This is a genomic window from Pseudoalteromonas ardens (genome assembly GCF_030125445.1).
GTDB classification, from domain to species: domain Bacteria; phylum Pseudomonadota; class Gammaproteobacteria; order Enterobacterales; family Alteromonadaceae; genus Pseudoalteromonas; species Pseudoalteromonas ardens.
In genome coordinates, this window is the sequence record NZ_JASJUV010000009.1 from 115,343 (window position 1) to 230,685 (window position 115,343).

Consider the following 115,343-nt stretch of genomic DNA (forward strand, 5'->3'; position numbering starts at 1 on the left):
AGGTGCCCAGAAAAGCACCACAGCATGAGTGAGTTTTCGAATTATTCATCATTTTTACGTATTTGTGTAATTTGCATTAACAATGGGTTGCAAATAAAAACTTCAAGGGGTAGTTTGATCCTCAATGGGGTACAAAATAGACAATAATCCAGACCTCATTGCATTGGATGCAGCAAACATAATAAATAGCAACAACAAGAATCAGTAGGAAGCAACATGAACAAAACATTTAGACTTACCTCGTTAGCCATTGCCTTATCCGCACTGTCATCAACCGCCGTCAACGCACAGGAAACCAAACAATACATTCTTAAGCAAAGTGATTTAGCCATTTTTGCACCGCAAACCACTCGCTTTGCCCGCGCCGCCATTGCTCAGGATTTCGCCGCTGAACCAGCTGCAGAAGTACTGTCAGATGATGAGCAAGGCACAGTCGTCACCATGGAGCTGACTGCTGAGCAAGTTGCACAACTTAAAGCGTCTGGCCAGTACGCCTATATCGAAGAAGATTATGAATATGTGCCTTTCTCATCGACCACCAGCGCGGAAGTCTCACCGTATGGCCTGGCCGAAGTACAGGCACCTTTGCTACAAGACACCAACGCCGACTTATTTAAAGTCTGTGTGATTGACTCTGGTTACGATCTGGGCCACCCGGATCTGCCACAAAATGCCACTGGTTTTACCGACTTGCCTGGCGGCCTGACCTGGGACCAGGATGGCTCAGGTCATGGTACCCACGTTGCCGGTACCATAGTCGCGCTGAAAAATGGCCAGGGCGTCGTCGGTGTGTTACCGAATGATAAAATTGGCGTGCACAACGTGCGTGTTTTCGACAACGATGGTAAGCAAGGTTTGACCTCTCGGATTGCGCGAGCGGTTGATAACTGTGTCGAAAATGGCGCGAAAGTCATCAATATGAGTTTAGGTGGTGGCAGCCCAAGCCAGTACTTCCAGGATCGTCTACAAGCCGCCTATGACAAAGGCGTGCTTATCATTGCCGCAGCTGGTAACAACGGGGATAGCACAGTCAGTTACCCTGCCAGTTACGAAACCGTGATGTCAGTGGCGAATATTGACGAAAACCGTGTGAAAAACGCCACGTCACAATATAACGCTTATGTAGAAATTGCAGCACCAGGTACCAACATCCTGTCAACTGTACCACGTGGCACCGGTGTTGCCGCTGGCGTGACAACCAATGGGGTATTTGTTAAAGCCGGTGGCATGACCAACTCGGCAGAAGGTAACGTCAGTGCCGAACTCGTCGACTGTGGCCAGGGTCTGAGTGCCTGTGCCGCGACACGCAGTATCTGTTTAATTGAGCGCGGCGGTGCTTCTTTCAAAGACAAAGCAGCCAACTGTGAAGCCGGCGGCGGTGTTGCAGCCATCATCTACAACAATGCAGCAGGCTCGTTCAGCGGGACGCTGGGAGACGGCGTGCATGGGGTGACCATTCCGGTCATTTCCTTGTCTCAGGAAGAGGGCACAGCACTAAAATCCTCTGTGGGTACCACAGTACAAGTTCAGCTTGAAGCCATTCTGGATTACGATGAAAAGTCGGGTACCTCTATGGCGAGCCCGCACGTGGCCGGTGTTGCCGCCCTGGTTTGGAGCCAGCACCCAAGCTGTACCAACGTAGACATTCGTAACGCCCTGAATGCCACGGCAATCGATTTAGGCTCAGTCGGTCGTGACAATGAATACGGTCACGGTTTAGTACAAGCCAAAGCCGCGTCTGACTATATTGCTGCCAACGGTTGTAGCGGCACACTAGAAAACCAACTGCCAGTTGCCAGCTTCACAGCCAGCTGTACCGACCTGGGTTGTAGCTTTGACGCCAGTGCCAGCCGCGACCCGGATGGTCAAGTCGTGGCTTATGACTGGAATATCAACGGATTTGCTACCACCGGTGTCACTGTCACACACGCATTTGCCAATGCAGGCAGCTATCAGGTATCACTGACGGTAACGGATGATGCAGGTGCGACGCACACTGTCACTCAGTCAGTCTCTGTCACAGATGGCAACAACAATACCGGCTGTAACGGCCTGGAAACCTGGTCTGCCAGCAAAATTTACCGTTCAGGTAATGAAGTTGCCTACAACGGTCGCAAATACCACAGCAACTGGTGGCACCGTGGCAAAAACCCGGCGCAAAACTCAAACGTGGGGAATGCCTGGAAAGTCTGGACTGATTTAGGTGCCTGTAACTAAGCGCTCCACGATTTACAATTGAGAGCTAGCAGTCAGGCGACACTTAGGTGTCGCCTTTTTTATGGGCCACATGCTGTTGCCGCTGTCCCCATTCACATAGCATATCCAGAATGGGCCTGAGCTCATCTGACAATCCGGTACTGGTGTATTCCACCCTGGGCGGCACTTCTGCATACACCTCGCGAGAGACTAACCCGTCGGCTTCAAGCTCTCTTAACTGTTGAGTCAGCATCTTTTGTGTGATCTTTGGAATGCGCTTTTTCAGCGCCCCAAAACGCAGCGTATTGTCCCGCAGGTGGAACAAGATGATCACCTTCCACTTGCCGCCGATCACATTCATGACTGAGGTCATCGGGCAGCCTGCCAAATTATTTTCAAGTTCTTCTGTTTGTAACGCGTTGTTTTCCGCCATTGGTTACCCCAGCCATACTAGCTTACAAATTGGTGCTTACTTGATCTGAGTATATCTGAACTCTATAGTTTCTAAAAGATACCAAGGGCATTTTTGATACTTTTATGTATTTAAAGCGTATACAGCGTGCGCTGATAACCCCTTGTCGATGTAATACACAATCAGGAAACACCCATGAACACACCAAGATATGCTTTATTCGGCGCACTGGCGATGCTGTCAACCTTCACCACTCAGGCTGGTGACTTTATCTACCAACCCGCTTCTGCCACGCACATCGCGGCGCCCAATCAAAAAGTCGCGGGCAGCCACCGAGAGCGCTTTGTGAAACCTTATGAAGTGCAACGCCTGAGCCAGAACGTCTACTGGATATCGGTTGCCAACTACAACGTCACCGCGGTAGTTGGTCAGCGCAGTGTATTGCTGATCGACGCCCCTCATGGCACAGGCAAACAACTGCTGGCAGCCATCAAGTCTTTCACCAGCAAACCGCTGCATGGCATCGTCTATTCTCATGCCCATGCTGATCACGTGGGCGACTCACGGCTGATCCAAAAAGCACTGCCGGATACTCCCATTGAAATTTATGCCACCGCAGAGGTGCGTGATGCATTGCACTCGCACAAAGTCACGGTGCCCGCGCCAGTCACTCAGGTCATTGGTGATACATTTAACTTTGAAGGCCACACGTTCACCACATTTAGCGACTTTAATGGCCACACTCAGGACAATACGGCGTTGCTCATCACAGATCAGGGACGTACCATCATTCACGCCATTGATCTGGTTCACCCGGATCAACTGGAGTTTCGCAGTTTCTCGAACGTTGAAGACGCCATCGCCTACAAAAACGACATAGAGACACTGATGGCGCTGGACTGGGACGTGATGGTCACCGGCCACAGTAATCTGGGCTATAAAGCCGATGTCCAGTTTGTGCAGGACTATATCCGCGATGTACAAGCCTTTATCCATGCAGGGCTGACCAAAGCCCAGTTTGCCGAGCACTTAAAAGGCGAATCGCCATTCAGCTGGTACGCGGGCTACACCAATGAAATCATCGACTTTGCTCACGCCAAAATGGCAGAAAAATACCGTAAAGGCAGAGAAGAAGAGTTTGATATTGTAGCCAAATCGCACGTCCGGGTGATGTTCTGGGCGATGTTTGCCCGGGCACTTTAAGCTGTGCTCAGAGAGCGTTCAGCGCAAAACGACGCACACAATTGCGCTAAACGCTACCTGCTCACGCTAATCCGTTATTTTTCGGGCTTCCCGCTCCAGCCAATTTTGCCGGGCATGTTGCGGGACGGTAGCCAGAATATCCCGGCTCCCCTGCTCCGCTTTGCGGATGAGCCTGATGGACGAAATTTGCCAGTGCTGTTCTGCTTTGATCAGGCCAAATTCATAGTCCCCGGACACCGACCAGAATCCCGTTTCTCCCAGCCAGTGACGCGCGATAAACTCAGCCCTGGCGCGAGCCTTGTCACCCGTGACGGTCACAACCAGATTGCTGAGTTCATGCAAGGTTGCATCGAAGCCGGGCAGAAACCCGGCCCACTGCTGAAGTAATGCCCGCCGCTCTATCCGTTGTACCTCTGTGCCGAATAAATCACTGTAATCGACCGTCAGCTGCGGGGCAAACACTCTGCCAAGGTAGTCGAATGCTCCCTGATCGGCAAAGACTGAAAAACTGTGTATCTGACTGCGAATTTTTGCTTCGTCCACCGTCATCGAGCGTGCATTGGCATTCATCGTCATGACTCCTAATAATAGTATTAACCAGTACCCTAACTGCATGCTGCCCCTCATAAGGTTGCCGCAAAATGTGTCACAACGGCATCCACCGCCTGACTGACCGCCTCGGGCTGATCGTAAAAATCAAACTGACTGATCCCCTCAAGCCACACGGCACGCACATTGCTACCCGCGCTATCAAGATACTGGCGGGCACCCGCTGGCAAAGCCATGGCATCGGACGCCACCATCAGCACCGGTTTATCCTGAGCCGCGGCACCGGCCTGCGCATCGTAATTTAACCAGCCCGACCAGGACGCAACATTAAACTGATTATCGTACTGTGGTATCAATCCCCGATCGGTTTGCGTGTAATAAGGGACCTGATACATCAATGACTGTACATTGCTGTTGCTGGCCGCTTCGATATAAACAGGCTGCGCAGCCTTAGTCGCTTGTTCAGCCGCTGCGAGTAACGTCTGGACTTGCGCTTCGCCACCGTAAATGTCTGTCGCCATGGCTTTGTCATGCAACCACGGAGCGACCACGGCAGCGCTTTTTACTTTGCCATGACCTGTTATAGCATCGAGCATGTACCCGGCCGATGCACAGATCCCAAGACCTGCAATACGTGTGGTATCGACCCCCTGCAACTGGTCGAGCGCATCGAGCACGGCACGAATATCCGCCGTTTTACGCGCCGGATCTTCGAGATAATGCACCGAGTCAGCACTTTCACCCCAACCACGGAAGTCAAAGGTCAGCGCAGCGAACCCTTGCTCTGCCAGTGCTAGGGCATAGACCGCGCTCATTTGCTCTTTCACCGTTGTCCAGGCACCCGTGACAATAACCAGCGGTGCATTGGGGTGAGCCTCTGGCAAATACAGATTGGCAGCAAGCGGGCCTACCTGAGTACTTAATTCAATCTTTTGCATAGTGATCTCCTGTGACGATAATTGATGCTGATGTGTGGTTGCAGACACAGTGTGTGGTAATACTGCGATGGTCAGACTCCCTAACAGGAGTAATAGTGATTGCTTAAACATGGCACCCTCTGTGTTGTATGTGAGCCGTTTGGCTAACCTGGGCATAGATTAGCGCCGAGGGGCCCTGCAAGATTGAAGATTCCTGCCCGGGTTTTGGTATTTTATTGCCCACAGGCTGAGTTGACGGCGGACAGTAGGGTGGGCTAGATTCACTCTAAGAGTCATCAATGAACACCCCGCAATGCAATCAAAACTGAGGTTTTATAACTTTGAAACCAACACCTTATCGGATTGTGGTGCGGTGCTGGAGATTACCTTTTCAAATCATGATCTGGCATGGCCTGGCATATTGGTTGAACAGGGCACGTCTCCCCATTTTTACCCCACCCATGTCTACACGCCTTACTTTTACTTTGCACTGGCGCTGGAAAGTGACTTGCACTGGCAGGCCAAACAAAACGGGCACCTGGCCGACTTACACACCAGCCCAGGCAATATCTGGATCAACCCGCCAGGCACGCCCTTTACCCACGCGATTTCAGAGCCTTGCCATTTCGTGATCCTGGCCATCGAATCACAGCATTTTCTGGGCCGCTGCCCACTCAGCCTGGATGGCATTGAGTTGCAGTTTCTCAACAATTACAACGTGGTAGATGCCACCATCAAAGGCATCATTGACTTGTTTATGCTTGAGACAAAAAACAAGGGCCGCAATGGCACGGCCTATTTAGACAGCCTCGTTGGGTTGCTGGCCACCCATTACATTCAGAACTACTCCAATTATCGGGATCAGAAAACGGCGCAGGTGGCGACCTCTAAGTTTGATCAACAGCAAATTGCTAAAATTGATGAATATATTCAGGCACATATTGGTCAAAGTATCACGGTGGACGAGCTGGCGGAGTTACTGGGATGCAGCAAATTTTACTTTCTGAGGGAATTTAAAAAACACCTGGGGATCACCCCCTATCAGTACATTCTGGAGAGGCGCCTGGCACAGGCCAAAGTGGCATTGTTATCCGGGCGTGCCAATATCGCCGCGACCGCTTTGGCGCTAGGCTTTAACGACCAGTCCCACTTTACCCGGGCATTTAAAAATCACTTTGGCATCACACCCGGGCAGTTTATTAAACAACGCGACTAACCGGCGTTACCGATCACACACTCGGAGGTAAAAACAACCTCGGTTGCCAGCCCAATTCCCGCATGGCCTTTTCACTTGAGAATACCTGCTGCAGTGCATAGCCTTCTGTCCAGCTACCATATTGCTCTGCCCACAACGCCGCCTGCCCACATTCAATCGGCTGCTCAGACAGCTGCCGTAATAAGCTTGCCAGCGGAGCACGGTGCTCCGCAGAGCCAATGTATTCTTCCCCCGATTTACCTCGTTCGAGTACCAGCCGATATAACTCTGCCAGGTTTTTACGCTCAACCAGCGACCAGGTTTGCGCTTCGCCCTGAGGTAGCACAGGATGGCCACAGCGTTGTAATTCCCAACTCAGGATCGGCGGTAAATAGTGCTCTTCCTCACGTACCACATTGGCAGGGCTGACAACACGTAAGTCGATGTTTTCTTTGTCCCGCAACCAGGCCTGGTTATCCAGCATCCACCGAAAATCAGCCACTGAATACTTTGGCGTAGTTTCAGTGATCACCGCATCATGGCTGCCATAGGTCCAGCACCCCGCGGTATAAATCACAATCAGCGGGGTGCTGCGTGTCATCGCTTGATCTGCAATCGCCCGCATAAGTGCCGCATCGGTTTCGCCCATTTGAGCATCAAAGGTACACGCGGTATGAATAATGGCCCGACAGTCTGCCAGTGTACTGAGCCAGGACTGCGGTTCGCATAGTGAGCCCATCACAGCGGTTGCCCCCAGTTGCGTGGCTTTGTGGGCACTTTGCGCCGTTTTGCACAACCCCTTTACCTGATAGCTGTGCGCTATCAACTCCTGCACTATCGCACTGCCGATATTACCCGTGCCGCCCGTCACAAATACGGAATGACTGATACTCATGATTTACTCCATTAAGATTAAAAGCGTGTCAGCAGCCTACCCTGATTGATATCCAACTCGCTACCGCGTGGCTAAGATGAAGGATTTTATGTCGATAAAGCGCCATTTTTTGTCGATTTTCGACGTCAATTTGATTGGATGACCTGATGGGTTTTGCGAAATTGCCGTGGCGTCATATGATGAAACTGGCGGAAATTGCGGATCAACACGTCTGCCGACTGAAACCCCACTGCGGCGGCAATGGATTTTAGGGGCAGGTTGCCCGAGACCAGCAAAGTGGCCGCCACCTGACAGCGCCACTGGCGCACAAAACTAAGCGGAGACAGTCCGGTCACTTGCTTAAAGCGTGCAGAAAAGGCAGATTTAGACATCGCGGCAAGCCGCGCCAGCTCATCAATACACCAGTCTTTTTTCGCCTGTGCCTGAATGGCCAGTATGACCGGAGCCAGTGCCCGATCGTGCAACGCTTGTAACCAGCCCGGAAAAATCTCTGCGGTATCTAAGTGCCTCAGCACTTCCAGCAGCAGTAACTCCAGCAGCCCTTTTTGCGCCAGGTGCTGTCCCGCCGCAGGCGTGGCGTTTTCCTCATAAATCCAGCTTAACAGGGTGGCCAGTTTGCTCTGTTCGGGGGCCTGCAGCACAATCAGCTCGGGCAATGCATTACTCAGCCCGTCGCCGCCCCAGTACTGAATGGGCGCAAACACAAAACAACCACACATCATCTCACAGGACGCGCCTGCACCACCCAACACCGGGTGTTGCGCCAAACCTGATAAGTGCGATGAAAACAATATCTGACTACTGACACAATGCACGCCGGAGGCACTCATGAGCTTATGCGCAGTGCCATAGGGCAGGAGCAACAGCTGCCCGGCGCGCAGCGATACTGATTGACCAGAGTCCAGTTCCACCACACAGTATCCGGCTTTGACATAACTGAAGCAGCACACATCCTGCTTTTGCTCTGCAATGCCCCATGGCGCGCTGAGCTGAATATGGGAAAACACCTCACACCGGGGGCTCAGATGTGAAATAAACAGACTGAGCGGATCGACCTGCTGCATCACTGACTCTCCATTGCAACTGGCTGGGATGCCGGATTAAAAAGCTTTAAAAACCATTTGTTTACCCGACTATTAATAGCAAATACACAGCATAAAGGAAAGCCGCAGCACCTGCTATGCACGCCAGTGCAACGAAGCTCAGGTCGCGACATTAGGTGCGTCACACGCCGCCTTATCGGTCTGCCCTTTGAGTGTGATACCGGCCGTTAAAAATGCTGCGCCAAGTAAGCCGTTGGTATAAAAGTCCAGCGCTAACCCAACTTCTGGCCCGAATATCACGCCAACCACTATCATCAGGCCCCAGCAAGCCACCGGGACCAACAACGCCACGCCCAGGGTGCGTGATGCAGAGTCCCGCAGACAGGCAAGCGCATTGCAAATAAAGGCACCTACCATCGCAACCATAAACAGACCTATCAGCGCCTGCATGCCAACGCCTCTGGTGGCATCGCCCAGCACTGCGCTGGCAATGACCCAGCAGGCCCCAATACTCAGTGCCAGCAAAGCCGCCAGTGCAAACCCCGCGCCCCACTTTGCCAGTTTCGGCGCTCTCGACACAATTCGAGGGTGCAGTTTATACAACCCCAGGACACTGGATGCGAGCCCGATAATCGCCGGGATCGCGGGCCACAAAATGGACAGCTGATATCCGGAAAAATGACGCGCCCATAAACACAGGGTGTTGATTAACATAAAACCACCGGCAATCAGAAAAAATCGGGCATCCCAGGATGTAGGTGTGTGCTGAACGTTTTGCATTGTCTTCCTCGCATTGAATGTTATTAACCGTAAACAGGTGAGGTCATACAATGCAAAGAAAGAGTCGGTAAGTCGTTTGAATGGGCCCGTTCGAACTTTTTCTTTCAAATATTTTCAGTAAGTTAGTAAATAGTCTTGGCAACATAAGCGCTTAAAACCTCGATACCCTGCTACTTTTTCAGTTTATCGAGGTGCTATCCTCCCCCAGATAATTAACGCGCAATCCGAACCAACACACACAAAACATCAATAACGAGACGCTCTGTTGCTATACCTGTGAAGGTGCCTGCACCTAAATTGTGAGGGTGCAGTGACTAAACATACGAATCTGATATCCGGAACAAGCAAAGCTTTACCAGACAGAGCGAATATCAGTGGCGTACACTGTAAGCAAAATCACTAAACACTCACACAGACAGCCCGGCTGTAACACCCCGAATGACGATGCCATCTAATGAACACGTTGTGCACCAGCCCAAAGTCACGCCATGAACAAAATATCAGGACATGGGTTACCAAAAAGTGCCCTGGTAAGCAATTTGTGCCTTCTTGCAAAGGTGGTTACTATTAATTACCATGGTTACCAGATGAGACTTGAGCCCTAAATTACAACTGAGGAGCACCCCATGTTGAAAACCCTAAGCGCAGCATTACTTTTACTGATCAGCACCGTCACTTTGGCCGCTGGCAAAGACGCCCCTAAAATCCAGTTTGATCAGTTAAAAAAACCAAACTGGAGCGAGCAGGAATTAAGCAATGCCCGTCTGGTCACCGACTTTGTACAAAACCTGATGAACGACCACAACTTTGACTATGTACTGGCACACTACAACGACAGTGCCTACGTGCAGCACAACCGCAACTTACCGGATAAAATCCCCGGTCTGGTCGGCTTCTTACAGGAATTTGTTGAGAGCTACCCGGACTACAGCTACGACGTAAAACACATCTACACAGACGGCGACTTCGTGATTTTTCACTCTCATGCCACACTGGATAAAGATCACCGTGGCAATGACCAGAAAGGCATGAACATCATCGACACCTGGCGCATCGAAGACGGCCGCATTGTAGAACACTGGGACTCAATCCAGGCCCTGGATCTGTCCATGCGTATATACTCACTTTTCAGCGGTGGCGATATTCAAAATGATAATGGCGTGTTTTGATGGAGAGTTTTGATGGGGTGAGTGTGAAGTAAGCACAGACGTTTTATGCCAGCTTTAACGTTCAGAGTGAAATGACGTAACCCGACACAAGACACTGACTCATAGATACAAAAAACCGCTCACAATAGCTTTTCAGCCTGAGCGGCTTTCTTGCGCGTAAAACTCGGAAATCCAGCAGCGAAAATCACGCAAAGCGACGGTTTATATATACTGCCGCAGCCCCTCACCTACTTTGTCTTTAGAGCAAAACCCGCGTTCGGTATAAATAGTCAGAGACTTGAAGGTGGCAATCGTTCGTTAAGTGACAAAAGAAAATCTACAGTCTTGGGTGTTAGAAGTCTTAGTTAAGGGAAATCCTTGTCATATCTGCGAGTCGATTTCGGCGAGAAATATGGCTATATTCAGAGGGGATATTCGCAATTTGGGTACGATGCACATAGACCGTGTAGATTACATACGTGGCAAGTGTTTTCAAGCTAGCTTTGATGATCAATTCAGGCCAGAAATTATCTTTGACTGTGATCATTAACGAAGCATGCTTTCCCCTAGTTCAGCTCCTATTGTAGAGTTTTAAACCACTTTGCTAAAGTGACAAGTAATGCTTTTCAGTTGTAACTATTTACTATTACCATCAACTATTTTCTTTAACTCCACTGCATATTGTATAAGCTGTGAATTTAGCACTGACAGATCACTCACTAACTCACTAAACTCAGGATATTGCTTTTGTAACTCTTGGGGCGTTAGATTCTTAAGCTTCTCTGACTCTGTCGAATACCAATTTCTAAAACGGGCTTGCCACTTAGTCAAGTGCGGCCGGAGTCCTTCATTAAGAGTTGCGGTGGATATCCTTACTAACTCTTTGGTGCTAGCTTCATTTCTCAGTAAGTCTGAAGGAATATCAGCGATAAGCTCCCTCACTTTTGTAAACAAGTTATACCAAGAGTCATACACCTCTATTATAACATCATTGTCAGGATCAATTGGAATCGCAGCCTTTCTTGTCACTAGCTCAGTCCATATCCGATGCGCAATTTGAATATCTCGATCATTTGGAGCAAATTCAGCTTTACCTATTTTACCCAATGGAATATTTAGTTTGACCAACTTATAGCGTTTCAGCCGACAGCTGACCAGCCACATAATTAAGCCAATAACAGCAAAAATAGGTAAAATCCACAGTGATACATCAACACTAAATATGCAGGTATCCAGATCAATCCCTATGTTTATCAACTCATACGTATTCCCTGAAGATTTTTGCATCAACTGATACTCCTCACTATCGGTAACTCAGAATTATGTAAATAGATGTTGTATAAAATCTTTGAAACTTCCTAGCCCGTCAAACTTATTGATAAAAGTAAAATCGGCAAACTTTGCGTTTTCTTTAATAAACCTGTCAATTTCATAGTCTTGATAAACTTTTTTACTCGGCTCAATATATACTACTTTGAACCCATGGTCTTTACACCACCTAAACTCCTCGCCCGATCGCACGTCTGAAATCAACACCCTTTCATGAAAGTGGCTGTTGCTCGCGCCAAAGGACTGCTGTTTTAAATAATTATCTATTTCATCACCGAGCATACGAATAAAAATCAAATTTTCGATATCCCTCAGCATATTTAAATGAAGCCAAACTTTCCTTGGTGTTGTTTTTATCTCTTCACCTGTGTTTAGCACCAATTTTAAGGGCACCTCCTTTTTAATGGGAGGGTAATCTGTTTCGAGCCACGGATAGATTAAGTTAGCCAGTTTTTTAAGCTGATCACTAAAAGAAAACCTTTTAAAGCAATATGAATTTATTAGATGCTTTGCCAAATAATCCTTACCTGAACCAGAAACACCCATCAGCGCCAGCTTATTATATCCTTCTTTCATGGTTATGAATACCTCCCAGAATCCTGATCGACTCGACTTTCAAATAAATTAAAGTGACACGGGTCCCCCAATACAAAGTTAACATAATCTTTATTACTAAAGATCTTATGAATTAAATCTTTCGCATATATATTATCATTCAAATCCACTACCTTATAATCCCTTATCCTTCCATAATCTAACCTATCTAAATCGATCTGCAGAGCCTTGCTACCGTAATAAATAAAACACTCAGAAATCAAAACATCTTCGGTTCGTCCAGTATCTCTTTGCAGATTCCCCAGATGCATACTTCCATCAACGTTACTGTGATGAGAGTCTTCTTGAACCCATTTTCCACTTCTATTTCTATGGTATATATTGTCTCCGAGTACCTGAACTTTACTACCATTCCTTACTGGCTTCTTCAATTCAAATCTAGGATCCTCCCAATACTCTTGAAAAGTTACTTTCTCGGTTATTTTCATGATAAATATACATTTATGTTTAAGTCCCTTGATACTTGCGCCTGCCAAGCCAATTACCCAATCGTTAACCTTAGCTCTCTTGCGAATATTAGGCTTACAAGTTGCTAATGTACAAATTCCATGAAATGGATTGGGAGCAAACCCTAAATCCCTTGATGCCGGATATATAAATAGCTTAGAATTCTGCTCAATTAGCATACAATATTCCCTCCTGCTATTCTCTCGGAGGGGCTTCCATCTGGGTTCTCAAATTGACTTTTCCCTTCAATAGCTTTAATAATTGAATCGCTCCTCCAAGGAACAACGGACGTACCGTAATTTTGTAACTGTTCAGGAAGGGGCACCTTACCCGTAAGACCTGACTCGTAAACACCAATAATAGGCTTTCCCATTTTATGCGCCAGCTCAATCTCCCAGTTAACCCACTCTCGTTGATAAGTTTCTTTACCAACCACAACTATTAATTGGCTCGCCCACCTCATTTTCATACGTAGCAGCCTTTTAATCGTTTCGTCACTAACCCGTTTCTTAGTCAATCTTTCTTGATTTTCTGGCTTAGCCCTAATTGAGCTATTTCGAATGTTAAACTGCTTACCAGCTAAAATTCTCGCAATGCCGTCCACACTTGCATCATCCTTGTGGTGATGGCTCACAAAAACATTTCGGATTTTCTTCGTCATATAATTCCTTCAATTAATTACTTAAGTAAAACCAAGTGAACTTATCTATTGCATGCAGTAAAGCTCATATCCCTAGCGTCTAAATCACAAAATACAGTCCCAACTCTATGCTCCCTAAGCTCCCTCCAGACCTTAAAACCTAATAAGATTGATTCTTCCCACTGCTTATACGTTCGGACTTTTACTTCTAAATGCCCAGTTAAATCCTTAATCAGCTTCAGGATAGAAAATTCGACAGTCTCTACATTTTCATAAAAGCCGTGCTTTTTTGCATGTTCGAATACCAATGCAGATATTGCTTCATCAATAACCCATGCCCGGCCTCCATCTTCTACTTCATCAATGACTTGATCAGTAACCCTTTTGCACTTTAATAGCTTTCTTACAACAGGCGACCAACCTAAAACTACAGCGTATGCAAAATGGAAAACATCATGGTATCTGTAATAGTCTTCGCCATAAGAGTTATCTCTTAATGGGTTCCCAAACGCCTCTCCATCCAGCTTCACATTTATAAATGACTTTCCAGTCTCATCATTCTTTGATTCAAAAAACTCCAAATGAAATTGCCGTGGCAGTTTTTCGCCATCAGGTCTACAAAAATCAAAGCTCAAAGAGTCTGGAGTAGACTTTCTAAGAGAGGTTTCTTCCCATCTTTCTCGGACTTTATCCAAATTAATGGCAGCTATTTCATTTAAAGAAGTCTTCTCTATTGAAGAAATTACAGCTAAATACCAAAGGATATCTCCAAGTTCTTCAGTCACTTTATTTCGGTAAAAATGGTACCCATCCCCATCGCGAAGCTTTTTCTTAAACTCTGTAGTTAATTCCCCAACCTCGCCCGAAAGCCCAAGTAAGCAAATAGTCCTAGCTTGCTCAGTAGTAATATCGAATTGAGCTGTGCTAAGTGCAAACTCCTGATATTTGTCTAGATCCATATATACTCTCCATGTTGATTCCCCATTTGGGAGGAAATGTAAATTGAATTTGCTCTCGAGTCGGGCGGTATTTTTGTTTAATTTTTTGTCTACCTGACACACCACTTAGCTCAGGGTGTGCAACTCGACAATATTTATCTGTTTCACAAAATAGATTTTGTGTATCAATATATTGGAGTTTCCTTCCCCCTAAGTTATAAAATTCTAACCCCAGTCTTTCGAACTCATATTCTTGCCTCTCAGCCATAATTTTAATAATGTCTGAGTCGGTGTAATTGCCAGTCGATATGAAGCATTTTTTAATCCCATCTTTAGCTCCAGGCCCAGGGACCGTAAACTCACTTTCAGAAAAGTCCGTAATTTCACTGTAATTTAGATCAGTTACATACTGATACGCTAAAAATTTGCCAATCATTGGGTAAGCTAACAATAACTTGTAGGCTTCTTCCATTGATTCAGAGTTATGCACCTTCATAGGTAGGTGTTCATTTAACATCTTTTTGACTAATAAGAGGTGTGCTTGATGCTTCCTAGTAACGTTAAATTCTTTACATCCGGAAGCCATCATATAAGCATTAGAATAAATCTTAATTCCTTTATGCATTTGTTCATCAAGGAAACAAGCAAAAGCTTTGGCGTCAAATGTGTCAACACTTATCACGCCAAACTTAGACTCAAGCAACTTCCATGTTTCTACTTTATTGAAAAGCTTAAATAAAATAACTCTTAAGAACGTATCTTCGTGAGTAAAAGTATCAGAATATATAACATCTCGAATCAAAAATTGGCTCACGCGATCACATGCACGATAAGGGTTTGTGAATTTATACTGTTTTAATATTTCGTCGTTTGTGAGGCTAGAATTACAACCTTTCAGCTTTTCCCAAAAAACTTTTTGTCTTTCGCAGGCAAACTTCCAATACGTATCGTATCCAATGGAAGGCTCGACCCCTCCCCATTTACTTATGCTTATCATCAATAACATTCCACTCACATCGAAGCTCCAAATGAATGTATAACAATTAAAAGTGAAAGTCTCAAATCCAAACATGTTTGTGTCACGGTATTGATTCATACGCTACCTACCAGCCTTCACAACTTGTTTACTCACCGCTTCTAACTGTGGCGATCTTCATCGCCTTCATCTATCAGAAGAATATTTATTGATTTTAAAGAGTTAGACTAAACTTCATTGTCAGGAGGGCTTGCTCATCACTTTCTAGTCAACTTTACTCTAGGTTTTTCAAATGCAAAGAGCCTCACTAGTACATTTATAAAGATTTTGGTTTTCCTTCGACTAAACGCACTACGACCACCTCCCCTCTCGAAAACTCGTTCTAACCCCAGTAGCAGCATAACTACGACAAACTTTACTTCTAGAAAAGCAACATAAAAAATAATGGGAAAAAACAGGAAAATCATTGCAAGCTCTTCCCAAGAAACATTGTCGTAAAATTTGAAAACTGTGTTTATATCTGCACCACTCCTAATTGAAAGAGTTATTACACTAGCAAAGCTCATAAGAAGCATAGCTAAAACCCTTGGTTTAGACTCATTAGAGAAAATAAGCTCTAAGAAATCTTTGCCACTTAAGCTTCCAGCACATTTATATTTTTCGCGTAAATATATCGATTTATCTATCTGCTCAGCTAACGCGAGGTATTCCGATTGCTTGTAAGGTAGGTACTTTTCCAGCCAAAGTTTTTCCAACTTCCAAAGCGTGCTCTCCTCTGTATCGATCACTGAGTGCGCGCGCTGACGGACCAAGTCATCTTTTCGGAATGAAACCTTTAACCAACTGAAAAGTGTAATTAATGCCAAACTTAAGGCTACTGCTTTCTGCATCCCATCGCCTACGTTGCAATACCCAAAGTAACTTTCAAGCTTGAACACACCTACAAGCCAAAAGATAGAAATACAAAATGAGGACATAGACACTACAACAAACCAAGTCAACCATGACTTATACGAAAATACCCCTTTGTATGACCCGAAAATTCTGTAATAGTCATTAGTAGTAGTTTGGACGATTCTCATTAAAATCTCTTACCTAACAAACACTTAATTAATACAGTTGAAGCAAAGTAGTGGCCTGCTTTCCATCGTTTAAATACTAACTAGCTTGCTCTTTTTATTAATAAAGCTTTAGGGCCATACCGCTTAACAGCGTCAACTCCTGTCTCCATAGCTTGAACTGAAGAGTACACCTGACTCACACCTATAACTTTTTGATTCCCAGTTTTAAGAACAAAATATGGCTGATTTATTCTAGATGATAGCCGCTGGTAGTTGCTTTCAAAGGAGTTATTTATGCGACAAGATGCTATACCTTTATCTGCTCCTTGAGAGCTAACATACCCTTCACTCTCAAGTATGATTTCATTAGTTGGGCTACCAGTCGAAAGTAATACTGATTATTACTTCCAATGAATATTTCATATCTAGATGTCATAACTAATCTCCAATGAGATCAAAGGGGTTGATAGAACCTGACTGCATCATCAAAACCCAAACTCCTACCTTAGGTTTTCGACAATCCATTCGAGTACCTAATTAGACCTTCAACAGACCAAAGGACCAGCTTAGAACAAAATATATACTGATCATTATGATCATGTCAACACAAATGATCACATTGATTTATATTCTCATATGCTTTATTTTGATTACTATGTAATAAAACAGAGTCGTGCACAGAAAATGAACAAACACCTAGAAGAGATAGCTCCACAAGTAAAAGAGAGGCTCTCATTCATTGACTTTCATGTGTTTCTTTTAGGAAGAATAGGCCGGAAAGATCTAAGCGATAGATTCGGAATTAGCGCTCCTGCGGCAACACGTGATTTCAGGCTTTATAATGAAATAGCACCACATAACCTTATCTATAAACCGAGTGAAAGAGCTTATTTAAAAGCTGATAGCTTCTCACTGTTGACAACTCCTTCTGTTGACAAGTGTTTATCAACTCTTAGTTTTGGGTTTGGTGATTTTGAAGCTGTTGATTCGCCTCTAGGTATCTGTGAATCATCTATACTGGGCTCTCCAAACCTAGATACGCTCGCATCCATAACTAGAGCAATACATAACAAACAGCCAATAGGAATTCAGTATTATTCGACAACGACAGGAAAAAGTTCAAAATGCATAATTCCTCACACACTTGTTAATACAGGAATGAGATGGCATTGCAGAGCTTGGGATCGAGAAAAGCAAAGGTTTAGTGACTTTGTAATAAATCGAATCATTGATATTACAAATAGCGACTTTAGCAAAGCCCAAACTCATGAGCTAAAAGCTGAAGACGAAGCATGGAACACAAAAGTGACGCTTATTTTAACACCTCACCCTAGGCTTGCCGAAAAAACGAAACCAATAGAATTGGACTACAACATGTCTAGTGGACAAATAAAAATTGAGTCCAGGTTGGCAACCGCTTCATATCTCTTAATTGGATGGGATATTGACTATACCGAGCATCTAAGTGAAAAGAGAGAGGAATATAGGCTTGCGTTGAAAAATAGACATGAAATCCATGAGAAATTTGGGTCTCAATTGTTTCTTTGATAACAACCAGTGGGATACTTTATTGCATGAGGTGAAACTTTGTTGTACACACACTAAAAAAGGCGCTTTCGCGCCTTTTTTCGTTCAATCAACCTAACCCAACTTACTCTACGGTCACTGACTTAGCCAGGTTACGTGGCTGGTCGACGTCGGTGCCTTTGATCACGGCAACGTAGTACGAAAGCAGCTGTAACGGGATTGTATAGACAACTGGTGCAATGATGTCTTCTACGTGGTTTACGTTCATTACACGCATGGTGTCGTCTGATGCGAAGTTGGAGTCTTTGTCTGCGAAGACGTAGATGATGCCGCCGCGGGCACGGACTTCTTCGACGTTTGACTTCAGCTTTTCAAGCAGCTCGTTGTTTGGCGCGACGACGATGATCGGCATGTCGGCGTCGATCAGAGCCAGTGGGCCGTGCTTCAGCTCGCCTGCGGCGTAAGCTTCAGCGTGAATGTACGAGATTTCTTTAAGCTTAAGCGCGCCTTCCATTGCGATTGGGTACTGTGAACCACGACCCAGGAACAGTGAATGATGCTTGTCGGCGAATTCTTCTGCCAGTGCTTCGATGCCTTCAGCCATGTTCAGTGACTCTTCCAGCTTGTTTGGCAGGGTCTTGATGGCGTTCACGATCACGCTCTGGTCACGGCCTTTTTCCTGTGCGATTGACGCAGTTAGCATCAATAAACCCACTAATTGCGTGGTAAACGCTTTAGTTGACGCAACACCAATCTCGGCACCGGCTTTGGTCATAAAGGCCAGATCGGATTCGCGTACCAGTGACGAGCCCGGGACGTTACAAATGGTCATAGAGGCCATGTAACCCTGCTCTTTTGCCAGGCGCAGTGCCGCCAGGGTATCGGCCGTTTCACCAGACTGAGAAATGGTCACAAGTAGGCTGTTTTCGTGCACGAACGACTCACGATAGCGGAATTCAGAGGCGATTTCGACATTACAGCTTACGCCTGCGTATTGCTCAAGCCAGTAACGCGCCACCATGCCTGAGTGGTAAGAGGTACCACAGGCAATGATCTGAACGTGCTTAACGTCTTTGAAGATCTGGTTTGCCTGATCGCCAAATGCGTCTACTGAGACTTTGTCGCCGTCTAAACGCCCTTCCAGCGTATTACGCACGGCCATTGGCTGCTCGTAGATTTCTTTGAGCATGTAGTGGCGGTATTCGCCTTTGCCCGACACGTCCTGAGAAATGTTGGATTCAACCACTTCGCGCTCAACCGGTTCGCCGTTGATGTCGTAAATTTCGACTGTTTCGCGAGTGATGCGTGCCACATCGCCTTCTTCTAAGAAGATAAAGTTGCGTGTAACCGCAAGCAGGGCCAGCTGATCAGAAGCGATGAAGTTTTCACCCAGACCCAGACCGATCACCAGTGGGCTGCCTGAACGGGCAACGATGATTTCGTTGTCGTTGGCTTTGTCGAATACCACAGTGCCGTAGGCACCTTCCAGCTGCTTTACTGCCGCTTTAACTGAGTCCAATAAAGAGGTGTGCTGCTGACGCAGTTGGTGGATCAGGTGCACCATGACTTCGGTATCTGTGTCAGACACAAACGTATAGCCGTCGTCTTTTAATACTGAACGCAGTGACTCGTGGTTTTCGATGATGCCGTTGTGTACCAGTGCGATCTCTTCATTAGAGATATGTGGGTGAGCGTTTACTTCAGTTACACCACCATGTGTTGCCCAGCGTGTGTGCGCAATACCCGTATGACCGCTAACACCAGCTTCTGCTAAAGCCGCTTCCAGGTTCGCCACTTTGCCTACTGCCTTAACCGTATTCAGGGTACCTGCATTGCTTAATGCTACACCCGCTGAATCGTATCCACGGTATTCAAGACGCTTTAGACCTTCGATCAAAATACGGTTAACAGGACGTTCTGCTACCGCACCAACTATTCCACACATAAATTCTCCATTATTTGCACTTTGTGTGTTGTCACTCTACCTCTGCACAGATCAACTGCACGCCACGGGCCTCGATCGCCTGGCGCAAATCAGCAGCCAGGTTGTTGTCGGTGATCAAGGTCGTGACCTGATCCCAGGGCAATTCTAAATTCGGTATTCTGCGGCCTATCTTTTCAGATTCGACCAGCACAACCACGTCACGGGCCGCTTCAGCCATGACCTGGCTAAGCCCCACCAGCTCGTTAAACGTGGTGGTCCCCCTTGCCACATCAATGCCATCGGCACCGATGAACAAGGTATCAAAATCATAGGAGCGCAAAACTTGCTCGGCAACCTGCCCCTGAAAAGACTCCGAATGCGGGTCCCAGGTGCCACCGGTCATCAATAAGGTTGGCTCGTTTTCCAGTGCCAACAAGCGGTTGGCAATATTAATGGCATTGGTCATCACCACCAGCCCGCGCTTTTGCGCCAGCTCCGGGATCATCGCCGCCGTTGTGCGACCACTGTCGATGATGATGCGGTGATGATCTTTAATCAATGTAGCTGCCGCTCTGGCAATTGCCACTTTACGTAGCGTATCGCGCTCATCATCGCCTTTGGCGACTATCTCTTGTGGCAGCGCCACCGCACCACCGTAGCGACGCAGCAACAGGCCGCTTTTTTCCAAAGCGGTTAAATCCTTTCGAATCGTAACTTCTGATGTGGCAAATTCACTGGCTAACGCCTCTACGCTGACTTCGCCCTGAGAATTCACCATGGCAAGGATTGTATGTCTGCGTTGTTGTGTATTGCGTTTGGTCATCGTGGTTTTATATTAGTTATAAGTTTCGTTTCGAACGTTGTGAGATTATAGTCGTAACTTACGATTCGAAACAAGTTAAATTTTAATCATGGTTTTAAAGTTTGGGGTTGAGTATGAATTGGGCATAAAAAAACCGACCTGCTGTGCAGGCTGTGAGTGGTTCCCGGCTCTTTGGCCGGGATAACGTTAGAGGCTCTTTGGCCGGGGTGACGGTGGTGGTTGTTTGGGTGGGATGACAGAAGACTGTTGTGTGTTGAGCATAAAGAAACCGACCTGCTGTACAGGCTGTGAGTGGTTCCCGGCTCTTTGGCCGGGATGACAGAAGACTGTTGTGTGTTGGGCATAAAGAAACCGACTTGCAGTATAGGCTGTGGGTAGTTCCCGGCTCTTTGGCCGGGATAACAGCAGCCGTGGTCAATGGAGCGCGCTGCGATTTTATTAAGCTTGAATGATAGCCGGTTTGTTTGACTTCACATCCGTTAGCAGGATGCTAAAATACGCGGGTGTATCAAATATGGGAAAATGTGGTGTCGGCTCGGATCAGACAAGAATGGCTACTTTCGCTGTGCGGCTGGACACTGGTGATTGGCTTTCTGACCTTTATAGACTTGCTGCACGACTGGTCGGTCCCAGAAGACGAGCGCCTCAATAACCCGCTGTGGTGGGCGGTGCAGGAATGGGGGCTTTGGTACCTGTTGTCTCCGTTGGTTTTTCGCGCGCTGGCGCAGCTTGAGCCCGCTCCCCGGGTAAACACCCGGCTATTTTTAAAAATCATGGCGGGCGCCTACCTCATGGCCATGCTGTTACAAGCCCTGTTTGATCTGGTAGCGCTGGACGACCCCATCGCCTATACCCTCTATTACTTTGCGCCGGCGCATCTGCTGGTCCTGTTTGTTCTCACCATTTTGTGGCACACCCAATTTCGCACCATTGCAGAGCAAAATCAGGCGCATCCTGTGCTGTGGGCAGATCAGGGCAAAGACAAAGCGCCGGTCGCGTTTGATGACATTACCCATGTCACGGCGGCCAGTAACTATATGGAGATCCACACGCGCACACAGCAGTACCTAAAACGTGGCACACTCAAAGAGCTGATGGCACAGCTGCCGCCTCAGTTTATTCGCACCCACCGCTCTCATGTGGTCAACCTGTACGCCATAGACAGGATCCAGAACAAGCCGTCTGGTAGTGCCATTATTCAGCTCAGCGGTGGTGCTCAGGTCGCGCTAAGTAAAGGCTATAAGCAGGATGTGAAAGCACGGTTTGAACAACAAGCCTGAAATGCACCCTGTCCATTCGTCCCACATCCGCCGGGATTAGCAAACGTCCCACATCCATTCATCCCTGCCAGCCACAACTGGCCCCTAAGCTTTTGTTTCTCTTGGTTTGAATCCCTTAAAATAGGACAAACTTTCAAGGAGCGTTATATGAATCCAATTAAATCAGCTCTGCTGCCCTCGCTACTGATGTGCACCCTGTTCACACCGGTCTATGCTCAGCAGCAGGCCGACAAAGTGTTTGATCAGGCTGCGCTGGCCCAGTTTAATGCCCAGCATGCCCTGGATCTGCTCAACCAGCTGCCCACTTTCGTGCTGAGCGAAGGCAACAACGAGCGCGGCCTCAGCGGTGCCAGCAGTAATGTGTTGATCGACGGCACCGTGCCCTTGTCCAAATCCGATTCCATTGAGACCCTGCTGCGCCAGCTGCCAATCAGTCAGATAGCCAGCCTGGCACTCTATACTGGCCAACATCCGTTCAGCCAGCTCAGTGAATACACTCAGGTGGTGAACATTACGACCCAAGATCAGGGGGCCACCATCGACTGGCGCGCCAGGTTGCAGTCGCAGCACAGCTACCATGAGCTGAGCGAAGCCATGCTGAGTATGCAAACCCGTCTTGCTCAGTGGCAGCACACAATGAGCGTGAAATGGGTGAATAACCATGCTTATTCGTCTGGTGAACTGGCCCTGTTTTCCGATCCACAGCAACAGCAGGCCTCTGATGTGCAGCAGGAGCACTTTGCTGAGCGGCAACAGGGGGCTCAGTTCGCTCTGATCAGTCGTAAACAGCTCGAACACGGCACTTTGCAGCTGAATGCCTCGGCACAACACACCGACTGGCTGACCCGCTATCGCTGGACACCGGCGGTGCCTGAGCCCATGAATGGCACTATCGACGACGAAACTGAGAAGGAATATGAGCTGGGTTTTGACTGGTTGAAAGAGACTGACTCAGAGTGGCAGCTTCAGCTCACAGGCCTTGCCAGACGTGAGTTATCGGACTTGTCTATACAAGAATGGCAAAGTCTGGAACCGGCATTAACCACCTTTGAGCAGCGTGAGCATGCGCGCGAGCAGGTACTCAGGCTGGCTTATGGCAACCCGACCCATGCACTGCAACCCAGTATCGGTATCGAAGGCAGCTACAACTCGGTCACCGCCAACACTCAGGACGATGGCGACCCGCTCAGCAGCAAGGTTACCGAAACACGGTTTGAGCCTTTTCTGGCCGCCAGCTGGCAAATTGCACCGCAATGGCAAGTGTCGGGCAAACTCGCGCTGGAGCAAGCGACCCTGAAATCCGGCATTCACGCTGAGCAGACGCTGAAACATCGGCTGTTAAAGCCTCAGCTTAAACTGGGCTACGATCTCAATGAAGCCTCACAATTGACTTTCAGCGCCCAGCACCGGGTTGAGCAGCTGGACTTTGGACTGTTCCAGACTTCCCAGAGCAGTGGCTTTGTACGTACGCAAAATGGCAGCGAGCAGCTCAAACCCATGCAGTACACCGAGCTGATGCTCACCTGGCAATATGCCCGGGCCGATCTGTTTGAGTTTACGCTCAGTCCACTTTATCAGTGGCAACAGGATATCCACGAATATCAGCTGCAAGCCAATGGTAATGGTGCCATCGCCAACGCCGGGCGCGCCCGCTACTTTGGCCTGGACAGCGAGTGGAGCTTTAATACCAGCCGTCTGCTCAGTGCCAGCCGCATTGAACTGAGCTACACCTGGCGCGATGCGCGTTATGAAGACCCATTGAGTGGCACGCGACCCATTACAGACCTGACCCCGCACGAATTAATCATCGGGTTCCGTCGCGATCAAACCCGGTTATCCTGGGGCGTTGAAGCGTTTTTGCCTACCCGTCTGCGAGAATACTTCCATGATGAAGTCTTTACAGAGCGCGCCAGTACTGAGCTCAGTGCATTTGTACAGACCCAGGTTGGACAGGGATTGTCACTCAGGGCCGAGATGAACACGCTGAATAAGGCCAAATATCAATATGTCAGAGCACTTTACGCGTCCGACCGCAGCCAGCCACTGGACAGCAAAGAAGTGCTGGATGAAAATATCCAGCCGCAATTCAGCCTGACACTCAGTGGCCGCCTGTAATTTGGGCGGCATACTCGCAGTTGAGAGAAAGTTCAGCGATAATGTACCGCATCAAGCAATATAAGGACCCTCTTAACATGATAAGGCTCATCGGCTGTTTGTTCATTACTTTTGTATCGGCATGCGTGCAGGCCAGTATCACCCCCTGGATCTCATTTGAACTGGACAATGGCCACATAAAAGTCCCGGTGACAGTGGCTGGTAAACAAAGCATGGCGATCCTGGACACTGGTGCCCAGCTCAACGCCATCAATCAGAATTTTATCGACTTCCACCAACTGAACCTGGCGCACCATGGCAATGTCCAGATCGAGGGGGCGCATGATACAGAACGCAGAAAGCAATATAGTAATGTCGATGTGGAAGTGTTTGGGATCAAAACCAAACTGAACCAGCTGGCAGCAGTAAACATGGGCAATCCGCAGAATAGTCTGCTGATTGGCGCGGGTTTTTTCAGCCAGTTTGTGGTTCAGATTGACTATCCCAACAGCCGCATTCGTATGGTGACCCGAGATGTGATAAACGTCGCCAAGCACGAAAACATCAAAACGCAGCCGCACAAAGGCTCTGGTCTGCCGATTGTTCAGGTTGAGATGGCTGGCAAAAAAGTCTGGCTGTTACTCGATACCGGCAGCAACAGCGGCGTGTTGATTAATCGCCGCCTTGCCAAGGGGCTGGACTTGATCAGGCCGGAAGACCACCAAGTAGTGTCGCGGGGTGCCAACGCGCAAAGTACGCTGCGAACCACCCAACTGGAAGAACTCACATTTGGTCCATTTGTGTTGTCAAACGTGCAACTTGCTTACCCGGAAAAAGGCCATAAGCTCTCTCCCCTTAAGCAATATGCGCACACTTCAAGCATGATTAAAGGCAAAAGAGTTAAAGGCATACTTGGCTATGATGTACTTAAGCATTTTCTGGTTACACTGGACTATGCACGTGGCAACATGCACCTGAGCGTACCAGAAAAGCTCTGAGCGGATATTTTCTGCTTAACCGGGCCTGCTCGTCTATACTTAATGACCACAGTAAGTAAACACGAGGAGGTCCCATGACTCATCGTATCAGTGCCTACTTAGACACACACCTCATCCCTTATCGCGTCATCGAACACGTCGAAAGTCAGTCGTCATTTGGTTCTGCTTACCTGAGCCAGATCCCGTTACCCCAACTGGCCAAAGCGGTGATGCTGGAAGACCACGAAAGCAAACGTCTGATGGCCGTGCTGCCAGCCAATTACAAAATCAGCCTGAGCAGCCTCAGTGACGCTCTGAAACGGCGCTTTCACCTGATGAAAGAACGCCAGGTATATCGGTTGTTTTCGGACTGCAGCCCGGGGGCGGTTCCCCCCATCGCCGACGCATATCATCTGGATACGGTCTACGACGATCTACTGCTAAATCAGCCCCATGTATACATAGAATCAGGCGACCATCGTCACCTGTTAAAGCTTGCGCAGGCCGATTTTCGCCAGCTGATGGAAAACGCCAAACATCTGCGCTTTAGCCACGAAACGATGCATTAACGTGCGCCTGCGCTTTGCAACGCAGGCGTTTCGCTAAAGTGTTTCTTTATTTAGAGGCATCACAAATCGGCAATGGCCGTCGCTGACATTGCCGATCATTTCATCGTAGGCCGTTTCCATATCAAACGTTGCCTGCGTGGCACCTAATTCCGCCAGCACCAGCTCAGCTTCGCGCAGGGAGTTGTAGGTCATGGTCTTGCCCTGACGATCAGTCAGTAAATGATAATTGCCCAGCGCATCCAGTCCACCGGCAAGATAATGATTAGAGTCGGCATAGCTGAGGATCACGGCATCCATATGGTTCTGATCAAGCTCGTTTTTTAATTCGGAACGTAACATAAAGGCCCCCTGACGGTACGGAGTTTAGATGCAGGGCTGAGCCCTGATCACAAAGGTAAGTTTAGCTCAATTTACGTACAGTTCAGGCAGAACGATCAGCCAGGCCTAACAAGAGTGGCAAAAATTCCCAACTTATATACAATCAAAACAAACAATAATAACGCCGAATCGCCGATGCCAGTCAGAATTTTTCTCCTGCTGTTAACCCTGATATTACTCAGCGGTTGTCAATCAACCCACTCAGAGCACACCCCGGATGAGCACCTGAATGGTCACAGCACACCCGTCGCCCATTTTGAACCGGATCAACCTTTGCCTGCATTGCCAACGCCCTATACCAGTGATGACGTCTGGCAGCGTATTCGCATGCAACTCAGCTTTGCCAGCTCAACTCACCCCAGAGTGCTGAAGCGCGTTAACTGGTATCTGCAACACCCCAAGTATATGCACACCATCAGCGATCGCGCCCGGCCATACTTGTATTATTTGGTGAATGAAGTTGAACGCCGCGGCCTGCCCATTGAACTGGCCCTGATGCCGCTGATAGAGAGCGACTTTAACGCCCAGGCCTACTCAGAAAAACACGCCTCCGGGCTATGGCAATTGACACCTTTGATTGCAAAACATTATGGCGTGACCATTAATCCCTGGTTTGACGGACGGCAAGATCTGCTCCAGTCGACCCAGGCGGCACTCGATTTTCTGGTGTACCTGCACAAACGCTTTGACGGAGATTGGTATCATGCCATTGCGGCCTACAATACCGGTGAAGGACGGGTCGCCACCGCCATCGCCCGCAATCGCAAAGCAGGTAAACCCACGGACTTTTTCTCACTGAGCCTGCCAAAGCAAACCCGACACTATGTGCCTAAACTACTGGCGGCGGCCGCCTTGCTGAAACAACAGCGCATGCACTTTCCGGCCATAGACAATCAACCCGCCTTTACCCAACTGGCTCTGGACAAAGCCGTGATCTTGCCTGACCAACATGACTGGGCAGAGTTAGAAGTTCTCAACCCTGGCTTTCGACGCTTTCCGGTGCTGCTTAACGGACCAGGTCATGTGCTGGTGCCGACGGCTCGGACACAAGAGTGGCAACTGGCCGCTAATGAGTTTCAGGCACTGCCAGATTCGCGCTGGCAGCAAGTGGTGGTGCGTCGGGGCGACAGCCTGAGCCGGATTGCCGGGCAACATAATGTGTCCGTCAGTGAGCTGCGCCAGTTTAATCAGCTCAATAGCGATATGATCCGCATTGGTCAGACGTTACTGTTGCCATCACGTGAAGAAAAACTAGACTACGTGGTCAAGCGCGGTGACAGTTTGTGGCGCATTGCAAAGCAGTTTGGCGTAACGGTCAAGGACCTGAAGCGCTGGAACCAGCGTGACAATAACCGCCTGCAGCTTGGTGAAACACTGGCCATTCATCTCTCCGCGCCCTAATTAAACTGTGAAAAGGACATGTCGCATGACACAACAGGAAACCGCCTCAGTAACTCAGAATGACGACCAAAACGTGACCATTTTGCCAGATCCTGACCAGCCGGACGAGATGCATCACGATACACCCAAGCGATTTTTTCAGGGCAAGCAACTGCGACTGTCTCGCTCCAAAATGAATACGGTGCTGGCCTTGTGCGCCATGTTGATCTCAGCCGCCTCTTTCTATGCCACCTATATGCAAGCGAAAGCCGCACAGGAACAGGTCGCCGCGGCAGAGCGGCAACTGGAAGCCGAAACCTGGCCCTGGCTACAATTCAACTACAGTAACTTTGATCTTGAATCCGAGCGGCCGAGGATCACCATAGGTATCCTCAACTCGGGTACTGGCCCGGCCCTGATCAAGTGGGTGCAATACCAATACCGGGGCCAGACCTACGACTCGATCATTGCTCTGTTCGATGCCTGTTGTAACATCAGTGCCTATCGTGACGCACTCGACAGCGCACAGCAGGACGACAGTGACGTCAACGTGCTGGCCAAATTTGGCTGGTACATTACCAGCCGGGCCGAGCACTCGCTGCTGGCGGATGGTGCATCTCTGCCTCTGTTCACCATGCAAAAAAGCAATTTTAACAATCGCTTATGGGATAAAATCGACAGCATGTCTGAGCAAGTAGAGGTCTATACCTGTTATTGCTCACTGCTGGAGCAATGCTATATTTCTACCGTCAACTCGCATGTCTCCCCGGTTTCCGATTGCACCGCAGGCAAGCTGACACTCGCACAACGGGATAATTCATCCACAACGGAGCATTAACGGGTTTGCTAAAACGTCTTTTATCTAAACATCGCACGTCGTCACCTGCCGTGAAGCACATTTGCCACTTTGAAGGCGTGATCGACCACTTGTATTTAGATACCCGGGGCAATCCCACCATAGGTGCAGGCTTTCATGTCGCCAGCCAGGATGCCTTTACCCGGCTTAGCTTACGGGACAAACGCACCAACAAGCCCGCCAGCAGGGCGCAAAAACAGCAGGAGTACGATACATTAAAGCGCCTGCCCGCCGGGAAAACAGCCCGCTGGTATGCGCAACATTGTACCTTGCACCTGCCGCACAGTGAGAGTATGCGTCTGCTTGAGCAACAGCTCAGTACTTTTGAGCAAGAATTGACACGCCTGTTCAACCCCAAAAATGGCTATACCCGCTCTTACCAGCAACTCCCGGACAGTGTTCGGCTTGCTTTACTGGACCTGGCATATAATCTGGGCACACCCAACCTCAGCAGCCGCTGGCCCAAACTCTTAGCCGCCTTGAAACGAGAAGACTGGCGACTGGCAGCGGATGAATGCGCGCGTAAACACGTGAGTAAAGCGCGTAACCAGGCCACCCGGCAGTTGTTTATACAAGCTGCCAGCAACGATAACCTGATAGCCAGGCTGTTCCGCCGGCTGTGGAGCAAGCTGTGCCGCTCGTGACGCTGGCCGATCTGTTTTTTCGTTTTAATTCCATCGGATTGCTGCTCGCCCTGATGCTGTTTAACTGGCCCAGATTGAACCAGACTGAGCGCTACCTCAGCGCCGCACTGGCGCTCTGCCTGAGCCTGTTTTTGCTCCTCACTCAGCCACTGCCCGAGTGGCGGTTTAATCCGCTGCGCAACCTGTTTCTGGCGGGGACCGAGCTACTGCCACTGATGCTCTGCGCATCAGCCTGGTACCTGATCAACCAACGCGTACCCAACTGGCTAAACAGACCCAGTGGGCGCTGGCTGCTTGGCGGATCCCTGCTGGCCAGTAGTTGCGTATTTCTGCTTTACGGCAGCGATACCCATTGGCATACGGTGATGCACCTGCTCAGTGCGCTGGCGATGTGTGCCACTTTGTATTACTGCCTGGCCAATTTTAATGATGACCTGGTCAATCACCGCCGTCACCTGAGGCTGATTTTAGCGACCTTTGCCCTGTTACATTGCTTGTTGCTGGTCGGGTTTGAGCTCAGCGCCAGCCTGATCCGGCGCGACCCGCTCTTCCTGCTGGCGAATGCGGTGCTGGTGTTTTGTTTATTGCTGCTGGTGACCTGTTTGTCACGTGCGTCACGTGTGCCTCGCCAGGAAAGCGCACAAGCTGACACCCAGCCTGTCCCGGTAAAATGGCAAAGTACCTATCAGGCGCTGAACACCTTACTTGAACAAGGCATCTATCGTGAGCCAGAGCTGACCATAGGGACGCTTGCCGAGCGTCTGGCTATCCCACCTCACCAGTTACGTGTGCTTATCAATCAACAGCTTGGCTTCAATAACTTCTCACAGTTTGTTAATCAGCATCGTCTGGCGTATGCTGCAGAACAGCTGAGAGATGTGGCACAGGCTCGCACAGCCATCCTGAGCATCGCCTATGAAGCAGGGTTTAATTCAATTGGCCCGTTTAATCGCGCCTTTAAGCAGGTTTATCAGCTCACCCCGGGAGAATACCGCAAGCAAGCCCTTAATCAGCTACAGATAAGCGAAAAGTCTCTATAGGCTGATAGGTAAGCCCCTGAGTATCACAACGATACGAATGATAAAGATGAAACTGAGTGACCGACAGTGTAAACGGGGTCATTGGCGCATCTACTCTGGGCTCAGGTTTGTGTCCACGAAACAAGGTGATGTGCGGTGAGAAAGGCAAGCGATCGCGATGCAGCCCCAGCTCAGAACCTAAAGCCCGTAACGGCTCAGCCAGTGCACGCAACTGTGATGGTATCGGCTCGGGGCGTAAATAGAAGATCCCCTTACCCGGCCAGTAGCCCGTATGGGCAAAGGTGAGGGTAAACTCAGGAACCTGCAATTGACGGGCAAACGACACCAACTCGGCGTCGTGTTGCGCCTCAACCTGACCTAAAAAGGCCAGGGTCAGGTGCCAGTTTTCCGGCTTTGTCGGGGCCTTGCTGGCACTCACCTGTGTGCGCAGCCAGGCAGCGATCTGCGCCTGACTGGGCTTATCGACTTCAATGCCAAAAAACAGGCGTTTTGTCATAGATTACTCCCGGTGGTTAGCCTGAGTATCGCTCAAAACCGGGGTTTTCCCAAGCTCATGTGTCGCTGGCCATTTACTGAGCCCGGGCATACCGGCGCTCAATAAACAGACCAAGCAGACCGGCGACAAACAACACCATGCCGATGAACTGCATCCAGGCATTGCCCGCACGCGGTACACTGCGTCCCTGCTCTGCCTTCAGTTCAAAGTAGCGACGCCCATTGTCGAGCGGTTGCACAAAAGCACTGCCACGATACTCAAAACTGAAAAACAATTCAGGTGCACGACGTTTTTGGTACATCAGTCGTAATGCGTCAAAGTCCTCCCGGCTTGCCGTTTCAGCTTCACTGACATAGCGCGACCAGCGAGTATAAAGATCCAACGGCTCACCCTCGCGCAATTCACCATAAGAAAAGTACTCATACTGATGCTCCGGCAGAAAAATCGTCCGATAGCCGCTGTAAAACAGCGCACAGCCCAGTGAAATACATATCAGCGCCATCATCAGCCAGCTGCGTCTGCGTGCCAGCCGGTGTTTATCCAAATTCTGATACCAGGCCTCAATATCCGGGATCTGCGTGAGATGCTGCCTGTCTCCGTGCTCCGTCAGCCCTGCCATAAAGCTGTCCAGATCCAGTTGCAGTGCTGCCAGCAGTTTTCTGAACACGTCATTCGACGGTATAGAGTGGTCGTTCTCCAGTTTCGATAAATAGCTCTGCTCGACCGTCATTTGTGTTGCCAGTTGCGGCTGACTCAATGCCTGTTGTTGTCTTAATTGTTTGATGTATTGTCCGAGTGTCATGACCAGGTCCTTATGTTGTTAGAATTGTGGCCAGTCTTGGTAAGTCATGGATAAATAACAAGATGAATATCCAAGCATACGCAGGAATACCGCACCATACCAGCCTCAGACGACACAGCGGCTAGGGAAAATCCGCGAAAACCGCCGAAAAAGTCGCCTGACAGAGCACACAACATCACATCATTGACCCGTCATTTTTACTTTCGGCCAGCATTTTTCATTTTAAGTAAGATTTAAAAGGATATTTATCAGATAGTTAAATGAATTCACCGTGTTAAGGAAAGAAAATGAAATCCCTCATTAGTGTGCTGATCTTAGTGATCACAACGGTCCTGCTCTATTTCGGCTGGCCCGTTTATCAGTTTTTTGCTTTTAATCTGCAAAAGGTGCCGGTGCTGGCCCCAGCCACACCACTGCCCGCTGGACCGCTGCCCTATCAGGCAGATCATGCGCCCGGGCATGCAACATTTGCCACCAGGGCCGAAGCCATACTCAACACTGTCCGGGCAAAAAGCAATGCGCCCGGGATCTCAGCAGCCGTGGCCCATCAGGGGCAAATTGTCTGGCAGGGCGCTTTGGGCTATGCCGATATTGCGACACACACAGCACTGACGCCAGAGCATCAGTTTCGCATTGGCAGTACCTCCAAAGCGGTGACCGCCACATTGATGGCAAAACTCATGCAAACTCAGGGCTTTCAGCTGGATACTCCCCTCAGCGACAGCCTGACGCCGCTCCCGAATCCGGCCTGGCGAGATATTACGGCGCGCCACCTAGCATCGCACAGTGCCGGGTTACCCCATTACAAAGGCAACGAAGACCTGCTGGGGTTTTATCATTCACTCAGCCTGAGCGAGCAATTTGATCGTGTACAGGATGCCGTGGCCTTGTTTGATGAAGGCCCGCTGCGCTCAGCGCCGGGCGACGCCTTTTATTACTCCAGTTATGGCACAGTGCTGCTGAGTGCAGTCCTGGCGCAGCATGCGCAACGCCCTTACCTGGATTTATTGCAGCACCATATATTCAAGCCGCTGGGCATGACACGCAGCGGGGCTGAGTCAGTCGCTGACAAGCTGGCCACCTTTTACTTTAACCGCCGGGGACAAGATGCACAGTATATTCCGTGGCGCGCCGTGAATCTCAGCCATCGTCTGGCTGGGGGTGGTTTGATCAGCACACCGGGCGATCTGGTACGACTGGGCAGTGGTTATCTGGATCCCAGCTATTTACACACCGATGTACGTGCACAGATCTGGACGCCACAGCGCCTTAATCACGGCGAGGTGAATCCGCAAAACTATGCGCTGGGATGGCGTCGTCATGAGTACCAGCCTGACAACACCCCCTTATTTACCTACTACAACCACGGTGGTGTATCAAGGGGCTCGCAAAGTATGTTGATTGTGGTGCCTGAGCACCAGCTCAGTGTAGCGGTCAATATCAACAGTAAAACCAAGCCGTTCAAGACCTTTGGTCAGGCATCACTGTTACTGGCTGATGCTTATGTGCGGCTGACAACACAGGCTCAGCGTGATGTACCCGACAACCCGATCAGCACAACCTCCAGTAATGCGTCTTTACCGGCACAGTAAATCAGCCTGTTAGGCCGCGTACCCTAGGATTCGCCGATCACAACAACGCGGGTCATGCTCCTCATTAGCAGGTCATGGCCCGTCGGAAAAGCCGGGGTAATGAAGCACTTAGCCAACGAATAGCCTGGACTTTCAAGCACGTTGGCAACACAGAACAAGACCTGAAAGACTAAGCGGAGTAAGCCTGTCTTACGCTTTATTATTGTTATGATTTACTTCACAGTTATTTAAACTGCACTGTCTCGTTGCTGCGCACATAGGTGCGCTGCTCAGGCTCAGTCCAGGTGCCCTGCTTAAGATACTGGGTGGATACCGTAAAACGACCCTCTTTAAACCGGCTGATGGATTTTACCTGGGTAATGCCGTCTTTGCTGCCAGTCACATCCTCAACGGCCGCGAACTCGGTAGGACTGAGTACCTCTATCGTGCCCTGGGTATAGAACCCGGCAGTGGTGAAGTAATAGAAAATCAGAGCATTTTTGCTCTTATCCCAGAAGATCAGAGATTCTCCGCCATACATACCCGCATTAATAGAATGCAAAGTGCGCACAGCCGTGCCATTCAGCGCACGTTCCCAGCGACTGATATCGCGCATCGGCGGCTGGCCTGCTGGAACCGCGAAATCAGCCTGCCAGGTCCCAAGGAAAGGCTGAAAGACCGCCAGCTCCTGAGCGAGCTGCCTGGGGGGATTGTCTGCTGCCAGTCCGGATAGGCTGCACATGCCCAGCGCCAGGGTGCAGATCCAGTACTTGATGATACGCGTCATGAGGTTGTCCTGTGTTGTGTTTTTACTAAAAAGTAGCCAATGGACCCTGAAAACACAAAAAGCGCCCCTGAAGTAGCCTTCAGGGTGCGCTTTTGTCTCTTAATTGCTTAATCGGCTTTTTTATCGGCCGAAAAATACTTACGACGCAGCATATCGTGGATCACCAGCTCCTGCTCACGACCATAGGCCTTGAACATCCGGTTATTGTGCATATGCAGTAGCGAGCCGAGTAAAGTATCTTTGCTGCAATTGAGCTTGCCTTCATCGATCATACGATTAAGCACCGTCACCACTGGCTCAGCTGCCAGTGCCCATTGCGACAGGATAGTAAACAACGCCTGTTGAGCTTCATCCGCTTGTGCCTGTGGCTGCTGAGTCAGCACCGCAAAATCTTTATCCAGTTGTGCTTCATAATCACGATATCGATTCCCCAGCTGCTTACGCAGTACACTGGTTTCATTAAACTCTCTGCCAAAGCCATCGCGTAACTGGCTGATCAGCGCAAAGCGACCGGCTTCATCGTATTCAAACAAATCCAGTAGTTTATGGGTGTGTGCCAGCGCCATACGCCAGCGTACATCCTCACCGTATTCATCAATCAAGGCACAGGTTTTAGCGATCAGCGCGCTGTCGTACATAAACAGCGACTCTACCAAAGCCATAGATTCGGGCCCGCCGTAACGTTCTACTTCACGCTCATAAGTCATCAGTTCGACTTTGTGTAGCTCGCCGCTCTCCACTTTGGGATCCAGCAGGGCATTCAGTTTAGGCAGCAACTGGCCGCATAACAGTCCGGGATCACCATGAAAACGCAAGCGCAGATGCCAGTCCGGATCGCCATAGCGGATAAAGAACCACTTGTCGTACAGGTCGCCACTTTGCTCTATCATGGGTAACAACTCTTCCGTCAGCAATTGTTCAACCAGTGAATTGCCCGAGTATATCTTCAGGCTTAACCACTCGGATCCCGCACTAAAGCGGCGCTTCAATGGGGCAGCGGTGATGTTGCCCAGAGGATCATCGCTGAAGTGACGATGCGGTGGCGCATGCTCATTGGTAAAAGGAATAATGACCTCATTGCTGTAGTGATTGCCTTGTGCATCGACCACTCTGGATGGAAAATGCTGGCTGATCACTTCTTTAAGTTCAACCCGACGATGACCTTTTGTCTCGGCCAGTAAAATTGCAAACATGTCCGGGTTACGTAAGTCCAGCTGTAACACATTGTCAGACATCGCAAAGCTGACCTGTGGATCGAGCTGATAGGTTGCCAGTAAGGCATCCAGCTTAGCACGATCGAACTGACCTTTTTTGCTGATGGCTTCCAGTTCAGTTCTGTCGATCCGCCAGGTTTTTTCGCTCAGGATCAGATTATCCAGCATCAGACGTGGCACAAATGACGCCCGCTCCAGACTGGCTGGCAACTTAAACTGCGGCGGCCTGCCATCCTGATGCTGCAACATACACAGGAACTTGTATGCACTCAGGCTGCGAGCTGAGTAGTTATGGGCGCTCGACAAACGCGGTACCACTTGTTTATTGAGCCGCTTACTCCAGAGCTTCACGCGCTGGCCTTCGACCCAGACATACAGGTCACTTAATGGGATTTGATACTCATCATCCAGGGCGCTGTCGGCCAGGAACACAATTTCATACTGGCGCAGGTGTGGACGCGCGATGACATTACCCGGGCGCCCTTCCGGCATGTGCACCACCTCGGCAAAAATCACTTCGTCACTGTGCGCCTGTTCGGCGGCCAGATGGGCCACCACATTGTCTTTAAGACCGTCATCCAGATGACAAAAACGACCCAGCAAATTGGCCGCGGAAGGACCATAACAGCCATTAAATTTGTGAACCGGGTTACCACGTTCATCCTGATACAGGCTTACCATGATAGCGAATGAATACGGGAACTTAGTAACGGCATCTTTATTGGTGATTTTTTGCTTCAGCTCTTTGCCACGTAATACCACACAGTCTTTACCGCGATTTTGAGGCTGGCTCAGGGCATCTTCAACAATGCCATCCAGCACGCTGACTTCCGGCATCGTCTGCTGAGCAGAGCCTCCACGGGCCAGATTCAACCCCGCTACCAGAGGCGCCTCATACCCGGTTTCGGTGGAGATACCTATCCCGGACTCGTCGTCAAGGATTTTATCCAGCGGGACAAACTGACCTTCAAAGCGGGCATTAAACTTCGTCATAAACTGACTCAGCGAGTTACCCTGCTCAGAGACACTCAAACCCGCGATCAGCTCCAGTTGTTTTTGCAGACGTAAGACGTCCTGCTCAGCCAACTGGCAGTCATTAAAATCACGATAAATATCACTCTGGAAGAGCTTATTTTCCTGCACCTTCACTGGCAGGGTTTGCAGGTGAGCCAGCAATTGTTTATAGGGGGCAATGTCCCCGGTTTTTTGTGCATCCAGTGTATCAATCTGCGCCAGTGCCGTAGCCAGCTTATCAGCCGTGTCGAGCTCTTTAATTTCGGTGATGGATTTTAATAAGGCGCGATCCGGTGATTCTCCGGTCAGCGGCAAGGGAATATCCGCCAGTAGCACGCCCTCATCAATCAGGTCCTGAACGTAGGCTTCGACTTCTTCCTGGTCAGCCTCATCATACTCGGCACAAAACTGTGCCACCAGGGCATTGAAACTTTTACCATCGCGTGCAGCATCCAGCACAAAACGGAAGTACTCGTCACTTTCAACCGCGCTCAGACGATACTGCATGGTCTCTTCAGACAGGTAAGTTTCTATGTAGCGACATTGCTCAGCAATAAAATAGTGAGAAGAATTAGGCTTATAGGTCAGTGTATCTGAGCGTGAGGCATGCTTGATAAAGTGATCTTTCAGCGCATTGAGATAAAACATATCGAGCCGGGTTTTACGGCTATCCTGCGTTAACTCGGCAACATTCAGCGCTGTGTGTGGCGCGATACTGCCCTGATGGATCCCAGAAAACAGGCCGAATGGCGTGGGTCGGGAACACATCCGGACCATGTATTTTATCAGCGCATGCGCCACCTTTTTCCCCTGCTTAGAGTCAGGTTTGGTGCGCCACTGATCAATCCGCTCAAGCAAAGACGGGCTGGCCAGATAAATGGCTTCTTCGACCCCAGGCGTGGCCAGCCAGGCAGCCAACAACACATTGGTGTCGGCATCGTCCTGCCCGAACTGTGCCAGTTGCTCCAGTCCCAGCCGAGGCGTACGAATTACAAAAAAATTATCATTTTTTAGTTGTTTAGACATCACTCACTCCCTATGCCATTAACAAACAATCAACCCAACCTGTGTCGTCATCAAATAAAGAGGTTAAAGCCAGGCCTATGCCGGCATATCCCATGAGAAACCCGAAATCTTCGTTGTATGCTTTGTCTAAGCCGTTATACGAGTACAGAGATTCAACACCCCGCTCGGTGTATTGCCGAAGAGAATAATCAACCCAGTATTGCATTGCCTGAACGAAGCGAGGGTGCGGCATGAGTTGATTCAGGATCTGATAAATCACCGCCATACCATAGAAACCATGACAAAGGCCGGCATCGGTAATATGGCCAGACTGCTCATCGCGCCCGGCAGCGTGCAAGCCGATTTCAAGTGCCCGCTCAACATAACTCGGACGGTCCAGCTGCTGGCCGACCCGTGCCAGAGTCATGGCAATGGTCAGATCACCATAACACCAGCCCAGGCGTGAGTGGTGCTCGCCCCCTGCGCTGGAACCAAAACACGAATGCGAAGTGCAGTCCGTACTTTGCTGCTCTAACAGCCAGTCACAGGCGCCCAGCAACAGGGTTGTCACCCGCTCTTTCAACGCCGGGATCTGCACTGCGGGTAACAACGCCGCAATGATCCCCGGCACACCATGTGCCAGGCCGAGGTTATACTCAGGCTCAGTGGGTTCATCTTTGTTAAAGCGATACACTGACTCTTGTGGTTGTGACCAGGTGATATGGCCATTGTCAAACCGGGTGGCAGTGCTTTCCAGGCCATTGACAATCACGCCATACAGGGCCGTTTGATCAGACTGCTTAGCACGACGGGAGGCATAAGGTGCAAACCCGGACAACCCCAGTACCATTTCGATTTCACCCTGCCACGGTTGATGGTCCAGAGACTCGCGGAATAACTCGTCGATTTCTTCCAGTAGCTCCGGGTCGTAATTTTCAGGATCGGCCTGATTCAGGTACTCCAGCAGCCAGGCTTGTCCCGCCAGACCATTACTCATCTCAAAACTCTGCTGATCCAATCCTTCCTGGAGGGCGTCCAGCTTCTCGGTAAACAGCGCTTCGTCAACCAGACTCGCATCATACTCATAAGCTTTATATAAAAACAGCAGCTGACCTGCTAACCCGCTCAGCAAGCCATGGGGTAAATCGGCGTCTCGTACGCTGGTACTGACTTTGTCTGTAATAATTGCAAGGAGGGTATTGATGGTGTCGCGTTGCTGTGTCGACAATGAAAATTGTTCTGCCATGTTCATCCTTAATCTATTCGTCTTTCGTTATTGTTATCGTGTCGGCGCCGGTAAGCACGCACCCATAATGCATGCTTCCCCGTTTGTACCTATGTAGCCTTGTTTGACGTTAACCTAAAATATCCGCCTGCTCAACCGTAACCACTCATAATTTTTACATATTAAAAACAATACAACGTGGCCTTATTCACACACGGACTCTTCCTCTTGTGCATAAGGGTCCGGTAAGTCTGCCTTCTTCAGTCTGACTTCCCGATCTGCGGACGCGATGGTTTCTTTACGGTGTGCAATAATCACCCGGGTAATATCCAGGCGCGACACCGCTTCATTGATGTCTGACTCCAGGTTGGTATCTAAATGGCTGGTTGCTTCGTCCATAAACAGAATTTTAGGTTGTTTATACAAGGCACGTGCCAGAATGATACGCTGCTTCTGACCTCCAGACAGACTCGAGCCCATGTCCCCAATCAGACTGTCGTAGTTCATCGGCATCTGGCTGATATCATCATGGATCGCGGCAAGTTGGGCGCAATAAACCACCCGCTCCATATCAATCGGTGTATCAAAAAAGGCGATGTTATCCGCCACGGAGCCGGACAGGAGCTCATCGTCCTGCATCACGGCAGCAATTTGCTGACGATACTGACGTGCACCAATCTGCTCCATAGGTACGCCGTCAATCAGTATCTCACCGCTTTTTGGCAAGTTCAGGCCTAACATAATTTTCAGCAAGGTCGATTTACCACAACCAGAAGGGCCAGTGATCGCCACTGACTCGCCTGCTTCGATGGTCAGGTTGAGATCATTCAGTACATTCGGGGTCGCATCGGAATACGCAAAGCTGATATTACGTAACTCTATCTGACCCTTTACCTGGTGTTGTTTGACCTGATCAGGTTGGAGGATCTCCTTGTCGGTTAATGCGATATCCGCGATACGGTCAAAGTGCAGCCCGACCATTTTAAATTCAATAAGCTTCTCAATCAGGTTGGCTGTTTTGTCCATAAATTGGCGTTTATACGACATAAACGCAAACAACATCCCGGTACTGAAGCCACCATCCAGCACTAAGTGCGCCGCCAGATACACCACCAGGATGTTTTCAATGCCAAACAACGCCCGATTGATGGCGTCGTAGCCAATCTGAAAGTTACCCAAGCGAATACTCTGATTAATGGCATTGGCATAGCGGTTTTGCCACTGACCTTCGCGTTTTACTTCAGAGCCAAACAGTTTGATTGTCTGAATGCCTCGCACGGTTTCCATGAAGTTGGAGTTTTCTTCCGCGCGCGCCATGATCTCTTGCTCGCTGATATTGCGAAACGGTCGGTACATGGCAATGCGCACAATGGCATAGGCTATTACTGCCGCTAAGACCACCGCTGATAAAGTGGGACTATAAAAGAAGATCATGGCCAGTGTGATGACGGCCATCAGTCCGTCAATGATGGCCTCGATCACCCCGGTGGTGAGAATTTGCTTTACCTGCTGCAATGAACCAAAACGGGACACAACGTCACCCATATGACGTTTTTCAAAATACGAAATCGGCAGCCGTACCAGATGGTGGAAGAGGTTTGCACCGAGCTGAATATTCATCTGGTTGCCAAAGTGCAGCAAGGTAAAGCCCCGCAATGCATTGGTGGCAATTTCAAATACCAGCACCAGGAAAAAGCCGGTGGCCAGTACAGTTAATAAGTTAGTATCCCCGGTTAAAACCACATCATCGATCACCAGCTGAATATAATATGGTGCAGCTAGGGTGAACACTTGCAGTAAAATAGACAATAAGAAGATCAGCGTCAGTGACCGTTTCAGGCCGGTGATACGACTCCAGAAATCCGAAAACTGCAAACTCGGTTTCTTTTCTTTCTTTTCAAAGCTCTTGGTCGGGGTCAGCTCAAGTGCCACCCCGGTGAAGTGCTTGGACGCCTCCGCCATGGTATACGTTTTTTCGCCCGACGCTGGGTCATGGATCACGATGCGTTTTTCGTTGGCCTTTTTCAGCACCACAAAGTGATTCATATCCCAGTGCAGGATACAGGGAGTTTGCAGTGCATCGAGATCTTCGAGTTCAATGCGCAAAGGCCGTGAACTCATTTCCAGCTTCTCAGCAAAATGCATAATATCCAGCAGGGTTGCCCCTTCGATGGAAATACTGAACTTTTGCCTTAATGAGGTAAGATCGCTGTGATAGCCATGATACGCGGCCACCATGGCGAGACTGGCAAGGCCACATTCGGCGGCCTCAGATTGCAAAATGACAGGCAGTGACTTCCTTGACCAGAACTGTAACTGCTGTACCGGTGATTCGTCTTCAACGTGCATAAAAAGCCTTTTTATTCTTGTAGTTGCAGCCTACAGCTGTCCTTTAATACTAAACACGGGATCAAATAACCAACGCAATAAAGAGCGTTCTTCGACAATGATATCGGCATCGAGCATCATTCCGGCCCGCAGTGGTGTCGCCTTGCCATAAGCGGTGATCTGCTGCGCTTCCAGCGACACCACAACCCGATAAGCGGGCTGCTGTATCACACCCGGCGTGCTGGTTTCATCTGGCAGTATCACACTGTTACTGACCTGCTCAATGGTGCCGTTGTAGATACCAAACTTCTCGTATGGAAAGGCGTGGTAACGCAGTTTGGTTTCCTGACCGAGGTTGATAAAGCCAAATGACGACGTCGGCACATAAATGATCGCCTGCATCTGGCTGCCTTGCGGCAAAATACTCAGCAGATTTTGTCCTGCATTGACACTCTTACCCACTTTACCGAGCAATCCTGTGACCACACCAGCTTTCGGTGCACGCAATTCCCCAAGGCGTTGTTGTTCAACCGATGATAACTGGATCTGTAGATCTGCCTGCTGGGATTCCAGCTGACTGAGACGCTCATTATGCTGTAATGGCAGTTTTTCCAGGTCGGTTTCGTATTGTTGAATTTGCGATGTCAATGTCAGCCGTTCCGACTGGATGCTAGAAGCCTGCTGCTGTAACGACAGCAAAGTGTCTTTTTGTCGCTGTAATTCCAGCTCAGAAATATAACCGGTGCCTTTGAGGGTACTGATCTGACCCACCATCTGCTGATTCAACTGAAGCCGTTTTTCGAACGTACTCGCCTGACTATCCAGCTCTTTTAAACGCGCTTCTGCGGTGGCTTTTTGTTGCCTGAGCTCCGTTAGTTCAAGTGCTTGTTGACGTTTTTGCTGCGTGATCTGCTGCTGCAAGTTACGCAACTGAAAATTATACTGATTGAGCAATGCCTGATTGAGCTCCAGTGACTGAGTACTGTGCTTCGCTGACGCAACCCGTAACAGGGGCTGATCCGCTTCCACATAGTCCCCTTCAGACACCAATACTTCAGCAATTATCCCGGTTTGTGGGGCAACCAGCTTGAGAATGCCGGTATTGGGCTCTATGACACCAGAGACACGCTCTTTGCGCGCATAACTGCCACTGGCAAGAAAAATAATGCTTATAACAACGACGATCAGGATAAGTAAAGCCAGTGTCTTGAACACGGGTGGTTGAACTAAACTTACAGCTCCTTCTAGCCGGTGTCTTTTACTCTCTAATACTTCTTTTCTAAAGAGATTTTCCATAATTAACTAACACCCGATTGTTTGAGTTTTTTATTGTTAAATTTTAATTAACTCTCCGTAATGTACCACTTTGACCTGCAGAAAGGAACTAACGATAGTGTGTCTGAAAAATACACGACCCCAGAATCAAAAACGGGAGCTTAAGCCCCCGTTTACATCAGCCTTTTTTAACCGGTCTTTGCCAGTTACCAATGTTACGCTGCTTACTTCTGGCAATCGCCAGTTCTTCATCGGCCACTTTGGTGGTGATCACAGAGCCGGCGCCGATTGTTGCTGTCTTGCCAATCTCAACGGGTGCCACCAACGAAGAGTTTGAGCCAATAAACGCACCGTCACCAATGATGGTCTTTGATTTATTGACGCCATCATAATTACAGGTGATAGTGCCGGCACCAATGTTGACCTTTTCACCAATCTCAGCATCGCCCAGATAGGTTAAGTGGTTTGCTTTGGACCCTTTACCCAAACGCGATTTTTTCATCTCAACAAAGTTACCAACGTGCGAGTCTGTTTCCATCACGGCACCTGGGCGCAATCGCGCAAATGGGCCAAGCGTGCACGCGTCACCTACCGTTGCATCTTCAATCAGCGTATTAGCTTTAATGACCACGCCGTTACCAATCTGACAGTTTTTCAATACACAGTTTGGCCCGATGACCACATCATCACCCAGTTCAACTTGTCCTTCGAACACCACGTTCACATCAATTTGAACGTCCTGACCAGTTTTCACCTCACCACGCACATCAATGCGGTTTGGATCCGCCAGGCTGGCACCATTTAACATCAGGGTCTCTGCTTGCCACCCCTGGTAAGCCCGCTCCAAAGCAGCAAGCTGTACACGGTTATTCGCACCTTCCACTTCCATCGCATCATCGGGTTGCGCAGAGGTAATTTCAACACCATCCTGATGAGCCATCGCCACGATGTCAGTGAGGTAATATTCGCCTTGTGCATTGTTGTTTGACAACTTACCCAGCCAGGTTTTCAGTAATCCACCATTGGCAGCCATGATACCGGTGTTGATCTCTTGAATTGCCAGTTGCTCTGGGGTGGCATCTTTTTGCTCAACAATGCCTACCAACTTGCCATTCTCCCGCAACATACGGCCATAACCCATCGGGTTATCAAGGTTTACCGTAAGCACGGCCAACCCTTTTGCCGGTGTCACATCCAGCAAGCGCTGCAATGTAGACAGACGCGTTAGCGGTACGTCTCCATATAAAATCAGCACTGTGTCATCGTCAGCAATATGCTCTTTGGCCACTGCAACCGCATGGCCAGTACCCAATTGTTCAGCTTGATGTACCCAGTTTACCTCATTGTGGCTCAACGCCTGTTGTAACTGCTGTGCACCATGGCCATACACCAGATTAGTCGTGCTCGCGCCCAATGAGATTGCATTATCAATTACGTGCTGTACCATCGGCCGACCTGCGACAGGATGAAGTACTTTGGGTAACTTTGAACGCATGCGAGTGCCTTTGCCCGCGGCTAATATTACTGTTGTCAGTGCCATTGAACAGAATCCTTAATTATTTTTTACCACTAATCCGCCCGTGGGTACGGAGTTATGCAATCGAGACTTTCTACTGGGCGCAATTGTAACCACCTTTTTGCTGTATTATAAGAACCAAACCACAATAACTGATAAATTACGCGTGATTCACTTCTTTCCCGTCAAAACGTCACAAAGCAACCACAACCCAGGCAGAGCATGGCACAACTCACCCCAGGTTATTCAGTGCTTTTTCACCCATTCAAAGCACTACAGTGCGTTATATATGGACTCCTGAAATTGCATCAAAAAAGCCGCACAGCAACCTCTGCGGCTTGAGTCACAGCCACTGATGGCTGCTCATTTCACACAGGGCTGGGGGCTATTTCAGACCATGCGGCGGGAACAAGATGCAACCGCCTTCATCAATACCACCAGCAACCAGTGTAAGTAATGCTTTATTTTCAATGACTTTCATTTTATTTTCCTTTTTGGTTAGTTAAAGATCACACTCAATTTTTGAAAAGTCTTTCTTTTCAGTATTGGTGCCACCCATTACATAAAGCGCTTGTTCACGCGTTAAATCCATATTTCACCTCATTCAAGTAACGGCATGCCAGGCCATACAACATAGGGTTTTCACCTGCCAGCTGTGTCCGGACTTGTCGTAACCATCTCAGCTTAGAATTTTAGTTTTGCAGATCTTGCGCGAAACTATCGTTAGACTGACAGCCACGAAATGCACTGGGCTGGAAATCATGACCACCGGCCACATTTTTGGTCAACCCGGTATGACACTCCTTACCCACCAAGCTTTTCATTACTTTCTTTTTAAACTTGAGCATTGCCTGCCTCCTGTTATTGATATTTGCTTGTAAAGCCCCCTCAAACTACGTAATCACACACAGTGAGTCAAACAATTGAAAAACGAAAAATAAACCAAAATTTCAAACACTTAAACCAACAACATAAAGCACCATAATGTTTAAATATGGCCTTCATAAACAGCCTGGTGAAGGTCTTCATCCGGCATGGAGAATATCGCTTAAATGCGCGGTTGAATGCATAAGGCAATGACGCACAGTGCGCTGCCAGCGGGGTCATTTGCTCGATGCGTTGACGGCCAGGTCTCGGGAAAAAACAACAGCGACTTGTGATCTCCATTCGGCCGTGCATCCCGGGAGCATTGCATCAAGTCGTACTGGGGTGTCATAACAACGGTCAGTTCACAATGTAAATCAAGACAGCACTTTACGTTGTTACACGACAGCTAATCGAGGGACTTCACATGCTCTGACTTTGGCTAATTATCAGATGAGGCAGAAAGGCTGACACGACAATGGATAGTGGAAACAGGCCCAGCTAAGTGACGCGATGACAATCACATCTGGAAGGGCCATCCGCCAGAGCGATCTCAGTATTGAATAGTATGGCGTGCGAACCACCTGCCGTAAGGGCCGCCAGATACATCAGCGATTGATCACGGTTATTTTCCAGCACCAAGGCTGACATCTCGCTGTTTGCGACACTGGGCAGGACTGGTATACAGCGTCGCGTTTTTCTCATTTTTGAATAACTCACTGACCTCTATGACGTATTCATTCATATGCAAGGTAACAAACACTTTGCCACGACTTTCATAACTCACTCTCACTTCGAACTCGCTACCAGCGTGACAAAACCACAGCGCTCGCGCGGTCACGGCAGCGCCATGCTCAGGCTCAAATATACCTAATAGCTTGGGTGTCAGTAACTTAGCAAGAAGCTCACCTTTGGCAACCCAGGTGCTCGAATTCAGTTCCGTGACCACTCCTTGTGAGCCAGCCAGAATGAGCCTGACACCCTCCTTGGTGGATCCTACTTCCTGGTAGCGCAGCAAAGGCTCACCCTTTGAGACAATCTGGTCGAGTTTAACCAGATGATCCAAAGCTTTTCCACTTGAAGTAGCAAAATGATACTGATGTCTGGGCGCGCCCACCGTCAGCTTGCCAACAAAGCTTTGCGGCCACGCCTCAGTTGAGATAAGTACCAGTCCACCAATTATGCATACTAAGAACTTCATCCATGCCCTTTCTTATGAGTCTTGCAGTGGCAATTAATCTTGAAATGTAAAATGACTGGTATTAGTAATTGGATCAGGTGCCTTATCCTGAGCACCACCTCCAATCAGACGTGTGTGTTGAGCATTCAGTGATTTTTTTTCGTTCAGGTTTTTGAGCTCTTTTTTCTGCACTTTAAATTTCATCGTATTTTCCTCACACTTATTAAAATCAAAAATGGCGTCGTTGACTCACAACTTCTTATTTGTTTTATGCCGCCATACCTGTGCAATTAACAGCGTACTTTGCTGTGATGACGATTAAAACAGTACCCGAAGAGCTGCAATTTAAGAAGTTATCAAAGCTTATAAAGCGGCCATAACGTTCAAGCTCAAGATTATGATTTATATATTTTTTTCAATTTAATATCAAACCATAATATCTGAAGCAGCTTCATTTCGCGGTGTTATCCCACAAAATTACAAGCCAGACGAGCACGAAACCGCATGCCCGACTCTTTCTTGGGTCGAACGAACCCCGCCACTTAATCCGGCAAGTGCCAACATCCCCAGGGTTTTCAGGGCAAGCTCTCTATCCCACATGGTGACACCTTGAGTATCGAACAGCGCAAATTTAGCACCGTGTTTTTGATACCCGGAGGGGATATCTTGGCGTGGTTTTGGCGGGTGTGCAGATACGTATTAGTGGGATAAGTGAAAGCGCGTCGTTCTTTTTCGACGTGACTTGTAGCATGGCATGCTACAAGTCACACAATAGCGTTAAATTGATGGGGGCTGCGTAGTCGCAGCTTCGAGCTTGATTAAATGATTATTCGCCCCTTCCAGCGTCGTCAGAATCAACGCATTGCGCTCCGTCGAGTAATGCATAGAAAACACCGTTTTATCCACCAGGTCAAAGAGCAACTGCCATTCACCCTCTTTCATGTGATAGACCTGCTTGCCATTTGAATAGTAAATCTCCCCGGTGCCGTCCGTCACTAACCGGGTGTTACTGCTTTGTGGTAGGGCAATCTCATCGCTGATGAGGCCCGTCGACAAATCAAAGTAATGCAATGTATTTTTCTGCGACAAATAGATCAGTTGCGTCTCATTAAGGTGGGCAAACCAGACCGCCCCTTTTATTGGTAGCCTTTTTGACACCTTGCTCTGCTGTGAATAGATATAAAATTGGTTATTTTTCTGGTCTTCGTCAATAACGATATAACCGATATCACCACCAGGTAAAATATCCGCAGCCAGGATTGAGCGTTGCGCCTCTATCGAGAACTGCGTCTCAAAGTGCTCATCAAACACCATGAGTTGCTCTCCAAAACCTAACAGGGTTTGCCCAGAGCGGATATCAAAATTCACTAACGGGAAACTATCCAGCGGGCTACCAATGGTATAGACAATACTGGATAACCCTGTATCCGCGCTCTTTCTCAGAAGCCATGTTTCATGTTCCAGTGCGAAATAATGCGCCTGTTCATCTTTCATAAACCCGGAAAACTTTATCTCATCGTTCACCAACAGCGGTGAAAGCGTCGCCGAAGCCAGATTAAGCTCATAAATATCATGCTTATACGGATACTTGACCGCAATCACTTGTTCTTTAGACAATGGATAAGCATTGGCATAGTTGCTCTCATTGGTCAGCTGAGTCTTACTTTTCAGTGCATAGGTGTCCATGGAAAACTCAAACATGCGATTTGTTGCGTTGCAAAACCACATGAGTGTATTGGCATCGCTTTTATAGCTCAGCTCCCAAATTGGCGTTTTAGATTCATAGAGCTTGGTTTGCTTTCTCCCTTCCATGTCTGTCATGTAGAGCTCATAGGAATCGTACTGGCGACGTGTAAAAAAGACGCTGTCGAGCGAAGCTTCATACAATAAAAACATATCGCCAAACGAGTTTAAGTTGGGAGAGGTGAGCTGAAATTCCTCGCCGGTGGCGAAATCGTAATTCATCAACACAGACAGTTGCTCGCGTCCACGATAGTTGGATTTGGAATAAACAAACGCATCACCGCCGACGCCTGCGCCACGCTCTATCGGCTCATCGCATTTAAACAAAAAGCGGCTATTATCCGTCAGGTTTCGCTCTGCCTGCCAAATCTCACAGTCTGCCCCTTCACCCATACGATAAAACAACTTACTCGAATCAGCAGACCAACCCAGAGGATAAAAATTGATACCCAGTTCACTGATTTTTTTCTCCAGCCCGGTTCTCAGTTCCTTAATGATCAGGCTGTGAGACTGGGTACCCTCGGGCAAAAAAGAAAACGCGACATAATCATTATTTGGCGATACTTTGGCGCGCATATAACGACCCGGTATCCAGGACAGTAACTGCTCGGTGTACTCTGTCTCCTCAACGACAACAGACGGTTCAGATGAGGAATACGACAACCCCAGCATGCTGCCGCCCACCAGTAATACCGCCGCTGTAAGAACGGCCACCCACTGCGTAAATCTGCGTAACGGGGTTTTTGCTGTCGATACTGGCGCACTAACCTGACTGTCAGTCGGTTGTTTTGTAACGGGTGCGATACTCGCCTGAGGAATAATGTCCTGATAGACCACTTCTGGTTCAAGGAAGAAACTATACCCTTTACGATAGTGTGTTTTTACCACCAGGCCTTTTTGTCGATCAGACTTGAGCACTTTGCGCAGCTCTGACATCGCCCGATTAATTGCGTTATTATCAACATACTTTTGACACCAAACATCATTAACCAGGTCATCTCGGGTAATGATCTGGTCATTATTCAAAATTAAGTAGCAGAGAACTTTAAATAATAGAGGCTCGAGTTCACGGGTTACCTCGCCATCGGTGATGCTCTGTCGTTTTGGGTCCAAAGTCCAGGCACCAAACCTCACCTCTTTCACAGTCCTTGAAAAATTAGCTTCATTCATATCATAACTGCTGTTTTATCAGACCTTTATTTTATTTTTATCTTCCTATGTCGCAGCCTGAACTGAGACTGGGTAATGAGAGAATCTCAGAGTCATTCCTGCAACTTTGCGATATCAGGGCAAGCGTCTTTATTCAGGTAGCTAACTCGTGTCATGCGCACTGCAACTCCGGGGCCTGCATAGGTTGGTTTAGCTCACCCCAGCCTAACTAAGTCACGATTTGCAATATTAAAGCAAATTTCTAACGCATTAAACACTCTGTTTCATCATAGTTAACCTGATCTCCGCTCCTCTGAGGTAAGCTCACTGTGTTCCAATCGTACTAATACCTCAAGGCGGATCATTCGATTCTAAAAGTAAGGTGAAGAAAAAAAACAGAAAAGTCAAAGAGTAAAAAGTGCCAAAGGGGTGGTCAAAGCTGACTTGTCACCAATCAGTGACGCAGTACTCAAGCCACAGGGGATAAGCGCAACTGCATGAGTTAACGGTACAAAGCACCTGCCTTGTACCGTATTACAAACTATTTGGAAGGAGGTGTTGGGGTGACTGGTTGTGGCCCTCCGTGACCCCGAGAAACGGTGACATGCCGCTCTTTTACAACCCGACCATCAACAGTGTGCTCAGTTTCATTGACAGTGATCTCACTGCCATCACCTTCAATCACAGTCACTTCTTCTTGAGGTGTTTCCGGCGTTTTGCGGCTCTTTATAAAGTCAAACATACCTGCTCCTGTTATTTATGCTGCTTGCCCATGGCATTTTTTTTCTGTTAACTCTTGTGCCTGCCCCTGATCAAACTTGATATGGCGATCGGCAAGGTGGAAGTACTTGTCATCATGCGTAACGGCAATGACCGTTTTACCTTGCGACTTCAGCCAGGGTAATAGCTCCTGATAAAATAAAGCTCTGAAGTGAGGGTCCTGATCCGCTGCCCATTCATCTAAGACATAGATATCCTTATCTTCCAAAATCGACGCAATCAGAGCCAGACGCTTTCGTTGCCCCTGGGAAAACTGTGTTGCTGAAAACCCTTCTTTGTCGACGTTTAGCTTGTGATCCAGCTGGAACTGGGCCAGCAAAGTACGGGCCTTTTCTTCGTTCGCAGGCGATCCGTTTGCATCCAACAGCTCACGATACAAATAGAAATCGGGCAGAACCATAGTTATTTTTGCACGATACTCATCAAGCTGTGCCGCACTGACCGGCATATCATCAACCTGGATCGCACCTTTAGACGGTGTGTATAGCCCCAATAACAGATGTAAGAAGGTCGACTTACCACTGCCATTTCCGCCTGTAATAAAGATGATTTCACCTCGATTGAACGTCAGGTTTAACTTTGGCAAAGAAAATGCGGTATCTTCTCCTTGAGATTCATAGGCAAAAGACACATCTTTAAACGCAATCTTATGCCAGTCCTCGCTGAGTGGCTGGTGAGTTTGCTCAGCACCATTCTCCTGCTCACTGCCTAACTGCAAAGACTCTATTTTTTGTAATGATACTCGCGCTCTGGCAATGTTTTGCCACAGATTCATCACATACCCAAACGGTGCTGAGATGTACGTCACAATCAGGATATAGCTCATCACTAATTCAGTGCGCTGCAAATAATGGCTGACTGCCACTATGGTGCCCAAGGTAATGAAGATAACCACCTGACTAATATTGCGGTTAATATCCCAGGCAAATCCATACTCACGCTCACTGCTGCGCAGTTCAGTCATGACCGGCTTCAGACGCTTTTCGAAAAAGTACTGACGTCTGTCCTTATTAACCGTAAGCTGTTTGGCACCATCTAATATCCCTTTGTAGCCTTCAAATACGTGGTCCTGATGTTCTCGCATTTGATTCGCTGCACGTGTGATCTTCGCCATCACAACCTTGGTAATGAGAAATGACACGAAAGCAGCCAACACCAATATGCCAAACATCACTTCAGATAACACAAACAAATAACCAAAACAGGCCAGCAATAAAAAGCTGTTGTAAATGAACGCTGGCATTTCGGCCAGGGCCCCTGAAATGGCATTCACGTCGTTAGTCAGGACATTGTAGAGCCTGGCTCTGCCTGCTTTTTCCAGTTTGTCATAATCGGTGCCCAGGATCCGGCTGACCAGGTTCTGACGTACACTGTTGATCGTCCCCGCACTGTACTGAGACAAGAAATAGCTCGTTGTCATCGACGCCATCAGTAAAAAAGCAACTAAAACGGCAAACACCACCACTTCAAGCGGTTGAAAACCCGTCTCACCACTTTCCCCAATCATATGAAACAAAGCTATCGATGTTGCTGCTGTGAACAAGCTAGCGAGCCCCGATAAAAACATGATTTTTTTAAATTTTTTAATATAGTAAAGCAACATAATAAACCTGCTATTTTTGGGGCTCGCATGACCGAGCCTCATGACTCACTTATAGTTCCACTGGCTCACCCATTGAAACTACAACCCGACGCTCGCCTTTAAATGGGTCACGGCCATGCGAAACCAGCATGTTGTCCATCAGTAACACGTCACCTTTTTCCCACAGGAAAGTCACTGTGGCCTTCTTGTACGCTTCATTAATGTGTTCAATGACGTCATCAGGAATAATAGAACCATCGCCATACATGGTGTTGTACGTGAGCGCTTCTTCGCCAAACTGAGAAACCAGTTCTTTTCTGATCACCGGGCACAGGCTTGACGGATGCCAGAAAGCAGCGTGGTTGAACCAGACTTTCTCACCTGTATGAATGTGTTCACGGATTGCTGGACGAACCTGACGCGTACGGATCTGGTCGGCACTGATAATCTCCAGTTCAACATCCGCCTGCTGACAGTAAGCCTTTACTTCTTCTATATCATCGGTATTGAATGCTTTTTGCCAGGTTGGGCCCAAGCCATTGCCATAGTTACGAACCAGCATCCAGCCATGCGCTTCAAACTTAGCTTTGATGTCGGCATCAATAAAATCATGCACCTTCCTGACATCAGCAATCGGTGTCGCACCGCGCTCTTCAGCTGGGATCATGCAGCTAAATGCGATTTTCATCGGCCACTGCTTGATGTACGACAGCTCATTGTGCTGCGCGATGCTCAGCTCATTCGGGAATTCAGTCGACGTATACGCCCCTTTACCCAGGTTAGTACGCGGTGTAGCCCCTTCCATATATTTCGCCAATGTTGGGATGAACTCGTTAGCGACTTCACGGAAGTCATCTTCATTTTGTACGTTAAAACCACGCAACAAAATGGCACCATATTGCTTGAGCTGTTGATCAATTTGCGCAGCATTGTCGGCAACCCACTGCGCAGCATTATGTGCCCCAGAGGTGTCTTCAATAACCAAAGGAAAATCAGGACCTTCCGGTAAAAAACCTTCCTTCAGTGCCGATGTTGCTGTTTGACCATTGTACTGCTCGTTGAAAATAACTGTATCTTTTAACATGGTAATTTCCTTAATTATTTTTAATTTAAATACTTATTAATCAGTGTTTTAAGTTCATTTCTGCGGATAATGTCATGATGATCCGTATCCGCAATGGGGTGAAATTCGCAATGTGCCAAACGCGTTTCCCACCCCTCTGAGGCAGAGAAATCATTGGCATAAATGAGTCGTGCATGACCACCTGACGGTGTACAACTATGGGCCGCGAACAGCGCCTGGTTATGGCTCAGGATCTGCCACTGGACTTGCAGGTCCGCAAGCGAAAAGTCTTCAGACACAACCTGTTGTGCTACACATAACTGATGCAATAGTGCCAAACGTTGCTCACTGCTTAGCGGCTGGACATCAGCCATCGCAATGCCTTCCAGTGACACACCTAACTCCGCAGCGAAAGTACCCAGCCGCGCCAACTCATTGTGTTCGAGGTTTTGTAGTTCCGGGACATAGGCGTCAATCATCGTCAGGCTTAGCACCTGTTCCTCGGCCAGGCTTTGCATGGCATGACCGATCACGCCTCCCATTGACCAGCCAACCAGGTGATAAGCACGTTGCCCCAGACCCTGGTGAAGCACAGACCAATAATGCGCGGCCAGTGCAACAATGGACTCGCCCTGCTCAGTGATGGACTGCAAGCCGTAAATCGGTGCCTCAGTGTGCAGCTGCGCCACTAACTCGGCATAACACGTCAGCTGACCGCCCACAGGGTGAATGAAGACAATGGGAGACAACTGGCTATCACCTTCGCGCAAACACACCAGCTCCATCTTGTCACCGCACTGACCACCACAGGCATCCACCAGGGCGGCTAATGCTGCCAGGGTTTGCTGCTGGAACACATCCAGTGCGCTGATGTGTATGCTGAAGGCCTTTTTAATTGCCCGTACCAGTGCGACCGCTTGCAAAGAGTTGCCACCCACGCTGAAAAAGCTCGAGTCTTTATAGAACGCCTGATCTTCCGGTAGTCTCAATACGGTGCGCCAGACAGATGCCAGCTTCAACTCTGTGGCCGTGTTCAGCCGCTCACCAGCACAGGATGACTCAACCTGAGGCAGTGCCTTGATATCGAGCTTGCCATTTCGCGTGACTGGCCAGTCTGAGACAGCGATCACGTGCTGTGGCACCATATAGCCAGGTAATTTAGCGCGTAGCGCCTCGCTCAATTCCGCATGCTTAAACTGCTCAGAACGGGGCTGAACATACGCCACCAACGCCGGAGTGTGATTGTGTGCTGTAACAATCATCACATGTGCGCGCACCACCTCAGGGTCCGCCAGCAACTGCTGCTCGATCTCGGCCAGCTCAATGCGATAGCCGTTGAGTTTCACCTGGTTGTCAGTCCGACCGAGGTACTGCAACAAACCATCCGCATAGCGCACCACATCGCCGGTTTTGTATAGCTGGTGATGACCCGGCTGACCATCGCTAAACGGTGAGTCGATAAAGCACTGAGCAGTCAGTTCAGGCTTACCCAGGTAGCCCTTCGAGACCCCCTCACCACTGATATACAGCTCACCACTCATGCCTTCAGCAACGGGCCGCAAATAAGTATCCAGCACATACACTCGGTTGTAAGGCAATGGCAGCCCCAGGTGTGGGCAGGCGCCCGTGATGGGAGCGACTGTTGCATTGACTGTGCACTCAGTTGGTCCGTACACATTCAAAGCACTGCGTGCAAACTCTTGTTGCCAGACGACTAAGCGTTGCCACAAGGACTCAGAGATGGCTTCACCACCGATAATCAGATCGGGAAGCTGAGCCCCCAGGCCCTCATCCAGCCACATTTCCACCAGGCTCGGTGTACAATCCAGTACCGAAACAGAGGTTGCACTGAGGTATTGAGCAAACTGCTGTGGTTGCAGCTTCAGCGCTTCTGGGATGGGCGTGAGTGTCATGCCAGCAATCAATTGCAGCAAACCCTGCAGTGAGGCATCAAACACGTAGTTTGCATTCCATCCCCAGTTCTTGTTGTCCTGACAAACGGACCATTGCTGCATCTGTGCCATCAATGCCAGCGCATTATGATGAGACACCATGACCCCTTTTGGTTGTCCGGTTGTCCCCGACGTGTAAATCACATAGGCTAGGTCTTGAGCAGACGCCTTATCCAGTGCCACATCGTGCTTAACCGTCACGTCTTGCAGCGTTTCAAGACTGATCACAGGGCAGGTCTGAGCGCTGTGCTGGGCCTGATAACCCGGCTGTGTGATCAATAAGCATGCATTTGCATCCGACAGCACATACTCGGCACGTGATTGCGGCGCATTGGGGTCCAGCGGCAGATAAGCTGCGCCGCTACGTAAGATGGCAAGTAACGCAACCACCATGTCATCACTTTTGTCCATTTGGACCGCAACAACCTGACCTCTGCCCACGCCATAGTGACTCACCAAAGCCTGTGCACACTGTGTCACACGCTGTGCCAGCGCATCAAAAGTCCATGTCTCGTCGTGCCAGATCAGGGCAACGTCTTTAGCGCGTTGCGCTACGGTATGTGACCAACATTCTGCCAGGCTGGCTGCATCGACTGAATGCACCGGAGCCTCGGGCTGCAAGCGCTCAAGCAGCGCCGCCACTTGCGTCTCACTGCATACAGTGAGCGAAGGCAAAGACAGCGATAAGATATCTTGCTGCTCCACGCACTGTAACAATACCTGCTCCACTTGCTGCGCAACCCGCTCGATGGTATCAGCTGTGAATAAACTGGTGTCATATACCCAGTGCATCGTCAGCTGCTGTGCTGACAAATCAAAATGAATGTCGAGATCAAACTTGGTCGTTACCGCGCTGCCAGATACAGCTTGAAATGAAACACCATTGAGCGAATCACCCGCAGATGCCTGACCCAGCCTAAAGTTCTCCTCACTGTCGGTCGTCAGCATGATCTGAAACACAGGAGAGAGTGCGGCTGAGCGCGTCACCTTGAGTGCATCCACCACGGTGTCGAATGGCACCAGGTTATGTGACTGCGCAGCAACATTAATCTCTCGAATGTGCGCAAGATACTCGCCCAACGTGGCGAAATCTGTTCGCGCAGTCAGGGCCACGGTATTGACAAATAACCCAACTAAGCTGGCCAACTGCTGATCATGCCTGCCCGCTACGGGCGTACCGATCACACACTGGGTATCAAGACCATGCTGAGTCACCACCAGCGCCAAAGCCGCATGTGCCAGCATAAACGGCGTCAGATTATGTTCACCGATAAACTGCGTGAGCGCCTGTGCCTGTGCCTGGGGTAGCCTGCGAGTTACTACAGCACCGCATTGCTGTTTGGTCTGCGGTCGCGGGAAATCCAGGGCGATACCATGCTGTGCCGGTGCATCCTGTAGTTGCGCGCACCAATAGTCTAACGAGGTCTGACAGGCAGCGCTGGACAGGTAACTCTGCTGCCAAACGGCATAATCAGTATAAGCCAGCGGATTGTCCGGTAATGCCACCGACTGATCTGCTAACTCACTCTGGTAGCAGGTGACAAACTCAGTGAAAAACACATTCATTGACCAACCATCAGTGGCGATATGATGCAAGCTCAATAGCAGTGTGCCCGTCTCGTGCTGCGCCCCCTCAATGTAGGCAGCTCGCAGTAATGGCGCTTTTTTCAGATCAAAGGCGGCATTAATTTGCGCCACAGCCTGAGCCAGTACGTCTGTATACTGTTGTGGTGTGGGGCGATAATGTGCCAGCTTAAACTCTGTCAGCGGCTGCACCACCTGTACTTCACCTGCTTCAGTTTCATGGTAAGTGGTTCTCAGTATTGCATGTCGGTCTAACATCAAAAGCAGTGCCCGCTGGGCCGCTTCAACGTCAAACTCGCCCTGCACCTCAAACTGGTAAGTCAGATTGTATTGCGTGCTCGAGCCCCCTAGCTGATCAATAAACCACATTCTGCGCTGAGCCGCTGACAGGGGATAACCATGCTGCGACTCTGGGGCTTTTGTCACACTCAACTCGCTAACAGTATGCTGATACTTTGCAACTAACTCAGTGAATGCAGCCAGCACAGGGGTTTCGAATAGGCACTGTACAGGCACCTCAGAGTGCAAGGTTTGGTGAATTTTGTGTATCAGGTTCATCGCCAGCAATGAGTGTCCACCCAACTCGAAGAAATTGCTCTGCATCCCAACCTGTTGTGGCTCAAGTTGCAATCCAGCGGCCCAAATCTCTGCAACAGATCTGGCCAATGCCGTGGTTGGTGGGGTCAATTGCGCCGTATCTGTAGTCTGCTGACGAACCAGACGGGCACGATCTATCTTGCCGTTGGCAGTGAATGGCATGGTGTCCAGCTGAACAATCTGCGCGGGTATCATGTGTAATGGCAGACTTGGCTTTAAGGCCTGCTTTAATGCCTCGACACTCTGCACCTGATGACAGGTCACGTAGGCTATCAGACACTTTTGCCCACCCTCGTTTTCAACCTGAACAACCGCTTCTTTGATTTCTGACAGGCACATCAGCGCATGCTCGATTTCCCCTATCTCAATCCTGAACCCACGGATCTTGACCTGGCTATCGGCTCTGCCGACAAAACACACATTGCCATGCTCATCCCATTTAACCAGATCACCGGTGCGATAAAGCCGCTCATTGGTTATCGACTTCGCCTCGATAAACCGCTGCGCCGTCATATCAGGTTTATTCAGATAACCCCGCGCGAGTCCTGTTCCACTCAGGTAGAGCTCTCCGACAACCCCGATGGCACAGCGCTTTAGCTCGGGATCCAGAATGTAGCAGCCCGTCCCCGAAATGGCCTGACCAATTGGATAGGCACCTTCGTCGATGGCATTGATCTCGTAATAAGTGCTGAATGTGGTGTTTTCAGTCGGCCCATAAATATTGTACAAATGCGTGGGCTTACCATGAGACAGCGCCTGATCAATACTATGCTTGTCAAGCTTGTCACCGCCAACCATGACAGTAGAGAGTGAACCGAATGCATCAGGCCTGATGGCGACAATCTGGTTAAACAAGGCGACCGTAACGAAGGCAACGCTGATCTCCAGTCGGCGCACTGCTTCGGCAAACCGATTGGCGTCCAACAAGCACGCTTTGTCCAGCCCGTATAACGTAGCCCCATTTGCCAGCGCGCCCCAAATCTCAAAGGTCGCCGCATCAAATGCCGTGTTAGAAATGAACAAGATATTGTCAGCCGGGCTCAATGACACATAGTTAGGCGCGATCACCAGGCGTTCGATACCCGCGTGCTCAACCATCACCCCTTTTGGTTGACCTGTTGAGCCTGAGGTGTAGATGACATACGCCAGGTCCTGAGCCGTGGTATCCACATTCAGGTTACCGCGATGCTGGGCCTGGATAGCGTCGGCAATTTTGTCTGCATCAATGGCCACGACATCAGACACATAGGCTTCAAACAATGACGCCAGTGCCGTGTTGGTCAGAACATGTGTCAGTGCCGTGTCCTCAACCATGTATTGCAGTCGGGCAGCCGGGTAACCCGGATCCAACGGGACATACACCGCACCGGCCTTAACGATGGCCAACATGGCGATCACCAGCTCAGCAGAGCGTTCAAATGCCACACCGATGTAATCCCCGGGCACGACGCCCTGGGCCTGCAAGTAAGCAGCCAACTGGTTGGCACGGGTATTCAGTTCATCATAATTGACGCAGGTGTCAGCCACACAGATCGCCTGTCTGGTTGGCGCTTTTGCAGCCCAGCGCTCTACGTACCTGTGTATCGGCAACTGTCGGGATTGATATTCGACCTGGTGTTCCCAGGTTTTAAGCTGCGCCACTTCCTGTTTGTCACTGAGTACCAATTCGCCTACAGGCCGATCCGGGTTATCAGCAATTTGCAGACAAATGGCCTGTAGCTGCCGTGTCATTCTCGTTATTGTTTCGGCTTTAAACAGATTGGTGTCGAACGAAAAGCTAACTCGAATACCATCCAGGGTTTCAACCAGGTTAATTTGAATATCGTATTTTGCACTCAGTTCCGCCGCGTCAAATGATTCCAAAGACACGTCTCCGGCCATCGGTATGTCGGCTTCGTCGGTGACATCCAGGTTATTTTGTACTAACGCAATCTGAAACAGCGGGTGATAACTGTTGCTACGTTCTGGTTGTAATGCTTCCACTAGGTACTCGAACGGAATGTCCTGATGTTCCAGCGCCGCTTCGTTTACCTGCTTGGCGCTGCCTAACAGCGCCGCAAATGACTGTTGAGCATCCGTGTGCAGACGCAAAACCAGGTTGTTAATAAAACAGCCAAACGTTCTTTCTAGTTCTTTTTGTTTTCGCCCAGCAACAGGTGTACCGACGACCACGTCATCGCTGCCAGCGTAGCGGCTAAGCAGCACAGAGACCGCCGCGTGGAATAACACAAACAAAGAGGTGTTCTGACTCACCGCCAGTGCCTTTAATTGGTCGCTCAGCGCACCGGGGAGTTGCACTGCGCAAAAGTCACTTTTCCCGCCTGTCGATGCCGGCCTGGGGAAATCCAACCCGATATCATGAACTGTTGGTAAATCCTGCAACTGTGTCAACCAGTAGGATTTAGATGCCGCGATCTGGTCGCCGTTCAGAAGTTCATACTGCCAATTTGCATAGTCTGCATACTGCACAGGTACCGCCGGCAGTTCTGGCGTCTGACCGGTAAACAGCGCGTTATAAAAGTGCTTAAAGTCGTCAAGCAATAGTGCCATTGACCAGCCATCAGCAGCGATATGATGGACATTGAAAAATAGGGTGCCATGTTCGGCTGACTGCCTGATAAAGCCACCACGAAACATCAGATCTCGCTGCAGATCGAAAGGTTTCTGGGCATCTTTATGTACATATTCCAGAGCCAGTGCTTCACTTTGCTCTGCGCTCAGATGACTATAATCTTCAATGACAAAGTCGACATCACCCGCTTCACGGATGACCTGGACTAATTGCTCGCCCTCATAACGCACCACTGTGCGCAACACTTCATGACGAGCAATGATCATTTGGATAGCCTGACGAGCGAGTTGCTCGTCAAACTGTCCCTCTACACGCACGCTATTTGGCATATTGTACACAGCAGCAGAATCTGACAGCTGCTGTGATAACCAAATGCGTCGTTGTGCAGAAGAAACGGGCAGTTGCCCATTTCTGTCTACTGGCGCGATATGATAACGCTGCCGTTCACTTTCTAGCGCAGCAAACTGCTGTATATGGGCAATCAGAGCCGGTTTGTTCTCCTTTAGCATCGCTATGAGTTCAGGGATCAGGTTACTTTTTTCGCCAGTGATATTCAGGTTCTGGCCGTCCGTAGACAGCCCGATACCTAAAGAAGAGCACTGTTCTATGATGTGCTCTACACTCATATCACCATCCTTTCAGCGTCATCGCTCACTGCTGCACCAGACATAACCAGCTTCTGTTTCTCATACATTTCACACTGCTCTGCCAGGGCTTCAATGCTTGGATTTTCCATCAGTACCTTAAGCGGGATCTCGATGCTAAGCTGCTCCCGACAAGCACTCGCTACACGGATACCCAGTAGTGAGTGACCACCAATGGAGAAGAAGTTGTCATCCATGCTGATCTGCTCTTTACCCAGCAGCTCCTGCCAGATAACCTGCAAACGCGCTTCCATCTCTGTTCTGGGGGCAATGTAATCATCGACCACTTCTTCCAGTTCAATGCTTAACAACGCCTTACGGTCTTGCTTACCATTTTTAGTCAGTGGCATTTCATCCATTTCGATAATGACAGCCGCCACCATGTAAGCAGGGAGTTTGGTCTCCATCAGCTGTGTCAGGCGGTTCTGATCCACATCCGCACCAACAACGAAGGCCACCAGCTGCTCATCTTTCACCAGAACCGCCGCGTCGGTTACGCCAGCGTCTTCCAGCAGCACAGATTCAATCTCGCTTAGTTCAATACGGTAGCCACGCAGCTTGACCTGGAAATCACTACGACCAAGGTATTCGACTGTGCCATCTGCCAGCCAGCGACCCAGATCTCCGGTTTTGTAGATGCGACCAAATTCAGCCGACTCAACAAAACGCTCTTGGGTCAGTGCGTCGTTATTGAAGTAACCACGGGCAACCCCCTCACCGCCGATGTAAATTTCACCTTTCGCGCCCGGCGCCAATGGCGTCAGGGTATCGTTAAGAATGAAGGTCTGACAGTTAGGCAATGGGTTACCAATGTTGGGCACTGAGTCGGCTTTAATGTCAGAGAAGGTCGCGTTAACAGTACATTCTGTCGGACCATATACGTTCAGTGCGAAGCGCTGATGTGCTTCACTGTGCGCCGCCACTTTTTGCCATAATTCGGAGCTGATAGCTTCACCACCAATCAACAGATTTGGCAGCGCCAGGCCTTTCTCGTCCGCTTCACGCAATACCAGGTCTACCAGGGCCGGAGTGGTATCCAACACATCAATCTTGTTGTCTGTTAGGTAGCTCAATAGCTGGCTGGGGTCTTTACGCAACTCGTCTTTCAGCAAGTTCAGTTCCACACCGAATGCCAGCTGAGTCAGTGCCTGCACTGATGCATCAAAGATCATCGGCGCATTCCAGGCCCAGCGATACTGACCAGACACACCACGTTCAGCCAGTAACAGTTGCATGCTGTTTGCCAGGTTGACCAGATTGCCATGCTGCACAGCAACCCCTTTAGGCTTGCCTGTTGAGCCTGACGTGTAAAGGATATACGCCAGTTGCTCAGCATTGAGCTCAATGGCGTCAGCGTTTACTTCCCCATCACCCGCTATCTGAGTGTGGTCAATCGCAACGGTCTGACAATCGATATCAGCGAACTTATTGGTGTACTGAGGCTGTGCCACAACAATGTTGAGTCCAGTATCTGCGATAATGTACTCAATACGATCTTTTGGTGCACCCGCGTCTAACGGCACATAGGCGCCGCCTGCATGCATGATGGCCAGCTGAGCAACCAGCTGCTCAATACTACGGTCAACACAAATACCGACCGGCGATTCTTTTGCCACGCCCGCAGCCGTCAACTGCTGTGAAAACGCACTGACCTTAGCTGCCAGCTCGCCGTAGCTGATTGCATCATCTTCAACACGCAGTGCAATCGCATTCGGGTTAGACTGGGCAAATTCAAATACTGACTTGATCAGGCTCTGAGTATTTTCAAAAGAATGTTCGTTATTGGTCTTCCAGGGCTGTACAGCGCCTTCTTTCACACCGGAAATCTTCGAGACTTTTTCTTCGCCATGGGTAATGGCATTTTCCAGTAATGCTTCGAATGATTCGGCGAAGCTTTCAATGGTATTGGTATCAAATAAGTCTGTTTTGTACTGCCAGACAAATACCAGCTGACCTTCTTCCACCATGGCACTGAGCGAAATGTCGAAATTCACAACATCGATACCCGCTAAGATCTCTTCCGGATTAGACATCTCCAAACCTGGCAACTGGAACGTGCCGCTTTCGTGGTTTTGTAGCACAAACCACAACTGGAACATCGGCTGATGGCTGCTGCTACGCTCTGGGTTGAGATCTTCTACTAATGCGTCAAACGGCAAGTGCTGGTGTTCAAAGGCTTCAAGTAACGTCGTTTTGTTGCTGCGGATCAGCTCGTTGAAGCTTGGGTCGCCAGATAAATCTGTACGCAGAACCAAGTTGTTAAGGAAAAAGCCAATCAAAGGCTCAACGTTCTGGTGCACTCGTCCTGCAACAGGCGTTCCCATCACCACATCTTCTTCCGCACTCCACTGACCAACCAGCAGTGCATAAATCGTCTGCAGTGCCATAAACTGGGTTACCCCTTGTTCGCGGCAATAGGCATCCAGCTTATCTGTCAGCGTTTGCGTCAACTCGCGACGAATAGAATTCCCCAGGAAACCCTGTTGTGCCGGACGAGCTCGGTCCAGCGGTAAACTGTGCGTGGCAGGTAAGTCCTGAAGCTGATCGCGCCAGTAACCAATTTCGCTCTCCAGCACGTCACCTTGTAACCACTCGCGCTGCCAGTGCGCATAATCTTTGTATTGTACTTCCAGCTCTGCCAGCGGGTTAGGTTTACCCTGACTGTAAGCCGTGTAAATTTCTAAGAACTCTTTAACCAGGACGCCAATGGACCAGCCATCAGAAGCGATATGGTGCATATTGAACAAAACATAATGCTCTGAATCAGAGGCCTTAATTAACTGCACGCGCAGCATAGTATCGTTTTGCAGGTCGAACGGCTTAAGTGCATCCTGCTCGGCAAGTGTACGAATTTCATCATACAAGTCATTACCTTGAAGGTGAGTGAAATCGATGATGCTCACGGCACTGGCAACCTCTTCACGGATCACCTGTTCACATTTATCGTTGGTTTCTTTATACACGGTACGCAGGATTTCGTGACGTGCAACAACCGCATCTATGGTTGCGATGAACGCGTCCTGGTTGAGAACACCCTCCAGTTTAAATGCGGCCGACATGTTGTATTGTGCCGTACCTTGTTCAATGCGGTCGATGATCCACAAACGCTGCTGAGCAAATGACAATGGAATTGGACCATCGATTGTAGCTGGTTTAAGCTTCTGTTTTTCAACAGCTTCTTTCTGTGCGGAGAATTGGTTGATGAACTCAATCAGCTGTGCTTTGTTCTCTCGCAAAATGGCAATCATTTCATTGCTCAGTCCGCCTTTGGGTGCGTCGATTTGCAAGTTGCCGTTCTCAACAGAGAGGCGAACTCCTTGCTCAAGACATTGATTTATTATTGTTTGTGTGTTCATTGTTATTTCCTTAATGTTTGCGCTGAAGTAGTAGCTGTGATGGTTGTACCGGCTACACTTTGATTTATAAAAATGGTTGAAATCAGTTCTGCCAGCTGGCTGACAGAGGGACCACTGGCGAGTGCAGATACACTCAGTCCCGCTTTAAAATGTTGCTCACAAGATGAACATAAACCCTTGACCTGTAATGGATTACCCCCTAATTCATAAAAACCAGTATCAACATTGACTCGGTCTTTCTTCAGCACAGCCGCATAGATGTCGTGTAACACCTCCATAATGCGACCACGTAACTGGGCACCCCATGTTTGGGTCAGGCCCACGCTGCCGACTTGCTGTGCCTTAGCCGATGACTGGTTAAGTTTGACCAAGCGGAATTCTTCAAACAGTGTGTTTACTGCTATCACCTTTGCGTCGGATGTCGCTTGATATTGGGCTAAAATTTCAGTCAAACGCGCGTTTACCTCAGTGCCATTGATGAGGAGATCTGTCCTGTGACTAAACGTCAGTCCGGTTTGACTGTGCATAAGATTTAAATACCCTGGCGTAAGCTCAATGAGATTGACTCGCTGCGACGTCAGGTATTCATTCAGTTGTGTAATTGAATAACGCGTTTTCGTATCGACGACGTGTAACTCGAACCCAAGGCTCATCAGACACAAGCCCATCAAAGAGCAGTCAAACGATACCGACGCATTCCAGATAAATTTGTTCACCCAGCCCTGTTGCGGCCCGAGTTCGGCGGCCAGCTTGTCAGACAGCAGCAGTAAGTCCTGTTGGGTCAGCACCACTTCGTTGTCCGATGCTGGGTTAAGGATACAAACGGGTTGCGTATGTAATCGGGTTTCAGGCTCACAAACTCTTGCAGGTGCTTTGAAAGCCAACGCCTCGCTGGTGTCTATTACTTGCACTGAGGTATCCGCCAAAAAGGAGCCCAAATGGCGTTGTGTAATCGCAAAATCGAGATTAAAACGTGCGATCACCTCATCCGTTGTTTGCATATCGCTGTCCGGGTCCAGCCCCACAAAAGTAGTCCCACTGAACAAGCAAGCCATTTGTGTGACGAGCAGTGCTAAACCGTGATCCAGACACACACCGACCGCCTGTCCGGGCTTGACCCCTTGGGTATTCAGATACGCTCTCATTCGTCTAACTTTGGCGAATATCGCCTGCTGAGAGAGTACCTGTTCCTCGTCAACCACGACGGTTGCCTGTGGGAACGCTGCACCATTTGCAGCGACTCGCGCGGCAAATACCCCCTGCTCCACAGCGGGCAAATCGATGTCTGGTTTGGCGGTGCGCATCGGTGGGTGGGCCGTGTCAGATTCGTTCAGCAACCATTGTAAAATGCCTTTAAAGCGCACAGCGTACTGAGCAATCGTATCGGCCTTGAACAACTCGGGACGATACTCCCAATCCAACGTCAGGCTGGTGTCCTGCTCATAGACCGACAAAGATAAATCAAACTTCACACTCGGACTGTGAGGCTCCACCAAATCAACCTGCAAGCTGTCGAGCGTCAGTGGGTTAAACTGTTGGCTGTGGTACACAAACCACAGTTGAAAGATCGGGTTGTAGCTTGAATTCCGCTCCGGATTCAGGCGCTCTACCAGCAGCTCAAATGGCACATCCTGGTTGTCAAATGCGGACATCACAGCCTGCTTGGAGTCTGTCAGCAGTGCATCCAATGGGCGATTCAGATCAATCTGATTGCGCAGTACCAGGGAGTTGGTGAAACACCCTATCAGCCCCTCAATATCGGGGTGGTTTCTGCCCGCTACGGGTGTCCCTATCAGAATGTCTGTTTCGCCGCTTTGCTCCGCAACCAACAGGGCATACACCAGTTGCAAAACCATAAAGGGCGTCATATCTTTGCGCTGACAGAACGTTTGCAATTGTGAGCGTAACTGGCTGTCAATATTCAGTTTATAGCTGCGGCCTTCAAATGAGGGCTGGACCGGGCGCGGAAAGTCCAGGGGCAAACCGTGTACCTGAGGGTGCTCCGCAAGGAATGACAACCAATGTTCCAGCTGCCCATCCAGTGATCCATCCTGAATATTCTGGTGCTGCCAGTGCGCATAGTCCTTGTACTGAATATCCAGTGTCGGCAGCTCAGCGGCTTCGTTTCTCAACACCCCACGGTACAGGGCTTCCAGCTCTTCAGTCAAAATGTTAATTGACCAGCCATCTGCCGCGATATGGTGTAAGGTCAGCAGCAGGAAGTGGTGCTCAGGCGCAGTTTTAATGATCTTGGCACGTATTTTCAGGCCCACGTCGAGCTGAAATGGCATATTGGCTTCCGCTTCAACAAAATGCTCAACACAGGACATGACATCTTGCTTGCCCGATACATCAATGACAGGCACATCAAAGCTGTAGTCCTCCAGCACGTACTGTTTGGCGGTTACTGCATCATCAATCAGAACCGTGCGTAAAACCTCATGGCGCTTGACCAATTGTGCCAGCGCGGTTTGTAACGCAGAGACCTGCAAAGCCCCCGTGATAGAAAACACCCCAGGCATATTATATTGCGCAGTACCGTAGCTGAGCTTATCAATCAGCCACATAGACAGCTGAGAACGCGACAGTGGATGGCCACTTTCAAGGTCCGACTTAACCAGTGGTCGTACGCGACTTTGCTGCGATTGCTCCGTACGCATCACCTCAATTTTGTCTGCCAGCTGACGAATGGTCGGCTGCTCAAAAATACTGGCCAGTGGTAAATCGACTTGCATACTTTGGCGTATCTGGCCAAACATCTTCATTGCCAGCAGCGAATGACCGCCGAGCTCAAAGAAGTTGTGGGTGACACTGAGCACATCACGCTCAAATAACGACTGCCAGATAGTGCAAAGCTGTGCTTCAGTGTCCGTTTCCGCGGCGACAAACTCCACTTCGCGATGACTGGGCTCTGGCAATGCCTTGCGATCCACTTTACCGCTGGAGGTCAATGGAAATGCATCCATTTCCGTATAAAAGTGCGGCAACATAAAGTTCGGTAATTCTGTCGCCAGCTCAGTGCGGGCAGCCTCAACGTCAAAACCAATGCCGGGCTCCATGATGACATACGCAGCCAGCTTCACATCACAGCCTCGCTCACCCACCGTGGTCACCACAGCCAGCTTAACGCCATTCAGTTGTGCCAGTTTCTCTTCTATTTCGCCCAGTTCAATTCGGTAGCCGCGGATCTTGACCTGATGATCTATGCGTCCCTGGTATTCGATTTCTCCCTCACTATTTAGGGTCACCAAATCGCCCGTCCGATACAGACGTTCGCTCGCCACCGCCGGTAAGTGTACAAATTGTGCCTCAGTGACATCGGGTCGGCCGATATACTCCAGTGCCAGCCCGTCGCCTGCGATGCAAAGCTCGCCACTGACGCCAACGGGGGCAAGTTGATCTCGACTATCCACCACGAAATGACGATAATTTGGTAGCGAGCGGGCCAGACGGCAGCTGGGTGTGCCATCGACATCCCGACGTACTTCATCAACCAGTGAATACACGGTCGCTTCAGTCGGCCCGTAAGCATTAATAACACGCTGAGAGCGGACCAGCATCTGATCAGCCAGCGCAGGATAGAGTGGCTCTCCGACCGTTATTAAAGTTGCCCCCTGATTGCCCTGCCAGCCCGCTTCTACCAGGGCCTGCCACATTGTCGGAGTGCACTGAAATAAGGTGTAATCACGCGCATCGGCGTATGGTGCCAGCTTAAGGGCATCTTTACCTATCTGATGGCTGACCAGGGTTATTTTGCCGCCCACGGTCAGAGGGCCATAGATTTCCAGCGTCGAAATATCAAATCCAATGGTCGTCGTAGCAAGACAGTGACAAGATTGATCCAATCCCAAACGTCGGGCTGTGCCACAGATCAAATTGTCCAGGCTGTGCTGTGCTATCAAGGTGCCTTTGGGACGCCCGGTCGACCCGGAGGTGTACAGAATGTAAGCTTCCAGCGTCTCTCGCTCTGCCTGCACGGTCAACGTCCGCTCAGCAGGTGCGCTAGCGCCTGAGAGTAGCTTATCAATGAGCAAGGTGCGCTGTGCGCCTAGTGGCACTTGCGTGGCAAGCCGGGAATCTGTCACCAGCATCACTGCTTGACTGTCCGTAAACATAAAGGTCAGACGCTCCAGCGGATAGGCCGGGTCAAGGGGAACATAGGTCACACCCAAAGACAGGCAGGCCAGTAATGTGGCAACCATATCTTCATTGCGATCCAGACACAGTCCAAGTCTGTCACCACGCTTGATCCCGTGTGACTGGAATACCTCAGCAACCTGTGCTGCTCTATTACTTAACGCTCGATAGGTCAGTGTTGACTCACCTACTTCCAATGCAACATGGTCAGGGTGCTCTGCGACATGGTGATTGAAACACTGCACAATACTCGTTACGTCGCTCGACTCGGTGTGGCTGTTGAGCGTTTGATATACCCGGTAATCTTGTTCATTAAAGAAGTTAAAACCGGCGATCCGCTGTTGTGGGTTATGACGCATACCATCCATGATGGTGAACAGGCGCTCGAACAACCGGGCAACATCGGATTCATCAAAGAAAGCGCGGTTCGCCTCAACCTGTAAAATGACGTCCTGATGATCACCATACTCACACAAGTTAAACAGCAGTGGTGTGGTCTCGGTTCCAGGTGGAATAAACTCAGACTCCGCATTGATGCGTCCATCCGCATACTTGTAATCCAATTTCTGGTAGTTGAACTGCACATCAAACAGGCGTTCAAGATCGGGCTTCAGCTGACGCGCATGCTCAACGATCTTGCCAACCGGATATTTCTTAAACTTGGACACATCCCGCATCTGTGTGCGGATCTCGGCAGCCAAATCGACCATGCTCCACTGCTGATCAATGCTAAAGCGCATTGGCAGAACAGACACAATGCCACCAATGGCTCGCGCCGTTACCTTATCGCGGTTGTGAAATGGCAATGCCAAAACGATGTCGGAGGTCTGATACTGCAGGTTCAGATAGCAGGCGATTGCAGACATAAACAGGTGGTGCACACGCACGCCCATGCTCTTTGCCAGCGCACAAAGCCCGGCATAGTCAGACTGTGCAATCGCATGCTGACTCAAAAAGCTGTCATGCTTGTGCGGGTTATTCAGCTGCTTAGGCACAAACATTCTGTCAGGAAGCTGACGACTGAACTTTTGCTGCCAGTATTGCGTGGTTTGTTCACTGGTATCGAGCTGTTCATTCATGTACTCAATAACCTGGTCATACTGGGTAAGTGGGATCGATAATGCGTCTCCATTGCCCTGCGCAATGGCGAGGTAGTACCTGAATAACGTGTCAAACCAGTTACTGTAACCAAAGCCGTCAGTGATCAGGTGATGTGCGACTGGTACATACCAATATTCTTCATCCGCCAGCTTCAGTAAAAATGCGCGATATAAGCCGGGCTCTGATAAATCAAATGGCGTCAGCAACTGCTGATTGACAAAGTGTTTCGCCTGCTCCGACGCCTGAGTAAAGGTACTGAAATCGAGGAATTCAAATTTACATGGCACCTGTGCACGACACTGTTTGGGCTCTCCCGCTACTTCACTGAAGTAAAGATGAAACACGTCATTCTCTGCCACCAGCTGCGCCATCGCCTGTTGGAATGACGATTCACAAATCGTCTCTGTGATTCTGATCACTCCACCGATGTTGTAGTTTGGAGAGCTGGGGTATCGCTTTTGGTCCAGATAAATATCGAGTTGTGCAGATGTCAGCATCATACCCTTATCCTCTGTGAGTTTATTATTGTTGTTCATGGCTTATTCCTTATGCTCAGCAGGGATCAGCTTGAGCGAGTACTCGGTTTCCTGTGGCAGGAATGACGAGAACACGCCCTCTTGCCAATCTTTGTGCCCAGCCAGCCAATAGGGCGACATCGGATTAGATGCCTGCCCTACGGGCATGTGGAAAAATCCACTCTGTTCTTCGCCGGGTGTCACACCCATGCGCATGGATGCACCAAAGTTCTGCTCCTGTACCAGAGGCATATTGATGTCACCGTCCGCACCATATTCAGGGATATTGAAGAACTTCCCGATCAGTGGCAGTGCCCCTGCCACAGGATGAGAAATGGCCACTTTGTTGTAGTCACCCCACTTGGCATTGGCGATGGTGCCGTGGGTGTTATTAAAGTGGTTATTCAGGAACGACAACGCATCAGCATATAGCCCCTGCCAGGAGTCGTAACGGGTATTCAGTAAGTGTGCAGGCTGCTCATTCACCAGCTGCCAAAGCGGACCTTCCCACTGACTGGTTAAACTGAAGTAGTCAAAGACATTGGAGTCTGGGTTTCGTTCATGCACATCATTCAAAATGCCACCAAATACCCGCCGGGCAACTTGCGTTCTGAATGCTCTGACTAACAGATAACCCGTTGATTCTTTGGTCGCTTTGCCATTCCAGTTATTGACAATTTCGCGGTACTCGGTCAGCTCAGGGTGCTCAGCCAGGAACTCCTCATCGAGTATAGAAAGCAGTAAGTACTGCCAGCGCTGTAGAAATATCGCACGACTATCTAACTGAGTGCGTAGCATCTGCGCTTCACTCGGTTCATGCATGACTCTCAAACCATTGTGGATCTGATTTGCCCTGGCACCCAATGCATAGTTCTCACGACCAATCACATCGAGCTCATCTCCGGATACAACCCGGGCATTGGCCGTAAACAGAAACCCTGATTCTGGGTTCATACGCTTAGGGTACTGTGCTGAATCCAAAAACCCGGACCAGGCGTACTTATCATTGTCATAGGCAACCGGTGCCCACACTGAATGCGCTCGCTCAGGCAAAGCCCCTAACATGGTCCAGCCGATATTGCCCTGTTCGTCACCTACCACGACATTGAGGTGTGTCATATGTGCATCGTTGAATAAAGGAAGGGAGGCATCGACACTCGTTGCCAGCTCAACATCAAAGAGCCCCAGGTTGACTGCCATCGGGGAGTGAGCCACCCAACGTAACACCAGCAAGTCACCATTTTCTTCGCGCTCGACAACCGGGCCGTATGGCGTCATATCAACGACAAACTCAATCGGTGCCGCGTCTTTTACATCGATGGTCTGCGTCACAGGCGTCACCAACGCCTGGCTTTTCTCAGCAGGGATCCGCAGTAAATCAGACCAATCGCCCATTGAGTTGGTAAAGCCCCAGGCAATGTGCTGATTGCTGCCCGCTATCATCAACGGTAAACCAGGTAAAGAGATGCCTGACAGCTGGTGTTCTTTAGTTGCCTCTTGCCAGGTATACTCAACCCGATACCAGATGTTCGGCACTGTTAAATTCAAGTGCATATCATTGGCAACGAGGGCTTTACCGGACAGCGTATTGTCACCAGACACTGCCCAGTTATTACTACCAGCCACAGACGGTGTGTCTTTCAGTGTCAATGCATACAGTGATTGCTGATGCTCTGTCAGCGCCAGGTTGTGCTGCCCACTCTCTTCAGATTCGGCCAGCGAGTAAACGTCAGCACCTGGCATCGGAGCTGTTGCTATTTGCTGTGCATCCAGTGGTTGATCCCAGCTTGTGCCTAATGGCACCAGAAAGTCGACCAGCGCCTGGGGTAGCGTTTGCTGCAATTTGTTTAGATAGAGTGCATTGTGGTAATCACGTCCCTGCATTTCCATAAACATGGCAAAGGAGACCAGAAACGAATCTTCAGGCTGCCAGGTTGCTGGCGTCGCTTTGAGCACGGCATATTCAAATGGTGCGCTCTTAAGCTTATCCAGCCCGCTATTAACCCCTTCGACATACGCGTCTAATAGCGCCTTATGCTGTTCGTCGAGGTTGTTGTAGGCCTGACGTGCACTGTGCTTAAACTGATGAAGCCTGGCTTCCTTATCAGCATTGATAAAAGACTCACCAAACAGTGCGCTCAGTTCACCGGCCGCTTTGCGGCGCAAAAAGTCCATCTGGAAGAAACGTTCCTGAGCATGAAGAAAGCCCATGGCCCGAGCGGCATCTGTTCTTGTGTGGGCAACAATAGAAGGCAAACCATTGCGGTCTCTGTCGATCACCACTTCATGTTCAACATGAGGGATCGCCACCTCACCATTTAATAAAGGCAATGCAGAGTTTAGTCGTGCCCACAACCAATAGCTTGTGCAGCTAGCGACTACCATGGTTGATAAGCCACTAAGTAATAGTGCCTTTTTTACTTTGCTGTATTTTCTCTTTGTGCTCATCTTCAAATTCCAATTCCGGTTCCTGTTCCTTGTGCACGACACACGGTGAACAAAACTAAACTGGTGAAGATAATTGGATAATCCGCTCAGAAAGACAAAACACTTCCCATTATATTGTGTTACATTGGCTGGTAACAAAAAAACACAATAAAAAAACCCAATACGATCATGAACGGTAACAGTGTTAACAGGGAAATATGGCTCGAAGACAATCAGGTCACTGTAGGTCAATTTAAGATCGACTTTAAAAAGACCCGTCTTTACAACACGGAGATTGCTGAAGAGCAGGAAAACCATGTAATCAAGCTAGAACCTTTGACAATGGAGCTACTGTGCTACCTGGTCAAACGCAGAGGCGACTACGTTAGCCAAAAAGAACTGCTAGATCATGTCTGGGATGGCCGGGTTGTGTCTGATAATGCCATCCGCAGAGTGGTTAAAAAACTCAGGGACGCACTCGGCGATGACGTCAAATCCCCCACCTACATCAAAACAGTGCCCAGTAAAGGTTACCTACTCATAGCTGAGGTCAATATTGAAGCAGTCACACAAGGTAACGAACCTGATCACACCGCCGAACTTTCTCAGGCCTCAGACTATGAATATATACATAAGAAATCAAACACTAAAATTAAGTCTCTGTATTTTATGCTTATATTTGCTTTTTCTTGTGCCGCAGGCTATGCCTATTATGCGTTGCCGAGCCAGGTGGCCGTAAATCAGGTAAAAACGGTCACAAGCATGTCCGGTGAGGAAGGATGGGCGGATTATCACAAGGAAACCGATATGGTGATTTATTCTCACCGCAAAGATGTATCGGGGTTTTTTGGTCTATATATCAAATCGCTTTCTACCAATGTAACAAAAAGGCTCAGCGCGGAAGACGCAAACTATTACTCTGCCAAGTTTTCCAAAACAGGTAAGCAAATTGCGCTGCAGAGACAAAAAGGCAGTCAGGCCGAATTAGTCATACTGACGCTCAACGACACTATGGATGTCTCTAATGAAGAAGTCATTTATCGCTATGATACTTTACAGCCCAATTTATCCTGGTCGCCAGATGACAGTGCGCTGTATTTCTCTTTGAAAAAAGAACCGGACTACCCCAACACTATTTTCAGAATTGATATCGATAGCAAGCGCTTAACTCAAGTCACTTACCCTGATTTTAACCCGCATGGCGATTATTTTTCCGCCCTGTCACCAGATGGGCTGCACCTGGGCGTGCTGAGATATTCAAACTATCAACGCACGCATTTAATTATCTTAGAGCTCGCTTCCGGAAAAGTGCAAAGCAATACTGTGTTAGATTTTATTCCACCTAATATTGTATGGGATGACGACAGCTCAGGAGTTTATCTGGCCAATAGTAATGAAATCCATTTCTTTGATACCCGAACAAATGAACTGAACGCCCATGTTCAAACCACCTTTGGATTATCTTCAATTTACAGCACATGCGGCGATAATTGTCTGCTGGTGGGTAAAGAAGATAAGAATGTGCGGGACATTGCAGAGGTCAAAAATCCATTTCTGCAGGAGAATATCTACAACCTGTTTGAATTTTCCCTTTCTGGCAAAGAAGGTCACCCTGATTACCTGGCTGATTCTGACAAAATCATCTTTCGATATGAATTTGACAACATACCGCAGATCGTCACTTACTCGACAACAGGTGAGATGGAATTATTAACCGAATTTACAGAACATCACGGTATCAGTAATCTGGATTATCATCACGCGAGTCGCTCTGTACTGGGCATTCTGGATCACCAACTTTTTGTTCTGGATATCAAGAGCAAACAGGTCCGCTATCTCACTACGCAACTGGAAAACATTCAAAACCCCAGTTGGAGTAATGATGGTCGTTCTATTTACTTCTCACGAAAGGAAGGGAACCGATTCTGGCTGGTGCGCCACAATGTTGATGATGGTAAATCTGAGCAGATAGTACCCGATGTATTAAGTGCACGTGAAGGAACCAAAGACCAATATCTATTTTATCATCAAGCTGATGGCCAGCTGCTCAAAGCCCCACTTGCCAGCCCGCAACAAGGCTCCTTGATAGCCACTATCAAACCAGCCTCAAATACATCCTGGCATCTGACCGATCAATACGTCTATTACTCTGTGTCTGACGGGTATCAATTCGATCTGGTCCGTACGGATCTGAACACGGGAGAATCTGAGCGCACCTTGTTACTGAAGCATGCTTTCTATGCAAAGTTCCAAATTCACCCAAGTGAAGAGAAGCTCTTACTTCTGCAAAGGGCGGCACCGAGCTCAGATCTATACAATGTGTACTTTTAGAGAGAAAAATGTCTTCAGCGTCACGGACTCATGTTGCTGAAGACATCGCACTAGAAAAAACAGCTGTATCGACAATCGGTATTTCGCGCGCTCAGGTTACCGACAAGGCGCTTTTTACCCACTGTTGATGAAATGTTCAATTGGACTATTTAGGGTCTTTCCATGGCCAGCAGTGTGGGAAACTCTCACAACTCGGGGTAATCAGAAATTCGATAGGTATAGCATCAGCGCTGCCTGAATTGGGCGCTTCCGAGGCCTGAGCCGACGTTCCGGCAATAGACAAAGTGACGGTAAACAAAAGGGCTTTTATCGCTGTTAAGGTGTTTGTAGAGAACATGCTATATCCTTTGTTATTTCTGTTTATTGTTTATTGTTTATTGTTTCTGTCTTTTAAATTGTTTTGCACTACCTAACTATCAGTCGCCACTGGTTTCTACTTCTGGCCAGCATTGCGGAAAGCTTGCACAACCAGGGACAATAACAATATCACTGAGTTGTGAATAGACCTGTTCATCGTGTAACTCCGCAGCATGTACTGTATGACTGCTGGCCAGTAAGGCTGCTGCAATTGTTGATGCCATTAATACCGTTGATTTAATTGTTGTTTTCATAATTAGCCCCTGATTTATTGTGTTTTGATCTGATGCAGTGTTTTTTCTTATTGATGTTTTATTATTCACCTGTGTGCGTTGGCCAACATTGTGGAAAGCTCGCACATGTAGGGAAAACATCAACACTTTCAGAAACTGAAGTCTGCTGTGTATTGTTTGTATTTTGTTCAGCAGCGTTTACTGAAACAGCAGTAAGGGTAAGTAAAGTAGCCAGTGTTAGTGTTTTTAAAGTAGATAGCATTTTAGTGTCCTTATTATTTAAGTTTTATATTTTTTAAGGTGCGCTTTCGATGTTTATCGTTGTGCCCCGAGTTGATGAAATCTACTTTAAGCCCAATTGTTTCATTTACCACGCCACCATTCATGACTACACATTATTTCGCTGTACCACCTCAGGAATAAAAAAATAAAATATTAAAATTCAAATATATAGATAAGAAAGTTATATCGCGTTGAATGATTTTTTGAAGAGCATAGGAAGCTTTTGCTCGTTTGATACCAAATAGTCACAGGCTTTTTTTTAATCACCTCCCGGAAATTAGACTGAGGCTTTAAAAATCCCAATCTGATCACTCAGATTTTTCCACTGCTTGCTAAAATCGTTTAATAAACCAGCAACCATATCCTTGCTCATTACGCCTGAGTGCGTTTATTTTTTGACCACTCCGAGATCAACAAAAAAGGCCACCGGGATCAGGTGGCCTTGACGGGTTCAACAACAACATATGAAGAATTAAGTGGCGTCGACAGGCTGAGTCGCCTCATACTCAGATTCATTCCGAGTAAAAATGGGTAAGCTTAGCAACGCAGCCATCACTGATAGCGAGAACACAGCACTAAAGGTCATGCCACCCACAATCACAATCGCCAGGCCACGATAAATTTCCGACCCTACACCAGGTATCAAAGCTAATGGCAACATGCCAAAAATACTGGTCAAGGTACTCATATAAATGGGCCTTGCTCGCGACTTGATAGCTGACTGGATTTTTTCACTGACAGAAAAGCGATTGCTATCTAGTTCATTGAAATGCCCAACAAATAAAATGGCATTGTTAATCACCAGACCAATGAGAATAATGAAACCCATCATAGAGATCACATCCAACGGTTGGTAACTCACCAGATTAACCACATTCAGTGCCAGCATGCCACCAATCAGTGCAATGGGCAGCGACAACATAATCGCCAACCCGTTTCTGAATGATTTAAACCATCCGGATACCAGCAGAAACAGTATCAGCATGGCAAAACTAAACTGTTGCAACATATCTGAAATAAGAGCATTCAATTTACTTGCGCTGCCGCGATACGACACCGATACGGATGCAGGCATATGCGCGTCAATAATCGGTGTCACCTGCACCTTCAAGTCCTCAATAAAGGATGACAAGGGCATACTTGGCGGCGGGGTGACATTGATAGACAGGGTACGAAACCCGTTAAGCCGATACAATGAGCTCGGGCCTACATCCAGCTCATAATCAACCAAAGTACGCAGCAGAGTAACCTCATTTTCCAATGGAAAGTAAAGCGGTGTATCCATCACATGATTAATGGCCCGCCAGTCTTCCCCCTTGATATAGATAGGCAAGTTCTTTGTGCCGTTGGAATATTCACCAATGTACACCCCATCAGTTAATGCCCGGAGCTTTTGCGACAGATTGTATTGAGATTCACCAAGTTCCAGCAGCTGATTGTCTTTGGGTGTGAAGATAATCTGCGGATCATCATTGTATAAAGGGGTATTACTCCAGGGATTAGCATATCCCATATGGGTATTAAGATGCTCGTAAACCTCACGACCAATGATTTGTAAATCATCCAATGAGGTCCCGGTAAAGTCGATGGTTACCCGTCGATTGGTCGACAAACCAAATCCAAGTAACGAGTTAAAATTCGCATACACATTGGCATGTACAAATTCGCTCTGCAATGTCTCTCTAGCCCATGTTTTCAACTCCTCGGCACGTGCGGGATCGGTGGGATAAAGTACCAACTGAATCGATGAACTGCCTGAGACAAAAGACAGGAATTTATCTATCTGCGGGCCGTCATTCTGCTCCTGGCTTGCCTCGATTAGCCGATTAACAGGCATCAATAACTCTCGCGTCAGCGCGTCATTATTCATGCTCTGATTCACACTGACAGACACGTTTACCCGTGTGCCTTCAACCTGTGGCAGAATGTTTAACTTTGGCGCCAGTAAGACTAACCCGATCAAAGGAAGCAACACTAACACAACTAACATCACCACCCGGTTGCGTGTGCTGACCACCAGATTGGCCAGATAAGCTGACACACGTTCAACAAATCCACCCGTTGTATTCTGCACTTTAACGATGGGCAATAAATAGCGCAATAACAGAGGTAATAAGAGTAGTGCGACAAACAAAGAGGCACCCAACGCAGAAGAAATGGTGATCGCCAGATCATGGAATAGTTTGCCTTCTGCACTTTGCATTAACAGGATCGGTGCAAACACGATGATACTCGATACAACCGAGTTCACCAGCGCCCCCGAGACTTCTGCCATGGTTTTTCGCACCGCATCGAGTGTTTTCTCACCCTGCTCACGATACCGAACCGCCGTTTCAACCACCACAATTGCAGCATCCAGGATCATCCCGGTGGACAGCGCAATACCAGCCAGTGAAATGACGTTGAAGGTTCGTCCCAACATTTGCATGGCCAAAAATGTTGCCAATATAGAAATCGGCAGACTGACAAAAATCATGGCTATCACGGGCAGTTTTCTAACAAACAAGAACAGGATTAAGGTTGACAGAATCACCCCAAGGATCAGGTTATTTTGCACCATCGCCACCGCACTCTTAATGGTTTTTGAATCATCCTTGGTCAGTTCGACTTGCACACCCAACTCTGGCAATACGGTTGTATTCAATTCTGTGATCACCTGCTTCAGTTGTGCCAGTGACGCCAGGGCGTTCGAGCCATTGGCAGCGTTGACACTGACATAAAAAGCCTGCTGACGCTTCCAATATACAGGGGAAGAATCTGTGACGAATGCGTTCTCAATGTACGCCACATCGCCCAGGGTCACGACCTTTTGTTCATTTTTGGCAATGACCAGGCCATTTAGCTCAGCAATGTTTCGTCGCCCTTCAAATCGCACCGCAAAATTACGTGTCCCCTGCTCAACAATGCCCACGCTTTGATCCAGCGAGTTGCGTAGCAGGTTGAGCATCTGATCTATTGTCAGCGCATATTTGGCCAACTTTTCAGGGTCAAAAATAATATCAATGCGTTGTTCGGTTGATGCCAAAGGTGACAGGTTACTGATCCCAGGGATAGCCAGGATCCGCGGCCTGACAAACTTTTCAAATACATCTGTGTATAAGCTTCTATCTGCTGTGACACCGGCCCCATTGGGAAATAACACCAAGCCAGCAATACTGCCTTTATTGTCTTTGGATTTATTCTGAATGATCGGCTCAAGTGCGGTATTGGGGCGTGTATTGAATTGGTTCATCTTGTCGATGACTTCGATGTAAGCCTCCTGCATATCTGTACCTGGCTGGAAGGTCATATTCACCCAGGCAAAGCCTGTTCCGGTATCCGTTTCATACCGCAACACACCAGGCACCTTGCTGAGTAGTTCTTCAACAGGCTCGACAATTTGCCGCTCCATTTCCATAGGAGAGGCACCAGGCCAGAAGTTCCCCACCACTATCCGATCCTCACCAATATCAGGAAGCAACTGAACCGGTAACTTGGGTATGGCCGTAATACCCAGAATAATAATGACGAGGAAAAAGCTCACCACATAGTGAGGGCTTTTTAATATTGCGTGATTCATAACTGAGCCACCCTTTCATCCACCTTAACAATATCCCCAGGCTTGAGACCCAATCCACCGCGGGTAACCACCACTTCGCCAGGAGACAGCGCCCCGGTCACGACATAGTTGCCATTTACCCCAGCCAGCACTTTCACAGCAGCCTTTTCAACCGAGCTATCTGCCTTCAATTTATAAACGAAACTGTCTTCGCCTCTGGGGATCAGTGCATCTCCTGGGATCACCAGGCTATCTGGAATGCTAATTTTGAGTGTGATGGTGAGGTTAGAACCCAGTACTAAGTGCTTTTTCAAGGCCTGCTCAGGTTCAACAAATAAGGTCACAGCGCCTGTACCGACACTCACCTCAGGCACAACCCTGGCCAGTTTTGCAATTCCTATGCGTTTAGGTCTTTGTAGTTCGCTCTCGATGATCAGCTCAGCATGCTCATCTATATGATCCAACAGCTCGATAGGCAACTGGCTGGACAGTTCAATATCATCAAAACTGTTCACTCTGGCGATTGCATCACCTTGCTGAACATACTCACCCCTACGGACAAAAGTCTCGGCAACAAATCCACTGTCCGTTGCCCGGATTGTACTCAGTGCAATATGTCGTTGGATTTCGGTTAAGCTGATTTCCAGCTCGGCCAACTTGGTTTTTGCCGTCGCCAATTCATAGGTTATTTGGTCCAGCTCAGAGCGATTAACACTTTGTGTTTGCGATAAGGTTTCCAGCCGTTTAAGTTCAACACTCAGATACCCGACCTGGACCTCTGTCTGGCGGATCTCATAGCGTTTTCGTTGCTCCGATAAGACCAGAAACTGCGTGTCCAGCTGAGCGATTGTGTCACCCGCATTGACGCGCTCACCAGCCTTTTTTATCTTCACTACATGTGCGCTGGTGTAGCTTGAAAGGACCGTTGTGTCAGAATCGACGACCTCAGCCACTAATTCACTGGTTATCCCTCGGTGATTCTCGATAACCCTGGCAGTCGTGACTATCCGCTCAGCCAGAGCATGGTGAGATGCCAGTAGTAATAGAATCAGCCCGACCCGGTGCGTTAAGTTTTTCATCATTGTTGATCCCCATAATTCGCATTTCTTCTTACGTATTTGCGTGAGTCTAGAGAACCTGAAGGAGATCTGAAAAGTGAAGTGTTGTTACCTCATGCAACGACGTGTGACCAAGCAATCATTAGCATAATAAACATAGAGTTAAAAATAACACGGTAAGCGAGTCTGTCGCTCTGACAACAACTGAACGAGTACACGAAACAGTGCATTGAGGTATTTTCTACCAATCAACTTAAGTAAGCTGCAGATTATCAGCGCCCAAAAGTCAGCATTCGCATGATAAAAATACGCTGATTGATGCCATAAATAACCGTGCCAGATCAGAACTTGGGGCACAATATATGACAGGCCCATATACTGAAATCAAAGTTGGATACAGAGGCGGGGCGATTGAGCAGACATAAAAAAACCCACGCAATGCGTGGGTTTTTTAAACCAGATAGGTGGCTGCTTATTTGCGCAGCTGGCGTAGAAGACGTAGCTGAGCAAGAGCTTCTTCAAGCTGCATGGCAGCTTGCTGGTAATCCAGCTCGCCCGCAGTGCCTGAAGCCAATTGCGCTTCCGCTTCACGTTTAGCTTCTTCAGCAGCTTGCTCGTCAATTTCTTCCGCACGGATCGCAACGTCAGCAAGGACAGTTACGGTCTTAGGTTGAACTTCCAGCGTACCACCTGCAACATAGATAAACTCTTCAGTTTTATCTTCTGTTACTAAACGTACCATACCAGGTTTTAGGCCAGTCAGTAGTGGTGCGTGACCCGGGTGAATACCCAGCTCACCTTCACTACCTGTCACTTGGATCGCAGTCACGTCACCAGAGTACAAACTCTTTTCAGCGCTCACTACGTCAAGGCGTACTGTCATTGCCATAACAACCCCCTAATTACATGTTTTTGGCTTTTTCGATCGCTTCGTCGATTGAGCCAACCATGTAGAAAGCCTGCTCTGGCATGTCATCGTATTCACCGTTTAAGATGCCTTTGAAGCCAGAAATAGTGTCTTTCAGTGAAACGTATTTACCAGGTGCACCTGTGAATACCTCAGCAACGAAGAACGGCTGAGACAGGAAACGCTGGATTTTACGTGCACGAGATACAACTTGCTTATCTTCGTCAGATAGCTCGTCCATACCTAGGATCGCGATGATGTCTTTCAGCTCTTTATAACGCTGAAGTACAGTCTGAACGCCACGTGCAGTCTCGTAGTGCTCGTTACCGATTACTAGCGGGTCAAGCTGACGAGATGTTGAATCTAGTGGGTCTACCGCAGGGTAGATACCTAGAGACGCGATATCACGTGAAAGTACAACGGTTGCATCAAGGTGCGCGAACGTCGTTGCTGGTGACGGGTCAGTCAAGTCATCCGCAGGTACGTATACGGCCTGGATTGACGTGATTGAACCAGTCTTAGTAGACGCGATACGCTCCTGTAGTACACCCATCTCTTCTGCAAGAGTTGGCTGATAACCTACCGCTGAAGGCATACGACCTAGTAGTGCAGATACCTCAGTACCCGCCAGCGTGTAACGGTAGATGTTATCTACGAAGAACAGTACGTCACGACCTTCGTCACGGAACTTCTCTGCCATAGTCAGACCAGTCAGAGCAACACGCAGACGGTTACCCGGTGGCTCGTTCATCTGACCGTATACTAGCGATACTTTGTCTAGTACGTTTGAGTCGTTCATCTCATGGTAGAAGTCATTACCCTCACGAGTACGCTCACCAACACCAGCGAATACAGAGTAACCGCTGTGCTCGATTGCGATGTTACGGATAAGTTCCATCATGTTTACGGTTTTACCTACACCAGCACCACCGAACAGACCAACTTTACCACCCTTCGCGAACGGACATACAAGGTCGATTACCTTGATACCTGTTTCAAGTAGCTCAACTGAGCTGCTTTGCTCTTCGTATGAAGGTGCAGCGCGGTGGATTGACCAACGCTCTTCTTCACCGATTGGGCCGGCTTCATCAATTGCGTCACCCAGTACGTTCATGATACGACCAAGTGTTGCTGTACCAACTGGAACCTTGATTGGCTCAGCTGTACCTTCTACTGAAGTACCACGGCGCAGACCGTCAGTACTACCTAGTGCGATACCACGTACCACACCGCCACCTAGCTGCTGTTGCACTTCTAGTGTCAAACCAGCCAGGTCGCCTTCTGTAACTTTTAGTGCGTCATATACGGCTGGCACGTTGTCTTGTGGGAACTCGATGTCCACAACGGCGCCGATAATTTGGACGACCTTACCTAAACTCATGTCTATTCCTCTCGTTAAACTTTGCCGAAGCGTTACACGGCAGCTGAACCAGATACAATCTCACTGATCTCTTGTGTGATTGCAGCCTGACGCGCCTTGTTGTATACCAGCTGTAACTCATCAATCAGGCCACCTGCGTTATCTGTTGCGGCTTTCATCGCAACCATACGGGCAGCTTGCTCAGAGGCAGCATTCTCAACTACACCTTGGTAAACCTGAGACTCAATAAAGCGCACTAGTAGTGTCTCTAGAATCGCCTCTGGGTTTGGCTCATATAAGTAATCCCAAGCGTGAGCTGATACTTCTTCTTCAGCTTTTGGCAAAGGTAATAACTGATCGATAACAGGCTCTTGCTTCATTGTGTTCACAAAGTTGTTGTACACAACGAATAAGCGATCAATTTTGCCTTCTTCGTATGCTTTTAGCATCACTTTAACAGGACCAATTACGTCCTGAACGGAAGGCGCATCTCCTAACCCGGCTTTTTTGGCTTCTAGCTCACCGCCAAAACGTTTAAAGAAACCGGCAGCTTTGCCGCCCAGGGTGGCAAATGTTGCATCAACACCCTTTTCTTTCCACGCTTTCACGTCTTTCGCTACATACTTAAACTCGTTTGAGTTCAAGCCGCCACAAAGACCACGGTCAGTAGAGATAACGATGTAACCTACTCGCTTCACCTCACGTTCAACTAAGAACGGGTGTTGGAAGTCAAGGTTAGCCTGAGCAATACGACCGATCACTTTGCGTAAGTTTTCAGCGTATGGGCGGCTGGACGCGACGCGTTCCTGTGCCTTCTTCATTTTAGAAGCGGCAACCATCTCCATTGCGCTGGTGATCTTCTGAGTATTCTTGATACTCCCGATCTTGCTTTTTATCTCTTTTCCGCTGGCCATGACTCTTTCTCCGAATCTGGGTGAGTAGTTAACTACTCACCTTCATAACACATTACCAAGTTTGCGTAGACTTGAACTTCTCTAGAAGTTCTTTCAGCTGCGCTTCGATCTCGGCGTTGTAGTTACCAGTTTCATTGATTTGAGTCATTAGCGCTGCGTATTCGCTTTTCGCGAATGCGATTAGGCTTGCTTCAAAATCAAGTACTTTGTTGATTTCGATGTCTTGCAGGTAGCCTTTCTCTACAGCGAATAGAGACAGAGACATGTCAGCAACAGACATTGGTGCGTACTGTTTCTGCTTCATTAGCTCTGTTACGCGCTCACCGTGCTCAAGCTGGGCACGCGTTGCATCGTCAAGGTCAGAAGCGAACTGAGAGAACGCCGCTAGTTCACGGTACTGAGCTAGCGCTAGACGGATACCACCACCTAGTTTCTTAACGATTTTAGTTTGCGCTGCACCACCTACACGAGATACCGAGATACCAGCGTTAACTGCTGGACGGATACCTGCGTTGAACAAGTCAGTTTCTAAGAAGATCTGACCGTCGGTGATTGAGATAACGTTGGTAGGTACGAATGCAGAAACGTCACCACCTTGAGTTTCAATGATTGGCAATGCCGTCAATGAACCTGTTTGACCTTTCACTTCACCGTTGGTGAACTTCTCAACGTAATCAGCGTTAACACGTGATGCACGCTCTAGAAGACGTGAGTGAAGGTAGAATACGTCACCTGGGTATGCTTCACGGCCCGGTGGACGCTTAAGTAGTAGTGAGATCTGACGGTAAGCAACAGCTTGCTTAGACAGGTCATCATATACGATTAGCGCGTCTTCACCACGGTCACGGAAGTATTCACCCATAGTACAACCAGAGAACGGAGCCAGGAATTGTAGTGCAGCAGACTCAGATGCAGATGCAACAACAACAATGGTGTTCTCAAGAGCGCCGTGCTCTTCTAGTTTACGTACTACGTTAGCAATGGTCGAAGCTTTCTGACCAACCGCAACGTACACACACTTAACGCCTGTGTCTTTTTGGTTGATGATAGCATCGATAGCCAGTGCTGTTTTACCAGTCTGACGGTCACCGATAACTAGCTCACGCTGACCACGACCAACTGGGATCATAGAGTCGATAGACTTATAACCAGTTTGTACTGGCTCGTCTACTGATTGACGCTCGATTACGCCCGGTGCGATTTTTTCAACTGGCTCAAAACCATCGTTGTCTACCGCGCCTTTACCGTCAATCGGCTCACCTAGTGTGTTTACAACACGACCTAGCAGACCACGGCCTACTGGTACTTCAAGGATACGACCTGTTGATTTAACTTTTACGCCTTCTTTAAGGTCTGCGTATGGACCCATTACTACCGCACCTACTGAGTCGCGCTCAAGGTTCAATGCGATAGCATAACGGTTGCCAGGAAGCTCGATCATCTCACCCTGCATACAGTCAGCAAGACCGTGGATGCGGATGATACCGTCGGTAACAGATACGATAGTACCTTCGTTACGCGCTTCACTTACAACTTCAAACTGCTCAATGCGTTGCTTGATCAGTGCAGAAATTTCTGTGGAATTAAGTTGCATGCTCTTTTTCCCAATTACGATTGTAGCGTCGTCACAAGACGATCTAACTTGCCGCGAATAGAGCCGTCAATGACGGTATCGCCAGCTTTAATGACCAGACCACTTACGATGGTTTCGTCGATGCTACAATTCAGCTTAACTTTGCGTGCGAAACGTTTCTCAAGTGCCGCGACCAATTTTGCTTGCTCTTCTTCGGCAAGCGCTGCTGCTGAAACGACGTTAACGTCGATTTCTTTGTCATAGTCTGCTTTTAGTTCAGCAAACAAATCTGCAACAGCTGGAATGGCGGCTAAACGCTCATTTTCGGCCATCAGCTTGATAAGATTTTGGCCTTGTTCGTCGAGTTGCTCAGCGCATAGCTTGATGAATACATCAGACTGCTCTGCTTCGGTAGCAATGCCACCCAGTAGCAGCTGAACCTGTTCATCGCGGGCCACCTGGCCTGCGAAGAACAGCATTTCATTCCAAGCTTCAACTGTGCCTTTCTCAACGGCAAGTTCAAAAGCCGCTTTAGCGTATGGGCGAGCGATAGTAGTCAATTCAGACATGCTCATACCCTCTACTTAAAGCTCAGCGACAAGTTTTTCAACGATGTCACTGTGTGCGGCTTGATCGATTTCACGCTCTAAAATCTTCTCTGCACCAACCACAGCCAGAGTCGCTACTTGTTGACGTAGCTCTTCTTTCACGCGGTTGCGCTCAGATTCGATCTCAGAGTGTCCCTGAGCAATGATTTTCTCACGCTCTTGCTGACCACGAGTTGTCTCTTCGTCAACAATCAGCGTTGCACGCTTTTTAGCTTGTTCGATGATTTCGCTAGCTTGAGTTTTCGCTTCTTTCAGTTCTTCAGCAGCTTTTTCGCGCGCTTGCTCAAGATCTTTTTCAGCTTTGTCAGAGGCAGCTAATCCATCTTCGATTTTCTTCTGGCGAGCTTCAATCGCACCATTTAGTGGTGGCCATACGAACTTCATACAGAACCATACGAAGACCACAAATGCGATTAATTCACCTATTAGAGTGGCGTTTAAGTTCACGACCGCTCCTCCTTACTTGACAGTTGTTCGTTTCAGGTATTTTGCAATATTAAAGAGCGAACAACATGTACATAGCGATACCTACACCGATCATTGCAACGGCATCGATAAGACCAGCTAGGATGAACATTTTAACTTGTAGTTGAGGCGCAAGCTCAGGCTGACGAGCACATGCTTCTAGGAACTTACCACCCATGTTACCGAAGCCTAGTGCAGTACCGATTGCACCAAAACCGATTAGTAGAGCAACAGCGATAAGTTTAATAGCAACTGCGATTTCCATTTTTATCTCCAAAGTTTCAATAGTAAATTAAAGTTAAAGTTTAAAAAATTCTTTTATTTCAGCTAATTAGTGGCTTTTTGTACTAGCCATGCTGAGGTAAACGATGGTCAGCATCATAAATACGAATGCTTGCAGTACGATTACCATGATGTGGAACACAGCCCATACAAAGTGCAGTGGAAGCTGCATCAGGCCGATTGCACCGATCAGGATGAAGATCATCTCACCCGCATACAAGTTACCGAACAAACGCAGTGCCAGCGAGAAAGGCTTAGCAACCAATGCGATTGTTTCAAGTAGCAAGTTACATGGGATAAGAATTGCCATCACTAATTTGTTCTTAGAGCTGAACGGGTGAAGCGTAAGCTCAGCAATGAAGCCGCCCAGGCCTTTGATACGAATTGAATACCCGATCATCAGAATAAATACGCCCAGTGCCAGTGCAGCGGTCATATTCACGTCTGTGGTCGGTACAATTTTCATGTAAACATCGTGAGAGTCCATACCAAATGCTTGTTCACCAACAAAGCCGGCGAAAGCAGGTAGGAAATCAACAGGAACCAAATCCATCAAGTTCATTAAGAACACCCAGACAAAGATAGTCAGGGCCAAAGGCGCGATCAGCTTGCTGTTGCCATGGTAAGTGTCTCGCACGTTATCACCAACGAGCTCAACAACCATTTCAATAAAGCACTGGAATTTACCAGGAACACCTGTGGTGGATTTTTTAGCGGCACTTCGGAAGATCCATAAGAATATAAGACCTAAACCGATGGACCATGCGAGGGTATCTATATGCCATGTCCAGAAACCACTGTCCGCACATGCTTTATTGAAGGCCAGACCGGCATCGGTCGAACACATCTTGGCATTGGTCAAGTGGTGCTGAATATGGCTCGATAGAGTCACTTCTTCTGCAGCCATTGTTTTATCCTAAAAGTTAATGATTAAAAAAAATCAGAACCAACCATTGTGTCAGCATCACCAGCATGTAAGTGCCGAAAAACGGCAGCATGACGACTGAAAAGTGCTTAAAAATGAGCGCAAAAAGCACAACAGTTAGCAAAAATTTTAATCCGTTTCCTCGTTTCAATGAGGAATACACTTGATTTGCCTTACTCGCACCCATAAATCGGAATGCATAAGCGGCAAATACAAAATTAGGGAGTACCAGCACCGCACCGCCAGCCAACGCCGACAAGCCTGCTTCCACTCCCCAACCAATAAAAACTATTACTGCAGCAATGATAGCTACGAGACCCTGATATAAAACACCTTTTAATGCGGCACGCCGATATGGGCTTGCTAACGAATGAGTCACTTATAATTAACCTTAATGACGCTAAATTTTATCAGGGCTAGAAAACTGGCGAAATTATACTTATTTCTGCTCAATTTGCAACTTGACGAGACGAAATGTAACGCTTTTCGAGCGCCCATTTCGCCTTAAAAGGTAAGATTACGAGGGTTGTTGAAAATCGGGCTGGATACGCCCCAAAATTCCGTCTAATTCATCTAAATTTGCATAAGAAATCACCAACTTACCTTTGCCTTTTTGGTTATAATTTATCTCCACTTTGGCCCCCAGGTTCTCTGCCAGTTGTTGCTCAAGCAGTTTAACGTCCGGATCTTTCTCTTTTGCTGGTTTTTTCTCCACTGGCTCTAGCATAGCACGCACCAGCTTCTCGGTTTCACGGACCGTTAATCCTTTAGCGACCGCGGTTCTGGCCGCTTCCGATTGCTGCTCACCGGTCAATGCCAGTAAACAACGGGCATGACCCATTTCAATATCACCATGTTCCAACAAGATTTTTACATCATCGTTGAGGTTATTGAGACGAAGTAAATTGGTCACTGTGGTACGTGACTTGCCTACGGCATCAGCAACTTGCTGATGGGTCAGTTCAAACTCGTTCAGTAACCTATCTAGTGCTACCGCTTCTTCCATGGCGTTTAGATCTTCACGCTGAATGTTCTCAATCAGCGCAATGGCCACTGCGGCTTCATCCGCAACATCTTTGATGATACAAGGCACCACATCCAGCTCAGCAAGCTGCGCAGCGCGCCAGCGTCGTTCACCGGCAATGATTTCGAATTGGTTTTCAGCGAGCGGGCGCACCACTATCGGTTGCAATACACCTTGTGCCCGGATCGAACTGGCAAGCTCTTCAAGCGCCTGCTCAGACATGTCTTTGCGCGGCTGATACTTACCACGTTGCAAATACTCGATGGGCAACCGTTGTAATTCCTGATCGGTCACCTCATGACTTTGCGTCGTCTGCTCGGGTTCAACGGCACGCTCGGTGCCCTGGGTTTGTGCGACTTCAGGCTGAGCAGGTTGAGGCGCAGCAGGTTTTGCTGAACTCAACAAGGCATCCAGACCTCGACCCAAACCGCGTTTTTTCACCGACATTATTTTTTCTTCCTCTTAGGCAACAGCTGCTGCTTGTTTTTCCTGACGGCGGAGCATTTCTCCGGCCAATGCCAGATAGGCTTTGGCACCACTGGATGCTCTGTCATAGTACATCGCTGGCGCACCAAAACTCGGCGCTTCCGCCAGGCGCACATTGCGTGGGATCACCGTGCGGTATACTTTTTCGCCAAAGTGCTGTTTCAGCTGCTCAGATACATCATTCGCCAGGCGGTTACGTGGATCGTACATAGTACGCAAGATCCCCTCGATCTGTAAATGTGGATTGACCAGCTTAGAAAGCTGCGTGATGGTATCCATCAGCGCGGTTAGCCCTTCCAGTGCATAATATTCACACTGCATAGGCACCAAAACAGAATCAGCCGCCGCCATTGCGTTGACCGTCAACATATTCAATGAAGGCGGACAATCAATAAAAATAAAATCGTATTGGTCCAGCACCGATTCCAGCGCATTACGCAAACGCACTTCGCGGGCGAACAATTCCATCAACTTAACCTCTGCCGCGGTCACATCACCGTTGGCAGCGATTAAGTGGTATTCGCCGGACGTTTCTTTACTGATCACGTCCTGAATGGGGGTCTCTTCGATCAAAAGATCGTAAATGGTTGCTACTTCGCCATATTTGTCAACACCGCTGCCCATGGTCGCATTGCCTTGTGGATCCAGGTCAATCAGCAGGACCTTGCGTTTGGTCGCAGCCATGGAAGCTGCTAGGTTAACTGCAGTGGTGGTTTTTCCCACACCGCCTTTTTGGTTTGCGATCGCAATGACTCTAGCCACTATGTCCTCGAATACTAGTCTTTTTTCAGAATGATTAAATGACGTTCACCATCCAGCTCGGGGACCTGTAAACTGATATCACGTTCCAGAGTCACACCGGCAGGCAGGCTATCCAGTTCCTGCTGCGGAAACTGACCTTTTAATGCCAGAAAGCGGCTTTCGTCATCGACCAGATGTCCACACCACTGAACCATGTCCTGCAATGAGGCAAATGCACGGCTCAGTACACCGTCTAATTTAACACTTGGCTGATATTCTTCAACACGAGACTGAACTGGTGTGACGTTTTCCAGTCCAAGCGCATGTTTTACCTGGGTTAAAAAACGTACACGCTTACCAAGGCTGTCGAGCAACACAAACTGTGTATCGGGCAGGGCAATAGCCAGTACGATCCCGGGTAACCCCGGTCCGGTGCCCACGTCGATGTAATTTTTGCCGCTCAGGTGAGGCGCAACGACTAGCGAGTCCATGATGTGTTTAATCATCATTTCTTGCGGATCGCGCACTGAGGTTAGGTTGTAGGCTTTGTTCCATTTATCGAGCAGCCCGACATAATCGACGAGCTGCTGCTTCTGTTGTTCAGTTAGCGTGATGTCCGTACGGGCTAACAGGGCTGTAAGTTGTTCTAATAACACAGTCTTCCGTTTGTTGTTACGCTGACTTGCGTAACAACCCTTGCTTCTTCAGATACACTAATAATAGCGAAATAGCAGCAGGGGTGATACCAGAAATACGAGACGCCTGGCCGATTGTTTGTGGTCTGGCTTCTGACAGCTTAGCCACTACCTCGTTAGACAGACCGCTGACCTGAGCGTAATCGAACTCAGCCGGTAACAGCGTTTCTTCATGACGCAGTTGTTTGTTGATCTCATCCTGTTGACGCGCAATATAACCGGCGTACTTAGTCTGGATCTCAACTTGCTCCAGCGCCTGGGTATTGTCCTGTTCGCTGGCCAATCCTTCGATCTGCATCAGTGTGTTATAACTGACTTCCGGACGACGGATCAGATCTTCTAAACTGGCTTCACGGGTCAATGGCGACTTCAGCAATTCATTCACCTGCGCCAGAGCAGGGTGATCTTTGTGGATCCAGGTATTACGCAGTCGCTGCGTTTCCTGCTCCATCACTTCTAATTTGTTGTTGTAAGCTGCCCAGCGCTCATCGTCGACCAGGCCCAGTTCACGGCCTTGCTCGGTCAGACGCAGATCGGCGTTGTCTTCACGCAACAACAAACGGTATTCAGCACGGCTGGTAAACATGCGATACGGTTCTTTGGTTCCTAAGGTTGCCAAATCGTCAATCAAGACACCGGTATATGCCTGATCGCGACGTGGTGTCCAGGCATCCTCACCCTTAACCTGTAAGGCTGCGTTCATACCGGCGATTAAGCCTTGTGCTCCGGCTTCTTCGTATCCGGTGGTGCCATTTATCTGGCCCGCAAAGAACAAACCATTAATGAATTTGGTTTCCAGAGATTGCTTCAGATCTCGGGGATCAAAGAAGTCATATTCGATGGCATAACCCGGACGACAGATATGTGCATTTTCAAATCCCTGAATTGAACGCACGATCTCCAGCTGAATATCAAACGGCAGGCTGGTGGAGATGCCATTAGGATACAGTTCATATGAGGTTAACCCTTCCGGTTCAACAAAGATCTGATGTTTCTCTTTATCAGCAAAGCGGACAATTTTATCTTCAATAGACGGACAATAACGGGGTCCGATCCCTTCGATCACACCGGCATACATAGGTGAACGATGCAGGTTTTCACGGATCACATCATGGGTTTTCTCATTGGTATACGTGATATAGCAAGGGATCTGTTGTGGGTGATCCGACGCTTTACCCATAAATGAGAACACTGGCGTTGGTGTATCACCAGGTTGTGCCTGCATCACAGAAAAATCAACTGTGCGTGCATCGATACGAGGTGGTGTGCCCGTTTTCAGCCGATCAACTCGGAAGGGCAGTTCACGTAAACGCTGTGCCAATGCAATTGACGGCGGATCGCCTGCACGGCCACCTTTAAAGTTTTCCAGACCAATGTGGATCTGACCACCTAGGAAAGTACCGACAGTTAATACTACCGTTTCAGCACTGAAGCGCAGTCCCATTTGGGTAACAACGCCTTTCACCTGATCCTGTTCAACGATCAGATCATCACATGATTGCTGAAAGATCTTCAGGTTTTCCTGATTTTGCAAGATATCCTGGATCGCCGCTTTATACAGTGCACGATCCGCCTGAGCCCGAGTTGCTCGTACAGCCGGGCCTTTAGATGAGTTCAAAGTGCGGAACTGGATCCCGCCTTTGTCGATCGCTTTGGCCATTGCTCCGCCCAAAGCATCGATCTCTTTTACCAGATGACCTTTTCCGATCCCGCCGATCGCTGGGTTACAGGACATCTGTCCCAGGGTGTCCATATTGTGTGTTAACAATAAGGTATTCATGCCCATACGTGCTGCAGCTAATGCCGCCTCAGTACCTGCATGACCACCACCTACAACGATAACGTCAAAATGCTCGTGATAAATCATTTACGGGATCCTACTTAAAAACAACCAGCAAATTTCGAAAGGGTGCGTATTCTACCCAGAAAAACGCAGAAGTGAAACGTTTAAATTTTAATCAGGGCTAAAAGGATCACTTAAATATATATAAGGATCTTTTTAAAGATCTTTATTAGATCTTACTATTAGATCAGCCCGGATCTGTGAATAACGATGTATTCCTTATTTGATCCAAAGAGTTAGTTCAGATCATATGATGTGAATTAGATCGGATCATCACGATGAAAAGCTTTGATCAAAGTGGCTATTTATTCACAGGCCTAGATCCGATGAAAACTATCCAATGGATAAGTATGCTTAGATCCGCAGTTAGATCAAAGGTTATCCACAATGCGATCTAAGAAAGAGTCATTTTGTGAATAACTTCTGTGTAAAAGATCTCATCACTGATCCGGATATCGGATTAACACGCCTGATCCAGTTGCTGTTTTAGTGTGGGCAACCAGGCGATGGCAGCATCTTCCGGCAGCGCTTCATCTTGTACATCGATCTTTAATACCGGTAAAAGCTGCTGTGCGCCTTTATCTGACAGTAGCTGCGCACAGTTACTGGCGGCCAGATTAAAGGTGTCATAACTTGAGTCGCCAATACCCACTACGGCAAATTGCACATGGCTCAGATCTTCATGATCAGACAGTTGCTCTATAAAAGGCAGCAGGTTATCCGGATAGTCGCCAGCCCCATAAGTGGATGTGACCACCAGCCACAGAGAATGCTGACAGGCGCTCAAGTCCGGTTGTTCATGCAGTTGTGTGTTGAATTCACTGGCATCAAGCTGCTCGGCAAGCTGTTCTGCAACGTACTCTGCGGAGCCCATTTGGCTACCTATGATGATCTCAATATTGCGCATGAGGCGTTAGATCCTGATTACTGACTCTGGGCGTATTCGCGACATCTTAATGACCTTCGCAGAGAAGTAAAGCCTTGATCTAAGTTTGGGATAAAAAAATCTAGCGCAATTAGTAGCCAAAACGCGTTATTTCATAATAATCGACTATTAATCAATTGCTTAATAAAATATTCCAAATACTAATCCGGTGTGCTTGTTGTGGATAAACCGAGAATATCCTGATGTTTTTTAGGGTTATCAGGCCTTACAGAAATGGCTGTAAAGGGTCATAATCAGGACGATTTTTAGCTTGTGGATAGATTCTGGTGCATAAGACGATCTGATCGTCTTTCCATGATAAGAAAGAGGATCTATAAAGTTTGATCTATATAATGAAATAATCTAAAAAATGGCGATCTTTTTCACATAGCTGACAGGATTGGGTGCGTGGCATAGCTGTTTATGCTGTACGGCCACCTTCAGATGATGATGTGATGTGATGTGAGTAAGTTTGCTCGCCAGAGCACGGGTTGTCACACCAATGTTCCTTTATGAAATACATATGTTGACAGATATGTGCAGTTTTTCATCAATTTCTCACAGTTTGCAGTGTGATCTGAGCATAACCTAGGCGCAGTTTTCAAAGGAGCAAACGGATGAAATCACTCAACTTGGGCGCTGCGCTGATCTGTATTGGTGTGCTGAGCGCATGTGTTAGCCGCAATGAACGACCGACTATTACAATTGAACAACCTGAATTGACGGCCATTGCGATGACTCAGGTGACACTGGCAGCCAGGGTCACAGATAAGGATGATAACCTGAAATCAATCGCGTGGCGTCAGGTCTCCGGGCCGGATGATGCTGTGCTGCATGTCTCGGGCAATCAGGCACAAAGTATCGATGTCCACCTTCCCACTGCCGCTGGCGACTATACCTTTGAGATCACTGCCACGGATGATCTTGATGTCTCGCAGAGTAAACGTTTCACTGTGGTCGCAAAGTCGCTGCAAGAAACCGTCTTTGTGCAACTTGATGATTTGTTATTGCAGATTTACGAAGCGGATAAAGCCTTGATCCCAGGCATCCAGGCCCTTATAGATTTCAATCAGGATGGAGTCGTCTGGCGAGGCGCTGCTGGCTATCGGGATGCGCAGCAGACTCAGGTATTAGAGACGGATACACCGTTTCGCATTGCCAGTATTTCTAAGTTATTAAGCGCGGCAGTGACCTTTTCTATGATTGACGAAGGGCAATTCACGCTGGATACGCCGATCACTGCGTTGATCTCGCCAGAGGATATGCCACCGGGTTATAGCATCGAGGATTTGCATGTTGCTGAGGGCGTTAAACGCGGGGGATCACTTACAATCCGGCAGCTATTAGATCAAAGTACCGGGATCCGCGATTTTATTTCCTATTTGCATGACCCGTTAGCGCCTGACACGCGTTCATTTATTGCGGCACTGCAAGGTGGTGAAGACGATATTCCAGCGCTTTGGCACTCGGATCTGCTCATTGCCGATCTGCTTGGTCGTGGATTAACACAAAACTTGGAGACTATGCCGGGAGAAAAACACCTGTATGGCAACAGCAATACCGACTTACTCGCCTGGGCACTGGAAAAACACACCAAAAAGCGCTTTGAGCAGTTGTTATATGAGCGTGTGTTGCAGCCGCTCGGTATGGACAACACTTATATGGACAGGCATGAACCGATGCGTGGATCTGAGCAGATAGCGCATCACTACTTTTATATTCCTGAGCATGAGGAGATCCCCCCTGAATTGAGCGGCAATCACAATGTGGTTGCACGGCAGGTGAATACCTCTTTTGCCTGGGCTGGCGGCGGTATGGTCTCCACGCTGGATGATCTTAATGTGTTCATGACGGCTCTTCATCAGGGGCAGTTGGTTGAAGATCCTCAGTTACAAATGGAAATTGCCGAGCATTGGCTGAGCGAAGTGCCTGAAGAGGGGGTTCAGGAGCATTATGGTCTGGCGCAGGAGCGGTTTGATTTTGAGGGTTATTCCACAACCGGACATTCCGGGTTCTGGGGCACTAACGCAACATTTGTTGAGCCTCTGGCGATCCGCATGGTTACAGCCAGTCATCAGGTGTCTACGGATAGTTTTTATGAATTCGAGCAAGCTGCCATTGCGTTATTTCACGAACTGGGCTTAAAAGGGGTGGCGCCGCTCACTAAAGAGACTCAGTGACGGAAGAGTGAGACGCACCTGAGCGGTGCGTCTCAGTACTGTATTACTTGCCGATACAGAAAGAGCTGAAGATCTTACCCAGCAGGTCATCGGAGGTAAATTCACCCGTGATTTCATTCAGGTATTGTTGCGTGAGTCGCAGTTCTTCAGCCAGGATCTCGCCGGCAATGTGCATTTCCAGCTGAGTCTGGCCAATCTCCAGGTGCTCTGCGGCACGCTCCAGCGCGTCGAGGTGACGGCGACGCGCCATAAAGCCACCTTCTGTTGCGCCGGTAAAGCCGATACAGGCCTTAAGGTGTTCACGCAATAGATCAATCCCAGTGCTGTCTTTGGCACTGAGGCGGATCAGGGCATGACCATGATCGTGACTGGTACCGGTCTGTTCACCACTGAGGTCAACTTTATTGCGGATCACTGTGATGTCCATGCCCGCAGGCAGTTGCTCAATGAACTCCGGCCAGATCCGGGCTGGATCGGTTTCATTGGTTTCGGTGCCGTCAACCATAAATAGCACGTGATCGGCGGCGCGGATCTCATCCCAGGCACGCTCAATTCCGATTTGTTCCACTTTGTCCGGACTGTCGCGCAGGCCGGCGGTGTCAATGATGTGCAGCGGCATGCCATCAATATGGATATGTTCTCTTAGTACGTCCCGGGTGGTACCAGCGATATCGGTGACAATAGCAGCTTCACGGCCTGCCAGCGCATTAAGCAATGAGGATTTACCTGCATTCGGGCGACCCGCGATCACCACTTTCATGCCTTCACGCATGATGCTGCCTTGCTTTGCCTGTTGGCGTACCACACTGAGTTGCGTGATGATGGCGTTCAGGTCACCAGCCACTTTGCCATCGGAAAGAAAGTCGATTTCTTCATCTGGAAAGTCGATTGCTGCCTCAACATACATGCGTAAATGGATCACTTGTTCCACCAGCGCATTGATGTGTTTGGAAAAATCACCTTGCAGTGAGTGCAGGGCACTTTTCGCTGCTTGCTCGCTGGTTGCATTGATTAGATCGGCAATGGCTTCGGCCTGAGTCAGATCCAGCTTATCATTCATAAACGCGCGTTCAGAGAATTCACCGGGTTTGGCGAGTCGCACGCCGTCGACCTGGCTGATCTCTTTAAGCAGCATGTCTAGCACCACCGGACCACCATGGCCCTGAAGCTCAAGCACATCTTCGCCGGTAAAGGAGTTCGGGCCTTTAAAGAACAGCGCAATGCCCTGATCCAGCTGCTCTCCCTGAAGCGTCTGGAATGGCAGGTATTCCGCATAGCGGGTTTTTGGGCATTTTCCGAGTATTTTGTGTGCGACCTGCTCAGCCAGAGTCCCTGAAATTCGAATTATGCCGACGCCGCCCCGACCCGGTGCGGTTGCCTGTGCTGCGATGGTGTCTTGTGCGATCATTATGACCCTTGAAAGCAAACTCTAATTATCGCTAAGTGTACAGCAAACGCGCGCTGTGAGGTATAGTAGAGGCGGTTCAGATATAAGGATATCCACTGTGGTTGCTTTCGCTCAGTTTCACTTTGATGCAGATAAACAGATATTAAGTCGCGCGCAACAAGTTGTGCCATTACGGCCTAAAGTTGCTCAATTACTGCAGTTTTTATTGGCCCGGCCACAACAAGTGATCGCGCGTGAAACGTTACTGGATGCTTTGTGGCAACATGGTGAGTATCGTGATGCTGCATTGACGCAAAGTATGGCTGAGCTGCGCCAGGCGCTGGGGGATAACGCACAACAGCCGAGGTTTATCCGCACCGTACCGCAGCAGGGCTATCAGTGGATCTGCCCACTTACTCAAGTGAACCGCAACAAGCGCTGCATGATATGGGCGACTTTTTTGAGTATCGCGCTGTTGATTACCGGGGGGACCATTGGATATGTTAGTCAGTCAGCGCCCAAGCCTGTTATGGCGCAGGAGGTGCGACCTGCTTTGACCATTTTGCCGCTGAACAATGATACCGAGGTGGCCGCCAATGCCTGGTGGGGGTATGCATTGCATGCAGCACTGACGGCACGCTTGCAATCTGACTATCAGCTTGTCCCGCCGGCTCAGCAGACAGAGGCGAATAATAATAGACAGATAGCGCTCACCTTGTCCCGTCAGCAACAGCGCTATGTACTAACCATCCGCACCGCACGGCAACAGCATAAGATAGTGGTTGAGCAGCTGGATATGGCGTTTGACAGCGTGGCGGATCAGGTTATTGCTGCACTGAACTTATTACCTGATGGGCACGCCAGCCAGACCCGTCGGAGTGAGACTGCATCCCAAGACTATTACCGTGGCTTGCAGGCCCTGGACGAACAAGGCAGCAGACTGGCAAAGTCTTATTTTGAGGCTGCCCTGACCCAGCACCCGCAGCACCAGGCGGCGCAGCTTGAATTGGCCCGTATCACCTGGCAACAGGGAGAGCTGGCACAGGCTAGGGCAGTGTTTAGCGGTATGGACCTGAGTAAAGCAGCGCCTGCAATTAAGGTGCGTTATTATCTGTATCAGGCAGAGTTCAGCAAGGCACTGGGTCATTATGCTCAGGCACTGGCAGATGTGCAGCTGGGACTGGACCTTGCACAGCGTCATCAACTGTTGGAGCAGCTGGCCACGGCGTATCAGTTGCAGGCCGATCTGCTGTGGTTAGATCAACAGTGGGATGCACACAGCAAGGCGCTGAACTCGGCATATGCCCTGATTGGCAGCCGCGCACTGGCTTATCAGGATGCTCAGCGCGCATTTTACCTGGCTAACCCGCCTGTTGCCGGGCCTGAAGAAAAGCGCTTATTGGATCTTCAAAGCAGCCGACAGGTGTTACACAATACAATTACCTATTATCGCCAGTCGCCGCAACGTGTGCTGCTGGCACGTGCTTTGTTTGCTTATGGCCAGAACTATTTGGTGCCAGTCGCTGAAAGTGAGCCCAGCTTATTGGAAGCGCTGGAGATTGCATCCAGCCTGGGTGAAGACTATCTAAGAAAGCAAATACTCACTTACCTTGGGTTCTACTATATTCAGCTTCACCGAGGGGATGAGGCCCTTACATATCTGGCGCAGGTTGAGCCTGAACCACAGTGGCTTCCTCAGTATGAATCACACTGGTTACTGCGTGGCATGGCGATCATGGATGGTGCGCTCACTCATAGTGACGCGCCGGGGCTGGCTAGTGCCATTGAGACATTTGAGCAACTGCTGGCCTGGGATAAAGTCTCTGTAATGACCGCAGCACATGCTCAGTTGATGCTGGGCTGGAGTTTGATAAGGCAAGGTGATCTGGTTCAGGCTGAAGCACATGTCATGCAGGCACAGACAGTGTATCAGCGGCTGAATCTGGCAGATACGCTGAGTTATACCCGTTATACCCAGATGTATATCCGCTTATTGCGCGGTGATGCTGAGGCTGCACTGGCCGTGATAGCCGATCCGCAGAATGCAAGTCACCTGGAGCTGTTGTATGGCGCGGCGGCGGCCTGGTTCGTTCAGGACAACACCTTGTCATATCAATTGAGCGAGTTGCTTGCTGCACGTGAGCACAGCGATGCCCTGATCGATCAACTGAGTCAGATCAGGGCTGGATCAGAGCATACTTTCCAGTTAGTCAGTACAATCCTGGATAAGCCCTATAGCGTTTATTGTCAGAGCAGTTGGGCGCTATAAGGGAAAAGACGGTACCCGGCTAGCCCGGTAAATCACTTTACCTTGTTTGTTTTGCACCACCCAGTAGGGCAACTCGGTCACCGCAAAGTAGCGAAACAGCTGATTGTGGCTGTCGAAGAGTATTTCATGATTCACTTTGAAGCGCTGTTGGTAGGCGCTGACCTGAGCTTGATCGACATAAAACGGCTTGATCACGCTCACTACCGGGTAGTTAATCTGCTCTGACAGGTGGTTATTTTGTGCGATCCTGCGCTCACAATCCGGTATATGCTGAAATGGACACAGGCTGTCACTGAAGAACAATACCCGAAAATCAGCACCGGGCTTGGTGGGATCAAAGTGTTGTCCGGATAAGGTATGAAGTGGTCCTTGCTGCGGGGATGTGTCAATGAGGGCCGTTGCTGGCAGTGTACCCAGTGCTTCCCGTTGTTGCACTTGATGCTGTTCAACCACCAGCCGATAAGGGGTCTGTCTGACGCCATAGCGGATCGCCAGTTGATTGTGGGTGTCGATTTGCAGCTTGGCATAGGCCGGAAACAGGGCGGTAAACTGCTCCACACTGGCTTGATCTATGTTGATGTCCGGGTGAATAAAGCGGCGCTCGATATCGGGCTGTTGAGGAGGTAAGGCGGTTTGCTGCACGTACTCATCCCAGATGGTAATAAAAATATATTCGATGGGTGAAGCGACAGTCCGCTGACTGAGTATGAGCAGGGTCAGGCCCAGCAATAGGGTGATCGGGTTTAGCAATTTCATGGCTGTACTCCAGAGTGTGTTGCCAGATGTTGTTTAAGTTCATCGGTCAGCAGGGCGCTGCGATAAATCTCTGTGCCATTGGCATCGAGTAAAATGTGCTGAGGCGTACCAGTGACCTGATACTGACGTGTCATATCGCCAGTGGCATCAAACACCACTGGAAACGAGTAGTCATGGCGATTTATATAGGTCTTGATACCCCGAATGCTCTGGTTAAAGCCCACATTCACGGCAATGACCTGATAGCGGCCCTGACTTTGTTCATGGGCTTGTTGAAGATGGGGCATTTCTTCAATGCAGTAAGCGCACCAGGTAGCCCAGAATTTCAGATAAGTCATCTTCCCTTTACTTGATATCGTCTGGCCCTGCAATGTATCAGCCTGTAAAGGGGGATAGGATTTGGCGGTGGCCGTGACTGAGAGTGCCAGTAGCAAGATGCCTGTGAGGGGTGTCTTCATGATGGTCTCCATAATGGTTTCCTTGCGTTATAGCCAGCTCTTGCCAGCCAGAATAAGAAAATACTGCGCCATGAGCAGCAGAAGCAGTGCGCTGGCAGTGGGGACATGCGTGAGCCAGGTTCCTGCGCGGGGCAAACGAGCCAGAAACTGACTGCTCAAGCCGGCCAGCAGCAGCAGGCTGCTCATGCCCAGGGCGAAACTAAATAGCAGCAGGGCGCCAAAAAACAGATGCCCGCTGGTGGCGACAAACAGCAATAAGCCTCCGAGTACCGGAGAGGTGCACGGTGCTGCGACCAGCGCACTGGTCATGCCCATCAGCCATGGACCCTGCGTGCCCTGAAATCTGAGGCCGGGTATGTGCGGTAAAGTCAGCCATCCTTTATTCACCAGTGCCAGATAAATGAGCACATTGGCAAAGCCAACCTGTACCCAGGGGTTGGACGCCACCACACCAAACAAGCTGCCACTCCAGGCTGCGATGGCTCCCAGTAGTGCATAGATTGCTGCAAAGCCGAGACAATATTGGAGCGGTGCCAGTGTTTGGGTGCGATATCGGGTAAGGGTGGCCAGCGTAATGGGCAATAGAGGATAGACACAGGGTGAAAAGCTGGTCAGTACGCCACTGAACAAAGCCAGAGGCAGCAGCCACCAGCTGAGGTGTGCAGTGTTTAATGCGTCTAACAGGGGGAGGTCAAACATAGTGTGCTCGTTAAGTTGTAAAGTGTGTGCACAGCATGCAATGCAAGCGTCGAACTCCCTATCAAAGTGACCTAAAATTATCCTCAAAATTTATCAACATCTTGATTCTAATGATTAAGCTGAGAGCGCTTAGTTGTGGGACTGTGAGACTGTGAGACTGTGAGACTGTGCTGGCATTATCATAGGCATAAAAAACGGCCCGTGGTGGACCGTTTTTATCGTATGTGTATTTGGTAATTAACCGCGGACCTTCATGCCCTTTTTCTCCATGCCACGATAGATATACAGCATCTGGGCAATTGAGATCAGGTTAGAGACCAGCCAGTACAGTACCAGACCAGACGGGAACCAGATAAAGAACACTGAGAAGATAACCGGCATCCAGGTCATCATCTTTTGTTGCATCGGGTCCGTGACCGTCATAGGTTGCAGCTTCTGAGTGAGGAACATACTGGCACCAAACAGGATAGGCAGCACATAGTATGGGTCTTTTGAAGACAGGTCAGTCAGCCACAGCATAAATTCGGCATGACGCAGTTCTGTTGATTCCAGGAATACATAAAACAGCGCCAGGAAGATAGGCATTTGCAGCAACAGCGGGAAGCAACCACCCATAGGGTTTACTTTTTCCTTGCGGTACATCTCCATCATTGCCTGACCAAATTTCTGACGGTCATCGCCATAACGCTCTTTCAGTGCCTGCATTTTTGGTTGCAGCATACGCATTTTAGCCATTGAGGTATATTGCGCTTTGGTAAGTGGGTAAAGTAAAGTCTTGACGATTAGGGTAATCGCTATGATGGCCAGACCCCAGTTACCGATAATGCTATACAAGAACTTCAAAAGGTTTAGTAGTGGCTGTGAGATAAACCATAACCAGCCATAGTCGACAGTGAGATCCAGATCTTCATGTATCGCTTCTAACGCATCCATGTCTTTTGGACCCATGTAGTAAGTCGCGGTGAGCTGCGCTGTACCATTGCCCTGAATGTTTGTCGCTTCGCCTTTCACACCTATGATGCTGTTGTTATTGCGCAGCGAGCTGTAAATGGTGTTGTTGTTTTCCTGACCTGGCACCCAGGCACTGACAAAGTAGTGCTGGATAAAGGCAATGTAGCCGCCCTGAGTGTTCTTATTCAGGTTCGCATCGGCCATATCAGAAAACGAGTATTTCTCGTAAGGTTCATCACTGGTGCCGTAGGCTGCGCCGAGATAAGTCTGGTCAACCATACTGCCTTTTTCCTGCACTGTGCGCTTGATTTGTGTATACAATTGCACCTGAACCGGATCGGCAGTGGTGTTGGTCACATCGTATTCCAATGTTACATCATATTGACCTGGTTTAAATACAAAGGTCTTGTTGAACTGTACACCTTTGCTGTCAACAAACGTCAGCGGCACACGCAGTTCATCACCGTTTAGTGTGTAGCTGGTTTGTTCGCTTTGGTAGACCGGGCGACCCTGACTTGATGCATCCGGACCATTCAGGCCGATCAGACCGCTTTGTGCGAAGTATTCTTTACCTTCGAACTCACCCAATAGCAGGTAAGGTTGGTCGCTGCCATGGGTTTCGGCGTGCTGTAGTAATTTCGCCTCGACGATGTCACCACCACGGGTGTCAATTTTTACTGCCAGTACATCGGTGGTTACCGAAATGACTGAGCGAGTAGCCACAGTGGCCTGCATTGGCACATCAGCCTGACTGGAAGCCGGTACGTCGGCCTGGTCATTGTTTGCGGGGCCGGCCACTTGTTGTGTGACGGCACTGGTATCAGCATTGGCTGCGGTTTGTTCCTTTGACCACTCAGTAAAGAGTAAAAAGGAAACCAGCAGCAAGCCGATAAATAAAAACGTGCGTTGCGATTCCATAACAGCTCTTATTTCTCGTGTTGTTTATCTTGCGTTGATTTAGCAGGCACGGGATCAGCCCCACCTGCACTTAAAGGGTGACATTTTAATATGCGTTTAAGCGCTAACCAACTCCCTTTTGCAATTCCATGTAAATTAATTGCCTGGATTGCATAATGAGAGCAGGTAGGAGTATAACGACAGTGTGGTCCCAATAGCGGACTGATAAAGCGCTGATAAAAAAGGATCACACCCAATAGCAGTGTTTTGATCAGCGTCTGGCATACTCTGAATGGCCACCGGATCCACGCTTTACATTGCTGCACGATGCGCGATGAGGCTGTGGGGGAGGTGTGATTCATGATGATGCCGTCAGACTGATAACCAATCCCGAAAAAGCAGCAGGAAATTGGCGATTAAAAGGTGAGCTAACTTTACCTTATCAGGGTCAAAATAGCCATTGAGCCCAATGCGATTTTAGCGAATTCACAGTAAGTTGAACTCGATTAATGACTGGTTGCATTGGCTAATAATGAAAACGAATGGCTGTTATTGTGCAAATTGCGTGAGCAGAGCAATCGAGTAAAAACGCAATGGACAGGTATGTGAAGACAGAATAATCCAGTCAGTGTCTATTTATCGTTCTGTTTAGAGTGTTTAGGATTGTGCTGCTTAGATGCTGGGCGCTTTTTACCTGGACGTTTACGAGGTGGCGGCTTAGGTGCACCGGGTTTACAGCGCTCATTTACTTTACGCCATAATTTTGCCAGCTGTTTACTGAGCTCTTCATTTGACTGATCGTCAACGCCAGTTTTTACCATCAGAACAATATCAATATTGTCCAGCTTATGGCGGTTTAAGCGAAAGCTTTCACGGGCAAGACGTTTAATGCGATTGCGTTGGCAAGCTTTTTTACAGCGCTTTTTAGCAACAGTGAGCCCCAAACGTGGGTGTCCGGCATCATTGGGTTTTGCTAAGAGTGTAAAATAAGGGGTTGCTGCGCGAGCGGGGTCGTTAAATACTCGGGAGTAATGCGAGGGAGTTAACAGACGTAACTCCCTGCTGAAGCTAAAGTCTTCCACTTATATATTAAGCAGAAAGTACTTTACGGCCTCTAGCACGACGACGCGCTAGTACTTTACGGCCATTCTTCGTTGCCATACGTGCACGGAAACCGTGAGTACGCTTGCGTTTTAGAACGCTAGGTTGAAAAGTTCTTTTCATAACTAATCCATCCGATCGGTTAAAGTTTAAAACATCCTATGCAGGTCGCGATCCTGGCACAGGTGCCATTGCGAGCGCGAGATATTAATGCCGCGGCGTAGGAAAGTCAATCATAATCGCACCATCAAGCATAGATTTTAGCCATAAATAACAAAAAACGGTCATTCTGGCGGTTGTCCCCTGAGGTAAACACGGCGCATTATACCTTTATACTATATAGAGTGGGATCAAAATCCGCAGATTTAACGATCCATTTGGTTCGTTCAGATCGGATCCGATCTGTGCATGCAGGTGTGATCAACTTAGATCGGATCAAAATGAGGTTTTCCACACAACCTGGGTGAAAAGTGGCAACATCCTCTGGAAAACTTAAAATGATCGTGTTTTTTAGATGAGATCTTGGCGTATTTTTGCTAAGATCAGTAAACAGGGTGAAAAATAAAATCCCAACAAAAACAATCGGATGCATTTGTTTCTAGGAAAGATCCTGATTTTTAAAAAAGTCAATATTGATGTTGTGGATAAGATCCCTTCATAATACCCGGCTTCCACCTATGTATTTATGATAACAAACAAGCATTTCCGTCGATCCTTTGGATTAGCTGTGTATAACCTTGTTGGTAAATCTGGCAATATCCTTGGTTTTTATGTACGGGAATATTAACTATTTCGGAGTGCGACGTGTATCTGTCGGTTTGGCAAAGTTGTTTATATGTTTTGCAGGATGAGCTGCCTTCTCAGCAGTTCAATATGTGGGTGCGACCACTACAAGCAGAAAGTACCGAAGATACCTTGACCATCTATGCGCCAAATCGATTTGTTTTGGACTGGGTGAGAGAAAAGTATTTAAATCGCATCAGTGAGCTACTGACAGAGATCTGTGGCGATGAAGCGCCTGAGCTGCGATTTGATGTAGGTAGTAAACCCATTGGCGCAGTAAACAGTGCACCAGCCTCTAGCGAGAGTAGCCAGAGTGTGCAAACTGGTACTGTGACTAAGCCGGCTGCCTCATCGGCGGGCGCGCCCAGCTCGGCTAAAGTAGAACCGGCCCCTAAGTCTGGGGTGAAGTCCAATATTAAAGAAAACTATACCTTTGATAACTTTGTTGAAGGTAAGTCGAATCAGCTTGCGAAGGCAGCTGCAACTCAGGTTGCCGATAATCCAGGTTCTGCGTTTAACCCGGTGTTTATTTATGGTGGAACAGGTTTAGGTAAAACCCACCTGTTACATGCGGTGGGCAATGGCATTATTGATAAAAAACCAGATGCCAAGATTGTCTACATGCATTCTGAACGTTTCGTTCAGGACATGGTTAAGGCATTGCAGAACAATGCGATTGAAGAGTTTAAGCGTTATTATCGCAGTGTTGATGCGCTGATGATCGATGATATTCAGTTTTTTGCCAATAAAGAACGCTCACAGGAAGAGTTCTTTCATACCTTCAATGCATTGCTGGAAGGCAATCAGCAGATCATTTTGACGTCGGACAGATACCCAAAAGAAATCGAGGGCGTTGAAGATCGTCTTAAGTCTCGATTTGGCTGGGGCCTGACGATTGCTATCGAGCCACCTGAATTGGAAACACGGGTTGCGATCCTGATGAAAAAAGCGCAGCAGAGTAATATCAATTTGCCTCACGAAGTGGCATTTTTCATTGCTAAGAAATTGCGCTCTAACGTCCGTGAATTAGAAGGGGCTTTAAACCGGGTGATTGCCAATGCCAACTTCACAGGCCGGCCGATTTCTATCGAGTTTGTAAAAGAAGCACTCCGTGACCTGCTGGCATTACAAGATAAGCTGGTGACCATCGACAATATTCAGCGTACCGTTGCCGAGTATTATCGTATTCGTGTTTCAGATTTACTATCAAAACGCCGTAGCCGTTCGGTTGCTCGACCCCGACAAGTTGCTATGGCGTTGTCTAAAGAACTGACTAACCACAGTTTACCGGAGATTGGTGATGCTTTTGGCGGGCGTGATCACACCACTGTGTTGCATGCGTGTCGTAAAGTAAAAGCACTGCGTGACGAGAGTCACGAAGTAAAAGAAGATTATCAAAACCTGATCCGAACATTGTCGTCTTAAGGGCCTAGTATGCAAATTACGATTTCAAGAGAACAGTTTTTAAAACCCTTGATGCAGGTCTCGGGTGCCATTGAGCGAAAACACACACTGCCGATTTTGTCTAATGTTCTGGTCGAAGTGAAAAACGGCGTGTTATCGATGACGGGCACAGACTTAGAGATTGAACTGGTCGCGAATGTGACACTGGAAGAGCAAGTTGCAGATGCCAGTATCACGTTGCCAGCAAAAAAGTTACTCGATATATGCAAGAGTCTCCCGGATGGATCTTTGTTGCAACTGAGTAGTCAGGAGCATCAGTTATTGCTGACCAGTGGCCAAAGTCGCTTTTCTTTGACGACCCTGGCAGCCGAAGATTTTCCAAACCTTGAGCAGTGGGATGGCGAAGTTGAGTTTCAAATTACCCGTCAGGAATTACGTCAGTTATTAGAAGCGACTCACTTTTCGATGGCCAACCAGGACGTGCGTTATTATCTCAATGGGATGTCCTTTGAGGTGGATAATAGTGAGATTAAAACGGTTGCAACCGACGGGCACAGGCTTGCGATTGCTCAGCATCAGCTTGGTGCGTCATTAAATACACAACGTCAGTTGATCATTCCGCGTAAAGGTGTGCAGGAGATCATGCGTTTGTTGCCAGCAGACGATGAGCCACTGACTATTCAGTTTGGTAGTAACCATATTCGTATTTTGGATCCTGAGTTCACTTTGACGAGTAAGCTGGTGGATGGGCGCTTCCCGGATTATCGCCGAGTGTTACCACGTGGTGGTGATAAGTTGGTGAATGCGAACCGAGAGTGGTTGCGTAGTGCATTCCAGCGCGTCTCTATTCTGTCCAATGAAAAGTTCCGTGGTGTACGTCTTAACCTCTCGAATGGTATGTTGAAGATCAGCGCGAATAACCCGGAGCAGGAGCAGGCAGAGGAAACCGTTGAGGTTGAATATCAGGGCGATGACCTGGAGATTGGCTTTAACGTCTCCTATTTGTTGGATGTACTCAACACATTAAAAACAGAAGATGTGCAGTTTACATTAGCAGATACCAATAGCAGTGCCCTGATCGAAGGGGCGAGCGACGACACTGCAATGTATGTCGTTATGCCTATGCGCCTGTAGAAAGAAGTGTGCACTCTTAAATGAGTTTAAATCAAATTAGCCTCAATAATTTTCGCAATATTGAGGCCCTTTCTTTTTCACCAAGCGAACAAATCAATATCATTTTAGGCGAGAACGGCAGCGGAAAAACCAGTCTGCTTGAAGCCATTTACTTCCTTTCTAATGGGCGTTCATTTAGAACGAACAAACATAAATTGATGATCCGTCATGAGCAGGATAAGTGTATTGTTCATGGTAAAAAGCAACTTCATAGTTTGTCTATCCCCATAGGTATAAGCAAAAATTTGCAGGGTGAAACACAGCTCAGGATCCAAGGTCAATCGAGTCGCAAAATCGCTGAATTGGCGCAGATCCTGCCCACCCAGGTGATCACACCAGAGAGCTACGAGCTGTTTTTTGGGGGACCAAAAGAGCGGCGAAAGTTTCTCGACCTTGGTGTGTTCCACGTGGAACATCAGTTTTATAGTGTCTGGAAAGACTTCAACAAAGTACTTAAACAACGAAATGCGTTGCTAAAAACTAAACCTGCTCAGTACCAGCTTCAGATACGTACATGGGACCGAGAATTTGTTCGTTTGGCTGAGCAAATAAATATGTTCAGAATGGCGTATATAAGTAGGTTTGAGCGCCATTTTTTTGATAAGATAGGGGAGATAAGCCCCATCTTTAAAGGCCTTGAAATGCGCTATGACGCAGGCTGGAAAGGGGAACTGGCTGAGGTGCTAAACGCCCAACTGGAGCGGGATAGCAAGCTTGGCTATACAACTAAAGGGCCACATAAAGCCGATTTTAACTTTTATGCTAATGGCCATGGCGTTGAAAATATACTGTCTCGGGGTCAGTTAAAGTTAACCCTCTATGCGCTAAAAATCGCACAGAATAACTTAATTGAGGCCGAGACCGAGAAGCAATCCATATTGCTGATCGACGATTTACCTTCGGAGTTGAGCCAGGAGACGATGCTGAGCATCGCGCATTTACTTGCAGAATGTCAGTCGCAGCTATTTATCACTGCGATAAACTCCGAAAGTATCCAGGCCATTGTGGAACCCATGAAACGAAATGTTGAGATGTTCCACGTGGAACATGGCCGCTTAATAACAAAATAATTGGAATACACCATGTCTGATAATTACGATTCATCGAGTATTAAAGTACTGAAGGGATTGGATGCAGTAAGGAAGCGTCCGGGAATGTATATCGGGGACACTGATGATGGTACTGGACTACATCACATGGTCTTCGAAGTCGTCGACAACTCTATTGATGAGGCGTTGGCAGGACACTGTGACGATATCTTCGTTACTATCCATACTGATGGCTCTGTGTCAGTTCGAGACAATGGCCGAGGTATCCCAACGGAACTGCACCCTGAAGAAGGGGTGTCAGCGGCAGAAGTCATCATGACCGTGCTACATGCTGGTGGTAAATTCGATGACAACTCATATAAAGTATCAGGTGGCCTACACGGCGTAGGTGTTTCTGTTGTAAATGCACTATCAGAAAAACTACAACTAACAATTCGCCGTGATGGCAAAGTGCATCAGCAGAAATACACTATGGGTGTACCAGATGCGCCACTGGGTGTAATTGGTGAAGCTGAGAGCACGGGAACTGAGCTGAGATTTTGGCCGAGTGCAGAGACTTTCTCTGATACCAACTTCCATTATGATATTTTGGCAAAGCGACTACGCGAACTGTCTTTCCTGAACTCAGGGGTAAGTATCATCCTGAGTGATGAGCGTGAAGAGAACAAGCAAGATCATTTTAAGTATGAAGGTGGTATTCAGGCATTCGTTGAATACCTGAACCGTAAAAAAACGCCTGTTCACCAAAATGTATTCAACTTCACTTCAGAACGCGAAGACGGCATTAGTGTTGAAGTATCCATGCAGTGGAATGATGGATTCCAGGAAAATATTTACTGCTTTACAAACAACATCCCTCAGCGAGATGGCGGTACACACTTAGCGGGTTTCCGTAGTGCCCTGACTCGTACGCTAAACAACTACATGGAAAAAGAAGGCTTTAACAAGAAAGCTAAAACAGCAAGCAACGCGACTGGTGATGACGCGCGTGAAGGCTTAACGGCTGTCGTGAGTGTTAAAGTGCCTGATCCAAAATTTTCGTCTCAGACTAAAGACAAGCTTGTTTCAAGTGAGGTGAAGGGTGCGGTTGAACAAGCAATGGCTGAGAAGCTAACAGAGTATCTACTGGAAAATCCGGGTGATGCTAAAACAGTTGTAAGCAAAATCATTGATGCAGCACGTGCCCGTGAAGCCGCACGTAAAGCGCGTGAAATGACTCGTCGTAAAGGCGCTATGGATTTAGCTGGCCTACCTGGCAAGCTTGCTGACTGTCAGGAACGTGATCCGGCAGAATCTGAACTCTACATCGTGGAGGGTGATTCAGCAGGTGGATCGGCCAAGCAGGGCCGTAACCGTAAGAACCAGGCTATTTTGCCACTGAAAGGTAAAATTCTGAATGTCGAAAAGGCACGTTTCGATAAGATGCTGTCTTCGCAGGAAGTTGCCACACTGATCACTGCACTGGGTTGTGGTATTGGCCGTGACGAATACGATCCGGAAAAACTGCGTTATCACCGCATTATTATCATGACCGATGCGGACGTCGACGGCTCGCACATTCGTACACTGCTGTTGACCTTCTTCTATCGTCAAATGCCAGAGATCATCGAGCGTGGTTATGTTTATATTGCTCAGCCGCCACTGTATAAAGTGAAAAAAGGCAAACAAGAGCGCTATATTAAAGACGATCACGGTCTGACAGACTACCTGACAACGTTAGCCTTGGATGGTGCCAGTATCTACTCGAGCGAGGGCGCAGAGGCCGTTTCCGGTAATCGTCTTGAAAATATGGTTCATGATTATCAGAAAACCATTGACGTGATTGAACGTCTGACACGTAAGTACCCGCGTGCCATGATGTCTCGTCTGTTATATCAGAATGAGCTTAGTGAAGCAGACCTGAGTGATGAAGCGAAAGTTAAAAGCTGGGTTCAAGCATTCGTTACTGATCTGGACAAACATGATGAAGACGCCACTATATACAATGCGGAAGTAAGCTATGATGACGAACGTCACATGTACTACCCAGTTGTTAATATTCGCCAGCACGGTGTTGATAAAGCTTATACACTGAACTACGACTTCATTACCTCGAAAGACTATGTTCGCATTGTGAATACAGGTAAGTCGGTTGCACACTTGATTGGTGAAACGGGTTATGTACAGCGCGGTGAAAAAACACAGCCTGTTGATACATTTGCTGAATCACTGGATTGGCTGATCTCAGAGTCCAAGCGTGGCTTGTATACACAACGTTATAAAGGACTGGGTGAGATGAACCCAGACCAACTTTGGGAAACCACAATGGATCCGGCAGCGCGTCGCATGTTACGTGTGACCATTGAAGATGCCATTGCAGCTGACCAGTTGTTTGCAACCCTGATGGGTGATCAGGTGGAACCACGCCGCGATTTCATCGAGCAAAACGCATTGCGCGTTGTGAACCTGGATGTATAAACAAGTTACCGCTTGTCGATAAATTCCAAAAAGCCACTCCACAGCGAGTGGCTTTTTCCGTTTCATACGCGCACTTTGACTTTTTGTTTGATATTTGAAGCCTAACCTGAGCCAGCAAACAGAGGGTGGGAAGCGCGGTTTTTTACGTGCTTTTTTAGTGATAACGCTTAAAACGGCGTGACGCTCGCGGTATACTGAGCATAATTTTCAGACATTATTAGCCCAGACTGGCCACTGTTTTGAGTACGCCACACTGGGTTCCATGTACCATACAAAAATAAGCCAACTATGCAAAAATACGATATCAAAACCTTCCAAGGGTTGATCCTGGCTTTACAGGACTATTGGGCACAGCAAGGCTGTGTTATTGCGCAACCACTGGATATGGAAGTGGGTGCGGGCACGTTTCATCCGCTGACTTTCCTTAAGTCGATTGGCCCGGAGCCAATGTCGAGCGCATATGTACAACCTTGTCGTCGTCCGACTGACGGTCGTTACGGTGAAAACCCAAACCGCCTGCAGCATTATTATCAATTTCAGGTGGTCTTGAAGCCGTCGCCTGAAAATATTCAGGAGCTATATCTGGGCTCGCTGGAAGCACTTGGTATCGATACCCTGACCCATGAAGTGCGTTTCGTAGAAGATAACTGGGAATCACCGACGCTGGGTGCCTGGGGTCTGGGTTGGGAAGTCTGGCTCAATGGTATGGAAGTGACTCAGTTCACTTACTTCCAACAGGTGGGAGGCCTTGAATGTGCGCCAGTTACTGGTGAAATCACCTACGGTTTGGAACGTCTGGCAATGTATATACAAGGTGTGGACAGCATTTATGATCTGGTCTGGACCGATGGTCCTATGGGCCGTGTGACTTATGGCGATGTGTTCCATCAGAACGAAGTTGAACAGTCGACTTACAACTTTGAACATGCGGATGTTGACGCCTTGTTCAAGCAGTTCGATCAGTGTGAACTGGAAAGCCAGAAGCTGATCGAAGCGGGACTGCCTTTACCAGCCTATGAGCAGGTAATGAAGGCATCGCATGCATTCAATCTGTTGGATGCCCGTCATGCGATTTCTGTGACAGAACGTCAGCGTTATATTTTACGCGTGCGTGCGCTGTCTAAAGCCTGTGCTCAGGCTTATTATGAGGCCCGTGAGGCACTCGGATTCCCGCTTTGTAAGGATTAATCATGACCACAGAAAATCTACTTATTGAAATTGGTACTGAAGAGTTACCACCAAAAGCCTTACGTAAGCTGGCAGAATCCTTTGCTGACAATATGCAGGCTGAACTGACCGGCCTTGAGCTGGCATTTGAAGATATTAGCTGGTATGCGTCACCGCGTCGTCTGGGTTTAAAAATCGCGAACTTGCAAACCCAGCAACAGGACAAAGTGGTTGAAAAGCGTGGCCCGGCAACCAAAGCCGCTTTCGATGCCGACGGTAATCCGACCAAAGCCGCTATGGGCTGGGCACGTGGCTGTGGTATTGAAGTATCAGAAGCCGAAACAATGGAAACCGACAAAGGTGCCTGGTTGTTGCACCGTGCTACCGTTGCAGGTCAGCAGGCCAGCGCGCTGTTATCTGATGCTATTGCCAAGTCACTGGCTAAGTTGCCGATCCCAAAACCAATGCGTTGGGGTGCCAATAAGACGCAGTTTATCCGTCCGGTTCACACTGTTGCTGCCTTACTGGGCGGTGAAATTGTGCAGGGTGAAGTCCTGGGTAAAGCCATTTCAAATCAGCTACAGGGCCACCGTTTTCACCACCCTGAACGTGTGAGCATCAATCATGCCGATGAGGCATTTGATACGCTGAAAGGGGCCTATGTCATCGCTGACTATGAAGCACGTAAAACGCTTATCCGTGAACAGATCAATGCTGAAGCGGACAAGCTGGGTGCGGTTGTTGCGATGGATGAAGATCTGCTGGAAGAAGTAACTGCCCTGGTAGAGTGGCCGGTTACTTTGGTGGCCTCATTCGAGGAAGAGTTCCTGTCAGTCCCTGCTGAAGCGTTGATATACACCATGAAAGACGACCAGAAATACTTTCCGCTACTGGATAAGTCAGGTCAGCTTATCAACAAGTTCCTGTTTGTATCAAACATTGAAAGTAAAGATCCAAGTGTGGTCATCTCTGGTAATGAGAAAGTGGTTCGTCCTCGTCTGGCGGATGCACAGTTCTTCTTTGAAACGGATAAGAAGAAAACACTGGAAAGCCGTCTGGAATCATTAGGCACTGTGTTGTTCCAGAAACAGCTAGGCACATTGAAAGACAAGTCAGAGCGCATTGCCGCGTTGGCTGGTTTTATTGCCGAGCAATTGGGCTCAGATAAAGCGTTAGCAGAACGCGCTGGCCTGTTAAGTAAAACAGATCTGATGACCGAAATGGTCATGGAGTTCACCGATGTGCAGGGTGTAATGGGTATGCATTACGCACGTATTGACGGTGAAGCCGAAGAGGTGGCGGTGGCGCAGAATGAGCAGTATATGCCGCGCTTTGCTGGCGATGCTTTGCCTTCAAACCCGATCAGCTGCGCAGTCGCACTGGCTGATAAGTTTGATACCCTGGTGGGGATCTTTGGTATTGGTCAGACGCCAAAAGGTGACAAAGACCCGTTTGCCCTGCGTCGTGCTGCCATTGGTGCATTACGCATCATGGTTGAGAAAGAGCTGGAGCTGGACATTCATGCGCTGGTTGAAAAGTCTCGTGCTTTGTTCGGCGACAAGCTGACCAACGACAATGTTGGTGAAGAGGTCTTTGAGTTCATGCTGGGCCGCTTCCGTGCCTGGTATCAGGATGAAGGCATTGCGGTCGATGTGATCCAGGCGGTATTGGCACGTCGTCCTTCTCAGCCGGTTGACTTTGACCGTCGCGTTAAAGCAGTGAGCCACTTCAGAACACTGGAGCAGGCAGAAGCACTGGCCGCAGCCAACAAACGCGTTAACAATATTTTGGCGAAGAATAATGTCACCAGCGACGCTGAGGTGAATTCTGCGTTGTTGTCTGAAGCGGCAGAGCAGCAGCTGGCCCAGGAAGTCGCTGCGCTGACTGCCGAACTGGCACCGGTTTATGCGCAAGGGGATTATCAGCAAGCACTGACCCGACTGGCAAGCCTGCGCGAAGCGGTCGATAACTTCTTTGATAATGTCATGGTCATGGCTGACGACGAAGCGGTTAAGCAAAACCGTCTGGCGTTACTCAGCCAGCTGAGCCGTTTGTTCCTCAATACGGCGGACATCTCTGTCTTGCAGAACTAAGACAGACACGCTTAAAACAAGCCAGCCTTCGTGCTGGCTTTTATTTTTGTGATCGGGATTAACAATGAAACAGCACATCATTGCCTTGATAATGGCATTGGGGTTGAGTGCCTGTACGACGGCACCTCATCAGTCAACGAATAATTCAAGTGAGCAACAAGTCACAAGCAATGCGTCTCCAGCCATGGACAGACCTATGTATTTGCGCGGCGACTTTACTTTGTGGGATGCCGACGAAGTTTACCGGTTGACGCAGACCCAGACGGGGCTGTACAGCGTACGGGTTCGCTTTATGAGCCCGGGAAAAGTGTATGAATTTAAAATTGCGGATGCGAAATGGACGCCAGGTTATAACTGCGGCTTTCGCTATAATGGCAAAGTGAACCTGGGCAAACCGGTTGTTGCGGACTGTGACACTGTGTACAACTACTTTGCTTTTATGCCAGATAGAAAAGGCTGGTACCGTATTTCACTGGACTCAAGAGGCGCAGTGCCAAAAGTCATAGTCCAGCGCGATTAAGCCGGGACTGCACAAAACGAAGTGTGCAGTTTTTTCGCTTGAATATTGTACTTTCTTAATTGTTTTGATATTGTGAACCTTGAGTTAAATAAAATAAACAAGGAAAAACAATGAAAATAAAACTAAATAAAAAAGCAGTTAAAAATCTATCTGATAAGCAAGTTATTGGGCAGCAGGCGACTCCTGCGATCAATGGGGGTGGCGGTCCACAGCAAGAATTAGCGACCTGGCACCGTGGTTGGATATCTTGTATCGAATGTCCAATTCTCGTGTAGTACACGCATTGATATAGCTGGTGGGGCTCCTCACCAGCTCAAAAATCATTTCCCTTTCTTTAGCAGGTAGCGGTAAGGAAGGTCATCCACTTCTTTGGCTACCAAAGTGTGATCCATAAACTCACAAAAGCTGGGAATATCCCGGGTCGTTGACGGGTCATCGGCCAGAATCAACAGGGTTTCACCGTCCTGCATTTTTCTTACTTTACCACGGATCATCATCACGGGTTCAGGACAACGCAAGCCAATCGCATCAAGAGTGTGGTCAGTGTTGTCAAAGTTCATGGCTGTGTCCCCGATAAATAAAACGCCTATTCTAGCGCGCCTTGTATAACAAATAAATACTCGTGTGAACGGGTCGCTGTCTGGATATAAAAAAGGCAAGCTACGGTATGCAGCTTGCCTTGGTCACCAAGTTAAAATGGTTAGGGAATCGCGAATTGGTTAGTCGTCAACGCGTTCAAACACGGTGGCGATACCCTGGCCCAGACCAATACACATGGTCGCCAGCCCATATTTCGCACCTTTGTCTTCCATAATATGGATTAAGGATGTGCTGATCCGTGAGCCCGAACAGCCCAGAGGGTGGCCCAGTGCAATCGCGCCACCATTGAGGTTTACTTTCTCGTCGGCAACATCCAGTAAGCCAAGGTCTTTCAGAACCGGCAATGACTGTGCAGCAAACGCTTCATTCAGCTCTGCTACATCGATATCTTCAATGCTCAGACCTGCCTGCTTCAGCGCTTTCTGACTGGCAGGAACCGGGCCATAACCCATGATGGATGGATCGCAGCCTGCAACTGCCATTGACTTGATGCGTGCACGGATCGGCAGGCCCAGTTCTTTGGCTTTTGACTCACTCATAACCAGCATGGCTGAAGCACCATCTGACAGAGCAGATGACGTACCTGCTGTGACTGTGCCAGAAGCCGGATTGAATACCGGACGTAACTGGCTCAGGCCTTCCATGGTGGTTTCCGGGCGGATCACTTCGTCGTGTTCAACCAGCACCGGTGCACCATCGGTATCGTGACCTTCCATCGGTAAAATTTCACGAGCGAAACGGCCTTCGACAGTGGCTGCGTGAGCGCGCTGATGTGAGCGAACCGCAAAGGCATCTTGCTGCTCACGGTTAATACCGTGCAGGGTAGCCAGGTATTCCGCAGTCAGACCCATGACACCCGCAGCTTGTGCAACCGAAGTCGACAAACCCGGGTGGAAGTCATTACCGTGCGTCATCGGGACATGGCCCATGTGCTCCACACCACCGATCAGGTAAGTATCGCCAGCGCCAGTCATGATCGCGCGTGCGGCATCATGCAGTGCCTGCATGGAAGAACCACACAAGCGGTTTACCGTGACCGCAGGTACTGTATGTGGAATGCCAGCCAGCAGGGCGGCATTACGGCCCACGTTGAAGCCTTGCTCCAGGGTTTGTTGTACACAACCCCAGTAAATGTCATCGATAGAATCCGGTGCCACAGCCGGGTTGCGATCCAGCAGCCCTTTCATCAAGTGGGCACTCAGATCTTCAGCTCGTTTGTGTTTGAACACGCCAGCTTTGGAGCGGCCCATTGGCGTACGAATACAATCTACGATTACAGCCTGTTCCATGTTACTGACCCTCCACTTTGTAGAATACTTTACCGGCAGCTGCCCACTCACGGGTTTGTTCCGACACCTGATAGATTTCGCCTAAATGTGCGTACTTGTCGGCGATTTTCACGAACTCCGCCAGACCTAGTTGATCCAGATAACGGAATGCGCCACCACGGAACGGCGGGAAACCAATACCGTAGATCAGTGCCATATCGGCTTCTTGTGGTGAGGCAACGATGCCTTCTTGCAGACACAGCAGGACTTCGTTGATCATCGGTACCATACAGCGCTCGATGATGGTTTGTTTGTCAAATTGTGCCGGTGCATCACAAATTTCGCTCAGCAGGGCAACGGCGTCGGCATCTTTGCTCTTCTTCAGGCGACCTTTGCGATCTGGTGCATACTGGTAGAAACCTTTCTGGTTTTTCTGTCCAAAGCGATTTGCGTTGGCCAGGTGGGCAACTGGGTCTTTGTCCTGACGTGCCATGCGGGTTGGGAAACCATCCGCCATCACGCCGGTACAGTGATTGGCTGTGTCGATCCCAACAACGTCCAGCAGGTAAGCCGGTCCCATTGGCCAGCCAAAGACATTTTCCATGACTTTGTCGACTTGCGTGAAGTCAGCACCCTCTACGACCAGCTGGCTGAAGCCAGCAAAGTAAGGGAACAAGACACGGTTAACAAAGAAGCCCGGACAGTCATTCACAACGATTGGCGACTTGCCCAGCTTCAGTGCGTAGTCGACAACAGCTGCAACGGTGTCATCTGAGGTTTTTGCACCGCGAATGATCTCAACCAACGGCATTTTAGGCACCGGGTTAAAGAAGTGCATACCACAGAAGTGTTCAGGACGCGCCAGTCCTTCTGCCAGTTCATCGATGCGAATGGTTGAAGTGTTCGAGGTCAGGATAGTGCCAGCGGGTAGTTGCTGCTCAAGGCCCGCTAGTACGGTTTTCTTGATCTGTGGGTTTTCGACAACCGCTTCAACGATGATGTCACTGCCTTCCAGGTCACGGTCATTCAGCGTCGGCTTGATCTGTGCCAGCGTGCCAACCATTTTGTCCAGCTTCATGTGACCACGCTCGACTTTTTTGCCCAGCAACTTAGCCGCTTCGCCCATACCTAAGTCCAGCGCACCCTGACTGATGTCTTTCATGACAATCGGTGTGCCTTTATACGCCGACTGGTAAGCGATACCGCCACCCATGATGCCAGCACCCAGAACGGCAGCTTGCTTGATGTCTGTCTGACTTTGTTTCGCCT

At 48.6% G+C, this 115,343-nt stretch carries 90 protein-coding genes (1 of these 90 cut by a window edge); 25 read left to right on the plus strand and 65 right to left on the minus strand.

Annotated features, from left to right (window positions below):
* Positions 1-216: 216 nt before the first annotated feature.
* Positions 217-2,217 carry a S8 family serine peptidase gene (locus QNM19_RS21330; protein ID WP_284027185.1) on the plus strand — a complete coding sequence of 667 codons (2,001 nt, stop codon included), beginning with the start codon at positions 217-219 and terminating at the stop codon, positions 2,215-2,217.
* Between the two features lie 43 nt (positions 2,218-2,260).
* Here QNM19_RS21330 and QNM19_RS21335 read toward each other — a convergent pair whose 3' ends face one another.
* Positions 2,261-2,629, minus strand: coding sequence for a winged helix-turn-helix transcriptional regulator (locus QNM19_RS21335; protein WP_049863874.1), 369 nt, complete (start codon positions 2,627-2,629; stop codon positions 2,261-2,263).
* Positions 2,630-2,803: 174 nt separating this feature from the next.
* On the opposite strand from QNM19_RS21335, the gene QNM19_RS21340 reads away from it, so the two are divergent.
* On the plus strand, positions 2,804-3,811 hold the full coding sequence (locus QNM19_RS21340) for an MBL fold metallo-hydrolase (protein ID WP_049863873.1): 1,008 nt from the start codon (positions 2,804-2,806) through the stop codon (positions 3,809-3,811).
* A 66-nt stretch (positions 3,812-3,877) separates the two neighbouring features.
* On the opposite strand, the gene QNM19_RS21345 is transcribed toward QNM19_RS21340, so the two are convergent.
* The gene (locus QNM19_RS21345; RefSeq protein WP_197094254.1) at positions 3,878-4,381 is read right to left on the minus strand and encodes a nuclear transport factor 2 family protein; all 504 of its coding nucleotides are present in this window, start codon (positions 4,379-4,381) and stop codon (positions 3,878-3,880) included.
* Positions 4,382-4,434: 53 nt separating this feature from the next.
* Complete coding sequence (locus QNM19_RS21350; protein ID WP_049863886.1) at positions 4,435-5,409, minus strand: alpha/beta hydrolase; 975 nt, start codon at positions 5,407-5,409, stop codon at positions 4,435-4,437.
* Between the two features lie 181 nt (positions 5,410-5,590).
* On the opposite strand from QNM19_RS21350, the gene QNM19_RS21355 reads away from it, so the two are divergent.
* Entirely contained in the window at positions 5,591-6,493 is a 903-nt protein-coding gene (locus QNM19_RS21355; protein WP_049863871.1) for a helix-turn-helix transcriptional regulator, read from the plus strand.
* A 13-nt stretch (positions 6,494-6,506) separates the two neighbouring features.
* On the opposite strand, the gene QNM19_RS21360 is transcribed toward QNM19_RS21355, so the two are convergent.
* The 3 genes from QNM19_RS21360 to QNM19_RS21370 all read right to left on the minus strand — a co-directional run bounded on the left by QNM19_RS21360 (position 6,507) and on the right by QNM19_RS21370 (position 9,190).
* A complete protein-coding gene (locus QNM19_RS21360) occupies positions 6,507-7,367 on the minus strand; it encodes an NAD(P)H-binding protein (RefSeq protein WP_049863870.1) in 861 nt (286 codons plus the stop codon).
* Positions 7,368-7,492: 125 nt separating this feature from the next.
* Positions 7,493-8,431, minus strand: coding sequence for an AraC family transcriptional regulator (locus tag QNM19_RS21365; protein WP_049863869.1), 939 nt, complete (start codon positions 8,429-8,431; stop codon positions 7,493-7,495).
* 138 nt (positions 8,432-8,569) lie between these two features.
* Positions 8,570-9,190, minus strand: coding sequence for a hypothetical protein (locus QNM19_RS21370; RefSeq protein WP_049863868.1), 621 nt, complete (start codon positions 9,188-9,190; stop codon positions 8,570-8,572).
* A gap of 626 nt (positions 9,191-9,816) precedes the next feature.
* Here QNM19_RS21370 and QNM19_RS21375 point away from each other — a divergent pair.
* Positions 9,817-10,359, plus strand: coding sequence for a nuclear transport factor 2 family protein (locus QNM19_RS21375; RefSeq protein WP_049863867.1), 543 nt, complete (start codon positions 9,817-9,819; stop codon positions 10,357-10,359).
* A 615-nt stretch (positions 10,360-10,974) separates the two neighbouring features.
* On the opposite strand, the gene QNM19_RS21380 is transcribed toward QNM19_RS21375, so the two are convergent.
* From QNM19_RS21380 to QNM19_RS24465, 8 genes are all read right to left on the minus strand, one after another.
* A complete protein-coding gene (locus QNM19_RS21380) occupies positions 10,975-11,625 on the minus strand; it encodes a hypothetical protein (protein WP_049863866.1) in 651 nt (216 codons plus the stop codon).
* Positions 11,626-11,658: 33 nt separating this feature from the next.
* Entirely contained in the window at positions 11,659-12,243 is a 585-nt protein-coding gene (locus QNM19_RS21385) for a hypothetical protein (RefSeq protein ID WP_284027186.1), read from the minus strand.
* Positions 12,244-12,245: 2 nt separating this feature from the next.
* Positions 12,246-12,908 (minus strand): Nmad2 family putative nucleotide modification protein, encoded by a 663-nt coding sequence (locus QNM19_RS21390; RefSeq protein ID WP_284027187.1) that lies wholly within the window; start codon positions 12,906-12,908, stop codon positions 12,246-12,248.
* Positions 12,902-13,390 (minus strand): TIR domain-containing protein, encoded by a 489-nt coding sequence (locus tag QNM19_RS21395; RefSeq protein WP_197094252.1) that lies wholly within the window; start codon positions 13,388-13,390, stop codon positions 12,902-12,904. Before QNM19_RS21395 ends, QNM19_RS21390 begins: the two co-directional genes overlap by 7 nt.
* A gap of 41 nt (positions 13,391-13,431) precedes the next feature.
* Positions 13,432-14,328, minus strand: a complete 897-nt coding sequence (locus QNM19_RS21400; protein ID WP_049863864.1) for a nucleoside triphosphate pyrophosphohydrolase family protein — start codon at positions 14,326-14,328, stop codon at positions 13,432-13,434.
* Positions 14,294-15,403 carry a nucleotide kinase domain-containing protein gene (locus tag QNM19_RS21405; protein ID WP_284027188.1) on the minus strand — a complete coding sequence of 370 codons (1,110 nt, stop codon included), beginning with the start codon at positions 15,401-15,403 and terminating at the stop codon, positions 14,294-14,296. Before QNM19_RS21405 ends, QNM19_RS21400 begins: the two co-directional genes overlap by 35 nt.
* A gap of 137 nt (positions 15,404-15,540) precedes the next feature.
* Positions 15,541-16,173: a hypothetical protein gene (locus tag QNM19_RS21410; protein WP_156202212.1), complete on the minus strand. Its 633-nt coding sequence runs from the start codon at positions 16,171-16,173 to the stop codon at positions 15,541-15,543.
* Positions 16,174-16,445: 272 nt separating this feature from the next.
* Entirely contained in the window at positions 16,446-16,706 is a 261-nt protein-coding gene (locus QNM19_RS24465) for a YegP family protein (RefSeq protein WP_082225380.1), read from the minus strand.
* Positions 16,707-17,028: 322 nt separating this feature from the next.
* On the opposite strand from QNM19_RS24465, the gene QNM19_RS21415 reads away from it, so the two are divergent.
* Complete coding sequence (locus tag QNM19_RS21415) at positions 17,029-17,892, plus strand: WYL domain-containing protein (protein ID WP_197094250.1); 864 nt, start codon at positions 17,029-17,031, stop codon at positions 17,890-17,892.
* A 103-nt stretch (positions 17,893-17,995) separates the two neighbouring features.
* Here QNM19_RS21415 and glmS read toward each other — a convergent pair whose 3' ends face one another.
* Positions 17,996-19,816: a glutamine--fructose-6-phosphate transaminase (isomerizing) gene (gene glmS, locus QNM19_RS21420; RefSeq protein WP_049863861.1), complete on the minus strand. Its 1,821-nt coding sequence runs from the start codon at positions 19,814-19,816 to the stop codon at positions 17,996-17,998.
* 31 nt (positions 19,817-19,847) lie between these two features.
* On the minus strand, positions 19,848-20,618 hold the full coding sequence (locus QNM19_RS21425; protein ID WP_010384921.1) for a DeoR/GlpR family DNA-binding transcription regulator: 771 nt from the start codon (positions 20,616-20,618) through the stop codon (positions 19,848-19,850).
* A gap of 527 nt (positions 20,619-21,145) precedes the next feature.
* On the opposite strand from QNM19_RS21425, the gene QNM19_RS21430 reads away from it, so the two are divergent.
* From QNM19_RS21430 to QNM19_RS21445, 4 genes are all read left to right on the plus strand, one after another.
* Positions 21,146-21,898: a LytTR family DNA-binding domain-containing protein gene (locus QNM19_RS21430; protein ID WP_284027189.1), complete on the plus strand. Its 753-nt coding sequence runs from the start codon at positions 21,146-21,148 to the stop codon at positions 21,896-21,898.
* Positions 21,899-22,045: 147 nt separating this feature from the next.
* Positions 22,046-24,013: a TonB-dependent receptor gene (locus tag QNM19_RS21435; protein ID WP_049866521.1), complete on the plus strand. Its 1,968-nt coding sequence runs from the start codon at positions 22,046-22,048 to the stop codon at positions 24,011-24,013.
* Positions 24,014-24,090: 77 nt separating this feature from the next.
* On the plus strand, positions 24,091-24,990 hold the full coding sequence (locus QNM19_RS21440) for a pepsin/retropepsin-like aspartic protease family protein (protein WP_284027190.1): 900 nt from the start codon (positions 24,091-24,093) through the stop codon (positions 24,988-24,990).
* A gap of 74 nt (positions 24,991-25,064) precedes the next feature.
* Positions 25,065-25,538, plus strand: a complete 474-nt coding sequence (locus QNM19_RS21445; protein WP_010384914.1) for an aminoacyl-tRNA deacylase — start codon at positions 25,065-25,067, stop codon at positions 25,536-25,538.
* A gap of 33 nt (positions 25,539-25,571) precedes the next feature.
* On the opposite strand, the gene QNM19_RS21450 is transcribed toward QNM19_RS21445, so the two are convergent.
* Positions 25,572-25,877: a DUF6482 family protein gene (locus QNM19_RS21450; RefSeq protein WP_010384913.1), complete on the minus strand. Its 306-nt coding sequence runs from the start codon at positions 25,875-25,877 to the stop codon at positions 25,572-25,574.
* Positions 25,878-26,051: 174 nt separating this feature from the next.
* Here QNM19_RS21450 and QNM19_RS21455 point away from each other — a divergent pair, with 174 nt between their 5' ends.
* The 4 genes from QNM19_RS21455 to QNM19_RS21470 are packed head-to-tail and all read left to right on the plus strand — an operon-like array spanning position 26,052 to position 29,836.
* Positions 26,052-27,317: a LysM peptidoglycan-binding domain-containing protein gene (locus QNM19_RS21455; protein WP_049865721.1), complete on the plus strand. Its 1,266-nt coding sequence runs from the start codon at positions 26,052-26,054 to the stop codon at positions 27,315-27,317.
* 25 nt (positions 27,318-27,342) lie between these two features.
* On the plus strand, positions 27,343-28,134 hold the full coding sequence (locus QNM19_RS21460; protein WP_049865714.1) for a hypothetical protein: 792 nt from the start codon (positions 27,343-27,345) through the stop codon (positions 28,132-28,134).
* Positions 28,135-28,139: 5 nt separating this feature from the next.
* On the plus strand, positions 28,140-28,796 hold the full coding sequence (locus QNM19_RS21465) for a glycoside hydrolase family protein (protein WP_156202398.1): 657 nt from the start codon (positions 28,140-28,142) through the stop codon (positions 28,794-28,796).
* Positions 28,784-29,836 carry an AraC family transcriptional regulator gene (locus QNM19_RS21470; protein WP_049865716.1) on the plus strand — a complete coding sequence of 351 codons (1,053 nt, stop codon included), beginning with the start codon at positions 28,784-28,786 and terminating at the stop codon, positions 29,834-29,836. The genes QNM19_RS21465 and QNM19_RS21470 overlap by 13 nt, the downstream gene beginning before the upstream one ends.
* Here QNM19_RS21470 and thpR read toward each other — a convergent pair.
* The gene (gene thpR, locus QNM19_RS21475; RefSeq protein WP_284027191.1) at positions 29,802-30,332 is read right to left on the minus strand and encodes an RNA 2',3'-cyclic phosphodiesterase; all 531 of its coding nucleotides are present in this window, start codon (positions 30,330-30,332) and stop codon (positions 29,802-29,804) included. The two genes, QNM19_RS21470 and thpR, sit on opposite strands and share 35 nt — an antisense overlap.
* Before the next feature lie 73 nt (positions 30,333-30,405).
* Positions 30,406-31,134: a helix-turn-helix domain-containing protein gene (locus QNM19_RS21480; protein ID WP_049865717.1), complete on the minus strand. Its 729-nt coding sequence runs from the start codon at positions 31,132-31,134 to the stop codon at positions 30,406-30,408.
* 287 nt (positions 31,135-31,421) lie between these two features.
* Here QNM19_RS21480 and QNM19_RS21485 point away from each other — a divergent pair, with 287 nt between their 5' ends.
* Positions 31,422-32,726, plus strand: coding sequence for a serine hydrolase domain-containing protein (locus QNM19_RS21485; protein WP_049865718.1), 1,305 nt, complete (start codon positions 31,422-31,424; stop codon positions 32,724-32,726).
* 223 nt (positions 32,727-32,949) lie between these two features.
* On the opposite strand, the gene QNM19_RS21490 is transcribed toward QNM19_RS21485, so the two are convergent.
* From QNM19_RS21490 to QNM19_RS21575, 18 genes are all read right to left on the minus strand, one after another.
* Positions 32,950-33,447, minus strand: a complete 498-nt coding sequence (locus QNM19_RS21490) for a hypothetical protein (protein WP_049865722.1) — start codon at positions 33,445-33,447, stop codon at positions 32,950-32,952.
* A gap of 152 nt (positions 33,448-33,599) precedes the next feature.
* Positions 33,600-36,746, minus strand: a complete 3,147-nt coding sequence (locus tag QNM19_RS21495) for a lantibiotic dehydratase (protein WP_284027192.1) — start codon at positions 36,744-36,746, stop codon at positions 33,600-33,602.
* A gap of 10 nt (positions 36,747-36,756) precedes the next feature.
* Positions 36,757-37,971, minus strand: coding sequence for a lanthionine synthetase C family protein (locus QNM19_RS21500; protein WP_284027193.1), 1,215 nt, complete (start codon positions 37,969-37,971; stop codon positions 36,757-36,759).
* 183 nt (positions 37,972-38,154) lie between these two features.
* A complete protein-coding gene (locus QNM19_RS21505) occupies positions 38,155-40,299 on the minus strand; it encodes a peptidase domain-containing ABC transporter (RefSeq protein ID WP_049866117.1) in 2,145 nt (714 codons plus the stop codon).
* 30 nt (positions 40,300-40,329) lie between these two features.
* On the minus strand, positions 40,330-41,574 hold the full coding sequence (locus QNM19_RS21510; RefSeq protein ID WP_049866116.1) for an HlyD family secretion protein: 1,245 nt from the start codon (positions 41,572-41,574) through the stop codon (positions 40,330-40,332).
* A gap of 157 nt (positions 41,575-41,731) precedes the next feature.
* Complete coding sequence (gene glmU, locus QNM19_RS21515) at positions 41,732-43,093, minus strand: bifunctional UDP-N-acetylglucosamine diphosphorylase/glucosamine-1-phosphate N-acetyltransferase GlmU (protein ID WP_049866115.1); 1,362 nt, start codon at positions 43,091-43,093, stop codon at positions 41,732-41,734.
* 668 nt (positions 43,094-43,761) lie between these two features.
* Complete coding sequence (locus QNM19_RS21520) at positions 43,762-43,917, minus strand: hypothetical protein (protein WP_156202454.1); 156 nt, start codon at positions 43,915-43,917, stop codon at positions 43,762-43,764.
* 641 nt (positions 43,918-44,558) lie between these two features.
* Positions 44,559-45,134, minus strand: coding sequence for a hypothetical protein (locus QNM19_RS21525; RefSeq protein ID WP_284027194.1), 576 nt, complete (start codon positions 45,132-45,134; stop codon positions 44,559-44,561).
* 33 nt (positions 45,135-45,167) lie between these two features.
* Positions 45,168-45,317: a hypothetical protein gene (locus tag QNM19_RS21530; RefSeq protein WP_284027195.1), complete on the minus strand. Its 150-nt coding sequence runs from the start codon at positions 45,315-45,317 to the stop codon at positions 45,168-45,170.
* A gap of 273 nt (positions 45,318-45,590) precedes the next feature.
* Entirely contained in the window at positions 45,591-45,713 is a 123-nt protein-coding gene (locus tag QNM19_RS21535) for a hypothetical protein (RefSeq protein ID WP_284027196.1), read from the minus strand.
* A gap of 177 nt (positions 45,714-45,890) precedes the next feature.
* Entirely contained in the window at positions 45,891-48,026 is a 2,136-nt protein-coding gene (locus tag QNM19_RS21540) for a winged helix-turn-helix domain-containing protein (protein ID WP_284027197.1), read from the minus strand.
* 520 nt (positions 48,027-48,546) lie between these two features.
* Positions 48,547-48,747, minus strand: a complete 201-nt coding sequence (locus QNM19_RS21545; RefSeq protein WP_049865541.1) for a hypothetical protein — start codon at positions 48,745-48,747, stop codon at positions 48,547-48,549.
* A gap of 15 nt (positions 48,748-48,762) precedes the next feature.
* Complete coding sequence (locus QNM19_RS21550) at positions 48,763-50,388, minus strand: cyclic peptide export ABC transporter (RefSeq protein WP_049865542.1); 1,626 nt, start codon at positions 50,386-50,388, stop codon at positions 48,763-48,765.
* Between the two features lie 49 nt (positions 50,389-50,437).
* Entirely contained in the window at positions 50,438-51,451 is a 1,014-nt protein-coding gene (locus tag QNM19_RS21555) for a TauD/TfdA family dioxygenase (protein ID WP_082225523.1), read from the minus strand.
* A 20-nt stretch (positions 51,452-51,471) separates the two neighbouring features.
* A complete protein-coding gene (locus QNM19_RS21560) occupies positions 51,472-58,761 on the minus strand; it encodes a non-ribosomal peptide synthetase (RefSeq protein ID WP_284027198.1) in 7,290 nt (2,429 codons plus the stop codon).
* Complete coding sequence (locus QNM19_RS21565; protein ID WP_284027199.1) at positions 58,758-62,135, minus strand: non-ribosomal peptide synthetase; 3,378 nt, start codon at positions 62,133-62,135, stop codon at positions 58,758-58,760. Before QNM19_RS21565 ends, QNM19_RS21560 begins: the two co-directional genes overlap by 4 nt.
* A gap of 2 nt (positions 62,136-62,137) precedes the next feature.
* Entirely contained in the window at positions 62,138-67,909 is a 5,772-nt protein-coding gene (locus QNM19_RS21570) for a non-ribosomal peptide synthetase (protein WP_049863039.1), read from the minus strand.
* A 3-nt stretch (positions 67,910-67,912) separates the two neighbouring features.
* Positions 67,913-70,336 carry a penicillin acylase family protein gene (locus QNM19_RS21575; RefSeq protein ID WP_049863038.1) on the minus strand — a complete coding sequence of 808 codons (2,424 nt, stop codon included), beginning with the start codon at positions 70,334-70,336 and terminating at the stop codon, positions 67,913-67,915.
* Between the two features lie 168 nt (positions 70,337-70,504).
* Here QNM19_RS21575 and QNM19_RS21580 point away from each other — a divergent pair, with 168 nt between their 5' ends.
* The gene (locus QNM19_RS21580; protein WP_049863037.1) at positions 70,505-72,646 is read left to right on the plus strand and encodes a winged helix-turn-helix domain-containing protein; all 2,142 of its coding nucleotides are present in this window, start codon (positions 70,505-70,507) and stop codon (positions 72,644-72,646) included.
* A 416-nt stretch (positions 72,647-73,062) separates the two neighbouring features.
* Here the strand turns inward: QNM19_RS21580 and QNM19_RS21585 are convergent, their stop codons facing one another.
* The 17 genes from QNM19_RS21585 to mioC all read right to left on the minus strand — a co-directional run bounded on the left by QNM19_RS21585 (position 73,063) and on the right by mioC (position 90,844).
* Entirely contained in the window at positions 73,063-73,257 is a 195-nt protein-coding gene (locus QNM19_RS21585; RefSeq protein ID WP_049863036.1) for a hypothetical protein, read from the minus strand.
* Between the two features lie 733 nt (positions 73,258-73,990).
* Entirely contained in the window at positions 73,991-77,077 is a 3,087-nt protein-coding gene (locus QNM19_RS21590) for an efflux RND transporter permease subunit (protein ID WP_049863035.1), read from the minus strand.
* A complete protein-coding gene (locus QNM19_RS21595) occupies positions 77,074-78,138 on the minus strand; it encodes an efflux RND transporter periplasmic adaptor subunit (RefSeq protein WP_284027200.1) in 1,065 nt (354 codons plus the stop codon). Before QNM19_RS21595 ends, QNM19_RS21590 begins: the two co-directional genes overlap by 4 nt.
* 448 nt (positions 78,139-78,586) lie before the next feature.
* A complete protein-coding gene (locus QNM19_RS21600; RefSeq protein WP_010384877.1) occupies positions 78,587-79,003 on the minus strand; it encodes a F0F1 ATP synthase subunit epsilon in 417 nt (138 codons plus the stop codon).
* Positions 79,004-79,016: 13 nt separating this feature from the next.
* On the minus strand, positions 79,017-80,402 hold the full coding sequence (gene atpD, locus QNM19_RS21605; protein WP_010384876.1) for a F0F1 ATP synthase subunit beta: 1,386 nt from the start codon (positions 80,400-80,402) through the stop codon (positions 79,017-79,019).
* Between the two features lie 32 nt (positions 80,403-80,434).
* Positions 80,435-81,295 carry a F0F1 ATP synthase subunit gamma gene (gene atpG / locus QNM19_RS21610; RefSeq protein ID WP_049863034.1) on the minus strand — a complete coding sequence of 287 codons (861 nt, stop codon included), beginning with the start codon at positions 81,293-81,295 and terminating at the stop codon, positions 80,435-80,437.
* Between the two features lie 52 nt (positions 81,296-81,347).
* Complete coding sequence (gene atpA / locus QNM19_RS21615; RefSeq protein WP_010384874.1) at positions 81,348-82,889, minus strand: F0F1 ATP synthase subunit alpha; 1,542 nt, start codon at positions 82,887-82,889, stop codon at positions 81,348-81,350.
* A gap of 14 nt (positions 82,890-82,903) precedes the next feature.
* The gene (atpH, locus tag QNM19_RS21620) at positions 82,904-83,437 is read right to left on the minus strand and encodes a F0F1 ATP synthase subunit delta (RefSeq protein ID WP_010384873.1); all 534 of its coding nucleotides are present in this window, start codon (positions 83,435-83,437) and stop codon (positions 82,904-82,906) included.
* Positions 83,438-83,452: 15 nt separating this feature from the next.
* Positions 83,453-83,923 carry a F0F1 ATP synthase subunit B gene (gene atpF / locus QNM19_RS21625; protein WP_010384872.1) on the minus strand — a complete coding sequence of 157 codons (471 nt, stop codon included), beginning with the start codon at positions 83,921-83,923 and terminating at the stop codon, positions 83,453-83,455.
* A gap of 49 nt (positions 83,924-83,972) precedes the next feature.
* Positions 83,973-84,206, minus strand: a complete 234-nt coding sequence (gene atpE / locus QNM19_RS21630; protein WP_008222392.1) for a F0F1 ATP synthase subunit C — start codon at positions 84,204-84,206, stop codon at positions 83,973-83,975.
* Positions 84,207-84,272: 66 nt separating this feature from the next.
* Entirely contained in the window at positions 84,273-85,130 is an 858-nt protein-coding gene (gene atpB, locus QNM19_RS21635) for a F0F1 ATP synthase subunit A (RefSeq protein WP_049863033.1), read from the minus strand.
* A gap of 16 nt (positions 85,131-85,146) precedes the next feature.
* The gene (locus QNM19_RS21640; RefSeq protein WP_010384869.1) at positions 85,147-85,527 is read right to left on the minus strand and encodes an ATP synthase subunit I; all 381 of its coding nucleotides are present in this window, start codon (positions 85,525-85,527) and stop codon (positions 85,147-85,149) included.
* A 138-nt stretch (positions 85,528-85,665) separates the two neighbouring features.
* Positions 85,666-86,619: a ParB/RepB/Spo0J family partition protein gene (locus tag QNM19_RS21645; RefSeq protein ID WP_049863032.1), complete on the minus strand. Its 954-nt coding sequence runs from the start codon at positions 86,617-86,619 to the stop codon at positions 85,666-85,668.
* A 15-nt stretch (positions 86,620-86,634) separates the two neighbouring features.
* Entirely contained in the window at positions 86,635-87,420 is a 786-nt protein-coding gene (locus tag QNM19_RS21650) for a ParA family protein (RefSeq protein WP_049863031.1), read from the minus strand.
* A gap of 14 nt (positions 87,421-87,434) precedes the next feature.
* On the minus strand, positions 87,435-88,055 hold the full coding sequence (gene rsmG / locus QNM19_RS21655; protein ID WP_049863030.1) for a 16S rRNA (guanine(527)-N(7))-methyltransferase RsmG: 621 nt from the start codon (positions 88,053-88,055) through the stop codon (positions 87,435-87,437).
* Between the two features lie 16 nt (positions 88,056-88,071).
* A complete protein-coding gene (mnmG, locus tag QNM19_RS21660; RefSeq protein WP_049863029.1) occupies positions 88,072-89,961 on the minus strand; it encodes a tRNA uridine-5-carboxymethylaminomethyl(34) synthesis enzyme MnmG in 1,890 nt (629 codons plus the stop codon).
* Positions 89,962-90,397: 436 nt separating this feature from the next.
* On the minus strand, positions 90,398-90,844 hold the full coding sequence (gene mioC / locus QNM19_RS21665; RefSeq protein ID WP_049863028.1) for an FMN-binding protein MioC: 447 nt from the start codon (positions 90,842-90,844) through the stop codon (positions 90,398-90,400).
* 635 nt (positions 90,845-91,479) lie between these two features.
* Here mioC and QNM19_RS21670 point away from each other — a divergent pair.
* A complete protein-coding gene (locus tag QNM19_RS21670; RefSeq protein WP_049863027.1) occupies positions 91,480-93,042 on the plus strand; it encodes a serine hydrolase domain-containing protein in 1,563 nt (520 codons plus the stop codon).
* 43 nt (positions 93,043-93,085) lie between these two features.
* Here QNM19_RS21670 and mnmE read toward each other — a convergent pair whose 3' ends face one another.
* On the minus strand, positions 93,086-94,450 hold the full coding sequence (gene mnmE / locus QNM19_RS21675) for a tRNA uridine-5-carboxymethylaminomethyl(34) synthesis GTPase MnmE (protein WP_049863026.1): 1,365 nt from the start codon (positions 94,448-94,450) through the stop codon (positions 93,086-93,088).
* 97 nt (positions 94,451-94,547) lie between these two features.
* Here mnmE and QNM19_RS21680 point away from each other — a divergent pair, with 97 nt between their 5' ends.
* Positions 94,548-96,698, plus strand: a complete 2,151-nt coding sequence (locus QNM19_RS21680; protein ID WP_049863025.1) for a winged helix-turn-helix domain-containing protein — start codon at positions 94,548-94,550, stop codon at positions 96,696-96,698.
* Here the strand turns inward: QNM19_RS21680 and QNM19_RS21685 are convergent.
* The 7 genes from QNM19_RS21685 to rpmH form a co-directional block, all read right to left on the minus strand.
* Positions 96,693-97,454, minus strand: coding sequence for a TlpA family protein disulfide reductase (locus QNM19_RS21685; protein WP_284027201.1), 762 nt, complete (start codon positions 97,452-97,454; stop codon positions 96,693-96,695). The genes QNM19_RS21680 and QNM19_RS21685 overlap by 6 nt on opposite strands.
* Positions 97,451-97,912 carry a TlpA family protein disulfide reductase gene (locus QNM19_RS21690; protein WP_049863041.1) on the minus strand — a complete coding sequence of 154 codons (462 nt, stop codon included), beginning with the start codon at positions 97,910-97,912 and terminating at the stop codon, positions 97,451-97,453. Before QNM19_RS21690 ends, QNM19_RS21685 begins: the two co-directional genes overlap by 4 nt.
* 27 nt (positions 97,913-97,939) lie before the next feature.
* The gene (locus QNM19_RS21695; protein WP_049863024.1) at positions 97,940-98,611 is read right to left on the minus strand and encodes a cytochrome c biogenesis protein CcdA; all 672 of its coding nucleotides are present in this window, start codon (positions 98,609-98,611) and stop codon (positions 97,940-97,942) included.
* 237 nt (positions 98,612-98,848) lie between these two features.
* Complete coding sequence (gene yidC / locus QNM19_RS21700) at positions 98,849-100,480, minus strand: membrane protein insertase YidC (RefSeq protein WP_049863023.1); 1,632 nt, start codon at positions 100,478-100,480, stop codon at positions 98,849-98,851.
* Between the two features lie 8 nt (positions 100,481-100,488).
* Positions 100,489-100,821 carry a membrane protein insertion efficiency factor YidD gene (yidD, locus tag QNM19_RS21705; protein WP_237113724.1) on the minus strand — a complete coding sequence of 111 codons (333 nt, stop codon included), beginning with the start codon at positions 100,819-100,821 and terminating at the stop codon, positions 100,489-100,491.
* A gap of 270 nt (positions 100,822-101,091) precedes the next feature.
* Positions 101,092-101,541, minus strand: a complete 450-nt coding sequence (gene rnpA / locus QNM19_RS21710; protein WP_049863022.1) for a ribonuclease P protein component — start codon at positions 101,539-101,541, stop codon at positions 101,092-101,094.
* A gap of 7 nt (positions 101,542-101,548) precedes the next feature.
* Positions 101,549-101,683 (minus strand): 50S ribosomal protein L34, encoded by a 135-nt coding sequence (rpmH, locus tag QNM19_RS21715; RefSeq protein ID WP_010384852.1) that lies wholly within the window; start codon positions 101,681-101,683, stop codon positions 101,549-101,551.
* A gap of 681 nt (positions 101,684-102,364) precedes the next feature.
* Here rpmH and dnaA point away from each other — a divergent pair.
* From dnaA to QNM19_RS21755, 8 genes are all read left to right on the plus strand, one after another.
* Positions 102,365-103,768, plus strand: a complete 1,404-nt coding sequence (dnaA, locus tag QNM19_RS21720) for a chromosomal replication initiator protein DnaA (protein WP_049863021.1) — start codon at positions 102,365-102,367, stop codon at positions 103,766-103,768.
* Between the two features lie 9 nt (positions 103,769-103,777).
* The gene (gene dnaN, locus QNM19_RS21725) at positions 103,778-104,881 is read left to right on the plus strand and encodes a DNA polymerase III subunit beta (RefSeq protein ID WP_049863020.1); all 1,104 of its coding nucleotides are present in this window, start codon (positions 103,778-103,780) and stop codon (positions 104,879-104,881) included.
* 20 nt (positions 104,882-104,901) lie between these two features.
* Positions 104,902-105,990, plus strand: a complete 1,089-nt coding sequence (recF, locus tag QNM19_RS21730) for a DNA replication/repair protein RecF (RefSeq protein ID WP_049863019.1) — start codon at positions 104,902-104,904, stop codon at positions 105,988-105,990.
* Between the two features lie 12 nt (positions 105,991-106,002).
* Positions 106,003-108,426 (plus strand): DNA topoisomerase (ATP-hydrolyzing) subunit B, encoded by a 2,424-nt coding sequence (gyrB, locus tag QNM19_RS21735; RefSeq protein ID WP_284027202.1) that lies wholly within the window; start codon positions 106,003-106,005, stop codon positions 108,424-108,426.
* A 288-nt stretch (positions 108,427-108,714) separates the two neighbouring features.
* Positions 108,715-109,614, plus strand: a complete 900-nt coding sequence (gene glyQ / locus QNM19_RS21740) for a glycine--tRNA ligase subunit alpha (RefSeq protein ID WP_010384845.1) — start codon at positions 108,715-108,717, stop codon at positions 109,612-109,614.
* Between the two features lie 2 nt (positions 109,615-109,616).
* Positions 109,617-111,686 carry a glycine--tRNA ligase subunit beta gene (gene glyS / locus QNM19_RS21745; protein ID WP_049866024.1) on the plus strand — a complete coding sequence of 690 codons (2,070 nt, stop codon included), beginning with the start codon at positions 109,617-109,619 and terminating at the stop codon, positions 111,684-111,686.
* Positions 111,687-111,750: 64 nt separating this feature from the next.
* Entirely contained in the window at positions 111,751-112,206 is a 456-nt protein-coding gene (locus tag QNM19_RS21750) for an early set domain-containing protein (protein WP_049866025.1), read from the plus strand.
* A 110-nt stretch (positions 112,207-112,316) separates the two neighbouring features.
* On the plus strand, positions 112,317-112,481 hold the full coding sequence (locus QNM19_RS21755; RefSeq protein ID WP_155946288.1) for a hypothetical protein: 165 nt from the start codon (positions 112,317-112,319) through the stop codon (positions 112,479-112,481).
* A gap of 45 nt (positions 112,482-112,526) precedes the next feature.
* Here the strand turns inward: QNM19_RS21755 and tusA are convergent, their stop codons facing one another.
* From tusA to fadB, 3 genes are all read right to left on the minus strand, one after another.
* On the minus strand, positions 112,527-112,766 hold the full coding sequence (gene tusA, locus QNM19_RS21760) for a sulfurtransferase TusA (protein WP_049866026.1): 240 nt from the start codon (positions 112,764-112,766) through the stop codon (positions 112,527-112,529).
* Between the two features lie 159 nt (positions 112,767-112,925).
* Positions 112,926-114,095 (minus strand): acetyl-CoA C-acyltransferase FadA, encoded by a 1,170-nt coding sequence (gene fadA / locus QNM19_RS21765; protein WP_049866027.1) that lies wholly within the window; start codon positions 114,093-114,095, stop codon positions 112,926-112,928.
* A 1-nt stretch (position 114,096) separates the two neighbouring features.
* Positions 114,097-115,343: the 3' portion of a fatty acid oxidation complex subunit alpha FadB gene (gene fadB, locus QNM19_RS21770; RefSeq protein WP_049866028.1), read on the minus strand. The gene runs 916 nt beyond the window's last position; only the last 1,247 of its 2,163 coding nucleotides appear in the window; the start codon falls outside the window, past its right edge; it ends in the stop codon at positions 114,097-114,099.

What these genes read in the sequence shown, in the direction of transcription:
- atpG (WP_049863034.1), bottom strand. Translation starts at nt 81,295, where the DNA reads ATGGCCAGCGGAAAAGAGATAAAAAGCAAGATCGGGAGTATCAAGAAT.
- QNM19_RS21365 (WP_049863869.1), bottom strand. Translation starts at nt 8,431, where the DNA reads ATGCAGCAGGTCGATCCGCTCAGTCTGTTTATTTCACATCTGAGCCCC.
- recF (WP_049863019.1), top strand. Translation starts at nt 104,902, where the DNA reads ATGAGTTTAAATCAAATTAGCCTCAATAATTTTCGCAATATTGAGGCC.
- QNM19_RS21400 (WP_049863864.1), bottom strand. Translation starts at nt 14,328, where the DNA reads ATGGATCTAGACAAATATCAGGAGTTTGCACTTAGCACAGCTCAATTC.
- QNM19_RS21500 (WP_284027193.1), bottom strand. Translation starts at nt 37,971, where the DNA reads ATGGCAGAACAATTTTCATTGTCGACACAGCAACGCGACACCATCAAT.
- glyS (WP_049866024.1), top strand. Translation starts at nt 109,617, where the DNA reads ATGACCACAGAAAATCTACTTATTGAAATTGGTACTGAAGAGTTACCA.
- atpB (WP_049863033.1), bottom strand. Translation starts at nt 85,130, where the DNA reads ATGGCTGCAGAAGAAGTGACTCTATCGAGCCATATTCAGCACCACTTG.
- glmS (WP_049863861.1), bottom strand. Translation starts at nt 19,816, where the DNA reads ATGTGTGGAATAGTTGGTGCGGTAGCAGAACGTCCTGTTAACCGTATT.
- QNM19_RS21595 (WP_284027200.1), bottom strand. Translation starts at nt 78,138, where the DNA reads ATGATGAAAAACTTAACGCACCGGGTCGGGCTGATTCTATTACTACTG.
- QNM19_RS21340 (WP_049863873.1), top strand. Translation starts at nt 2,804, where the DNA reads ATGAACACACCAAGATATGCTTTATTCGGCGCACTGGCGATGCTGTCA.
- QNM19_RS21585 (WP_049863036.1), bottom strand. Translation starts at nt 73,257, where the DNA reads ATGAAAACAACAATTAAATCAACGGTATTAATGGCATCAACAATTGCA.
- QNM19_RS21375 (WP_049863867.1), top strand. Translation starts at nt 9,817, where the DNA reads ATGTTGAAAACCCTAAGCGCAGCATTACTTTTACTGATCAGCACCGTC.
- fadA (WP_049866027.1), bottom strand. Translation starts at nt 114,095, where the DNA reads ATGGAACAGGCTGTAATCGTAGATTGTATTCGTACGCCAATGGGCCGC.
- QNM19_RS21670 (WP_049863027.1), top strand. Translation starts at nt 91,480, where the DNA reads ATGAAATCACTCAACTTGGGCGCTGCGCTGATCTGTATTGGTGTGCTG.
- QNM19_RS21590 (WP_049863035.1), bottom strand. Translation starts at nt 77,077, where the DNA reads ATGAATCACGCAATATTAAAAAGCCCTCACTATGTGGTGAGCTTTTTC.
- mioC (WP_049863028.1), bottom strand. Translation starts at nt 90,844, where the DNA reads ATGCGCAATATTGAGATCATCATAGGTAGCCAAATGGGCTCCGCAGAG.
- QNM19_RS21390 (WP_284027187.1), bottom strand. Translation starts at nt 12,908, where the DNA reads ATGCTAATTGAGCAGAATTCTAAGCTATTTATATATCCGGCATCAAGG.
- QNM19_RS21690 (WP_049863041.1), bottom strand. Translation starts at nt 97,912, where the DNA reads ATGAAGACACCCCTCACAGGCATCTTGCTACTGGCACTCTCAGTCACG.
- QNM19_RS21550 (WP_049865542.1), bottom strand. Translation starts at nt 50,388, where the DNA reads ATGTTGCTTTACTATATTAAAAAATTTAAAAAAATCATGTTTTTATCG.
- QNM19_RS21380 (WP_049863866.1), bottom strand. Translation starts at nt 11,625, where the DNA reads ATGCAAAAATCTTCAGGGAATACGTATGAGTTGATAAACATAGGGATT.
- QNM19_RS21750 (WP_049866025.1), top strand. Translation starts at nt 111,751, where the DNA reads ATGAAACAGCACATCATTGCCTTGATAATGGCATTGGGGTTGAGTGCC.
- QNM19_RS21485 (WP_049865718.1), top strand. Translation starts at nt 31,422, where the DNA reads ATGAAATCCCTCATTAGTGTGCTGATCTTAGTGATCACAACGGTCCTG.
- QNM19_RS21685 (WP_284027201.1), bottom strand. Translation starts at nt 97,454, where the DNA reads ATGAAATTGCTAAACCCGATCACCCTATTGCTGGGCCTGACCCTGCTC.
- QNM19_RS21495 (WP_284027192.1), bottom strand. Translation starts at nt 36,746, where the DNA reads ATGTCTAAACAACTAAAAAATGATAATTTTTTTGTAATTCGTACGCCT.
- QNM19_RS21450 (WP_010384913.1), bottom strand. Translation starts at nt 25,877, where the DNA reads ATGTTACGTTCCGAATTAAAAAACGAGCTTGATCAGAACCATATGGAT.
- QNM19_RS21355 (WP_049863871.1), top strand. Translation starts at nt 5,591, where the DNA reads ATGCAATCAAAACTGAGGTTTTATAACTTTGAAACCAACACCTTATCG.
- QNM19_RS21330 (WP_284027185.1), top strand. Translation starts at nt 217, where the DNA reads ATGAACAAAACATTTAGACTTACCTCGTTAGCCATTGCCTTATCCGCA.
- atpH (WP_010384873.1), bottom strand. Translation starts at nt 83,437, where the DNA reads ATGTCTGAATTGACTACTATCGCTCGCCCATACGCTAAAGCGGCTTTT.
- thpR (WP_284027191.1), bottom strand. Translation starts at nt 30,332, where the DNA reads ATGACAAAACGCCTGTTTTTTGGCATTGAAGTCGATAAGCCCAGTCAG.
- mnmE (WP_049863026.1), bottom strand. Translation starts at nt 94,450, where the DNA reads ATGATCGCACAAGACACCATCGCAGCACAGGCAACCGCACCGGGTCGG.
- QNM19_RS21435 (WP_049866521.1), top strand. Translation starts at nt 22,046, where the DNA reads ATGAATCCAATTAAATCAGCTCTGCTGCCCTCGCTACTGATGTGCACC.
- QNM19_RS21415 (WP_197094250.1), top strand. Translation starts at nt 17,029, where the DNA reads ATGAACAAACACCTAGAAGAGATAGCTCCACAAGTAAAAGAGAGGCTC.
- QNM19_RS21600 (WP_010384877.1), bottom strand. Translation starts at nt 79,003, where the DNA reads ATGGCAATGACAGTACGCCTTGACGTAGTGAGCGCTGAAAAGAGTTTG.
- yidD (WP_237113724.1), bottom strand. Translation starts at nt 100,821, where the DNA reads ATGAATCACACCTCCCCCACAGCCTCATCGCGCATCGTGCAGCAATGT.
- QNM19_RS21755 (WP_155946288.1), top strand. Translation starts at nt 112,317, where the DNA reads ATGAAAATAAAACTAAATAAAAAAGCAGTTAAAAATCTATCTGATAAG.
- dnaN (WP_049863020.1), top strand. Translation starts at nt 103,778, where the DNA reads ATGCAAATTACGATTTCAAGAGAACAGTTTTTAAAACCCTTGATGCAG.
- QNM19_RS21540 (WP_284027197.1), bottom strand. Translation starts at nt 48,026, where the DNA reads ATGAATGAAGCTAATTTTTCAAGGACTGTGAAAGAGGTGAGGTTTGGT.
- mnmG (WP_049863029.1), bottom strand. Translation starts at nt 89,961, where the DNA reads ATGATTTATCACGAGCATTTTGACGTTATCGTTGTAGGTGGTGGTCAT.
- atpD (WP_010384876.1), bottom strand. Translation starts at nt 80,402, where the DNA reads ATGAGTTTAGGTAAGGTCGTCCAAATTATCGGCGCCGTTGTGGACATC.
- QNM19_RS21360 (WP_049863870.1), bottom strand. Translation starts at nt 7,367, where the DNA reads ATGAGTATCAGTCATTCCGTATTTGTGACGGGCGGCACGGGTAATATC.
- QNM19_RS21555 (WP_082225523.1), bottom strand. Translation starts at nt 51,451, where the DNA reads ATGTTAAAAGATACAGTTATTTTCAACGAGCAGTACAATGGTCAAACA.
- QNM19_RS21695 (WP_049863024.1), bottom strand. Translation starts at nt 98,611, where the DNA reads ATGTTTGACCTCCCCCTGTTAGACGCATTAAACACTGCACACCTCAGC.
- QNM19_RS21370 (WP_049863868.1), bottom strand. Translation starts at nt 9,190, where the DNA reads ATGCAAAACGTTCAGCACACACCTACATCCTGGGATGCCCGATTTTTT.
- atpE (WP_008222392.1), bottom strand. Translation starts at nt 84,206, where the DNA reads ATGGAAATCGCAGTTGCTATTAAACTTATCGCTGTTGCTCTACTAATC.
- QNM19_RS21480 (WP_049865717.1), bottom strand. Translation starts at nt 31,134, where the DNA reads ATGACACTCGGACAATACATCAAACAATTAAGACAACAACAGGCATTG.
- QNM19_RS21425 (WP_010384921.1), bottom strand. Translation starts at nt 20,618, where the DNA reads ATGACCAAACGCAATACACAACAACGCAGACATACAATCCTTGCCATG.
- QNM19_RS21455 (WP_049865721.1), top strand. Translation starts at nt 26,052, where the DNA reads ATGCCAGTCAGAATTTTTCTCCTGCTGTTAACCCTGATATTACTCAGC.
- QNM19_RS21385 (WP_284027186.1), bottom strand. Translation starts at nt 12,243, where the DNA reads ATGAAAGAAGGATATAATAAGCTGGCGCTGATGGGTGTTTCTGGTTCA.
- QNM19_RS21345 (WP_197094254.1), bottom strand. Translation starts at nt 4,381, where the DNA reads ATGAATGCCAATGCACGCTCGATGACGGTGGACGAAGCAAAAATTCGC.
- QNM19_RS21565 (WP_284027199.1), bottom strand. Translation starts at nt 62,135, where the DNA reads ATGAACACACAAACAATAATAAATCAATGTCTTGAGCAAGGAGTTCGC.
- QNM19_RS21570 (WP_049863039.1), bottom strand. Translation starts at nt 67,909, where the DNA reads ATGAACAACAATAATAAACTCACAGAGGATAAGGGTATGATGCTGACA.
- QNM19_RS21440 (WP_284027190.1), top strand. Translation starts at nt 24,091, where the DNA reads ATGATAAGGCTCATCGGCTGTTTGTTCATTACTTTTGTATCGGCATGC.
- QNM19_RS21335 (WP_049863874.1), bottom strand. Translation starts at nt 2,629, where the DNA reads ATGGCGGAAAACAACGCGTTACAAACAGAAGAACTTGAAAATAATTTG.
- QNM19_RS21490 (WP_049865722.1), bottom strand. Translation starts at nt 33,447, where the DNA reads ATGTGCAGCCTATCCGGACTGGCAGCAGACAATCCCCCCAGGCAGCTC.
- QNM19_RS21405 (WP_284027188.1), bottom strand. Translation starts at nt 15,403, where the DNA reads ATGAATCAATACCGTGACACAAACATGTTTGGATTTGAGACTTTCACT.
- rpmH (WP_010384852.1), bottom strand. Translation starts at nt 101,683, where the DNA reads ATGAAAAGAACTTTTCAACCTAGCGTTCTAAAACGCAAGCGTACTCAC.
- QNM19_RS21395 (WP_197094252.1), bottom strand. Translation starts at nt 13,390, where the DNA reads ATGACGAAGAAAATCCGAAATGTTTTTGTGAGCCATCACCACAAGGAT.
- glyQ (WP_010384845.1), top strand. Translation starts at nt 108,715, where the DNA reads ATGCAAAAATACGATATCAAAACCTTCCAAGGGTTGATCCTGGCTTTA.
- QNM19_RS21460 (WP_049865714.1), top strand. Translation starts at nt 27,343, where the DNA reads ATGACACAACAGGAAACCGCCTCAGTAACTCAGAATGACGACCAAAAC.
- QNM19_RS21530 (WP_284027195.1), bottom strand. Translation starts at nt 45,317, where the DNA reads ATGAAATTTAAAGTGCAGAAAAAAGAGCTCAAAAACCTGAACGAAAAA.
- QNM19_RS21410 (WP_156202212.1), bottom strand. Translation starts at nt 16,173, where the DNA reads ATGCAGAAAGCAGTAGCCTTAAGTTTGGCATTAATTACACTTTTCAGT.
- QNM19_RS21560 (WP_284027198.1), bottom strand. Translation starts at nt 58,761, where the DNA reads ATGAGTGTAGAGCACATCATAGAACAGTGCTCTTCTTTAGGTATCGGG.
- QNM19_RS21545 (WP_049865541.1), bottom strand. Translation starts at nt 48,747, where the DNA reads ATGTTTGACTTTATAAAGAGCCGCAAAACGCCGGAAACACCTCAAGAA.
- QNM19_RS21525 (WP_284027194.1), bottom strand. Translation starts at nt 45,134, where the DNA reads ATGAAGTTCTTAGTATGCATAATTGGTGGACTGGTACTTATCTCAACT.
- QNM19_RS21520 (WP_156202454.1), bottom strand. Translation starts at nt 43,917, where the DNA reads ATGCTCAAGTTTAAAAAGAAAGTAATGAAAAGCTTGGTGGGTAAGGAG.
- tusA (WP_049866026.1), bottom strand. Translation starts at nt 112,766, where the DNA reads ATGAACTTTGACAACACTGACCACACTCTTGATGCGATTGGCTTGCGT.
- QNM19_RS21445 (WP_010384914.1), top strand. Translation starts at nt 25,065, where the DNA reads ATGACTCATCGTATCAGTGCCTACTTAGACACACACCTCATCCCTTAT.
- QNM19_RS21580 (WP_049863037.1), top strand. Translation starts at nt 70,505, where the DNA reads ATGAACGGTAACAGTGTTAACAGGGAAATATGGCTCGAAGACAATCAG.
- QNM19_RS21350 (WP_049863886.1), bottom strand. Translation starts at nt 5,409, where the DNA reads ATGTTTAAGCAATCACTATTACTCCTGTTAGGGAGTCTGACCATCGCA.
- yidC (WP_049863023.1), bottom strand. Translation starts at nt 100,480, where the DNA reads ATGGAATCGCAACGCACGTTTTTATTTATCGGCTTGCTGCTGGTTTCC.
- QNM19_RS21505 (WP_049866117.1), bottom strand. Translation starts at nt 40,299, where the DNA reads ATGCACGTTGAAGACGAATCACCGGTACAGCAGTTACAGTTCTGGTCA.
- glmU (WP_049866115.1), bottom strand. Translation starts at nt 43,093, where the DNA reads ATGGCACTGACAACAGTAATATTAGCCGCGGGCAAAGGCACTCGCATG.
- atpA (WP_010384874.1), bottom strand. Translation starts at nt 82,889, where the DNA reads ATGCAACTTAATTCCACAGAAATTTCTGCACTGATCAAGCAACGCATT.
- gyrB (WP_284027202.1), top strand. Translation starts at nt 106,003, where the DNA reads ATGTCTGATAATTACGATTCATCGAGTATTAAAGTACTGAAGGGATTG.
- QNM19_RS21510 (WP_049866116.1), bottom strand. Translation starts at nt 41,574, where the DNA reads ATGGAAAATCTCTTTAGAAAAGAAGTATTAGAGAGTAAAAGACACCGG.
- QNM19_RS21535 (WP_284027196.1), bottom strand. Translation starts at nt 45,713, where the DNA reads ATGTGGGATAGAGAGCTTGCCCTGAAAACCCTGGGGATGTTGGCACTT.
- QNM19_RS21575 (WP_049863038.1), bottom strand. Translation starts at nt 70,336, where the DNA reads ATGAGCACAAAGAGAAAATACAGCAAAGTAAAAAAGGCACTATTACTT.
- QNM19_RS21645 (WP_049863032.1), bottom strand. Translation starts at nt 86,619, where the DNA reads ATGTCGGTGAAAAAACGCGGTTTGGGTCGAGGTCTGGATGCCTTGTTG.